The organism is Ligilactobacillus sp. UO.C109 (genome assembly GCF_026847815.1).
GTDB lineage: Bacteria > Bacillota > Bacilli > Lactobacillales > Lactobacillaceae > Ligilactobacillus > Ligilactobacillus salivarius.
Window position 1 is genome coordinate 1 of record NZ_JAPSFH010000034.1, and the last position, 113304, is coordinate 113304.

90 protein-coding genes, 11 tRNA genes and 1 rRNA gene are annotated in these 113304 nt (G+C 33.3%); 85 read left to right on the plus strand and 17 right to left on the minus strand.

Features of this window, described 5'->3' with window-relative positions; genetic code table 11:
- The 20 genes from rrf to rpoC all read left to right on the plus strand — a co-directional run.
- Positions 1–85: ribosomal RNA gene (gene rrf, locus OZJ21_RS09865) — 5S ribosomal RNA — on the plus strand; the annotation flags it as partial.
- A gap of 5 nt (positions 86–90) precedes the next feature.
- Positions 91–163, plus strand: a tRNA-Val gene (locus OZJ21_RS08705).
- A 3-nt stretch (positions 164–166) separates the two neighbouring features.
- Positions 167–239: transfer RNA gene (locus OZJ21_RS08710), tRNA-Lys, on the plus strand.
- 15 nt (positions 240–254) lie between these two features.
- Positions 255–340 (plus strand) — tRNA-Leu (locus OZJ21_RS08715).
- 8 nt (positions 341–348) lie between these two features.
- Positions 349–421 (plus strand) — tRNA-Thr (locus tag OZJ21_RS08720).
- Positions 422–425: 4 nt separating this feature from the next.
- Positions 426–497, plus strand: a tRNA-Gly gene (locus OZJ21_RS08725).
- A 9-nt stretch (positions 498–506) separates the two neighbouring features.
- A tRNA-Leu gene (locus OZJ21_RS08730) sits at positions 507–592 on the plus strand.
- An 8-nt stretch (positions 593–600) separates the two neighbouring features.
- Positions 601–674 (plus strand) — tRNA-Arg (locus OZJ21_RS08735).
- A 47-nt stretch (positions 675–721) separates the two neighbouring features.
- Positions 722–795: transfer RNA gene (locus OZJ21_RS08740), tRNA-Arg, on the plus strand.
- A 4-nt stretch (positions 796–799) separates the two neighbouring features.
- Positions 800–873, plus strand: a tRNA-Pro gene (locus tag OZJ21_RS08745).
- A gap of 402 nt (positions 874–1275) precedes the next feature.
- The gene (locus OZJ21_RS08750; protein WP_087367019.1) at positions 1276–2226 is read left to right on the plus strand and encodes an aspartate carbamoyltransferase catalytic subunit; all 951 of its coding nucleotides are present in this window, start codon (positions 1276–1278) and stop codon (positions 2224–2226) included.
- Positions 2226–3515 carry a dihydroorotase gene (locus OZJ21_RS08755; RefSeq protein ID WP_003699711.1) on the plus strand — a complete coding sequence of 430 codons (1290 nt, stop codon included), beginning with the start codon at positions 2226–2228 and terminating at the stop codon, positions 3513–3515. The genes OZJ21_RS08750 and OZJ21_RS08755 overlap by 1 nt, the downstream gene beginning before the upstream one ends.
- Complete coding sequence (locus OZJ21_RS08760; protein ID WP_003709212.1) at positions 3515–4603, plus strand: carbamoyl phosphate synthase small subunit; 1089 nt, start codon at positions 3515–3517, stop codon at positions 4601–4603. The genes OZJ21_RS08755 and OZJ21_RS08760 overlap by 1 nt, the downstream gene beginning before the upstream one ends.
- Positions 4596–7781: a carbamoyl-phosphate synthase large subunit gene (carB, locus tag OZJ21_RS08765; RefSeq protein WP_268857694.1), complete on the plus strand. Its 3186-nt coding sequence runs from the start codon at positions 4596–4598 to the stop codon at positions 7779–7781. Before OZJ21_RS08760 ends, carB begins: the two co-directional genes overlap by 8 nt.
- Before the next feature lie 18 nt (positions 7782–7799).
- A complete protein-coding gene (locus OZJ21_RS08770; protein WP_011475575.1) occupies positions 7800–8744 on the plus strand; it encodes a dihydroorotate dehydrogenase in 945 nt (314 codons plus the stop codon).
- Positions 8745–8780: 36 nt separating this feature from the next.
- Positions 8781–8854, plus strand: a tRNA-Pro gene (locus OZJ21_RS08775).
- A 191-nt stretch (positions 8855–9045) separates the two neighbouring features.
- Positions 9046–9513 carry a CtsR family transcriptional regulator gene (locus OZJ21_RS08780; protein WP_003701965.1) on the plus strand — a complete coding sequence of 156 codons (468 nt, stop codon included), beginning with the start codon at positions 9046–9048 and terminating at the stop codon, positions 9511–9513.
- Positions 9514–9534: 21 nt separating this feature from the next.
- The gene (locus OZJ21_RS08785; RefSeq protein ID WP_201897352.1) at positions 9535–12021 is read left to right on the plus strand and encodes an ATP-dependent Clp protease ATP-binding subunit; all 2487 of its coding nucleotides are present in this window, start codon (positions 9535–9537) and stop codon (positions 12019–12021) included.
- A 254-nt stretch (positions 12022–12275) separates the two neighbouring features.
- On the plus strand, positions 12276–15875 hold the full coding sequence (gene rpoB / locus OZJ21_RS08790; RefSeq protein ID WP_003707088.1) for a DNA-directed RNA polymerase subunit beta: 3600 nt from the start codon (positions 12276–12278) through the stop codon (positions 15873–15875).
- A 28-nt stretch (positions 15876–15903) separates the two neighbouring features.
- Positions 15904–19569, plus strand: a complete 3666-nt coding sequence (gene rpoC / locus OZJ21_RS08795) for a DNA-directed RNA polymerase subunit beta' (protein WP_003701972.1) — start codon at positions 15904–15906, stop codon at positions 19567–19569.
- 45 nt (positions 19570–19614) lie between these two features.
- Here rpoC and OZJ21_RS08800 read toward each other — a convergent pair whose 3' ends face one another.
- Positions 19615–20331 (minus strand): prepilin peptidase, encoded by a 717-nt coding sequence (locus OZJ21_RS08800; RefSeq protein ID WP_081533569.1) that lies wholly within the window; start codon positions 20329–20331, stop codon positions 19615–19617.
- 284 nt (positions 20332–20615) lie between these two features.
- Here OZJ21_RS08800 and rpsL point away from each other — a divergent pair, with 284 nt between their 5' ends.
- The 14 genes from rpsL (at position 20616) to OZJ21_RS08870 (ending at position 38285) form a co-directional block, all read left to right on the plus strand.
- Positions 20616–21029 (plus strand): 30S ribosomal protein S12, encoded by a 414-nt coding sequence (rpsL, locus tag OZJ21_RS08805; protein WP_003703807.1) that lies wholly within the window; start codon positions 20616–20618, stop codon positions 21027–21029.
- Between the two features lie 34 nt (positions 21030–21063).
- Positions 21064–21534, plus strand: coding sequence for a 30S ribosomal protein S7 (gene rpsG / locus OZJ21_RS08810; RefSeq protein ID WP_003699701.1), 471 nt, complete (start codon positions 21064–21066; stop codon positions 21532–21534).
- A gap of 120 nt (positions 21535–21654) precedes the next feature.
- Entirely contained in the window at positions 21655–23748 is a 2094-nt protein-coding gene (gene fusA / locus OZJ21_RS08815; RefSeq protein ID WP_011475578.1) for an elongation factor G, read from the plus strand.
- Between the two features lie 104 nt (positions 23749–23852).
- Positions 23853–24584: an NAD-dependent protein deacylase gene (locus OZJ21_RS08820; RefSeq protein WP_201898508.1), complete on the plus strand. Its 732-nt coding sequence runs from the start codon at positions 23853–23855 to the stop codon at positions 24582–24584.
- Between the two features lie 17 nt (positions 24585–24601).
- Entirely contained in the window at positions 24602–25786 is a 1185-nt protein-coding gene (locus OZJ21_RS08825; protein WP_201898507.1) for a MalY/PatB family protein, read from the plus strand.
- A gap of 154 nt (positions 25787–25940) precedes the next feature.
- Positions 25941–26630, plus strand: a complete 690-nt coding sequence (locus OZJ21_RS08830; RefSeq protein WP_003699697.1) for a response regulator transcription factor — start codon at positions 25941–25943, stop codon at positions 26628–26630.
- Positions 26631–26657: 27 nt separating this feature from the next.
- The gene (locus OZJ21_RS08835) at positions 26658–27809 is read left to right on the plus strand and encodes a sensor histidine kinase (RefSeq protein ID WP_098034777.1); all 1152 of its coding nucleotides are present in this window, start codon (positions 26658–26660) and stop codon (positions 27807–27809) included.
- Positions 27810–27900: 91 nt separating this feature from the next.
- Positions 27901–28770, plus strand: coding sequence for an aldose 1-epimerase family protein (locus OZJ21_RS08840; protein WP_201898506.1), 870 nt, complete (start codon positions 27901–27903; stop codon positions 28768–28770).
- 120 nt (positions 28771–28890) lie between these two features.
- On the plus strand, positions 28891–30060 hold the full coding sequence (locus OZJ21_RS08845; protein ID WP_201898505.1) for an MFS transporter: 1170 nt from the start codon (positions 28891–28893) through the stop codon (positions 30058–30060).
- A gap of 120 nt (positions 30061–30180) precedes the next feature.
- The gene (locus OZJ21_RS08850; RefSeq protein ID WP_268857695.1) at positions 30181–31941 is read left to right on the plus strand and encodes a 1-deoxy-D-xylulose-5-phosphate synthase; all 1761 of its coding nucleotides are present in this window, start codon (positions 30181–30183) and stop codon (positions 31939–31941) included.
- A 119-nt stretch (positions 31942–32060) separates the two neighbouring features.
- Positions 32061–34046 carry an ABC transporter ATP-binding protein/permease gene (locus tag OZJ21_RS08855; RefSeq protein ID WP_268857696.1) on the plus strand — a complete coding sequence of 662 codons (1986 nt, stop codon included), beginning with the start codon at positions 32061–32063 and terminating at the stop codon, positions 34044–34046.
- 10 nt (positions 34047–34056) lie between these two features.
- Positions 34057–34707, plus strand: a complete 651-nt coding sequence (locus tag OZJ21_RS08860) for a TetR family transcriptional regulator (protein ID WP_081540522.1) — start codon at positions 34057–34059, stop codon at positions 34705–34707.
- 21 nt (positions 34708–34728) lie between these two features.
- Complete coding sequence (locus OZJ21_RS08865) at positions 34729–36462, plus strand: ABC transporter ATP-binding protein (protein ID WP_081540523.1); 1734 nt, start codon at positions 34729–34731, stop codon at positions 36460–36462.
- Positions 36462–38285, plus strand: a complete 1824-nt coding sequence (locus OZJ21_RS08870) for an ABC transporter ATP-binding protein (RefSeq protein ID WP_268857697.1) — start codon at positions 36462–36464, stop codon at positions 38283–38285. Before OZJ21_RS08865 ends, OZJ21_RS08870 begins: the two co-directional genes overlap by 1 nt.
- Positions 38286–38340: 55 nt before the next feature.
- Here the strand turns inward: OZJ21_RS08870 and OZJ21_RS08875 are convergent, their stop codons facing one another.
- Positions 38341–38481, minus strand: a complete 141-nt coding sequence (locus OZJ21_RS08875; RefSeq protein ID WP_003699688.1) for a hypothetical protein — start codon at positions 38479–38481, stop codon at positions 38341–38343.
- A gap of 112 nt (positions 38482–38593) precedes the next feature.
- Here OZJ21_RS08875 and OZJ21_RS08880 point away from each other — a divergent pair, with 112 nt between their 5' ends.
- The 5 genes from OZJ21_RS08880 to htpX all read left to right on the plus strand — a co-directional run bounded on the left by OZJ21_RS08880 (position 38594) and on the right by htpX (position 42223).
- Positions 38594–39028, plus strand: coding sequence for a GNAT family N-acetyltransferase (locus OZJ21_RS08880; RefSeq protein WP_268857698.1), 435 nt, complete (start codon positions 38594–38596; stop codon positions 39026–39028).
- Between the two features lie 258 nt (positions 39029–39286).
- On the plus strand, positions 39287–39880 hold the full coding sequence (locus OZJ21_RS08885) for a tetratricopeptide repeat protein (RefSeq protein ID WP_268857699.1): 594 nt from the start codon (positions 39287–39289) through the stop codon (positions 39878–39880).
- 268 nt (positions 39881–40148) lie between these two features.
- Positions 40149–40667: an O-acetyl-ADP-ribose deacetylase gene (locus tag OZJ21_RS08890; protein ID WP_442916314.1), complete on the plus strand. Its 519-nt coding sequence runs from the start codon at positions 40149–40151 to the stop codon at positions 40665–40667.
- Positions 40668–40766: 99 nt separating this feature from the next.
- Positions 40767–41324, plus strand: coding sequence for a LemA family protein (locus OZJ21_RS08895; RefSeq protein WP_003699684.1), 558 nt, complete (start codon positions 40767–40769; stop codon positions 41322–41324).
- A gap of 11 nt (positions 41325–41335) precedes the next feature.
- Complete coding sequence (gene htpX, locus OZJ21_RS08900) at positions 41336–42223, plus strand: zinc metalloprotease HtpX (protein WP_003699683.1); 888 nt, start codon at positions 41336–41338, stop codon at positions 42221–42223.
- 104 nt (positions 42224–42327) lie between these two features.
- On the opposite strand, the gene OZJ21_RS08905 is transcribed toward htpX, so the two are convergent.
- The 3 genes from OZJ21_RS08905 to OZJ21_RS08915 all read right to left on the minus strand — a co-directional run bounded on the left by OZJ21_RS08905 (position 42328) and on the right by OZJ21_RS08915 (position 45885).
- Positions 42328–42400 (minus strand) — tRNA-Thr (locus OZJ21_RS08905).
- 68 nt (positions 42401–42468) lie between these two features.
- Positions 42469–44736 (minus strand): RNA polymerase recycling motor HelD, encoded by a 2268-nt coding sequence (helD, locus tag OZJ21_RS08910; protein ID WP_268857701.1) that lies wholly within the window; start codon positions 44734–44736, stop codon positions 42469–42471.
- A gap of 123 nt (positions 44737–44859) precedes the next feature.
- Entirely contained in the window at positions 44860–45885 is a 1026-nt protein-coding gene (locus tag OZJ21_RS08915; RefSeq protein ID WP_268857702.1) for a cation diffusion facilitator family transporter, read from the minus strand.
- 317 nt (positions 45886–46202) lie between these two features.
- Here OZJ21_RS08915 and trpS point away from each other — a divergent pair, with 317 nt between their 5' ends.
- From trpS to OZJ21_RS08940, 5 genes are all read left to right on the plus strand, one after another.
- The gene (gene trpS / locus OZJ21_RS08920; protein ID WP_003699680.1) at positions 46203–47222 is read left to right on the plus strand and encodes a tryptophan--tRNA ligase; all 1020 of its coding nucleotides are present in this window, start codon (positions 46203–46205) and stop codon (positions 47220–47222) included.
- A gap of 88 nt (positions 47223–47310) precedes the next feature.
- Entirely contained in the window at positions 47311–48240 is a 930-nt protein-coding gene (locus OZJ21_RS08925; protein ID WP_069468687.1) for a Ppx/GppA phosphatase family protein, read from the plus strand.
- Between the two features lie 126 nt (positions 48241–48366).
- On the plus strand, positions 48367–49092 hold the full coding sequence (locus OZJ21_RS08930; protein WP_268857703.1) for an ABC transporter ATP-binding protein: 726 nt from the start codon (positions 48367–48369) through the stop codon (positions 49090–49092).
- A gap of 2 nt (positions 49093–49094) precedes the next feature.
- The gene (locus OZJ21_RS08935) at positions 49095–50207 is read left to right on the plus strand and encodes an ABC transporter permease (RefSeq protein WP_268857704.1); all 1113 of its coding nucleotides are present in this window, start codon (positions 49095–49097) and stop codon (positions 50205–50207) included.
- Positions 50208–50219: 12 nt separating this feature from the next.
- Positions 50220–50867 carry a TetR/AcrR family transcriptional regulator gene (locus tag OZJ21_RS08940; RefSeq protein WP_268857705.1) on the plus strand — a complete coding sequence of 216 codons (648 nt, stop codon included), beginning with the start codon at positions 50220–50222 and terminating at the stop codon, positions 50865–50867.
- Between the two features lie 36 nt (positions 50868–50903).
- On the opposite strand, the gene OZJ21_RS08945 is transcribed toward OZJ21_RS08940, so the two are convergent.
- Entirely contained in the window at positions 50904–51707 is an 804-nt protein-coding gene (locus OZJ21_RS08945; RefSeq protein WP_268857706.1) for a substrate-binding periplasmic protein, read from the minus strand.
- 79 nt (positions 51708–51786) lie between these two features.
- Here OZJ21_RS08945 and OZJ21_RS08950 point away from each other — a divergent pair, with 79 nt between their 5' ends.
- From OZJ21_RS08950 to OZJ21_RS08995, 10 genes are all read left to right on the plus strand, one after another.
- Positions 51787–53052 (plus strand): hydroxymethylglutaryl-CoA reductase, degradative, encoded by a 1266-nt coding sequence (locus tag OZJ21_RS08950; RefSeq protein ID WP_081561251.1) that lies wholly within the window; start codon positions 51787–51789, stop codon positions 53050–53052.
- Positions 53052–54008 (plus strand): IpaB/EvcA family protein, encoded by a 957-nt coding sequence (locus tag OZJ21_RS08955; protein WP_147759547.1) that lies wholly within the window; start codon positions 53052–53054, stop codon positions 54006–54008. Before OZJ21_RS08950 ends, OZJ21_RS08955 begins: the two co-directional genes overlap by 1 nt.
- 103 nt (positions 54009–54111) lie before the next feature.
- Complete coding sequence (metG, locus tag OZJ21_RS08960; protein WP_014568129.1) at positions 54112–56139, plus strand: methionine--tRNA ligase; 2028 nt, start codon at positions 54112–54114, stop codon at positions 56137–56139.
- 134 nt (positions 56140–56273) lie between these two features.
- On the plus strand, positions 56274–57044 hold the full coding sequence (locus OZJ21_RS08965; protein ID WP_268857707.1) for a TatD family hydrolase: 771 nt from the start codon (positions 56274–56276) through the stop codon (positions 57042–57044).
- Between the two features lie 10 nt (positions 57045–57054).
- The gene (gene rnmV / locus OZJ21_RS08970) at positions 57055–57612 is read left to right on the plus strand and encodes a ribonuclease M5 (protein WP_080767637.1); all 558 of its coding nucleotides are present in this window, start codon (positions 57055–57057) and stop codon (positions 57610–57612) included.
- Positions 57613–57623: 11 nt separating this feature from the next.
- Positions 57624–58514: a 16S rRNA (adenine(1518)-N(6)/adenine(1519)-N(6))-dimethyltransferase RsmA gene (gene rsmA / locus OZJ21_RS08975; protein ID WP_268857708.1), complete on the plus strand. Its 891-nt coding sequence runs from the start codon at positions 57624–57626 to the stop codon at positions 58512–58514.
- Positions 58515–58601: 87 nt separating this feature from the next.
- The gene (locus OZJ21_RS08980; protein WP_003704867.1) at positions 58602–58835 is read left to right on the plus strand and encodes a Veg family protein; all 234 of its coding nucleotides are present in this window, start codon (positions 58602–58604) and stop codon (positions 58833–58835) included.
- Between the two features lie 95 nt (positions 58836–58930).
- Positions 58931–59779: an alpha/beta hydrolase gene (locus OZJ21_RS08985; RefSeq protein WP_011475603.1), complete on the plus strand. Its 849-nt coding sequence runs from the start codon at positions 58931–58933 to the stop codon at positions 59777–59779.
- 12 nt (positions 59780–59791) lie between these two features.
- A complete protein-coding gene (locus OZJ21_RS08990) occupies positions 59792–60910 on the plus strand; it encodes an aminotransferase (protein ID WP_178848394.1) in 1119 nt (372 codons plus the stop codon).
- Between the two features lie 43 nt (positions 60911–60953).
- On the plus strand, positions 60954–61424 hold the full coding sequence (locus tag OZJ21_RS08995) for an arginine repressor (RefSeq protein ID WP_003702207.1): 471 nt from the start codon (positions 60954–60956) through the stop codon (positions 61422–61424).
- A gap of 38 nt (positions 61425–61462) precedes the next feature.
- On the opposite strand, the gene ispE is transcribed toward OZJ21_RS08995, so the two are convergent.
- Positions 61463–62332, minus strand: coding sequence for a 4-(cytidine 5'-diphospho)-2-C-methyl-D-erythritol kinase (ispE, locus tag OZJ21_RS09000; protein WP_003699663.1), 870 nt, complete (start codon positions 62330–62332; stop codon positions 61463–61465).
- Positions 62333–62547: 215 nt separating this feature from the next.
- On the opposite strand from ispE, the gene OZJ21_RS09005 reads away from it, so the two are divergent.
- Complete coding sequence (locus tag OZJ21_RS09005; RefSeq protein ID WP_003704861.1) at positions 62548–63855, plus strand: ammonium transporter; 1308 nt, start codon at positions 62548–62550, stop codon at positions 63853–63855.
- A gap of 51 nt (positions 63856–63906) precedes the next feature.
- On the opposite strand, the gene argH is transcribed toward OZJ21_RS09005, so the two are convergent.
- Together argH and OZJ21_RS09015 are read right to left on the minus strand one after the other, a co-directional pair.
- On the minus strand, positions 63907–65289 hold the full coding sequence (argH, locus tag OZJ21_RS09010) for an argininosuccinate lyase (RefSeq protein ID WP_003701659.1): 1383 nt from the start codon (positions 65287–65289) through the stop codon (positions 63907–63909).
- A gap of 23 nt (positions 65290–65312) precedes the next feature.
- Entirely contained in the window at positions 65313–66524 is a 1212-nt protein-coding gene (locus OZJ21_RS09015) for an argininosuccinate synthase (protein WP_003709272.1), read from the minus strand.
- A gap of 561 nt (positions 66525–67085) precedes the next feature.
- Between OZJ21_RS09015 and OZJ21_RS09020 the strand changes: the two genes are divergently transcribed.
- Genes OZJ21_RS09020 through OZJ21_RS09030 form a run of 3 tightly spaced genes read left to right on the plus strand, consistent with a single transcriptional unit; the run spans position 67086 to position 70334 of the window.
- Positions 67086–68261, plus strand: coding sequence for an aminotransferase class I/II-fold pyridoxal phosphate-dependent enzyme (locus OZJ21_RS09020; protein WP_201897362.1), 1176 nt, complete (start codon positions 67086–67088; stop codon positions 68259–68261).
- 15 nt (positions 68262–68276) lie between these two features.
- Complete coding sequence (locus OZJ21_RS09025) at positions 68277–69266, plus strand: D-2-hydroxyacid dehydrogenase (RefSeq protein ID WP_003704855.1); 990 nt, start codon at positions 68277–68279, stop codon at positions 69264–69266.
- A gap of 18 nt (positions 69267–69284) precedes the next feature.
- Positions 69285–70334 carry a PTS transporter subunit IIC gene (locus tag OZJ21_RS09030; protein WP_268857709.1) on the plus strand — a complete coding sequence of 350 codons (1050 nt, stop codon included), beginning with the start codon at positions 69285–69287 and terminating at the stop codon, positions 70332–70334.
- 80 nt (positions 70335–70414) lie between these two features.
- Here OZJ21_RS09030 and asd read toward each other — a convergent pair whose 3' ends face one another.
- Positions 70415–71506 (minus strand): aspartate-semialdehyde dehydrogenase, encoded by a 1092-nt coding sequence (gene asd, locus OZJ21_RS09035; protein WP_081530221.1) that lies wholly within the window; start codon positions 71504–71506, stop codon positions 70415–70417.
- Positions 71507–71734: 228 nt separating this feature from the next.
- On the opposite strand from asd, the gene OZJ21_RS09040 reads away from it, so the two are divergent.
- The 6 genes from OZJ21_RS09040 to OZJ21_RS09065 all read left to right on the plus strand — a co-directional run bounded on the left by OZJ21_RS09040 (position 71735) and on the right by OZJ21_RS09065 (position 77863).
- Positions 71735–72142, plus strand: coding sequence for a MerR family transcriptional regulator (locus tag OZJ21_RS09040; RefSeq protein ID WP_268857710.1), 408 nt, complete (start codon positions 71735–71737; stop codon positions 72140–72142).
- 316 nt (positions 72143–72458) lie between these two features.
- Positions 72459–73298, plus strand: a complete 840-nt coding sequence (gene purR / locus OZJ21_RS09045; protein ID WP_003709294.1) for a pur operon repressor — start codon at positions 72459–72461, stop codon at positions 73296–73298.
- 131 nt (positions 73299–73429) lie between these two features.
- Positions 73430–74647: an MFS transporter gene (locus tag OZJ21_RS09050; RefSeq protein WP_268857711.1), complete on the plus strand. Its 1218-nt coding sequence runs from the start codon at positions 73430–73432 to the stop codon at positions 74645–74647.
- A gap of 142 nt (positions 74648–74789) precedes the next feature.
- Positions 74790–76199, plus strand: a complete 1410-nt coding sequence (glmU, locus tag OZJ21_RS09055) for a bifunctional UDP-N-acetylglucosamine diphosphorylase/glucosamine-1-phosphate N-acetyltransferase GlmU (protein WP_003702576.1) — start codon at positions 74790–74792, stop codon at positions 76197–76199.
- 90 nt (positions 76200–76289) lie between these two features.
- Entirely contained in the window at positions 76290–77267 is a 978-nt protein-coding gene (locus OZJ21_RS09060) for a ribose-phosphate diphosphokinase (RefSeq protein ID WP_003699646.1), read from the plus strand.
- 71 nt (positions 77268–77338) lie between these two features.
- Positions 77339–77863 carry a GNAT family N-acetyltransferase gene (locus tag OZJ21_RS09065; protein ID WP_003699645.1) on the plus strand — a complete coding sequence of 175 codons (525 nt, stop codon included), beginning with the start codon at positions 77339–77341 and terminating at the stop codon, positions 77861–77863.
- Between the two features lie 150 nt (positions 77864–78013).
- Here OZJ21_RS09065 and OZJ21_RS09070 read toward each other — a convergent pair whose 3' ends face one another.
- The gene (locus OZJ21_RS09070; protein ID WP_003709302.1) at positions 78014–78853 is read right to left on the minus strand and encodes an aldo/keto reductase; all 840 of its coding nucleotides are present in this window, start codon (positions 78851–78853) and stop codon (positions 78014–78016) included.
- A 5-nt stretch (positions 78854–78858) separates the two neighbouring features.
- Positions 78859–79095: a hypothetical protein gene (locus tag OZJ21_RS09075; RefSeq protein WP_003699642.1), complete on the minus strand. Its 237-nt coding sequence runs from the start codon at positions 79093–79095 to the stop codon at positions 78859–78861.
- A gap of 142 nt (positions 79096–79237) precedes the next feature.
- Between OZJ21_RS09075 and OZJ21_RS09080 the strand changes: the two genes are divergently transcribed.
- The 3 genes from OZJ21_RS09080 to OZJ21_RS09090 all read left to right on the plus strand — a co-directional run bounded on the left by OZJ21_RS09080 (position 79238) and on the right by OZJ21_RS09090 (position 82436).
- A complete protein-coding gene (locus tag OZJ21_RS09080) occupies positions 79238–80008 on the plus strand; it encodes a nucleoside phosphorylase (protein ID WP_081559188.1) in 771 nt (256 codons plus the stop codon).
- A gap of 74 nt (positions 80009–80082) precedes the next feature.
- Positions 80083–81705, plus strand: a complete 1623-nt coding sequence (locus tag OZJ21_RS09085; RefSeq protein ID WP_003702586.1) for an ABC-F family ATP-binding cassette domain-containing protein — start codon at positions 80083–80085, stop codon at positions 81703–81705.
- A 71-nt stretch (positions 81706–81776) separates the two neighbouring features.
- The gene (locus OZJ21_RS09090) at positions 81777–82436 is read left to right on the plus strand and encodes a metal-dependent hydrolase (protein ID WP_268857712.1); all 660 of its coding nucleotides are present in this window, start codon (positions 81777–81779) and stop codon (positions 82434–82436) included.
- A 49-nt stretch (positions 82437–82485) separates the two neighbouring features.
- On the opposite strand, the gene OZJ21_RS09095 is transcribed toward OZJ21_RS09090, so the two are convergent.
- Positions 82486–83451, minus strand: coding sequence for a biotin--[acetyl-CoA-carboxylase] ligase (locus tag OZJ21_RS09095; protein WP_268857713.1), 966 nt, complete (start codon positions 83449–83451; stop codon positions 82486–82488).
- A 128-nt stretch (positions 83452–83579) separates the two neighbouring features.
- Between OZJ21_RS09095 and OZJ21_RS09100 the strand changes: the two genes are divergently transcribed.
- The 8 genes from OZJ21_RS09100 to OZJ21_RS09135 all read left to right on the plus strand — a co-directional run bounded on the left by OZJ21_RS09100 (position 83580) and on the right by OZJ21_RS09135 (position 95298).
- Complete coding sequence (locus tag OZJ21_RS09100; RefSeq protein WP_268857714.1) at positions 83580–84680, plus strand: YibE/F family protein; 1101 nt, start codon at positions 83580–83582, stop codon at positions 84678–84680.
- Entirely contained in the window at positions 84677–85426 is a 750-nt protein-coding gene (locus tag OZJ21_RS09105; RefSeq protein ID WP_003704825.1) for a YibE/F family protein, read from the plus strand. The genes OZJ21_RS09100 and OZJ21_RS09105 overlap by 4 nt, the downstream gene beginning before the upstream one ends.
- Positions 85427–85645: 219 nt before the next feature.
- On the plus strand, positions 85646–86671 hold the full coding sequence (locus tag OZJ21_RS09110) for a hypothetical protein (protein WP_268857715.1): 1026 nt from the start codon (positions 85646–85648) through the stop codon (positions 86669–86671).
- The gene (locus tag OZJ21_RS09115; RefSeq protein WP_255820126.1) at positions 86671–88278 is read left to right on the plus strand and encodes an AAA family ATPase; all 1608 of its coding nucleotides are present in this window, start codon (positions 86671–86673) and stop codon (positions 88276–88278) included. Before OZJ21_RS09110 ends, OZJ21_RS09115 begins: the two co-directional genes overlap by 1 nt.
- A 3-nt stretch (positions 88279–88281) precedes the next feature.
- Positions 88282–89577: a hypothetical protein gene (locus OZJ21_RS09120; RefSeq protein WP_268857716.1), complete on the plus strand. Its 1296-nt coding sequence runs from the start codon at positions 88282–88284 to the stop codon at positions 89575–89577.
- On the plus strand, positions 89570–91582 hold the full coding sequence (locus OZJ21_RS09125) for an ATP-dependent helicase (protein WP_268857717.1): 2013 nt from the start codon (positions 89570–89572) through the stop codon (positions 91580–91582). The genes OZJ21_RS09120 and OZJ21_RS09125 overlap by 8 nt, the downstream gene beginning before the upstream one ends.
- The gene (locus OZJ21_RS09130; RefSeq protein WP_268857718.1) at positions 91575–94190 is read left to right on the plus strand and encodes a DUF7017 domain-containing protein; all 2616 of its coding nucleotides are present in this window, start codon (positions 91575–91577) and stop codon (positions 94188–94190) included. Before OZJ21_RS09125 ends, OZJ21_RS09130 begins: the two co-directional genes overlap by 8 nt.
- 52 nt (positions 94191–94242) lie before the next feature.
- Positions 94243–95298: a DUF4767 domain-containing protein gene (locus OZJ21_RS09135; RefSeq protein WP_268857719.1), complete on the plus strand. Its 1056-nt coding sequence runs from the start codon at positions 94243–94245 to the stop codon at positions 95296–95298.
- 67 nt (positions 95299–95365) lie between these two features.
- Here the strand turns inward: OZJ21_RS09135 and OZJ21_RS09140 are convergent, their stop codons facing one another.
- From OZJ21_RS09140 to OZJ21_RS09150, 3 genes are all read right to left on the minus strand, one after another.
- Positions 95366–96295 (minus strand): DMT family transporter, encoded by a 930-nt coding sequence (locus tag OZJ21_RS09140; RefSeq protein ID WP_268857720.1) that lies wholly within the window; start codon positions 96293–96295, stop codon positions 95366–95368.
- A 63-nt stretch (positions 96296–96358) separates the two neighbouring features.
- A complete protein-coding gene (locus tag OZJ21_RS09145; RefSeq protein WP_268857721.1) occupies positions 96359–97180 on the minus strand; it encodes a Cof-type HAD-IIB family hydrolase in 822 nt (273 codons plus the stop codon).
- Between the two features lie 15 nt (positions 97181–97195).
- A complete protein-coding gene (locus OZJ21_RS09150; RefSeq protein WP_274609035.1) occupies positions 97196–98527 on the minus strand; it encodes an HD domain-containing protein in 1332 nt (443 codons plus the stop codon).
- A 194-nt stretch (positions 98528–98721) separates the two neighbouring features.
- On the opposite strand from OZJ21_RS09150, the gene OZJ21_RS09155 reads away from it, so the two are divergent.
- The 9 genes from OZJ21_RS09155 (at position 98722) to OZJ21_RS09195 (ending at position 106567) form a co-directional block, all read left to right on the plus strand.
- Positions 98722–99390, plus strand: a complete 669-nt coding sequence (locus tag OZJ21_RS09155) for a type 1 glutamine amidotransferase (protein WP_003708379.1) — start codon at positions 98722–98724, stop codon at positions 99388–99390.
- Between the two features lie 101 nt (positions 99391–99491).
- Positions 99492–99929, plus strand: a complete 438-nt coding sequence (locus OZJ21_RS09160) for a DUF1934 domain-containing protein (protein WP_003701995.1) — start codon at positions 99492–99494, stop codon at positions 99927–99929.
- Between the two features lie 45 nt (positions 99930–99974).
- Positions 99975–100565 (plus strand): DNA-directed RNA polymerase subunit delta, encoded by a 591-nt coding sequence (gene rpoE / locus OZJ21_RS09165; RefSeq protein WP_268857723.1) that lies wholly within the window; start codon positions 99975–99977, stop codon positions 100563–100565.
- Between the two features lie 174 nt (positions 100566–100739).
- The gene (locus OZJ21_RS09170; RefSeq protein ID WP_003704804.1) at positions 100740–102338 is read left to right on the plus strand and encodes a CTP synthase; all 1599 of its coding nucleotides are present in this window, start codon (positions 100740–100742) and stop codon (positions 102336–102338) included.
- A 111-nt stretch (positions 102339–102449) separates the two neighbouring features.
- The gene (locus tag OZJ21_RS09175) at positions 102450–102650 is read left to right on the plus strand and encodes an LBP_cg2779 family protein (protein ID WP_003699605.1); all 201 of its coding nucleotides are present in this window, start codon (positions 102450–102452) and stop codon (positions 102648–102650) included.
- A 255-nt stretch (positions 102651–102905) separates the two neighbouring features.
- On the plus strand, positions 102906–104177 hold the full coding sequence (locus OZJ21_RS09180) for a UDP-N-acetylglucosamine 1-carboxyvinyltransferase (protein ID WP_081540558.1): 1272 nt from the start codon (positions 102906–102908) through the stop codon (positions 104175–104177).
- Positions 104178–104187: 10 nt separating this feature from the next.
- Positions 104188–105471: a transcription termination factor Rho gene (gene rho, locus OZJ21_RS09185; RefSeq protein WP_268857724.1), complete on the plus strand. Its 1284-nt coding sequence runs from the start codon at positions 104188–104190 to the stop codon at positions 105469–105471.
- A 105-nt stretch (positions 105472–105576) separates the two neighbouring features.
- Entirely contained in the window at positions 105577–105825 is a 249-nt protein-coding gene (locus OZJ21_RS09190; protein ID WP_003699599.1) for a type B 50S ribosomal protein L31, read from the plus strand.
- Positions 105826–105910: 85 nt separating this feature from the next.
- Positions 105911–106567: a hypothetical protein gene (locus OZJ21_RS09195; RefSeq protein ID WP_011475705.1), complete on the plus strand. Its 657-nt coding sequence runs from the start codon at positions 105911–105913 to the stop codon at positions 106565–106567.
- A 24-nt stretch (positions 106568–106591) separates the two neighbouring features.
- Here OZJ21_RS09195 and OZJ21_RS09200 read toward each other — a convergent pair whose 3' ends face one another.
- Positions 106592–108961 (minus strand): ATP-dependent DNA helicase, encoded by a 2370-nt coding sequence (locus OZJ21_RS09200; protein ID WP_268857725.1) that lies wholly within the window; start codon positions 108959–108961, stop codon positions 106592–106594.
- Positions 108962–109466: 505 nt separating this feature from the next.
- Between OZJ21_RS09200 and OZJ21_RS09205 the strand changes: the two genes are divergently transcribed.
- The coding region (locus OZJ21_RS09205; RefSeq protein ID WP_268857726.1) for an accessory Sec-dependent serine-rich glycoprotein adhesin at positions 109467–113304 on the plus strand (3838 nt) is incomplete at its 3' end.

Here is a 113304-nt window from a genome sequence, read left to right on the forward strand (position 1 = left end):
TCCCATTCCGAACACAGAAGTTAAGCTTCGTAACGCCGAGAGTAGTTAGAGGAACGCCTCTTGCGAGGGTAGGAAGTCGCCGTGCGATATGGAGGATTAGCTCAGCTGGGAGAGCATCTGCCTTACAAGCAGGGGGTCACAGGTTCGAACCCTGTATCCTCCATATGAGTCGTTAGCTCAGTCGGTAGAGCATCTGACTTTTAATCAGAGGGTCGACAGTTCGAGCCTGTCACGACTCATTTATTGCCTTTTTTGCGGGTGTGGCGGAACTGGCAGACGCGCTAGATTTAGGTTCTAGTGTCTTTATGACGTGGGGGTTCAAGTCCCTTCACCCGCACCATTTATGAAGCCGACTTAGCTCAGCTGGCAGAGCATCTGTCTTGTAAACAGGGGGTCGGAGGTTCGAATCCTCTAGTCGGCATAATGCGGAAGTAGTTCAGTGGTAGAACACCACCTTGCCATGGTGGGGGTCGCGGGTTCGAATCCCGTCTTCCGCTTTTAATTTTGCCGGGGTGGCGGAACTGGCAGACGCACAGGACTTAAAATCCTGCGGTGAGTGATCACCGTACCGGTTCGATTCCGGTCCTCGGCATTATTAATGCACCCATAGCGCAACTGGATAGAGTGTCTGACTACGAATCAGAAGGTTGCAGGTTCGACTCCTGCTGGGTGCATTGCGTTAACTGAATATATTTCAGTTTTTTTATTTTGTATAGTTTTTGCATCCATAGCGCAACTGGATAGAGTGTCTGACTACGAATCAGAAGGTTGCAGGTTCGACTCCTGCTGGATGCATTATCGGGAAGTAGCTCAGTTTGGTAGAGCACCTGGTTTGGGACCAGGGGGTCGCAGGTTCGAATCCTGTCTTCCCGATTTTTTTAATTTCTGATATAGCTAAAATGAGAGATCGAAGAATCTCTCATTTTTTATCTTGACATTAACTTTGTTTTAAAGTATCCTTAGTTACAGCAATAAACCTTTAAGAATAGTCCAGAGAGGCTAAGAAGGAAGCGTCTTTTTTAAGAGCTCGGATAAAGTATACTGATTGAAGCATAGTTAATTACTGTGATCTTCTATTTATACCTACACTTAGTTTGGACAATTCTAAACTAAGTGTTTTTTTATAGGTTATTGTATAATAAACCATTTAATTGTTTCCAGAGAGTGCAAAAAGGTTTTATAAGATGCGATATAACTGTATACAAATGGATGTCGTATAAACTTTTACCCCGGAAATGATTATTTCCGGGGTATTTTTTGTTAAGGAGAAAAAAGATGGATAAATTATTAAGTCTAAATAATTTCGTTTCAGTTGAAAATTTAGAAAATGAAGATGTTGAAAAATTAATTAAAAGAGCAGAATATTTTAAGAATGGTGGGGAAGCTCCTCATTTGAACAAAGAAGTATATGTTGCTAATTTATTCTTCGAAAATTCAACTAGAACACATACAAGTTTTGAAATGGCAGAAAGAAAATTAGGATTAACAGTTATTCCTTTTGATCCAGGTCATTCTTCTGTAAATAAAGGAGAAACTTTATATGATACATTATTAACACTTGGGGCTCTTGGAGTAGATTTATCCGTTATTAGACATTCAGAAAATAATTATTACGAAAAATTGATTAATTTAAATCCCGATCAACATTTAAACATGGGAATTATAAATGGTGGTGATGGAAGTGGACAACATCCATCACAATGCATGTTAGATATTATGACTATTCACGAACAGTTTGGAGCTTTTAAAGGATTAAAAGTTGTGATTGTTGGAGATTTAAAGAATTCAAGAGTAGCGAGAAGTAATATGCAATTACTAACTAGATTAGGTGCAAAAGTATACTTCTCAGGACCTGAATATTGGTATAGTTCAGAATTTGATAAATATGGGGAATATGCACCACTAGATGAATTAATTGAAAATATGGATGTTGTGATGTTATTAAGAGTTCAACATGAACGTCATGACGGTGATAAAAATGAAAAATTATTTTCAGAAACTGAGTACCATAAATTGTATGGACTTGATGAAAAGCGTTACAATAAATTAAAGAAGGATGCAATTATTATGCATCCAGGTCCTGTAAACCGTGGTGTAGAATGGGCAGATGAATTAGTTGAAGCACCTAAGTCAAGATACGTAACACAAATGAAAAATGGTGTATTTATGCGTATGGCAATGATTGAAGCTGTAATGAGAGGTCGAAAGTTAGGGGGACTAGAATAATGGCAACATTAATTAAAAATGGAAATCTTTACCAAGCTGGAAGAATTTATCAAGCTGATGTCTTAATTGAAGATGGGAAAATTAAGGCAATTGGTAAGAATTTATCAGATGTAGTAAAAGAAAATTTAGTAGAAATTGACGCAACTAATAAACTAGTTGCACCAGGGTTAGTTGATGTTCATGTTCATTATAGAGATCCAGGATTTACATATAAAGAAACTATTCATACTGGAAGTTTAGCAGCTGCACATGGTGGATATACTACAGTTTGTGCAATGCCTAATCTTGATCCAGTACCTGATACACCCGAATTGGTAGAGAAAATGTGTTCCCGTAATCAAGAAGATGGTGTTGTTAAAGTTAAACAATACGGTTCGATAACTCATGGTCTAAAAAGTGAGGAATTAGTTGATTTTGATGGAATGAAAAAAGCTGGTGCATTTGCTTTTAGTAATGATGGATCTGGTGTTCAAACTGCAGGAACAATGTATCAAGCAATGAAATCAGCAGCTGCTTTAAATATGGCGATTGTAGCACATGTGGAAGATAATTCATTATTATTCGGTGGTGTTATGAATGCAGGAAAGAGAGCTGAAGAATTAGGATTACCAGGTATCCTAGGCATTAGCGAATCTTCACAAATTGCTCGTGACTTACTTTTAGCCAAAGAGACTGGAGTTCATTACCATGTATGTCATGTGTCTACTAAAGAAAGTGTTGAATTAGTTAGATTGGCCAAACAACATAAAATAAATGTAACATGTGAAGTATCGCCACATCATTTACTACTAGCAGATGTCGATATTCCTGGAAATGATCCTTATTATAAGATGAATCCACCATTAAGAGGTGTAGAAGATAGACAAGCTTTAATTGATGGTTTGTTAGACGGAACAATTGATATGATTGCTACAGATCATGCTCCACATAGCATTGACGAAAAAACTGGTGATATGCGAGAGGCATCATTTGGTATTACTGGTAGTGAAACAGCATTTGCAATGTTGTATACCAAATTTGTCAAAACAGGAATCTTCACACTGGAACAATTATTACAATGGATGAGTATTAATCCTGCTGAAAAATTTGGAATGGAAGATGCCGGAGAATTATTACCAGGAAAGAGTGCAGACTTAGCAATCTTTGATTTAAATAAAGAATATGTCATAAAAGAGGAAGATTATTTATCTAAGGGAATAAATACACCTTTTACAGGCGAAAAAGTGTATGGTCAAACAGTTTTAACTATGGTAGATGGGCAAAAAGTATACCAAAAGGAGGAAAAGTAATGAAACGCTATTTGATTTTAGATGATGGCTCTGTTTTTGAAGGTGAAGGATTTGGAGCAAAAAGAACTTCTTTTGGTGAAGTAGTTTTTACTACCGGTATGACAGGATATCAAGAAGCTGTTACTGATCAGTCATATGCCAATCAGATTTTAGTTTTCACTAACCCATTAATTGGTAACTATGGGGTGAACTTAGATGATTTTGAATCCTTGGAACCAAATTGTCAGGGTGTTGTTTGTCGTGAGGTTGCTAGAGTTTCAACTAATTGGCGCAAACAAGAAAGTTTTCCAGAATTTTTAGAAGAAATGAATATTCCAGGAATTAGTGGTATTGACACACGTGCATTAACCAAACTCTTACGTTCACACGGAACAATGAAAGGTATGTTAGTTGATGCTGAAGTTGACATTGAGGAAGCAAAACAAAGATTACATAATACAGAAATAACCAGTCAAATGGTAGCTGAAGTGTCTACAAGTAAAGCATATCCAAATCCTGGTAATAAGCGAAACGTTGTTTTAGTAGACTATGGGGTTAAGCATAGTATTTTACGTGAGTTGGCTGCACGTGATTGTAACACAATTGTTTTACCTTATACGGCCACAGCTAAAGATATTTTAAGACTTAAGCCAGATGGAGTATTACTATCTAATGGACCTGGTGATCCAATTATGATGGAAAATGCAGTTGAAATGGTCAAAGAAATTGAGGGGAAATTGCCAGTGTTTGGTATCTGCCTGGGTCACCAAATCTTGTCATTAGCAAATGGAGCTAAAACATTTAAGATGAAATTTGGTCATAGAGGCTTTAACCATCCAGTAAAAGAAATTGCTACAGGTAAGATAATGTTTACCTCACAAAATCATGGGTATGCAGTAGATCCAGATTCCATTGAAGGAACAGATTTAATTGTTACACATACAGAAATTAACGACGGAACCGTAGAAGGTGTTAAGCACAAGTATTATCCAGCATTCTCCGTGCAATTCCATCCAGATGCAGCACCTGGACCACTTGATGCAATAGATATTTTTGATGATTTTATGCAAATTATTGATCAAAGAAAGGAAGAGAGAAACAATGCCTAAAAGAACAGATGTCCACAAAATAATGGTGATTGGTTCAGGTCCAATTATTATCGGTCAAGCAGCAGAATTTGATTATTCTGGAACACAAGCTTGTTTGGCTTTACGTGAAGAAGGATATGAAGTAGTTTTAGTAAACTCCAATCCTGCTACTATCATGACAGATACAGAAATTGCCGACAAGGTATATATTGAGCCATTAACAGTTGAATCAGTTTCTCGAATCATTCGTCAAGAATTTCCAGATGCAATTTTACCTACTTTAGGTGGTCAAATTGGTTTGAATTTAGCAATCGCATTGGCTAAAACTGGAATTTTAGAAGAATTAGGAATAAAGCTTCTAGGAACGCAATTAGATGCAATTGATCAAGCTGAAGACAGACAAAGATTTAAGGACTTAATGCAAGAATTAAATGAACCAGTTCCAGACTCAAAGACTGTTGAAACTGTGCAAGAAGCTTTAGATTTTGCAGCTGAAATTGGATATCCTGTTATTGTTCGTCCTGCATTTACGATGGGAGGAACTGGTGGCGGATTGTGTGATAATCCTGAACAATTAAAGGAAATAGTAGCCAACGGTCTAGAACTTTCACCAGCAACTCAATGTTTGATTGAAAAATCAATTATGGGTTACAAAGAAATTGAATTTGAAGTAATGAGAGACGCTGACAATAATGCGATGGTAGTATGTTCAATGGAAAACTTTGATCCAGTTGGTATACATACAGGTGATTCTATCGTGTTTGCTCCAACTCAAACTTTATCAGATAGAGAATATCAAATGTTGCGTAATTGCTCTTTGAAATTAATAAGAGCATTGAAAATTGAAGGTGGATGTAATGTTCAATTAGCTTTGGATCCTAATAGTTATAGATACTATGTTATTGAGGTAAATCCTCGTGTATCACGTTCATCAGCATTAGCTTCTAAAGCAACAGGTTATCCTATTGCTAAATTAGCAGCTAAGATTGCCGTAGGATTGACACTGGATGAAATTAAAAATCCTGTTACAGGAACAACATTTGCTGAATTTGAACCTGCTCTTGACTATGTTGTTGCTAAGATTCCACGTTGGCCATTTGATAAATTTACTCGTGCAAATCGTCGTTTAGGTACTCAAATGAAGGCAACTGGTGAAGTAATGGCTATTGGACGTAGTGCTCAAGAAGCTTTACAAAAAGCAGTTCGCTCATTAGAAATTGACGAAAAAGATTTAATTTCTGCTAAAGCACAATCTGCAACTGATGATGAAGTAGAAGAAAAATTATTCCACGCACAAGATGACAGACTATTTTATATAGCAGAAGCATTTCGTAGAGGTTACACAATTGAAGAAGTACACGAATTAACCAAGATTAATTTGTATTACTTAGATATTGTAAAGCAAATTGTAGAGTTAGAAAGTAAACTTTCTCAAAATAAAGAAGATTTAGACGTTTTAAAACATGCAAAACGTTACGGATATAGTGATTATACAATTGCTAAGTTATGGGGCACTACAGAAGATGAAGTAAGAAATTTACGTAAAGAACATAAATTGCTACCTGTTTACAAGATGGTAGATACTTGTGCAGCAGAATTTGATTCAAGTACACCTTATTTCTATAGCTCATATGATTTAGAAAATGAAAGTAAAAAATCTGATAAAAAATCAGTGCTTGTAATAGGTTCAGGTCCTATTAGAATTGGCCAAGGTGTAGAATTTGACTATGCAACTGTACACAGTGTTAAGGCTATCCAAAAATTAGGATATGAAGCAATTGTAATGAATTCTAATCCTGAAACAGTATCAACGGATTTCTCGATTTCTGATAAATTGTATTTCGAACCTTTAACACTTGAAGATGTTTTAAATGTGATTGATTTAGAACAACCAATGGGAGTAATTGTACAATTTGGTGGGCAAACAGCGATTAACTTAGCCGCTGGATTAAAAGCACATGGTGTAAAGATTTTAGGTACAACAGTTGAAGATCTAGATAGAGCTGAAGATAGAGAACTATTTGACCAAACAATTAAGAATTTAGGATTGAAACAACCAATTGGTAAAACAGCAACTACTCAAGAACAAGTTATTGCTTGTGCAGAAGAAATTGGCTATCCAGTATTAGTTCGTCCAAGTTATGTTTTAGGTGGTCGTGCTATGGAAATTGTTAATAATGAACAAGAGTTATTAGATTATTTAGCACAAAATGCTCCTGCAGAAATTGATCACCCAATTCTCGTAGATGCTTACTTGTCAGGTCTAGAATGTGAAGTAGATGCGATTTGTGATGGTAAAGACGTATTACTTCCAGGTATTATGGAACATATTGAACATGCTGGCGTTCACAGCGGAGACTCTATGGCTGTTTATCCACCTCAAAGTTTTGATGAAAATATAAAGCAACAAATTGTGGATGCAACTGAAAAGTTAGCTGTCGCATTAAAGTGTGTTGGTATTATGAATATTCAATTTATTATCCATAACAATGAAGCATATGTGTTAGAAGTAAATCCTCGTGCTAGTCGAACTGTACCATTCTTAAGTAAGATTACTGGAATTGAAATGGCACAAGTTGCAACAAGAGTAATTCTAGGAGAATCATTAGCAGAACAAGGATATCAAAGTGGTTTATATCGTGAAAGTGATATGGTACATGTTAAAGCACCAGTATTCTCATTTAGTAAGTTAGCAGATGTTGATAGCTTCTTAGGACCTGAAATGAAGTCTACAGGTGAAGTTATGGGTAGTGACTACACCTTTGAAAAAGCACTGTATAAAGCATTTACAGGTGCTAAGATGGAATTACCAGATAATGGAAATGTACTATTAACAATTGAAGATAAAGATAAGGATGCTGTATTACCACTTGCTAAGAGATTTAGTAAGATAGGTTATCGTATGTTCGCAACTGAAGGAACAAGTCAATTTTTACGTGAAAATGGTTTGTTTGTACAAACTGTAGATAAGTTAGGTAAAGATACTGGTAATGAAACTTCATTACATGATTTGATCGTTAATGATGGTGTTGATTTAGTAATCAATACTATGAGTCATGATCAAGAAGTAGCATCGGATGGATTTGTAATCCGTCAATTAGCTATCGAGCATAATATTGCATTGCTAACATCATTAAATACAGCAGATGCATTATTAAAAGCACTTGAAAATCGTTCATTTGCTACTAACTCACTTTAATTAATGGAGGAATTTATCATGGAAACAAAAAAATTGGCAGTATCATTGCCTGGACTAGAATTAAAAAATCCTATCATGCCTGCTAGTGGGACTTTTGGCTTCGGCGATGTTCCAAGTGCTAATAAATATTCTTTGGATACATTAGGAGCATTGGTTATAAAAACTACTACTCCAGAAGCTAGAACCGGGAATCCTGATCCTAAAATTTCAGTAATTGAAGATGGAGTCTTAAATGCAGTTGGTCTTACTAATCCTGGTGTAGATGTAGTAGTGTCTGAAAAGTTACCAGCTTTAAGAGAAAAATATCCTGAACTACCAATAATTGGAAGTGTTGGTGGAGCAACAGAAGATGATTATGTTGAAGTAGCTACTAAATTGTCACAATCAGGAATGGTTAATGCATTAGAGTTGAATATATCTTGTCCTAATGTTCATGAAGGTGGTATGGCATTTGGAACTGTTCCAGAAGTTGCTGAAAGATTAACAAAGAAAGTTAAGGAAGTTTCAACAGTTCCTGTTTATGTAAAACTCTCACCTAATGTAACAGATATAGTGGCTATTGCTAAAGCTGTGGAGCGTGGTGGAGCAGATGGAATAAGCATGATTAATACAGTTTTAGGAATGCACATAGATGTAGCGTCAGGTAAACCAGTACTTGGTAACATTATGGGTGGTTTATCTGGGAAAGCTGTAAAAGCAATTGCGATTAGAATGATCTATCAAGTCGCTCAAAATACTGATTTGCCAATTATTGGGATGGGCGGGGTAGAAACAGTAGATGATGTCTTAGAGATGTATATGGCTGGTGCTTCAGCTGTTGCTGTTGGAACTGCACATTTCCATGATTCTATGATTTGTCCACATTTGATTGAAGAACTTCCAAAGAGAATGGAAGAATTGGGAATTGAAAGCCTTGAGGAATTACGTTTAAATGTGAAAAAACGTGGAGCGTTCAAGCTTTAATAAGTAAAAATAAAGTAATATAATGGAATCTGTACTCGGAAAATAGCTCAGCTTGGTAGAGCACATCGTTCGGGACGATGGGGTCGCAAGTTCGAATCTTGTTTTTCCGATAGGATTCTAAAAAAACACAATATTGTTAAACTCTCTTTGAGTAGAGTAGGGATTAAAAAATTCTTGCACTACTTTAAAGAGAGTTTTTTGATTGTTAATAGATACTAAATTTTTGCATTTGTTGCCGAAATTCATTTATAATAGACTAAAAGTCAATGTAGGTCAAACCTACAAGAGAGGATGGAGAATTATGCAGAACCGTAACATTTCAGATATTATTGAACAATATTTGAAAGATATATTGGCTGATTCAAGAAGAATTGAAATAAAGCGGTCTGAGATTGCACAGCAATTTGACTGTGTTCCATCACAAATTAATTATGTAATAAAAACTCGTTTTACTTTGAAAAATGGCTATGTTGTTAAAAGTAAACGTGGCGGTGGCGGCTATATTCGGATTGTAAAAGTAGATTTGGCAGAGAATCAGTCTGTTTTAGATGATTTGATTTCTGCAATTGGCACTGAAATTACAGAAAACCAGGCTTACCAATTAATTAGTAGTTTATACGAGGATGGCGTCTTTTCTAGAAAAGAAGCAAATTATGTCTTAGCTGCTATTAGCCGACAAGCTTTGGATTTGCCGACTGCTGAAATGGAAAATATGATTCGCGCAAGGATTTTGGTAAGTATCTTAAATCAATTGAGATGCGAAGAATAGAAGGGAGTAATGGTTATGGCTATGGAAGAAAGGTATACACCGAGTGCTAAACAAGTATTAGTTCTTGCACAACAACAAGCTAATTACTTCAAGCATCAAGCAATAGGAACAGAGCATTTACTTTTAGCACTAACAATGGAGAAAAATGGCGTAGCTGCTAAAGTATTACAAAGTTTTGTAGTAACTGAAGTAGATGTGCGAGAAGAAATTGAACATATCGTAGGATACGGTAATTTACAACGTAGAGGCGCTGATACTTATTTACCATATTCCCCAAGGACTCGTTATGTATTAGAGCGTGCTAGAGAACATGCTAAACTTTTTAATGTTGAAAAGGTAGGAACAGAACATATTTTGTTAGCACTATTAGAAGATGATAAAACTATTTCTTCACGTATTCTAGCAGCTCTGAATATTGATTTACGTAAGGTGAAAAATATTACCTATCGTACAATGGGTGTAGATGCAACAACAGCTAATAGAACACGTAAGAAATTAGCGTTATCAGAAAAGAAACAGGATAATGGTACACCTACGTTAGATGAATTAGCACGTGATTTGACAGAAATGGTGCGTAAAGATCAAATTGATCCAGTAGTTGGTAGAGATAATGAAATTAAGCGTGTTGTTCAAATTTTAAGTAGAAGGACAAAGAATAATCCAGTTCTTTTGGGAGAACCAGGTGTAGGTAAAACAGCTGTTGCAGAAGGATTTTCACAAAAGATTGTAAATGGTGAAGTTCCTGATAATTTGAAGAATAAGCGTGTAATGATGCTTGATATGGGATCTTTGGTTGCTGGAACAAAATATCGTGGTGAATTTGAAGATCGATTAAAGAAGATTATTGAAGAAATTCGTGAAGATGGCAATGTTATTTTATTCATTGATGAAATGCATACTCTAATAGGCGCGGGTGGTGCTGAAGGCGCGATAGATGCTTCCAATATTTTAAAACCAGCATTAGCGCGTGGTGAAGTACAAGTAATAGGTGCAACAACTTTAAATGAATATCAAAAATATGTTGAAGCTGATGCAGCTTTGGAAAGACGCTTTGCTAGTGTGACAATCAATGAGCCAACCCCAGAAGTAGCGTTGACAATTCTAAAAGGATTACGTCCTAAATATGAAAAACATCATCAACTTCAAATTACAGATGAGGCATTAGAGAGTGCAGTTAAGTTAAGTAAAAGATATATTGCTTCAAGATTTTTACCTGACAAGGCAATTGATTTAATGGATGAGGCTGCTGCTAGAGTAAGAATTAATAATGCACAAAAAGTGGACAAAGTTTCTGCAATAAAGAAGAAATTATCAGAGCTTTCCCAAGAGAAGACAGAAGCGTTGTTAAAAGAAGATTTTGAAAAAGCTGCAGAAATCAGAAATGAAGAATTAAAGATTCAAGAAAGGCTTGAAAAGCAAATCCAACGTGACAAAGATGAAGAGGATAGCAATAACTATCGTGTAAAAGTTACGGCTGAAGATATTGCAGAAGTTGTTTCTGAATGGACTGGTGTTCCAGTAACTCAAATTAATCGTTCTGAAGGAGACCGACTAATTAGATTAGAAAAGATATTGCATAATCGAGTTATAGGACAAGATGAAGCTGTTAAAGCAGTAAGTAAAGCGATAAGAAGAGCAAGAAGTGGTTTGAAGGATCCTACAAGACCAATTGGCTCATTTATGTTCTTAGGTCCTACAGGTGTAGGTAAAACTGAATTAGCTAAAGCTTTAGCAGAAGCTATGTTTGGCTCAGAGGATTCAATGATTAGAATTGATATGAGTGAATATATGGAGAAATACACAACTAGTCGTTTAATTGGATCTCCTCCTGGATACGTAGGATATGATGAAGGCGGACAATTAACTGAAAAGGTTAGAAATAATCCTTATTCAGTAGTATTATTAGATGAAGTTGAAAAAGCTCATAATGATGTTTTCAATATCTTGTTACAAGTATTAGATGATGGATTTTTAACTGATTCTAAAGGTAGAAAGGTAGACTTCAGAAATACAATTATCATTATGACATCTAACTTAGGTGCTACAGCCTTACGCGATGAAAAATCAGTAGGTTTTGGTGCAAAAGATGTCAGCGATGATTATGAAGCAATGGCAGCAAAAGTTAGAGAAACATTGAAGAAGACTTTTAGACCAGAATTCTTGAATCGTCTTGACGAAACTGTTGTATTCCATTCGCTTAATAAAGAAGAAATTCATCAAATTGTTAAATTGATGGCTAAGAATATTATAGATAGGATTAAAGAGCAAAATATTAATCTGAAAATTACCCCTGCAGCAATAGATATAGTTGCAGAAGCTGGATTTGATGCTGAATATGGTGCTCGTCCTATTAGACGTGTCCTTCAAGATAAGATAGAGGACTTACTAAGTGAAGAATTATTAGCAGGTAATATCGAAACTGGAGCAACAGTAACAATAGGTGCTAAAAAAGGTGAAATAACGATAAAAGTTAAGAATCCAGTAGCTGCAGAAAAAATAAATAGTTAATAGTTATATTTAGTATTGACAAATACTGAATATCCATTTAAAATATATAAATGCGAAAAACTGTGAATTGATTGTTTGTTATGATATATTGTCCATAGCAGACTTGATAAAAGCAAAAATAGTATGAAGCAAATTTAATTTGTCTCTGTCTGTTTTTGCTTTTTTTTGCCAAAAAACCGGTAAAAATAAAAATTGTAATAAAATTGTAATAAAATTGTAATAAATTAATCGAGTCACAGCAAATTTTTTGAGAGGTGAACAACTTGGCAGGACACTTAGTAAAATACGGTAAACACCGTGTACGTAGAAGTTACTCGCGAATTAAAGAAGTTCTTGATCTACCTAACTTGATTGAAGTTCAAACTGATTCTTACAAGTGGTTTTTAGATGAAGGTCTTCGTGAAATGTTTGATGACATTATGCCAATTGAAGATTTTCAAGGTAAATTATCACTTGAATTTGTAGATTATCAACTTTTAGAACCAAAGTATACAGTTGAAGAAGCACGTCAACATGATGCTAATTATTCAGCACCATTACATGTTACTTTACGCTTAATCAACCATGAAACTGGTGAAATTAAGTCACAAGATGTATTCTTTGGCGATTTCCCATTGATGACTAAGCAAGGTACATTCATTATTAACGGGGCAGAACGTGTTATTGTTTCACAATTAGTTCGTTCTCCAGGTGTATACTTCAACTCCGAATTAGATAAGAATGGTCGTACTAACTACGGTACAACTGTAATTCCTAATCGTGGGGCTTGGTTAGAATATGAAACAGATGCAAAGAATGTAGCATATGTACGTATTGATCGTACTCGTAAAATTCCATTAACAGAACTTATCCGTGCTTTGGGATACGGTTCTGATAATGAAATTGTAGAAATTTTAGGATCTAATAGCGATAGCTTGATGCTTACTTTGGAAAAAGATGTACATAAGAATATGGATGATTCTCGTGTAGAAGAATCTTTGAAAGATATTTATGAACGTCTACGTCCAGGTGAACCAAAGACTGCTGATTCATCACGTAGTTTGTTAACAGCTCGTTTCTTTGATCCAAAGCGCTATGATTTAGCACCTGTTGGTCGTTATAAGATTAACAAGAAGTTAGATTTAAAGACACGCTTATTGAATTTAACTGTTGCAGAAACATTAGCTGATCCTGATACAGGCGAAATTATTGTAAATAAGGATGAAGTTATTGATAAGCAAGTTATGGATAAATTAGCTCCATACTTAGCAAGAGATGACTTCAAGACATTTACTTTCCATCCATCTGAAGAAGGTGTTGTTCAAGAACCAATGACTCTTCAAATTGTGAAAGTATATTCACCAAAGGATCCAGAAAAGGTAGTAAATGTTATTGGTAATGCAAATGTTGATATCCAATTCAAGCACATTACACCAGCTGATATAGTAGCTTCCATGAACTACTTCTTCAATTTACAAGAAGGTATGGGTTCAACAGATGATATTGACCACTTGGGTAACCGTCGTACTCGCTCTGTAGGTGAATTATTACAAAACCAATTTAGAATTGGTTTATCACGTATGGAACGTGTTGTACGTGAACGTATGTCAATTCAAGATACATCAACTGTTACACCACAACAATTGATTAATATTCGTCCAGTTGTTGCTTCAATTAAAGAATTCTTCGGAAGTTCTCAATTGTCCCAATTCATGGACCAAACTAATCCATTGGGTGAATTGTCTCATAAACGTCGTTTCTCTGCTTTGGGACCTGGTGGTTTGACTCGTGACCGTGCTGGATACGAAGTTCGTGATGTTCACTATACACACTATGGTCGTATGTGTCCTATCGAAACTCCTGAAGGTCCTAACATTGGTTTGATCAACAGTTTATCTTCTTATGCTCGTATTAATAAGTATGGTTTTGTTGAAACACCATATCGTCGTGTATCTTGGAAAACACATAAAGTTACAGATAAAATTGACTACTTAACAGCTGATGAAGAAGATAATTACGTTATCGCACAAGCTAACTCACCATTAAATGATGATGGTTCCTTTGTTGATGATGTAGTTATGGCTCGTAAGAAAGATGATGACGTTGAAATTTCAACTGAAAAAGTTGACTACATGGACGTTTCACCTAAACAAGTAGTTGCTGTTGCTACAGCATGTATTCCTTTCTTGGAAAACGATGACTCTAACCGTGCTTTGATGGGTGCTAACATGCAACGTCAGGCTGTTCCTTTGATTAAGCCGCATGCACCATTAGTTGGTACAGGTATTGAATACAAAGCTGCACATGACTCTGGGGTAGCATTGATTTCTGAACATGAAGGTACAGTTGAATATGTAGATGCTCGTGAAATTAGAGTTCGCCGTGACGATGGTTCTTTGGACAAGTATAAATTGATGAAATTCCATCGTTCTAATGGTGGTAAGAACTATAACCAAACACCAATTGTACGTGTTGGAGACAGAGTAGATGCTGATGAAGTATTAGCTGACGGACCAGCTATGGAAAATGGAGAATTGGCTTTAGGTCAAAATCCATTGATTGCATTTATGACATGGGATGGTTATAACTTCGAAGATGCTATCGCAATTAACGAACGTTTAGTTAAAGAAGATGTTTATACATCTATTCATATTGAAGAACATGAATCTGAAGCTCGTGATACTAAATTAGGACCTGAAGAAATCACACGTGAAATTCCTAATGTTGGTGAAGATGCTCTTAAGAACCTTGACGAATTTGGTATTATCCGTATTGGTGCTGAAGTAAAAGATGGAGATATTTTAGTTGGTAAAGTAACTCCTAAAGGTGTAACAGAATTATCTGCAGAAGAAAGATTGTTACATGCTATCTTCGGTGAAAAAGCACGTGAAGTTCGTGATACATCATTACGTGTTCCTCACGGTGCAGGTGGTATTGTTCAAGACGTTAAAATCTTTACTCGTGAAGGTGGAGATGAATTATCCCCAGGTGTAAATATGATGGTTCGTGTTTACATTGCTCAAAAACGTAAGTTACAAGTTGGGGATAAGATGGCTGGACGTCACGGTAATAAAGGTACTGTTTCTGTTGTTATTCCAGAAGAAGATATGCCATTTATGCCTGATGGTACTCCAATCGATATCATGCTTTCTCCAATGGGTGTGCCTTCCCGTATGAACATCGGACAAGTTTTGGATCTTCACTTAGGTATGGCTGCTCGTAAATTAGGTATTCACGTAGCTTCACCAGTTTTCGATGGTGCTCGTGATGAAGATATTTGGAGTGCATTACAAGAAGCTGGATTACCTGGCGATGGTAAGACTGTTTTATATGATGGACGTACAGGTGAAGCATTCGATAACCGTATAGCAGTTGGTGTTATGTACTACCTTAAACTTGCACATATGGTTGACGATAAGATTCATGCTCGTTCAATTGGACCTTACTCATTAGTTACACAACAACCACTTGGTGGTAAGGCACAATTTGGTGGACAACGTTTTGGTGAAATGGAAGTTTGGGCATTAGAAGCTTATGGTGCTGCTTACACACTGCAAGAAATTTTGACTTACAAATCTGATGATGTTGTTGGACGTGTTAAGACTTATGAAGCTATCGTTAAGGGCGAACCAATTCCAAAACCAGGTGTTCCTGAATCATTCCGTGTTCTTGTTAAAGAATTACAAGCATTAGGTATGGATATGAAAGTTCTTGATGCTGATAAGAATGAAATTGAATTACGTGATATGGATGACGAAGACGATGATATTGTTAACGTTGATGCATTGAAGAAATTCGCAAAGGAACAAGAAGAAAAGAAAGCTAAAGAAGCAGAACAAGAAACTGCTGAAAAAGAAGAAACTAAGACAGAATAGACAATTATAAGAAAGGGAGGTCGGTCCTTTGATCGATGTCAATAAATTCGATAGTATGCAGATCGGTCTTGCTTCTTCCGATAAGATCCGTAGTTGGTCTTATGGTGAAGTAAAGAAACCTGAAACTATTAACTACCGTACATTGAAACCAGAAAAAGATGGCTTGTTTGATGAACGTATTTTTGGACCTACTAAGGACTGGGAATGTGCCTGTGGTAAGTACAAACGTATCCGTTATAAAGGTGTTGTTTGTGATCGCTGTGGGGTTGAAGTTACTCGTTCAAAAGTACGTCGTGAACGTATGGGTCATATCGAATTAGCAGCTCCTGTTACACATATTTGGTACTTTAAAGGTATTCCAAGTCGTATGGGTCTTGTCTTAGATATGAGTCCACGTGCATTGGAAGAAATTATCTACTTTGCATCTTATGTAGTTACAGATGCAGGTGATACAGCACTTGAAAAGAAACAACTCTTAACTGAAGGCGAATATCGTGAAAAACGTGAAGAATATGGTGATGGCTTTAAGGCAGCAATGGGTGCTGAAGCTATTAGAACTTTACTAAGAGATGTAGATCTTGAAAAAGAATGTGCTGAATTAAAAGAAGAATTACGCGAAGCTACAGGTCAAAAACGTACTCGTGCAGTTCGTCGCTTAGATATTTTAGAAGCATTTTTGAACTCTGGAAATCGTCCTGATTGGATGGTTATGGATGCAATCCCAGTTATTCCACCTGATCTTCGTCCAATGGTTCAATTAGAAGGTGGACGCTTTGCAACTTCTGACTTGAATGATTTATATCGTCGAGTTATCAACCGTAACAATCGTTTGAAGCGTTTATTAGATTTGAATGCTCCTGGAATTATTGTTCAAAACGAAAAGCGTATGTTGCAAGAAGCTGTTGATGCTTTAATTGATAACGGTCGTCGTGGTCGCCCAGTTACTGGTCCTGGTAACCGTCCACTTAAGTCATTGTCACACATGTTGAAAGGTAAGCAAGGTCGTTTCCGTCAAAACTTACTTGGTAAGCGTGTTGACTATTCTGGTCGTTCAGTTATTGATGTAGGTCCTAAGTTGAAGTTAAACCAAATGGGTATTCCTCATGAAATGGCTTTGGAATTGTTCAAACCATTCATGATGAGAGAATTGGTTAAGCGTGAAATGGCATCTAACATTAAGAATGCTAAGCGTAAGATTGAACGCCGCGATGAAGATATTTGGGATGTTTTAGATGATGTTATCAAAGAACACCCAGTTCTACTAAACCGTGCTCCTACGCTTCACCGTTTAGGTATCCAAGCTTTCGAACCAGTATTGGTTAACGGTAAAGCTATGCGTCTCCATCCATTGGCTTGTGAAGCTTACAATGCCGACTTTGACGGGGACCAAATGGCTATTCACGTTCCTTTATCAGATGAAGCTCAAGCTGAAGCTCGTTTATTGATGTTAGCTGCTCATCATATCTTAGCTCCAAAAGATGGTAAACCAATCATTTCACCATCTCAAGATATGACAATCGGTAATTACTACATCACACTTGAAGAAGCTGGTCGTGAAGGCGAAGGTATGGTATTTAAGGATGTTAACGAAGTAAGAACAGCTTACCAAAACGGGTATGTACATTTGCATACAAGAATTGGTTTGCAAGCTTCTTCATTAGCTAAGTTAGGTACACCATTTACTGATTGGCAAAAAGAACGTATTTTAATAACTACAGCTGGTAAAGCAATCTTTAATGAAATTCTACCTGCTGATTTCCCATTCTTAAATGAACCTACACAAGAAAACTTAACAGGAATGACTCCTGATAAGTACTTTGTAGAACCGGGAACAGATATTAAGGAATTCATTAAGAATCAACCTTTAGTAGGACCATTTAAATCTGGATTCTTATCAGATATTATCGCTCAAGTTTATAAAGAGTATAAAGTAACTGCAACTGCAGAATTACTTGACCGTATGAAAGATTTAGGTTATTACGAATCTACTAAGTCAGGTTTAACTGTTGGTATCGCTGACGTTACTGTTTTGAAAGAAAAGCCAGAAATTATTGAACAAGCACATAAGAATGTTGCAACTGTTGCTAAGCAATTCCGTCGTGGTTTGATTACAGATGAAGAACGATACAATCGTGTTATCTCTATCTGGAACAAAGCAAAAGATGATATTCAAGCTAAATTGGTTGAAAACATGGATCCATCTAACCCAATTCAAATGATGAGTGATTCAGGTGCTCGTGGTAATATTTCTAACTTTACACAGTTATCTGGTATGCGTGGTTTGATGGCTGCTCCTAACGGTAAGACAATGGAATTGCCTGTTATTTCAAACTTCCGTGAAGGTCTTTCTGTTTTGGAAATGTTCTTGTCCTCTCACGGTGCTCGTAAAGGTATGACGGATACTGCTTTGAAGACAGCTAACTCTGGTTACTTGACTCGTCGTTTAGTAGACGTTGCTCAAGATGTTATCATTCGTGAAGAAGACTGTCATACAGATAGAGGTTTGGATGTTACTGCTATTACTGAAGGTAATGAAATGATTGAACCATTATATGATCGTATTTTGGGTCGTTATACTATGAAAGAAGTTAAAGATCCTAATACTGGTGAAATTATTGTTCCTGCTAATGTATTAGTAGAAGAATCCGAAGCTCGTAAGATTGTTGATGCTGGTGTACAAAAAGTTACTATTCGTTCTGCATTCACATGTAACACACGTCACGGTGTTTGTGAACGTTGTTATGGACGTAACTTAGCTACTGGTGATGAAGTTGAAGTTGGTGAAGCAGTAGGTACCGTTGCTGCTCAATCAATTGGTGAACCAGGTACACAGTTAACAATGAGAAACTTCCACCAAGGTGGGGTTGCTGGTGGCGACGATATTACTCAAGGTCTTCCTCGTGTTCAAGAATTATTTGAAGCACGTAATCCTAAAGGTCGTGCAGTAATTACAGAAGTTACTGGTGTTGTTGATACAGTTGAAGAAAATCCTGCTGAACGTACAAAAGAAGTTACTGTTAAAGGTGAAACAGATACTAGAACATATAGCTTGCCATTTACTTCCGTTCTTAAAGTTAAGGAAGGCGATCAAGTTCATCGTGGTGATGCATTGACTGTAGGTTCTATTGATCCTAAAGAACTTATCAAGGTTCGTGATGTTTTATCTACAGAAAACTACATTTTACGTGAAGTTCAAAAAGTATACCGTATGCAAGGTGTAGATATTTCAGATAAGCATATTGAAATCATGACTCGTCAAATGTTACGTAAAGTACGTATTATGGATCCAGGTGATACAGATATGCTTCCAGGAACTCTATTGGATATTAGCCAATTCAAAGATCGCAATACAAGTGCAATCATTGAAGGTAGAATTCCTGCTACTGCACGTCCAGTTCTTCTTGGTATTACTAAAGCTGCTCTTGAAACAAACAGTTTCTTATCTGCTGCTTCATTCCAAGAAACAACACGTGTATTGACAGATGCTGCAATTCGCGGTAAGAACGATCCACTTGTTGGTTTGAAAGAAAATGTTATTATTGGTAAGACAATTCCTGCAGGTACAGGTATGAAGAAGTATCATGATATCGAACCAGAAGTTGTTAATAGCAATGTAACAGATGGTGTTTATTCAATCTCTGAATTAGAAGAAAAGATTAATGAACAACAAAATAATGTTGAATCTTCAAACTAGAATATAGAAGTAAAAAAATCAGGTAGATTTTCTACCTGATTTTTTTTATATTATTGGAATTTTAAATATATTTGTTGCATAAAAAATAATTAAAATACTCAAACTTAAATATGGAATAAAGGGGTGAGAAGCAGAAAAATCCCTTTTGATTAAATATGAAATAATTCCTAAAATACATGATAAAAGAATTACTACTAGAGTATTGTAAAATCCTAGTAATAAAAAACTAAAAACAATCAAGATAGTATCTGCAGTACCAAATTTATTTAGAAGATTACAACTGATTAAAATAATTGTGAAAAGAATGATTATGAGGGAATTAGCTTTTAGATTAGTAATTACGGTATGAAATCTAAAAATGAGCAATATTAATCCTCCATATTCAAGAGTAATTGAATCAACGCTCAATGTGTAATAATCTTCTAAAGAGATTAAAGTAAGCCAGACTACTAGTAATGATGTAAAAATTAAATTAGTATTCGCTATTATGATCGTATTAAAAATAAATATGACACCAATAGCTAATTCAATAACAGTACTACTTAAAGGAATTTTTTGCTTACAGAAATGACATTTTCCTTTTTGAAGTATAAAGCCAATAATAGGTATCAATTGCCAATGCTGCAAAGTTTGTGAGCAGTTATCGCAGAAAGACCTAGGATATATAATGCTTATTCCTAATTTATATCGGTAAGCAACGCACGAAATAAATGAACCTGAGCAAGTTCCTAGTATAAATAATAGAAAAAATATGTAAATCATAATAATTTCACCTCTTAATTATAAATTACGCTGAAAATAAATAAAATTAGCACAAAAAATATAAAAATTAAATTGACATCAGTGTATTAAGCGTGATATTCTATTAAAGGTGCTTTATGTGAACAGTTCTCTTGAGTTATCTCAAGATCGTGCTGGCTGTGAGCAGGTTAGCACATTTATTCTGACGTACATTGAGGCGTTATTTTTTTAAACTCAAAAAAGAAACTCCTGGATGTGTGTACTTAATTAATATTCTTAAAATAAGGAAGGAGGAAGCTTTAGAGATGCCTACAATTAACCAATTAATTCGTAAAGGTCGTAAATCTAAAGGTTCAAAATCTAATTCCCCAGCTTTAAACTTTGGGTACAATAGTTATAAGAAAGTACAAACAAACAACTCAGCTCCACAAAAACGTGGTGTTGCAACTCGTGTTGGTACAATGACACCTAAGAAGCCTAACTCAGCTTTACGTAAGTATGCTCGTGTTCGTTTATCTAACTTAATTGAAGTTACAGCTTATATTCCGGGTATCGGACACAACTTACAAGAACATAGTGTTGTTCTTATTCGTGGTGGTCGTGTAAAAGACTTACCTGGTGTTCGTTACCATATCGTTCGTGGTGCTTTAGATACAGCAGGTGTTGAAGGCCGTATGCAAAGCCGTTCTAAGTACGGTGCTAAGAAGCCTAAGAAATAATTTTAGTAACTAGTATTTGAGGAGGTTATTTTAAATGCCAAGAAAAGGTGCCGTTGCAAAACGCGAAGTGCTCCCAGATCCAATTTATAACTCAAAATTGGTTACTCGCTTAATCAACCGTTTGATGTTAGATGGTAAGCGTGGGACTGCATCAAAGATTTTATACCAAGCATTTGATATTATTAAGGAACAAACAGGAAATGAACCATTGGATGTTTTTGAAGAAGCAATGAAGAACATCATGCCTGTACTTGAAGTTAAGGCACGTCGTGTTGGTGGTTCTAACTACCAAGTTCCTATTGAAGTTCGTCCAGATCGTCGTACAACTTTAGGTTTACGTTGGTTAGTTCAATACTCACGTCTTCGTGGTGAACACACAATGTCCGAACGTTTAGCTAAAGAAATCATGGACGCAGCAAACAATACAGGTGCAGCTGTTAAGAAACGTGAAGATACACATAAGATGGCTGACGCTAACCGTGCATTCGCACATTATCGCTGGTAATTTTCACAAATGGCTGTTATATGGTTTGTTTAGTAAAGCCTATAATAGTCATTTTTTTGAAGGTTTACTTATTAATTCGATTAGTTATAATTTTTAATTTTGGAAGGAGAGAAATTCTCAATGGCAAACAAACGTGAATTCCCATTGGAAAAAACACGTAATATCGGTATTGTTGCTCATATCGACGCTGGTAAGACAACAACAACTGAACGTATCTTGTACTACACAGGTAAGATTCACAAAATTGGTGAAACACACGATGGTGCTTCCCAAATGGACTGGATGGAACAAGAACAAGAACGTGGTATTACAATCACATCTGCTGCTACAACAGCTCAATGGAAAGAAAACCGTATTAACATTATCGATACCCCAGGACACGTTGACTTTACAGTTGAAGTAGAACGTTCATTACGTGTTCTTGATGGTGCGGTAGTTGTTTTAGATGCTCAATCTGGTGTAGAACCACAAACAGAAAACGTTTGGCGTCAAGCTACAACATACGGTGTTCCTCGTATTGTTTTTGTTAACAAGATGGATAAGATTGGTGCTAACTTTGATTACTCTGTAAGTACAATTAAAGATCGTTTACAAGCAAATCCATTGCCTGTACAAATGCCTATCGGTGCAGAAGATAGCTTTGAAGGTGTTATCGACTTAATCGAAATGAAGGCTGATTTGTATGATGAAGACGAATTAGGTTCAAAATGGGATACAGTTGATGTTCCAGATGAATACAAAGAAGATGCACAAGCTCGTCGTGATGAAATGATCGAAGCTTTAGCTGACGTTAATGAAGATATCATGGACAAGTATCTTGAAGGTGAAGAAATCAGCAACGATGAAATTCGTGCTGCAATTCGTCAAGCTACATTGAACTTAGACGTATTCCCTGTATTTGCAGGTTCTGCTTTCAAGAACAAAGGTGTTCAAATGATGTTAGATGGTGTTAATGATTACTTACCATCTCCATTAGATGTTAAGCCATACAAGGCAACAGATCCTGAAACAGGTGAAGAAATTGAATTGAAAGCTGACGACTCTGCTCCATTCGCAGGTTTAGCATTTAAGATTGCTACAGACCCATTCGTAGGTCGTTTAACATTCTTCCGTGTTTACCGTGGTACTCTTGAAGCTGGTTCATACGTATTGAACGCTACAAAGGGTAAACGTGAACGTGTAGGTCGTTTACTACAAATGCACTCTAACCACCGTAACGAAATTCCAGAAGTATTCTCTGGTGATATCGCTGCTGCTATTGGTTTGAAGAACACAACAACAGGTGACTCCTTAACAGATCCTAAGACACCATTGATTCTTGAATCTATGGAATTCCCAGATCCAGTTATCCAAGTTTCTGTTGAACCTAAATCAAAAGCAGACCAAGATAAGATGGACGTTGCTTTACAAAAACTTGCTGAAGAAGATCCTACATTCAAGGCTGAAACAAACCCTGAAACAGGTGAAACATTGATCGCCGGAATGGGTGAATTGCACTTGGATATCATCGTTGATCGTATGAAGCGTGAATTTAACGTTGAAGCTACTGTTGGTGAACCTCAAGTTGCTTACCGTGAAACATTTACAAAACAAGTATCTGCACAAGGTAAGTTTGTTCGTCAATCTGGTGGTAAAGGTCAATACGGTGACGTTTGGATTGAATTTACACCAAATGAAGAAGGTAAAGGTTTCGAATTTGAAGATGCTATCGTTGGTGGTGTAGTTCCTCGTGAATACATTCCTTCAGTAGAACAAGGTTTGAAGGAAGCTATGCAAAACGGTGTATTGGCTGGTTACCCATTAATCGACGTTAAGGCTAAGTTATATGATGGTAGTTACCACGATGTTGACTCCAGTGAAGCTGCATTTAAGGTTGCTGCATCCTTAGCATTGCGTAACGCTGCTCCTAAGGGTGGTGCTGTAATTCTTGAACCAATTATGAAGGTTGAAATCATTGCACCAGAAGATAACTTAGGTGATGTTATGGGTCATGTTACAGCTCGTCGTGGACGTGTTGAAGGTATGGAAGCACGTGGTAACGCACAAGTTGTTAACGCATTTGTTCCATTGGCTGAAATGTTCGGTTACGCAACTGTATTACGTTCCGCAACACAAGGTCGTGGTACATTTACAATGACAATGGATCACTACGAACCAGTTCCAAAGAGCATCCAAGATGAAATTATTAAGAAAAATGGCGGTAACGCTGAATAATTCTTAGTAAATTAAGATAAAGAACTCAGACGAAGTCTGGGTTCTTTTTTTTTACATATAGGGTAAAATAAGATGTAGATATATTATAGAATGGAGGGATTTTCATGGATGAAAATATACTAAAATTAAAAAAATTAGTTTCAGAGAGTAGCAACATTGTCTTTTTTGGTGGAGCAGGAGTATCTACTGAAAGTGGAATTCCAGATTTTAGAAGTGAACAAGGGATTTATAATACAGTAAAGAATTTTGGTTATCCTCCAGAGCAAATTTTATCGCATTCATTTTTTATGAAAAATCCAGAAAAATTTTATGATTTTTATCGTTCTACTATGATATATGAAAGTGCTAAGCCTAATTTAGCACATTTAGGATTAGCTAAATTAGAGGAACAAGGTAAGTTAAAAGCCATCGTTACTCAAAATATAGATGGACTACATCAATTAGCAGGAAGTAAGACTGTTTACGAATTGCATGGATCAATTCATAGAAATTATTGTATGAAATGTGGCAAATTTTACCCATTAAGTACAATTACAGAAAGTAAGGGTGTACCACAATGTAAAGAGTGTGGTGGGATAATCAAACCAGATGTTGTTTTATATGAAGAAGGATTAGATGAAGAAATTATCAATAATAGTATTAAAGCAATAAAAAAAGCTGACATGTTAATTGTAGGTGGAACTTCTCTAAATGTTTATCCAGCTGCAAGTTTTGTTAATTATTATGATGGGAATAAACTAATTTTAATTAATAAAAGTAAGACACCTTATGACAGATATGCAGATTTATTAATCCATGATAGTATAGGAAAAGTTTTTGATGAAATAATAGAGTAAAATTGAGAGGTAGTAGAATGTACAATTTTGATAAGGTGGAAAAATTTCAGAATTCACTTAAGTGGCATGTTAATGATAGCGAATTACCAATGACACTTGGTGATATGGATTTTGAAGTAGCACCTGAAATAATTACTGAATTACACAAAAGAATAGAAAATAAGAATTTTGGATACGAATATATTCCGCACGAATATTATGCAAGTGTAGCTAAATGGTATAAAGAAATGCATAATTGTACCCTTGATATTTCCTGGATGTCTTTTTCTCAAGGAGTAGTAGCTACTTTATCAGCTATTATTACTAATTTAATGAGTGAAGATAGTGTAATAACAGTTTTAACTCCAGGATTTGATAAATTTAAGAAAGTTGGAGAAGGAAAACAAAAAGTACTAGTAAGTGAACTTATTTACGATAAAGAAAAACGCAATTATGACATTAATTGGCTAGATTTAGAAGATAAATTAAAAAAGACTAATCTATTTGTTCTTTGTAATCCGCATAGTCCAGTTGGAAAAATATGGTCTCAAAAAGATTTGGAAAAGATACTAAAATTAAGTTTAAAGTATGATTTTAAAATTTTTAGTGATGAAATTCATGGGGAAATAACATTTGAGAAGAAATATACTCCATTATTTAGTTTAGACGAAAAATTATTAAAGAATACGATTATAGCTGTTTCACCAAGTAAAGTATTTAATATTGCTGGAATTCAAACTGCAACAATAATAACACCAAATAAAGAGTTGAAAGAGCAAGTAGATAACGCAATAAAAAGTTTCCATCTTAATGAAGCTAATAGTTTAGCAGTTCCGGCAACAATTGCAGCATATACAAAAGGAAGAGTTTGGCTTGAAGAATTGAAAGAATATCTAAGAGAAAATCGAAATTTCATTGAACGTTTTTTAGAGCATAATGTTCCAGATGTGAAACCAAGTTTAAACGAAGCATCATACTTTCTTTGGTTGGATATATCATCATTAAATGTTGATGCACAAGAATTAACGGAATTTATTCGTAAAAAGACAGGGTTAATTTTAACTGCTGGAGATAAATTTGATGGAAATGGAAAACAATTCTTACGTATGAATATAGCAACTTCAACAGATTTAATTGAAGATGCATTGAGGAGATTGCAGCGAGCTGTTGTACTATTTAAGCGAAAAGATGACGATTTAATGAGCTTGATACTAAATAAATAATTAGGTTGTTACTTTAATAATTATTTAAGACATACTTCAAAAAAATATCAAGAATATTTATAGAAAACTTCAGTTGCGATAGCGCTTAACTTTGATACAATAGTATTATAAATCGTACACTATAATCTAAGTAGTATACCTAAGGAGATAGAAAATGAAAATTTTAATTGTTGATGATGATAAAGATATTGTTGAATTATTAAGTATATATGTTGAAAATGAAGGATATGAAGTAGAAAAAGCATATAATGGTAAAGAAGCTTTGTCTAAGTTGAACATGAATCCTGACATTGCATTGATGATCTTAGATGTGATGATGCCACAAATGGATGGAATGGAAGTAATTCGTGAAGTAAGAAAAGAATCACAAATTCCAGTATTAATTTTATCTGCTAAAACGGATGACTTGGATAAAATTCAAGGTTTAGTACAAGGTGCGGATGATTATGTTACAAAGCCATTTAATCCTTTGGAAGTTATGGCACGTGTAAAATCATTATTGCGTAGAGCTGAACATAATGTTAAAAATAATGAACCAGATCAAATCGAAATTGGGCCACTCATTATAAAGAAAGATTCTCATGAGGTAAAAACTTTAGAAGGTAAGGAAATCAAATTAACTGCACTAGAATTTGGAATTTTACACTTACTTGCTAGTCATCCTAATCGAGTTTTCTCAGCTGATGAAATCTTTGAAAGAGTTTGGCAACAAGAATCTGTTGTATCAGCTAAGACCGTAATGGTTCATGTTAGTCATTTGCGTGATAAGATTGAAGATGCAACTAATGGAGAACAAGTTATCCAAACTGTTTGGGGTGTTGGATATAAGATAGAGTCACACTAATTTAGTAAGCTAAAGGGGAAAAGAACTGTGAAATTTCACATAACTGGTCGAGAAAAGAGTGAGCTATTAGGCGAAGGTATTTTAACAATTATATTGTTAATTCTGTTAAATATGTCGCTTTATGTGATTTTGAATCAATTGTTAGTATCTAATCCTGATTTAGCTTCAGGAATATTCCTAATCAAAACTTCCTTAGATTTTAAGTATGCACATATTCAATTATGGAGTTGGGGTTGGATATTCATTATACTTATGGCGGTAGTTGATGTTATCGTAGTTTATTGGAGATTAGTTCGACGATATCATCAAATGCAATTGAGACATATCATTAATGAGCTCCACTATATTGCAGATGGTCACTTTAATCACCGTATTCCTTTTCAATTAAAGGGACAAATGCAAAGAGTAGTAGCAAGTGTCAATGCACTTGTTGATAGTACGATTAAAGCGATGGAAGATGAAAGAGAGATCGAACGCTCTAAAGATGAATTAATAACGAATGTCAGTCATGATATACGTACACCCCTGACATCTATTATTGGATATTTGGGTCTTATTGAAGATAAACAATATCGATCTGAAGAAGATATTTTAAAATATACGCATACAGCATATTTAAAATCTAAGCAGATGAAATCATTGGTGGATGACTTATTTGAATATACGAAAGTACGTCAAACTGATGCACCATTACAAATACAATCTCTAGAATTGAATGCGATGCTAGAACAAATAGGAGCTAGTTTTGAATTGGAAGCAAATAAAAAGGGTATGGAAATTAATACAATTTTACCCGATAGTCCAGTAAAAATTGAAGCTGATCCAGAAAAGCTTGCTCGAGTATTTAATAATTTAATCACGAATGCCTTGAAGTATGGTAGTGATGGTAAAAACATTTACTTGCAATTAACAAAAGTAGATGAAAAAGAAATAGAAATAAGGATTTCTAATGATGGAGAACCTATTCCAGAAAAATCATTGCGACAGGTATTTGATCGATTTTATCGAGTAGAAAGTTCACGTTCTAAAGAAACAGGTGGGACAGGACTGGGATTGGCAATAGCTCAAAGTATTATAGAATTGCATCATGGATATATTTATGTAGAATCTAATAAAAATTTGACTAGTTTTATTATGAGATTACCTGTTAAACATGATAATGTAGTAAAAAAATCTTAGCTTTAAATGGAAGTTAAGATTTTTTATTTTAATCATAAGTATAAATAAATTTGATATAATAAATTTGAATTTTAAAGTAGGGGGAATAAAGATGGCTGTAAAAATTGAAAATGAAAAATTATTTGTTACGATTAATGAACATGGTGCTGAATTAGCTAGTTTAATTAATAAAAGTAATGGTATGAACTATCTTTGGAGTGGCGATAGTAAATATTGGGGAAGAAAGTCTCCGGTACTATTTCCAATTGAAGGTGCACTAAAAGATGGAAAAATGTTTGTTGATGGGAAAGAATATCGTATGGGACAACATGGATTTGCTAGAGATATGGATTTTGAAGTTAAAAAACTTACTAAGGAATCTGTATGTTTTGAATTAAAATCCAATACAGAGACACTAGAAAAATATCCTTATGAATTTATTTTCCGTTTAGTCTACGAACTAAAAGAAGAAACTTTAGTTGTAAGGTATGAAGTAGAAAATCCTAGTGATAGTGAAATGTTTTTTGGACTAGGAGCTCATCCAGCATTTAGTGTTCCTTTAGGTGAAGCTGCTTATGATGATTATTATCTTGAAATTACACCGGAAAAAACGCGAAAAGTTTTGCCTTTAAAAGGTGGATTAGTTGATAACATTAATACTATTGATGGAGAATCCAGATTAGAAATTAGTCATGACGTATTTGCTAAGGATGCAATTATTTATGACTTGGGTGAAGAACCTACAAAATTTAGTTTGAAAAATACTAAAAATAATTACGGAGTAGAAGTTTTCACTCCAACTTCTAAGTTTGCAGGAATTTGGTCGTCTTATCCAGCTAAAGGACAATTTGTATGTATTGAACCTTGGTGGAGTTTAGCAGATACTGTATATACAGATGGTAATTTTAAAGAGAAATTTGCAACTAATAAATTAAATGGAAAAGAAAGTTTCGATGCGTATTTTGAAATTACAGTATTTTAAAATACTAATCATTCGATTTATAAGAATATAATTATTCATTTTATTATTAATAGCAATGAGCTATAATGTTTATTGGTTAATTTCAATAAATTATTTTATAAGTGAGAGGAAATGAATTTAATGAAAAAATCAATAAAACCAATAGTCTCATTGATCTTACTATATATAGGTTACATGCTTCTATTTGCTGATAGAACTGTAATGAATATCTCTATGGCATACATAGGAAAGGAATTTCAAATTAGTCCAGCCGCATTGGGTGCGACAGCTAGTGCCTTCTTTCTAGGATATACCTTAATGCAAATTCCAGGAGGTATAGTCACTGATATATTAGGTAGTAAAAAAACGGTTATAATATCTTTGATACTATGGTCTTTATTAACTGCTTTTACAGGCTTAGCTACATCATTAATGACATTAGTTGTGATCAGATTTTTATTTGGTTTAGCTGAAGGTCCTTATCCATCAGCAGCTCTAAAGCAAATTTCTGAAGAGTATGATAAGAGTGATCGTTCACAAGCTACATCAGTTACAATTTCATCAAACTATGCCGGTGCAGCTATTGCTCCATTAATTATTGTTCCAATTATTGCTAGTCATGGTTGGAGAGTATCATTCTATTTTTTGGGAATTCTAGGCTTGATATTGGTTGGTCTATATTATTTAATTGAGCGACCAATTAAATCTAAAAAGGAAACAACAACTGCTAAAAAAATTAATTGGCGTGAAATCGATAGTAGAATATGGATCTTTGTAATAATAGGTTTAGTATTAAATGTTATTACAAAAGGTTTAGAGACCTGGATGCCAATATATTTCTTACAAGCTCAACATATTAATTTAAAGAATTTAGCATGGTTGGTTCCATTGCCAGTAATAGCTGGTGGTATTGCAGCATTTATTAGTGGCTTTGTAATGGTTCATATTTTCCGTAAACGTGAACGTTGGATGATCTTTATTTCTTCATTGCTAACACTAATATTTATGTTTGGAATGTATAAATCGACTACACTAGTATGGATTGTTATTTTTGAGATTTTAGTATATTTCACAAAATCTCTAGCATTTACAGGGATTTTTAGTTTTGTTGCTCAGATCTTAGATGAAAAGACTTATGGATCTTCAATTGGAGTTGTAAACTTCGGTGGTCAATTAGGTGGATTTATAGGACCACTATTGATCGGATGGTTAGTTCAATTGTCAGGTTCATATAGTGTTGCCTTTGTAGGTTTAGTAGTATGTGCTCTAATCGCAGCAATAACAAGTACATTTGTAAAAAATATTAAATAACCCCAAATCATTGACTGTCGGAGACGTGGTCAATGATTTTTTTATAATGCTTATTCCTTGACTTAAAGTTAACTTTAAGGTGTATGATATTTTTATCATTATTGAGAGGTGAAATTTTAAATGAATCAACATCCAGATTATATTTTAAATCAAATTAATAGTCCTAAAGATGTAAAGAATTTAACAATTGATGATTTAAAAAAAGTAGCTACTGAAATTAGACAATTAGTTGTAGAAAAAGATGCCGCTATTGGTGGACATGTTGGCCCTAATTTGGGCATCGTTGAAACAACTATTGCTTTTCATTATGTATTTGACTCTCCTAAGGATAAGGTAGTGTGGGATATTTCACATCAATCATATCCTCATAAAATGTTAACTGGACGTAAAGAGGCATTTTTAGATCCAGATCATTATCGCGATGTTACAGGATATAGTAATCAAGATGAAAGTGAACATGATTACTTTAAAGTTGGTCACACTTCTACATCTATTGCATTGGCTACAGGAATGGCCAAAGCAAGAGACATGAAGAATGAAAATGGAAATATTGTGGCTGTTATTGGTGATGGCTCTATGAGTGGTGGTTTAGCTTTAGAAGGGTTAAATAATGCTGCTAAGCTTAAATCTAACTTAATAATTATCTTCAATGATAATCAAATGTCCATTGATGATGTAAATGGTGGTATGTATAAGATGTTCGCCGAATTACGTGAAACAAATGGACAAAGTTCTAATAACCTCTTTAAGGCTATGGGCTTGGATTATCGTTATGTTGATAATGGAAATGATTTAGAAACAATGATTTCTGTTTTAGAAGAAGTAAAAGATATTGACCATCCTATTGTTGTTCATATCAACACTTTGAAGGGTGAAGGATATCAACCAGCAATAGAAAGAAAACGTGAATTCCATTGGCATGTACCATTTAATGTTGAAGATGGTTCAACTAAAAATGTGGCAACAGGGGAATCATATAATAAATTAATTCTTGATGAGTTAGGTAGACAAATTGATGATGGTAAACCAATTATGGCTATTAATGCTGCAATACCAGGTGTATTTGACTTAGTACCATTTAAGGAAAAATATCCTGATAATTATGATGATGTTGATATTGCTGAACAATATTCTATCACATATGCAACAGGATTAGCTGCTAATGGCGCAAGACCAGTAGTCTTCCATAATAGTACATTCCTTCAAAGAGCATACGATCAATTAGAACATGACATGGCATTAAATGGTTATCCAGTTGTTATGCTAGTAAAAGGTGGGCACATTACTGAAAACTCTAATACACATCAAGGAATTTTTGATATAGGTATGATTTCTAGCATTCCTAACTTGGAATATTTAGCTCCAACAAATGCAGAAGAATTAATTTCAATGTTACGTTGGGCATTAACACAAACTGATAAACCGGTTGTTATTCGTGAACCAATTACTGAAGTACGACATGGAGAAGCAGACGATGATTATACAGAGATAAATTATCGTATAGCAAACCAGGGAGAGAAAGTAGCAATCTTAGGATTAGGTGCATTCTATAAATTAGGTGAAGATGTTCAAAGAAAGTTGAAAGAAGATTTGAATGTTGATGCTACATTGATTAATCCGATTTCTGCTACAACATTAGATGTTGAAACTTTAAATAATCTAAAGAAGGATCATGAATTAGTTGTAACACTTGAAGATGCAAGCATGGTTGGTGGCTTTGGAGAAAAGGTAGATCACTTCTATGCTAATTCTGAAATGAAAGTTTTAAACTTTGGTGCTCAAAAGGAATTAACTGATATGGTTCCAGTTGAAGAATTGTATGATCGATATCATTTAAATCCTGAACAAATTGTAGATGATATAAAAAGAGTTATAGATTAATTGTGAAAATAGATCTCTATATAGAGGTCTATTTTTATTGCAATTATAATTTTAAAATGATATTATGACAATGTGTCATATGACAACTTGTCATAATAAATCTGAAAGGATTGAAAAAAATGCCAGTAATGGAATTAAAAAATGTTACTAAGATATATAAGATGGCTGGTGGAGGAACCTTTGAAGCTTTGCGAGGAATTAGTGCAAGTTTTGAAGCTGGAGAACTGGTGGCGATCGTTGGTGAATCAGGGTCAGGTAAATCTACTTTAATGAATGCAATTGGTGGATTAGATTCTGATTTTGGTGGAGAAATTATTTATGAAGGAAAGAATTTACGTAATTTTTCAACTCAAGAATTAGTTGACTATCATAAAAAGAGTATAGGATTTATTTTTCAGAACTTTAATTTAATCTCACATTTAAATCTAATAGATAATGTTTCAATGGCGATGACATTATCAAATGTAAGTGAAGATTTTAGAAAAAAACGTGCTAAAGAATTATTACGCAAAGTTGGATTAGAAAAACACATGTATAAAAAACCAGATCAAATTTCTGGTGGGCAAAAACAGCGTGTAGCTATTGCACGTGCATTGGTTAATGATCCTGATGTAATTATTGCTGATGAACCTACAGGAGCTTTGGATGCAGAAACGACAGATACCATTCTCGATATGATTAGAGAAATTGCAGAAGAAGGTAAATTAGTTTTAATGGTAACCCATTCTGACAAGGTAGCCTCTCATTGTAGTCGAGTTTTGAGAATAGATAATGGTGAGTTAATCTCAGATGAGCAACAATTAGATTTGGAATACACAGAAAATACTCGTGAAGATATTAAAGTAAAGAATATGAGTATGTGGAAAGCAATTAAGCTAGCATTTCTAAATATGAAAGCCAAGTTAGGAAGAAATTTACTAGTAGCACTTGGGTCTAGTATAGGGATCATGTCAGTAGTATTGATGTTAGCTTTAGGTAAAGGTGTAACAAGCTATGTAAGTAGTACTATGAAGTCATATACTAACCCTAATATTACTGAAGTTCATAAGAAGAGTAGTACTCAACAAACGACAAAAAATCCACAAAATATGAGTCGTGAAGAGATAGCTAAACAACAGCAAGAGAATATGGCTGCTTTAACGGGGTCAGGAACTAATACAGGTTTTACAAAAAAGGATATAGAAAAGTTAAGTAAGATAAAACATGTAGATAGATATCAAAAAGGTTATAGTTCATTTTCACTAGGAACTAATACAGTTAAATATAATAATAAGCAAGCTAGTTTAATGATGTTGCAAACAATGTCTGATAGTATTTCTAAATCAAGCATTGTAGAAGGAAAAGCTCCTAAGAATAATCATGAAATAATGTTAGATAGAGCTACTGCAGATTTACTAGGAAAGAATATTTTAGATAAAGAGGTTACTTTGACTTTGAAGATAGGTGAAAAGACAATTACACAAAACTTTAAAGTAACAGGTTTATATGAATCACAAAGTCAAAGTTCAAGTACAGTTTTCTTTACTTATGCAGGTTTACAAGACCTATATAAGACAAACCAAGAAAAATTATTGCCAAATGTAGTATATCTACATACAGCTAACAAAGACAACACTAAGATGATTAAGGACAAAGTAAAAGATCTTGGTTATACAGGTTCAATGCAAGAACAAATGACGGAAATGTTTACGAAAATGTTGAATATTATTACTTGGGTATTAACTGCTATCGCTGCTGTTTCATTAGTGGTTTCAGCAATTATGATATTGGTAGTTTTAAATATTTCTGTAGTTGAACGTACAAAAGAAATAGGTGTACTTAAAGCTCTAGGTGCTAGAAGAAAAGATATTAGAAGAATATTTGCTTCTGAGGCATTTTTAATTGGAATTACATCAGGAGCAATTGGCGTAGTTGTAACTTATGTTCTAGGTTTCTTCATTAATAACTTTACGAAAGCGGCTTTCGAAGTAAGTGTTGTTTCCATGACTACTAAATATGCAATAGCTGGAATAGTTATTAGTGTTGTTATCAGTATGATTGCCGGAATTTTACCATCCAATAGAGCATCTAAGCTAGATCCAGTAGAAGCTTTACGCAAGGAATAGGGGAGATTTTATGCCAAAAGAAACATTTTTTGGAATTGATAAAGAAAAGCAGAATCGCATAATTCAAGCGGCAATTAAGGTATTCTCGAGTCATAACTATAACGATTCTTCAATTAATGAAGTTATAAAATTAGCCAAAATCCCTCGGGGAAGTTTTTATCAATATTTTGAAGATAAAAGAGATCTATATCTCTATATTACTCAAAAAATTATGCAAAACTTTAGGGATGACTTTTTTAAAGAATTAGATGAACAAAATGGAGATATTTTTACGACTGTAAAAATAGTCTTTCCAAAACAGATTCATGAAGTACTAGGAGGAGAATATTCTAATTTTTATTACTATCTATTACAAGCAAGTTTTATGAAGGATTTTAGACAAAAGGAAGTTAAATCCAAGGATAATAGTAAGCATGGTTGGAATGTGAAACAAGATTTTGATGTTATATATAAAATGATAGATAAAGAAAAATTAAAAATAAAAAGTCGAAGTGACTTTGATATGTTTATCAGAATTTTAATTACCCCATTTATCATAGTAATAACCGATACATTCTTGCAAATGAAGCATGAATCAGACATTCCTAAAATAGATATTGAAGAAAAAAAGCAAGAATATTTACACAAATTAGAGTTTATTGAGTATGGTTTTTCTAAATAATAAATAGAAAAGAGGAACAAAATGGTAAAGTTGATGCGACGAAATTTAGATTGGTGGGCAATTATTACTGCTACTATCTTTTTAGGATTTCAAGTGGTGTGTGATTTAAGCTTACCTAATTTGACATCTAACTTAATAAATAACGGAGTAGCTAAAGGAAATGTAGGATATATTTGGCAAATAGGTCTTCAAATGCTGGGCCTGACTTTAGTCGGCATTTTTGCAGCAGCAGGAAATGTATATTTTGCTTCTACTCAAGCACAAAAAATGGGTGCCAGATTAAGAGGAAAGATATTTAAAAAAGTTTTATCCTTTGGAAATTATGAAATGGATAAATTTGGTTCTTCATCATTAATTACTAGGACGACGAATGATGTTATACAAATTCAAAACGTTACAATAATGATGTTGAGAATGATGATTATGGCACCTTTAATGCTAATTGGTGCAAGTGTAATGGCATATTTTAATGAAAAACGTCTAACTAGCATATTCTTAGTATCTATTCCAATATTACTAATCGCTATTGGATGTGCTATGTATTTTGCAGTGCCGTTATTTCAAAAATTACAAAAACAAATCGATAGAATTAATTTAATCTTTCGTGAAGGATTAACTGGTGTAAGAGTAATTAGAGCTTTTAGACAAGATAAGTTTGAACAGGAAAGATTTGATAGAGCTAATAAAGATTATACAGAAACAGGGATTAAAGTTTTCAGCATTGTTTCCTTAATGTTTCCTATTATGACCTTAGTTTTGAATGTAACAAATATGGGAATTATTTGGTTTGGAGCTAAGTTAATAGCTAACCATGAAATGCAAGTAGGTAATTTAGTAGCTTTCATGACTTATGCCTCAATGATTTTATTTAGCTTTATGATGCTATCAATGATTTTTGTATTGGTACCAAGAGCGGAAGCAGCTGCTAAACGTATTAATGCTGTTTTAGAGATAGAAAATTCAATTAATGACGCAGAATCAGAAATAGGTCGTGACAGTAATAAAATACAAGCAAGTCTAGAATTTAAGAATGTATCATTTAGATATCGTGGTGCAGAAGATTTAGCATTGGATAATTTATCTGTAGATGTAAAAGCTGGAGAAACATTAGCTATTATTGGTGGGACAGGATCTGGTAAATCTACATTAATTAATCTTATTCCTCGACTATACGATGTAAATTCAGGAGAAGTATTGATTGATGGAAATGATGTACGAAAATATAGCTTACATGATTTGCATGACAAGGTAGCGTTCGTTCAACAAAAAGCAGTACTTTTTAAAGGAACTATTCGTTCGAACTTACTAATTGGAAATCCTGAAGCAACTGAAGAAGACATGTGGAAAGCTCTAGAAATAGCTCAAGCTAAAGATTTCATTTCAGACTTACCAGATGGATTAGATGCTGTTGTTGAACAAGGCGGGGATAATTTTTCTGGTGGTCAAAAGCAGAGATTAGCAATTGCACGTGCAATTATCAAACCTGCTTCAATTTATGTATTTGATGATTCTTTTTCTGCATTAGACTTTAAAACAGATGCTAAATTACGTTTAGCACTACGTCAAGATGAGAGAATTAGCAAAGCAATTATAGTTATTGTAGCTCAAAGAATTTCAACAGTTACTGGTGCAGATCATATTGTTGTTTTAGATGAAGGCAAGGTAGTAGGACAAGGCACACATAAGGAATTATTAGCTGATAATACTACTTACCAAGAAATTGTTGAATCACAGATGAAAGGAGCTGCAATCTAATGCAAAGACATGGCGGTAGAATGAAAGGACCAAAAGCGGAAGGTGCAAAGGATTTTTGGGGAACCGTAAAACGCTTAGTAGGATTTATGGGGCCTTGGAAATGGGCTTTTGTATTAGTATTTATATTTGCGATTGGGTCTGTAATTTTTCAAATTATAACTCCTAAGATCTTAGGTGGAGCGACGACTGAAATCTATATTGGAATAAAAAAAGGCTTAGCAAGTGGACAAAGTATCGGAAAATATCCAATTGATTTTGCAGCCATTAAACGAATTTTAATGACGGTAGCAGTTTTATACCTAGCTTCAGCAGCTTTATCTTTTATACAGCAGCTAATGATGGCTAATATTTCTCAGAAGGTAGTTTATCGACTTAGAAAGGCAATGAAATCTAAGATGCGGTATCTGCCAGTTTCATACTACGATACTCATTCTAATGGAGATATCATGTCTAGAGCTGTTAATGATATGGATAATATAGCGGGAACTTTGCAACAAAATTTGGCCCAACTTGTAACAAGTACAGTAACATTTGTAGGGGTCTTCTTCATGATGCTATCTATTAGTTGGAAACTAACTTTAATTGCTTGTATTACAATTCCGCTAGGCTTAACCGTTGTTTCATTGGTAGCTCCCCGTTCACAAAAATATTTTGTTGCACAACAAAAGAGTTTAGGATTGTTAAATAATTATGTAGAAGAAAATTATGCCGGACACACAGTTGTTAAAACTTTTAATAAAGAAAAAAGTACAATTGAAGAATTTGAAGCTGAAAATAAAAGATATTATAAAAGTTCATGGAAGGCGCAATTTATCTCTGGTTTGATAATGCCATTGATGAATATGGTAAAAAATATTGGCTATGTTTTCGTTGCAATAGTAGGTGGAATACAAGTCGCTAATGGAACTGTTACATTAGGAAATGTTCAAGCATTTTTGCAATATGTAAACCAATTTACTCAACCAATTACACAAATTGCTAATATAGCCAACACGATTCAGGCAACAGTAGCTTCTGCAGAACGAATCTTTGAAATTTTAGATGAAGCTGAAATGGACACTAATCTAAAAGATAACAATGATGGTAGCCAAGGTAAGTATAAAATTAGTTTTAATCATGTGAACTTTGGATATACTTCTGATAAACAATTGATGAAAGATTTTAACTTGAATGTTAGTCCAGGTGAAAAAGTGGCAATTGTTGGTCCTACAGGTGCAGGGAAGACAACGTTAATTAACTTATTAGAACGTTTTTACGATATTAATGGTGGTAGTATAAAACTTGATGGACAAGATACTAGAAGTATGTCGAGAGAAGAAATTAGATCTCATTTTTCAATGGTATTACAAGATACTTGGTTATTTACGGGTACAATTTATGACAATATAAAATATGGAAATGAGCAAGCTACGGAAGAAGAAATTATTGCAGCAGCTAAGGCAGCTCATGTTGATACGTTTGTTAGACAGTTACCAGACGGATATCAAACTATCCTAAATGAAGAAGCATCTAATATATCACAAGGACAAAGACAATTGATAACAATAGCTAGAGCGTTTTTAGCTAATCCTGAAATTTTGATTTTAGACGAAGCAACTAGTTCTGTTGATACGCGTACGGAAATTCTAATTCAACAAGCAATGGAAAAATTGTTAGCTGGAAGAACAAGTTTTGTAGTTGCACATAGACTTTCAACAATTAGAGATGCAGATAATATTATTGTAATGAATCATGGATCTATTGTAGAAACAGGAAATCATGATACCTTAATGGAAAAAGATGGTTTTTATGCAGACCTATATAATAGTCAATTTGCGAGATAATAAAAAAGATGGGCGAACCGCTCATCTTTTTTGTTTGCAATCGTAATAAGATTAATTAATCGCGCAAGCTTTTAGCATCAGCGTCGATCTTAGCAAAGCCAGAACCATGTGATGACTTGTTAGGATTCTTAGCACGGGCTTCCATAGCCTTACGAGCCATAGCTTTACGTTCTTCCTTACTCAACTTTTGAGCCATACTTGTCGCCTCTTTTCACGATAGCTAAGTTAGTGTAATATATTATATATCTAACTACATGTTCATTATAGTTTTTATAATAAGTAAATTCAAGAATAATCAGAGGTAAATTATGTTTGAAGTAAAAAATTCTAATAAGTTAGATTCACAAGTTTATCGAGATAGTTTAATTATTAGAGAAGATGTTTTTGTTAAGGAACAAGGTGTTCCTATCGAAATAGAAATTGAAGGTGAAGAAGGTCCAAAGTATTACTGTGGATATGTAGATGGTAATTTTGTGACTTGTGCGAGAGTGAAAATAGAAGATGATGGAGTTTGGCATATTCAAAGAGTAGCGACCTTAAAAGATAGTCGTGGAAAAGGATATAGTTCAAGTTTACTTCGTAATATTGAGGAAGATGCGAGAAAAGCAAAGGTGCCATATTTAACATTAGGTGCTCAGGATACAGCGCAAGCTTTTTATAAAAAACTTGGATATGAGGTTGTAGGTGAAGGATTTCTAGATGCAGAAATGCCACATCATCGAATGGATAAGAAGTTAGTTTAAATTTGATTTTTAATCTAATATAGGTTAGTATAAAGTAGATGCGATGAGTCGAGAAGAATCAGACAACATTTTGTTGTTTCGCTGCGGCGACTAGTGATTATTTTCATTAAGGCAGAGTACAGATGTTACCGGATTGTAACGTACTTGCTTGATGTAGATGTGAACTGCATCAACTTATTCATATGAATACTGCCGCATAAGTCAGAGAAAGTAATTCTCTGACTTTTTTTGTATAATCGAGCGTTTGGGGTGATTATTGTGAGTGAAACAATAGAAAATTATATTTATTGTCGTGTTATTTTTGAAGAAAATGGGAAAAGTTATTATTATCTAACAGATGATGAAGAAATAAAGCCTTTAGATTTAGTAGTTGTGCCGGTTGGTATTGATGGGCATGAAAAAATAGCACAGGTGGTAAAAGTAGAAAAATATACTATACACACTGTTCCATATCCTTTAGATAAAATAAAAAAGATTATTCGTAAATGTAAGTTAACAGATTTTAGAAAATTAGAAAATAAATTAGCTGAAGATAAGTTAAAGCGTGAATCGGTAGATGATGAAGAATTATCAATTAATTTATTGAACTTAGGAGTACAAGCTTATCGTCGAGGAGATTATGAAATAGCTAAAGAATATTATGAGGATGCGGCGCAACTTGGAAATAGTCAAGCAGCCTGTAATTTAGGTTATATTTATGCTTATGGAAGAACTGGTGTAAAAGATAGTGAAAAGGCATTTTATTATTTTGTCCAAGCATCATTAGATGGAAATAGTAATGGTAGTTATAAAGTAGGAGATGCATATTTTTATGGTGATTTTGTAGAAAAAAATAAATTACTAGCAATTTAAATATTATCAAATATCAGAAGAACAATTAGGGCCAAAAGATCTTGATATTCGTTCGGATATTTATTATAGATTGGCACTCTGTTACCACCAAGGCGCAGGGGTTGTTCCTGATGATATGGGCGCCTTAACCTATATTAATTTGGCTCAGACAAGTGCCTATTATGATAGGTTAATTGGAAAGTATAATTATGAAGAGTTAAAAAGAAAAATTGAAAATTTGCGTGAAAAGATTTTATTAAATTTAAATCATGTAGATAATAAAACAAAGATTAGATTATTGAAAGCAGATATAACAAAAGTTGATAATGTTGATGCAATCGTTAATGCTGCTAATACTAGTTTACTAGGTGGTGGAGGTGTTGACGGTGCTATTCATCACGTAGCCGGGCCATTATTATTAAAAGAATGTCGCCAACTAAATGGCTGTGAAGTTGGACAAGCTAAAATTACATCAGGATATAATTTACCTGTGGAATATGTTATTCATACCGTTGGGCCTATTTGGAAAGGTGGCAATACTGATGAATCCCAACTCCTAGCTGCTTGTTATAGAAATAGTCTACATTTAGCCCAAAAATGTAATATTAGAAAAATTGCATTTCCAGCTATTTCAACAGGAATTTATGGATATCCAGTTGTTGAGGCTACTAAAATTGCATTTCAAGTTGTTAAAGAATATGTCCAAGATAATCCTGGAGACTTTGATTTAGTGGAATTTGTTTTATTTGATGATAGTACTTATAATGTCTATCTCAAAGAAACAGGAAGTAATTTGATAGAATTGTAATATTTTTGTAAAAAAGTACTAAGCTTAGTTAAAATTATTTGATGGGAATATATTTTTTGTTAAAATAATAGTTAAATAATATGATATGGAGGAATTTAAATGGGCTTAATAATCGTAATAGCATTGATTGTAATTGTTGTTGCTGTATATATATCAATGTACAACGGATTACAACGTGCAAAAGTAAATACCGATGAATCGTGGAGTCAAATTGATGTTCAATTGAAGAGAAGAAATGATTTGATTCCTAATCTTGTAGAAACTACAAAAGGATATGCAAAACATGAAAGAGAAACATTGTCTAAAGTTGTAGAATTAAGAAATCAAATGGTGGCACTGCCAGCAGACGTTGATCCACAAAAGAAAATGGAATTATCTAATCAGTTGACAGACTCTTTAAAATCTATTTTTGCTTTAGCTGAAAATTATCCAGATTTAAAAGCTAGTCAAAACTTCACTCAATTACAAGAAGAGTTAACAAATACTGAAAATAAAATTGCTTATTCACGACAATTATTTAATAGTAGTGCAGCTGTATACAATCAAAAGTTACTAACTTTCCCTTCTAATGTAGTTGCGAAGATGCATCATTTTACAAAGGTAAATTACTTGGAAATTCCTGCTGAAGAAAAGGAAGCACCAAAGGTATCTTTTTAAGAGGTAGTTAAATGTTATATCAACAGATAGCAAAAAATAAACGCAAAACTGTTCTAGTAATGGCGGGCTTTGTATTTTTAGCCGGACTAATAGGGGCAGCGATTGGATACGCCTTTATGGGAAGTGCTCAAACGGGTATTATTATTGCAGTTGTTGTCGGCATAGTTTATATGTTCGTGATTTTAGGTCAATCAACAGATGTAGTAATGAGTATGAATAATGCTCAGGAAATAACCGAGCAGCAAGCTCCTGAATTATGGCATATTGTAGAAGATATGGCAATGGTTGGCAAAGTACCGATGCCTAGGGTATTTATCATTGACGATCCTAGTCCTAATGCTTTTGCTACCGGGCCTGATCCTGAACATGCGGCAGTGGCGGCAACAACTGGGATTCTACAAAGACTTAATCGTGAGGAATTAGAAGGTGTAATGGCACATGAAGTTTCTCATATTAGAAATTATGATATTAGATTACAAACATATGCTTTGGCTCTTGCCTCTGTAATTTCATTCTTAGCAAATATGGGAATGAACGCGATGTGGTGGGGTGGAGGTAGACGCGATGATAGAGATAATGGTAATGCTGGTCAAGTTATAATGCTATTATTATCAGTTTTAGCAATTATCTTAGGACCGTTAGCGGCATCTATGGCTCAAATGGCACTATCAAGAAATAGAGAATATTTAGCTGATGCATCGGCTGTTGAACTTACTAGAAATCCTCAAGGTTTGATAAATGCTTTAAGAAAAATTTCTATGAGTGAACCAATGCAAAATGCAGATCCAAGTAGCGCTTCGATGTATATCGCTAATCCGTTTAAAGATGGCTCATGGACACATCTTTTTGACACACATCCACCAATTGAAAAGCGAATTGATAGACTAGAACATATGTAAAAATAGTTAAGTGCAGTAGTTCAATTGTGAGCTACTGTATTTTTTTGTAAAAAAATACCAGTCAATAAAAGACTGGTACATTATCATATTCAATTAATCATAAGAGCCACTTACCGGGCTTGAACCGGTGACCCCCACCTTACCATGGTGATGCTCTACCTACTGAGCTAAAGTGGCATCAGACTTACCAAAATAGTATATTATATTATACTATTTTTGGCAAGCATAATTTGTTACAGTAAAGATTATAAAGTAACGGTTGACTTAGTAGTGTATAAATCAGATGGAATACTCATAATTAAAGATGATGGCTTTCCACATGAAATTAAAGTTAGTCTGTGCATCGCGCGAGAACAAATTGTGTATAAAATTCCAGTATCATTTATTCCAGAATAATTATCATGTGAAATATCATAAGCTATAACATCATCAAATTCCAATCCTTTAGCAAGATAAATTGGTAGAATAACGATACCCTTAGGCAATGAACGGTCTTTATCTTCTAGTAAGGTGACAGAATCGAAACTTTTACGAAGTTTTTGATATAAGAAGTCACTTTCAGATTGGTTTTTAGTTATTAAAGCAACCGGGGAACTTAAGTCACGTTGCTTTAATTCAAGTTTTAATGCATGTAATCCATTTTCTTTAGAAGCGATAATTAATTCAGGTTTTTTACCTTGGCGTGTAAAAGCTTGAATTTCATTGCCATCTGGTAATAAAGCTTTCATAAAATTGGTTATTTGTTGTGTTGAACGATAACTTTTATTTAACTTGATGATACGCGATTTTTTGACGTTGAGATGTTTGTTAAAGTAATCTAGTAACTCTTGTGGTGTTCTAAACTCATTGAACAATGCTTGTTCACTATCACCTAAAAGAGTGAGTTTAGCATTAGGAAAAATATACTTTAAATACATTAATTGTGGCAATGTGTAATCTTGCATCTCATCAATGAATAGATGTGCAATAGCTTGATTACGTCCACTACCTGTTAGTAAATCACGTAAATATAACAGAGGAGCAGCATCAACTAAATCTATTTTATGAAACTCCAAATTTTGATTAAAAAGGTCAACAGCTTCTGGTAATTTATTGGCTAAAAAATCAGAATATTGAGCATAGTAGTCAATAAAATAATTGTTATATAAAGCGTCATATACGGGGGCAAAGCATTTTTTTACGATTTTTCTACCAATGTAAAATTCTTCATCATCAATTGCTTGAAAGGCATGACGTCTTTTAGTACCAAGTAAATCATAGTATTCTTCATCTGATAAGTTTTCGATTTCACTACGAACCCAATCAGCTTGAGCATTTTCTTTAATTTTTCTGTTTAATTGTTTAATAAGTAAGTTTTTAGTTTCAGCAAATTTTTGACTAGGTTTCATAGCCTGTGGAAGTTGGGAATAGATATCATGAATTTCATTATGACTAAAGAAAATCTCGGAATCTAGCATAATATCAGTAAATCTTAGTTGGGATGAGCTAACATTTTGGACATATTCTTCAACTGTATGCATAAATTGTGGATCTTCCTTAATACTTTCAATTGAATTTGTTTTTTTAGAAGAAGTGATCTTCTTTTCATATTTATCAAAGAGACTTTCAACTTGTAATCCCTCAAAACGATTATTAAGAAATTCTGCCAAAGTAATTTGGCGCATGTTTTTCTCACCTAAACTAGGCAACACTTCAGAAATATAGTGACTGAATAAAAGATTAGGTGAGAAAAGCACAATTTGTTCAGCGTTAAGTTTGTCACGACTGTGATATAAAAGAAAAGCAATTCTTTGCAAGATAGCAGAAGTTTTTCCAGAACCCGCAACTCCTTGAACTAGAAGCAAGTCATGTTTAACATCGCGGATAATATCATTTTGTTCAGCCTGAATAGTAGCAACGATATTACGCATGTATTCGTCAGAATGTTCTCCCAAAACACTCTGTAAAATTTCATCACCAATTGTTTCATTAGTGTCAAACATATTAGTAATGACACCTTTTTTTATAGTAAATTGACGTTTCTTTTTTAATTCAGCAAATTGTTCTCCCATAGGTGTTTCATAGGATACAGGGCCAAGTGTACCATTGTAGTAAATAGAAGAAATAGGGGCACGCCAATCATAGATGAGAAAATCTTGATCTTCATCTACTAATGAAGATGTTCCGATATAAAGAGTTTCGGAATCTTCTTCTCCGTTCTCATGAATATCAATTCTACCGAAGTAAGCAGAATCTTGTAGAATTTTTAGAGTAGATAATTGTTTCTTTAAAATTGTTTCGTTTTCAATCGTTTTTGCAACTAAGTTCTTTTGTTGTTGAATTTCGGCGTTTGTTTCCATTTGATCATCAACTTCATATGTATTGACTCTAGCGTTTTGAACATAATTTCTTTCAACCGAAGTAGTTTCCTTGTGAGCTTTATCATATTCAATTTGAGTAGCATCTAATTGCTTTTGAATTTCATTCATTACATCATCTACTCTTTTTTGTTCCAGAGCTTTTTCATTATCCAATTTTAATCACACCTTTTACTAAAGAATAATGCACATTATCTTAACATGTAGATAAGATTAGTAGCAAGTATTTGCCACCTAAAGAAAAAAAGTTCAAATTGAAGTAATCAATTTAAACTCTTTTTAAAATTTATCCTTAATTTCATCGTCATCAATTGAACTCGGATCAGGAATAAAAGCAACATCAGTATCCATAATTCCAAATCTATGATGCATAATTCTTTCAATATTTTCTGCAATACGATAACTATCTAAAACGGACATTTTAGCATTAACCATAACAACAATATCCAAACTAACAATATTACCATTATAGTGCGCCTTCAGTTCAGAAAGATGAGCTACACCTGGAACGCTTAAAACAACATTTCGATATTCTTCTTCAACTTCCGGATCAAAATAATCTACTAAATTAAGACTGCTATCCATAAAGATTTTAAACCCAGAATATAAAATGAATAAACCAACTAAAATACTAGTAGCACCATCAAGCCAGGTGATCTTAAATATTAAAGCACCGGAAATAGAGATTAGAGTACCAATACTAGTAAAAGCATCGCTTAAACTATCTTGAGCAGAAGCACTTAAAGCTGCATTTTGCAATTTTCTACCAGCTCTGCGATTAAGATACCAAACAATTAACATGATTACAGTAGCGATACCAGCCCCAACAAGAGCAATTGGTTCAGGAATGACACGTTTATCTGGTTTCCAAAGATTAATGATACCAGTGGAGATAACACTGATGGCAATCCCAATCATAACAACTCCAGTTACAAGGGTAAAGACTGTTTCATATCGGAAACGTGTAAATTGAACTCTTTGATCATTTCCTCTTTGCGACATATTCAATTTAGGCAAGGGAGCCATTCCAGCAATGTCATCGTCATCAATGTCTCTAGCAATGTGAATTCCTATCATTAATAACATTGTAGATACGATTCCAGAAATATTATTAAAAGCATCAGCACGTAAAGTTTGAGAGTTACTAATTTCAGCTAAAAAATATTCAATGATAGAAATTGAAAGATATGCTAAAACATTCAGAATTAAATGACGCCAAGCAGCATTTAAACTGTGTAGCTGTTTCAGTTGTTCTCTTTCCCAATCTTCAAATTCTTCTTGTAAATGTTTCTTAATTTTACTCATGTATATCTTCCCTCGATTAAGAAAAGTAAATATATTTCTATTATAAAGCATTTTCATTTTACTGTTAATAATCCTTTACTTTAGTTGAATAGTAAATTAGAATGGAAGAGTAATCTTCATTGAACAAGTAAAGTAGATGAGCAATGACAGAGAGCTTAGGTAGCTGAAAATAAGCAAGTAAATCGAAGTGGGGCTTGGGAGAAGAAAGTAAATTTGATATTTAATTAAGTGGCATTTTATGCAAATTAGGTGGTACCACGGCTTTGTTCGTCCTATTCATATTTATGAGTAGGACTTTTTTATTAAGGAGGATTTTTATGGCAAAAGAAATTATTTTAACAGGTGATAGACCTACTGGAAAATTACATGTGGGACATTATATTGGTTCATTGAAAAAACGTGTTTCTATGCAAAATTCAGGAAAGTATGATTCATACATTATGATTGCTGATCAACAAGCTTTGACTGACAATGCACGTGATCCTGAAAAAATAAAAAATTCATTAATACAAGTAGCATTAGACTATTTGGCAGTAGGACTAGATCCTAAAAAATCAACAATCTTTGTGCAATCACAAATTCCAGCATTAGCAGAATTGAATTTGTATTACTTAAACTTAGTAACTGTTTCACGTCTTGAACGTAATCCAACTGTAAAAGCTGAAATTCAACAAAAACATTTTGAACGCTCAATTCCAGCTGGATTTTTCACTTACCCTGTTAGCCAAGCTGCTGATATTACAGCTTTTAAGGCTAATTTAGTTCCAGTTGGTGATGATCAAGAACCTATGTTGGAACAAACTCGTGAAATTGTAAGAACCTTCAATTCAATTTATGGCGAAGTATTAGTTGAACCTCAAGGTGTATTTGCACCTAAGGGATCTGGACGTTTACCAGGTTTAGATGGAAATGCAAAGATGAGTAAATCTTTAAATAATGCTATTTACTTATCTGATGATGCTGATACATTACGTAAAAAAGTAATGTCAATGTACACAGATCCTAACCATATTCACGTAGAAGATCCAGGAAAAGTAGAAGGTAATATGGTCTTCACATATCTTGATATTTTTGATAAAGACAAAGACAAGGTTGCAGAATTAAAAGAACAATATCGTGCTGGTGGATTAGGTGACGTTAAGATTAAGCGTTACTTGAATGAAGTCTTAGAAGCTGAATTAGGACCTATCCGTGCTAGACGTGAAGAATTTGCAAAAGATATTCCAGCTGTATATGCAATGCTTAAGGAAGGTAGCGAAAAAGCAAACGAAGTCGCTAATAAAACTTTAGAAGAAGTACGTAGAGCAATCGGGGTAAATTACTTCGACAATATTTAAGTAGAATTGCCATATTTATTAAATTAAAATGAAATTACTATTATAAAATGTGTTACAATATGTGTATCTTAAATATGGGGTGGCAGAGATGCAGAATTTAGTAATTTTGGACTTTGGTTCTAATTCTACAAGGTTGTCGATTAATGAAGTTAGTGATGAAGGTAAGTACCGAGAAGTTTTTCGTGCTAAGGAAATGACACGTATGGCGGAAGGTATGGGAAATTCTGAAAAGAAAGTGTTGCAGGCTGACGCAATTGAAAGAACGCTGGATGCTGTTAGAAAATTTCAGAAACATTATGAGAATTTACCTAATTTAAAGATTAAAGGAATTGCAACAGCGGCAGTTAGAGTAGCTGAGAATAAAGAAGAATTTTTAGAGAAAATAAAGTCTTTGACAGGCGTAGAAGTAGAAATTTTATCTGGTTCTGCTGAGGCTTACTATGATTATGTAGGAGTAGCTAATTGTTTAGATGTTAAGGATGCTGTCATCTGTGATATGGGCGGGGGTAGCTTTGAGGTTATTTTAATGAAAAATAAAAAAGCCTTGAATTTAATCAGTATTCAGTATGGAGCAGTTAGTTTAACTGAGAAATTTCAAACACAAGATAAAATAAATGCTGGAAATTTATTTGAGTTTGAAGTTTTTCTCCGAGAATTGTTTGCTAAAAAACTACCTTGGCTATCTGAAGCTAAAGATTTACCATTGGTGCTTTTAGGTGGGGCTAATCGTACTGTTGCGCGTAAAAAATTAGGTAAGTTAGATGAAAAAGATACTACTAATATTCATAACTTCCGTGTATATAAAGAAGAATTTCAAAGAATATATCGTAAGTGGTTAGATATGGACAAAACTGAGAGAGCTACAGATTTAGGGGATGAAAGTAGCCGTGCAGACATCATAATAGGTGGACTTACTCCTGTTATGCAGTTAATGTTACAATGCGAAAGTCCATATGTGATGTTTTCTGAGAGTGGAGTCCGTGAAGGTATCATCTTTGAATTGTTAGCTGAAAAATAGTTACTTGAAGAGCTTTAAAAGAGTTTTCACTCTTTTAAAGTTCTTTTTTTATTGATAAGTGAGTAAATACTCACTATAATTCAGAGTGAATTAGTGAGTAAATACTTACTTTTGGAGGCGAAAAAAATGAAAATAAATAACCAGAGAATACAATTACAAAATATAAAGAAGAAATTTGGAAATGATAATGTCTTAAATTCTGTTAATTTAACAGTAAATTCAGGAGAAATAGTAGGTTTGATTGGTCCGTCTGGCTCAGGAAAATCAACAACTATCAAAATTCTATTGGGTATGGAAAAAGCTGACGAAGGTGAGGCTTTAATTTTAGAAAAGAGAATGCCTAATCGAAAATTATTAGCAGATATTGGTTATATGGCTCAATCAGATGCGCTTTATGAATCAATGACAGCTAGGGAGAATTTAAGTTTTTTTGGTTATATGAAAGACGTTGCGAAGAAAGAATTGCAAAAAGAAATAGAATATGTTGCTGAAGTTGTTGATTTAACTAATTATTTGGATAAGAAGGTTTCAGGATATTCTGGTGGGATGAAACGAAGATTATCACTAGCAATAGCTTTACTAGCAAAACCTAAAATAATTATTTTAGATGAACCAACAGTTGGAATTGACCCTGCTCTGAGACTTAAAATATGGAAAGAATTAGCTAAATTAAGAGATGAGGGGAGAAGTATTCTTGTAACAACACATGTTATGTCTGAAGCTGAGCTGACAGATAGGGTAGCACTTCTTTTTGAGGGAAAAATCATAGCCTTTGATAAACATAAGAAATTAGAAGATAAATATAAAGTTAATAATATTGAAGAAGTATTTTTGAAAGTCGAGGGTGAGTAGCGATGAAGACTTTAGTGATTGCTAAAAAAGTTGTTATAGAATTGATTAGAGATAAGCGTACAGTATTGCTGATGTTTGTTGCACCATTGTTGATCTTGTGTTTGTTAAATTTGATGTTTTCTGCAAGTACAAAAACTAAAGTAACAATAGGAACAATAGATGTTAACAATCAAATTAATCGAAAAATGGATCAAGTAGATGGGATTACCGTAAAAAAATATAAAAGTGAAAAACATGCTAAAAAAGATTTAGATGCTAATAGCTTAGACGGAGTAATCAGTTATAAAAGTAAGCAGTATGATGTAACTTATGCCAATCTAGATGTTTCTAAAACTGTGATGGCAAAGAAAGTATTAGAAAGTGCCCTTATGAAGGATAATGTTTCCAAATTACAATCAATGGTGGTTAAACAAGGACAAGTAATAGCGAAATTAACTGGGCAACAAGAGTCTGTTAAAATGAATAAATCAAAAATAAGTATAAAAAATCATTATAATTATGGAAATAGTAAAACTAATTTTTTTGATAAGATGGCCCCAATACTAATAGGATTTTTTGTGTTTTTCTTTGTATTTTTAATTTCAGGAATGGCGCTATTAAAAGAACGAATAAGTGGTACTCTAGAAAGATTATTAGCTACACCTGTAAAGAGAAGCGAAATAGTTTATGGATATATGCTAGGTTATGGCTTAATGGCATTGGCGCAAGCAAGTCTGATAACAGTTGTAGGAATTAAATTATTAGACATTGAGATAATAGGCTCAATATTTAGTGTAATAATTATTGCAGTTTTATTGGGATTTGTCGCGCTAGCCTTTGGTATTTTGCTATCAACATTTGCTTCATCAGAATTTCAAATGATGCAATTCATTCCATTAGTAGTTGTTCCTCAGATTTTCTTTTCGGGTATCATTCCATTGGATTCAATGGCTGATTGGGCACAAAGAATTGGGAAAGTTTTACCATTAACTTATGCTGGTGAAGCCTTATCTGCAATCATAATGCAAGGAGCTGGCCTAATAGAAGTAGGAAAAGATATACTAGTATTGATAATCTTTTTAGTAGTTCTATTAATTTTGAATATTTTAGGCCTAAAAAGATACAGAAAAGTTTAATGGGTGAGAGTTATGGAAAACAAGACTATTTTAGAAGATTATGAAAAAATTTTAGGTAACAAGAAATTAACGAATGGACAGGAAAAAGCCTTATTATCGGCGATTAATTTGTTTGCTAAGCAGGGGTATGATGCAACATCAACAGCACAAATTGCAAAAAATGCAGGTATCAGTGAAGCAACCATTTTTAAATATTATTCAACTAAGGAAAAGTTACTGTTAGAAATCATAAACCTAATTACGACTGAACTTTTTCCAAAATTCCAACGTAAATTTTTTAGTGAAGTAAATGAGGTAAGTGATAAATCATTAAAAGAAATTGTAACTTTTATCGTGATTAATCGATTTGAATTCATGAAGAAAAATCATCAGATACTAAGAATCTTTATCCAAGAAAGTCTAACAAAAATTAAAATTAGACAAATGGTATCAGAAGGATTTGTTGAAGCTATAAAAAGTAATCAGGAAATATTTACGGAATTTAGGAAACTAGTAGGTAGCAAACATCCAGATTATGATGCAATAGTATTGGTTAGAATAATAACGGGGCCAATGATAGCATACTTTTTACAACGATTTATTTTTGCCCCTAATGCCCCTTGTGATGAAAAAAGAGATCTAGATCTGATTATAACTCAAATATTAAGTGGTTTAGAATAAAAAAAGATTGAAGTAATGAGGCTTCAATCTTTTTTATCATGGTTTGGTTAAATCCTGTGAAAAGTATTTTTGCGATAAGTCTATAATGTCATTACCATCTTTTAACTTATCTAAAGCTTGGTTTAGTTTAGTATTCCTCTTATCAGTAATTCCCACTAATTGTTGCGAGGTGATTCGAGGATCTTTTATGCGTGTTAAAGTCAGCTTAGGTAAATCAGATTTCTTGGTAGAATTAAGTGCTTGTAAATAAGCAGAAGTCAATTCAGGATGTTTATTAAGATAAGCTGTATATTCATAGTCTGTGAGGATACCAGCTTTTATTTTTTTATTTTCCAATGCCTTCATTAATGAAGATATACTGTTATAGACTTTAGGTTTCATTTGTAGGTTTGTTAAAAGTTGATGTTGGTTACCATTAGCTAGAATACCTACTTTTTTATTTTGTAAATCTTCAACAGATGAAATATGGCGATGTGTGCCAGTAAACAAGACATTTTGTGGATATAAATAGGTGTTAGTTGTGATCAATTTAGACGAAAGTGTAGTCTTATCAAATTGTCCTAAAGCAAGATCAATTTGATGCTCACTAACTAGTTTTTGTAATTTTTTGCGATCTGAAACCTTAACGAATTTGATATTAGTATCCATTTCTTGAGCGATTTTTTTACTTAGCTCTACTTCAAAACCAGTTACTTTTTTATTAGTCAGATAGCTATAAGGTTTATTATCAGCTAAAATACCGACTTTTAAAGTATCAGCAGAAATATGTGTAGGTGCTGAAATTAATATAACCAAGGAGAGAATGATCCCTGATAATATAGAAATAAGAACTTTTTTCAAAATAATTCCCCTTAATCGAATATTTTATTTATCTATTATATAATAGATGATGTCTAATGTTTAGAAAGGTGCGAAAAAGATGGAAGGTTTTAAAAAATATTATAAAAAAAGTTGGTCTGAACGACTTGAGGTACTTGAAAAACAAGAAATTTTGTCACAGGAAGATATTGATAGATTAAAGTCACAAGCAATAGATGTTAGTTTAGGAGAGACTCAAATTGAGAATTTTATAACACAGTATTTATTGCCAGAAGGGTTAGCTTTAAATTATGTGATTAATGGTAAAGAATATTTGATTCCTATGGTAACTGAAGAACCTTCCGTGATAGCAGCAAGTAGCCATGGGGCAGGTATTGTAAAAAAGTCGGGAGGATTTAAAGCATCTGTAAAGCAAAGATTGATGCTAGGACAAGTCATTGTTGAAAAAATTGAAGATGTTGATAAATTCGAAGATGATATCTTAAAAAACGAAGATGAATTGTTAGAAATTGCCAACCAAGCTCATCCATCTATTGTTAGACGTGGTGGAGGAGCAAGATGGATAAGAGTACGTAAATTAGATAAGAGTATTGTCTCGATAGATTTAGCAGTAGATGTTCAAGAAGCTATGGGAGCTAACATGTTAAATACAATGCTTGAAGCAATTGCAGCTACGATTAGAGAGAAGTACGAACAAGATGTAGTTATGAGTATCCTATCTAATTATGCAACTGAATGTCTAGCAACGGCTATATGTGATATTCCAGTTGCTTCATTGACTAAAAATGGAATGTCAGGAGAAAAGATTGCTGAGAAAATTGCCCAAGCAAGCTATATTGCACAAATCGATCCGTATCGTGCTACAACACATAATAAGGGAATTATGAATGGAATTGATGGAGTAGTTATCGCAAGTGGTAATGATTGGCGCGCAATTGAAGCTGGAGCTCATGCATATGCTGCCAAAGATGGTAACTATCGAGGTTTAAGCACTTGGAAAGTTATTGGAGACACATTGCATGGTGAAATTACTTTACCACTACCACTTGGATCTGTTGGGGGATCAATAGGGATCGTTCCTTTAGTAAAGGTTAACCATAAATTGTTAGAAATAGAGAATGCAATTGAATTAGAAAAAGTTGTTGCATCAGTAGGGTTAGGTCAAAATTTGGCTGCATTATATGCTTTGGTAACAGAAGGAATTCAAAAGGGACATATGCGTCTACAGTTGAAATCATTGGTAAGTTCAATTGGGGCAACTGAAGAAGAAATACCATTGGTTGTATCTGAATTAGAGAAGTTAAATAAGCGAGATATGAGTACAGCTAAAGAAATTTTGGATAATTTAAGAAATGAGGGGAAATAATGACAGAAGAAATTAACTTCAGTGAAGCTACTAAAAGTTTAATGAAGAAAATTGAGGAAATTTTTCCTGAAGGTGTAGGAATTAATGTAAAAAAAGATTCTAAATTAGGATATGTTCGCCATGACCAGGCTCAACAATATTTACGTGGTGGACAGTTGATGATTGATATATATGATATGACACGTCCTGACTATACTGTAGCCCATGAATTACTTCACTTTTTACACATGTTTAATGGAGCACCACAAATTTCATTTAATTTAACAACTAAAAAGAAAGACTTAGATACTAAGTTCATGGCAACAGGATTGGAATTGTACGATATTGTAATGCACGACTATGTCTATCGTGAACAAGCAGAACTCGGAATGATGACAGATGAAATCAAAGAATTATATTTTAAAGGCGTTCTTTCAGTTTTAAAACCAGAACAAGGAGAGCGCGATCAGTGGATGGTTTTAAGAATTTTAACCTTACTTGATACCTTATTATTCTTTAAAGATGAGCAAGATTCTATTAAGGACAAATTAATGGAACTTTATCCAATTTCATTTGAGGCTGCGCAAAGACTATACGAAATTTTAATTGAAAGAAGTTTGGATTCTGCTTTTGCAATTCGAAGAACAGTTGTTAAGTTATTTAAAGCTTTTGATGATGAATTGAGTAAGTTGGGAATGGTACCGATGAATATGACAGAATTCGCTACTTTATCAGTTGTTTTAAGTGAAAGACAAATGAGATTGCAAGTTCGCCAATTATTTAATATTGTTCATTCTCCATTAGATGATAATTTAACATTTAAGTCAGCTTACGTTGGTCAATGGAAAAATGATGGACAAAATTCATTTGTATTAGCTGATCCAGGTAAAGATTCCGCTAAGAAATTTGTTGAATATTATAATATGAAAGTAACAGATTTCTTAGATTCAATTGGGATTGAATATTTAAAGCGTTAATTAAGATTAACTAACTAAAATCAAGGGTTTATATGCTATACTAAATCTAGCAAATATTTTTAGATCTAATTGAGATAAATTAATAAGGAGAGTTGATTCGTCTATGGGTGAAAAACCAACATTTTATATTACAACTCCAATTTACTATCCATCTGGTAAATTGCACATTGGAAATTCATATACAACAATCGCTTGTGATGTGTTAGCACGTTACAAACGACTTCAAGGTTACGACGTATTCTTTTTAACAGGTACAGATGAACATGGGTTGAAAATTGAGCAAAAGGCTCAAGCATTAGGAATGCAACCACAAGAATACGTAGATAAGATGGCTGCTGATATTAAAGAACTTTGGAAAAAGCTAGAAATAACAAATGATAAGTTTATCCGTACAACTGATGATTATCATGAAAAAGCTGTTCAAAATATCTTTGAAAAATTATTGGCAAAAGGTGATATCTACTTAGGTAAATATCGTGGATGGTATTCAGTATCTGATGAAGAATATTTCACAGAATCACAATTAGCAGAAGTTTACCGTGATGAAGATGGAAACATGATTGGCGGTAAGGCTCCATCTGGACATGAAGTGCAACTTGTTGAAGAAGATTGCTACTTCTTTAAGATGAGTAAATATGCTGATAGATTAGTAAAATACTATGAAGAACATCCAGACTTTATAATTCCTGATACTAGAAAGAATGAAATGTTAAACAACTTCATTAAACCAGGACTCGAAGATTTGGCCTTAACTCGTACAAGTTTCAATTGGGGTGTTAAAGTTCCTTCTAATCCAGAGCATGTAGTTTATGTATGGATTGATGCTTTATGTAACTATATTACTGCTTTAGGATATGAAACTGGTGACGATGATAGTCTATTTAAGAAATACTGGCCTGCAGATGTCCACATGGTAGGTAAAGAAATCGTTCGTTTCCACACTATTTACTGGCCAATCATTTTAATGGCTTTAGATTTACCTTTACCAAAACATATTATTGGTCATGGTTGGTTATTAATGCGTGACGGTAAGATGTCAAAATCTAAGGGAAATGTTGTCTATCCAGAAATGATAGTTGAACGTTATGGTTTAGATGCATTGCGCTACTACTTAATGAGAGCCGTTCCTTTTGGAAACGATGGTGTATTTACACCTGAAGACTTTATCGGTAAGATTAATTTTGATTTAGCTAATGACTTAGGTAACTTATTAAATCGTACAGTTGCGATGATTAACAAGTACCGTGGTGGTCAAATTCCTGAATTGAAATCTGGAGTAACTGCTTTTGATAAAGATTTAGAAGACGTGGCTGCTAATACTATCAAGAATTTTGAAGAACAAATGGATAGTGTTCATTTCTCCAATGCTTTAGATGAAGTTTGGAAATTAGTTGCTCGTTCTAATAAATATATTGATGAAACAGAACCTTGGATTTTAGCTAAGGATGAAACTAAGAAGGATGAATTAGATAGTGTGTTAGCTCACTTAGCAGCTTCATTACGTTTAGTTGCAATCTTGATTCAACCTGTCATGACTCACACACCTAAGGAAATTTTTGCACAATTAGGCTTAAATAGTGATGATATGGCAATTCAAGGTGTTTCATACTTTGACCTACCTGCAGGTGCACAAGTAGTAGCTAAAGGGACTCCTATCTTCCCACGTTTAGATGTAGAAGAAGAACAAGAATATATTAAGTCTAAGATGACTAAGAATGAAAAGGCTAAGGGTCGTAAAGCTATGGCTGAAAAAGCTAAAGAAAACTGGGATCCTGAAAATACAACTTTAGTTTTGACTAAGGACGAAATCAAATTTGATAAGTTTGATAAAGTTGAATTGAAAGTTGCTGAAATTAAAGAAGTGTCTAAAGTTGAAGGTGCTGATAAGCTTTTGAAATTTAGATTAGATGCAGGCGATGAAGGTGACCGACAAATTCTTTCTGGAATTGCTCAATGGTATCCAAATCCAGAAGAACTAGTTGGAAAGAAAGTTATTGCTGTAACTAACTTGAAACCTCGTAAGATGAGAGGCGAAGTTAGCCAAGGTATGTTGTTGTCAGCAGAATTTGGTGAAACAGTCCAATTAATTACAGTTTCAGAAAATATTCCAAATGGTTCATTAGTAGGATAATGATTCAAGAAACACTAATTTGTAATTTAATTTACAAGTTAGTGTTTTTTTTGTTTGGTGAAAATAATGCTAGTAAATAAAAAAGTGTGTTAAGATTGTAGAAGTAAAATAGAAGATTATGAGAGGAATTTATAGTGGAAATATTTGATTCGCATACACATATTAATTCACATGAATTTGATAATGATATTCCTGACGTAATAGAAAGAGCCAAGGCACTTGATGTCACTAAAATGTTGGTTATTGGATATGATGACGATAGTAGAAAAAAATTACAAGAAATTATTCAAGAATATCCTCATATTTATGGTGCGGTAGGGTGTCATCCTGAAGAGGCATTAAATTACAATGTAGAGTATGAACAAGAATTAAGAAAATATTTGGAATTAGAAAAGTTTGTTGCTGTGGGAGAAATAGGTTTGGATTATTATCATGATTCCCCTAAGAAAGTACAACATGAAGTATTTGAAAAGCAAATAGCCTTGGCTCAAGAGCTTAATTTACCAATAAGTGTACACAATCGCGATGCATTTGAAGATTGTTATGCAATTTTAAAGAATATGAATATTCAAAAAAATGGTGGAATTATGCATAGCTTTAATGGTGATGCCACTTGGGCTGAGAAATTCTTGGACTTAGGTATGGAATTGTCATATAGTGGAGTAGTAACTTTCAAGAGTGCTAAGGAAGTTCAAGAATCAATGATGATGACACCATTGGAGCATATGTTAGTTGAAACTGATGCACCTTACTTAACTCCAATGCCATATAGAAATAGAATGAATGAACCAGCGATGACAAGATATACACTTGAATTTATTGCAGAAAAAAGAGAAATTTCAAGTGAAGAATTAGCTGAAATAACAAGAAAAAATACAGAAAGAGTTTTAAAGATTAATGAATGAGAACGACAAAATGAAGATAAAAGAAGTAATTGTTGTTGAAGGAAAAGATGATACAAAACGAATTCAAATGGCAGTTAATGCTGATACTTTAGAAACAAGAGGATCAGCAATAAGTGACGAAACTTTAGATCAAATTGAAGATTTATATGATAAACGTGGAGTAATTGTTTTTACAGATCCTGATTTTTCTGGAGAAAAGATACGTAAGATAATTACAGAAGCTGTTCCAGGAGTAAAACATGCATTTTTGACAAAGCATGATGCAGCCCCTAGTCATAAAGGGAGTTTAGGTGTAGAACATGCTAGTCCTGAAGCGATAAGAGAGGCTCTTGCTCATCTATATACAGAAGTACCTGATGGAGAGCCACTAATTTCAAGAGAAGATTTAGCAGTAGCAGGATTAACATCTGGACCACAAGCTAAAGAATATCGCAGAAGATTAGGTGAATATTTAAGAATAGGCTATACAAATGGGAAACAATTGTATAAGCGCTTGAAATTATTCCAAATAACACCAGATGAGTTTAAAAAAGCACTAGAATATATAAAGAATGAAGATAACTATTAAGAGGTGAAATGATGGCAAACGAATTACCTGAAATTGCTAATCCAACACGTACAAGAGCAATTATGGAAACATATGGATTGACGTTTAAAAAGAATTTAGGTCAGAACTTTCTAACAGATATTAATATTTTAAAGAATATTGTAGCCGCAGCAGAGGTTAGTGAAGAGGATAATGTAATCGAAATTGGGCCAGGAATTGGAGCTTTAACAGAACAATTAGCCAAAAGAGCTAATAAAGTTATGGCGTTAGAGATTGATGATAGATTACTGCCAGTTTTGGCGGATACTTTATCACCATACGAAAATGTTGAAGTAATCCATCAAGATATTTTAAAAGCAGACTTGAAGGCATTGATAGCTGAACATTTTGAAACAGGTCATAAGTTAAAATTAGTTGCTAATTTGCCATATTACATTACGACACCTATTTTGATGCACTTATTGGATTCAGGAATTGAATTTGAAACAATTGTAGTAATGATGCAAAAAGAAGTGGCTGAAAGATTAGCTGCAAATCCAGGAACAAAGGCATATGGTTCTTTATCTGTTGCGGTTCAATATGAAATGGATTCAAAAATTGCATTTATTGTTCCTAAGACAGTCTTTGTACCACAACCCAATGTGGATTCTGCAATTATTGTTTTGAATAAAAAGAAAGTTAAGCCTAAAGAACCACAGGATGAAAAACATTTTAAGAAATTAGTTAAGGGTAGCTTTATGCATAGAAGAAAGAGTTTATGGAATAATCTTCAAAGCCTTTACGGAAAAGATCCTGAAACTAAAGAAAAAATGTTACAAGCCTTGGAAGTTGCAGATGTTAAACAATCTATAAGAGCTGAAAAATTAACAGTAGCTGACTTTATAAATTTATCAGATGCTCTAATAAAAATGGAGATTAATTAGAATAATAGCTTGAGTCTAAAACTAAAATGTGATAGAATTGATTATTTTGATTAGTTATGGTATACTATCTTTCAAAGAGGTGGACATATGCCAATTACAATAACAAGCATTAAGGCTAAGTTGGATGGCAAAATTGGTGAACCACTAACTATAACCTCACGACTTGGACGTAAGAAGTCAAAAACTAAACATGGTGTCTTGCGTGAAACTTTTCCTTCGGTTTTTATAATCGAGTTAAATCATGATGAAAATGCAGTTGAAAGAGTATCTTATAGTTATACCGATATTTTGACTAAGAACATTGAGTTGAATTTTGGTTAAGATGACATCCAAAAAAGAGATAGAGAATATTGATAAATAATAGGGTTGGGATTTTATCCCAGCCTTTTTTACAGAACAAATGCGGGTGATGGGGTGTGAAAAAAATAATTTTAAAGATAGTATTGATTATTTTACTTGTATTAGTAGGATTTCAAATTACAAGTCTATTACCTAGTAAAAACAAACCATTGAGAGAAGATAAGTTACTCAATGATATAAATTATAGTGATACACCAACTTTATTGATTCCAGGTTGGGCAGGAAATAAGTGGACATATAATCGTATGATAGATACATATCAAGATGAAAATGTTGCACAAAAAACAATGACAATTCATGTTAGCCCAACAGGAAAAGTAAAAGTACATGGAACTGTAAAAAATAAGAAAAATGCGATGATACAAGTTTTGTTTGATTGGAATTATACTGCTAGTTATCGACCACAAACAAAATGGTTAACTAATGTAATGCTGATTTTACATGATAAATATCATATAAATAAAATGAATGTAATAGCCCATTCTTGGGGTGGTAGTGCTTGGTTGCATGCCTTAGCTGGATCTAGTAAACTTCAAAAAGAAATAAAGTTTTCTCGAGTAATATTATTAGGTGTTCCAGTAGAGGAGAGCTTTGATGATATTAGTTATAAAAAAGCTAAGAAAATTCACTCAACTGATGGAAATTATCAAAAATTAGTAGCGCAAACTAAGTATTTGAGACTTAGAGCGAAGATAAAGTTCTATAATTTCCTAGGTGAGATAAAAAATGAGAATACTGATGGTTCGGTACCACATGTACAATCAGAATTTCTTCAGAAAATAGTAAATCCTAAATGGGCCTATTATAGCCAGATGACTTTTGAAGATACAAGTCATTCAGGTTTGCATAGCGATGAGAAAGTTTTAAAGGAAATAGAACAAATATTGTGGGAAAAAGAAAAATAAGGGGGATGTAAGATGAACCTTCCTGAATTTGGTGTAGAAGCCTGGTTAAATAAGTGGGAAAAAAGTGCTAAATATGATATATCTCAAAGTTCAATTGATTCTTTAACATTAGAAGAATTAATTGGTTTAGATGGTACAAAGGTGGAGGATTTTTTTGCTCAACATAGTACTGATAAATTAAATTATGGTTGGATTGAAGGATCACCTGAATTTAAAGAATTAGTAGCAGAACTATATCAAAATATGCCCGCCGATAATATTTTGCAGACTAATGGTGCAACTGGTGCTAACATGTTAGCAATATATGCTTTAGTTGAAGCTGGGGATGAAGTGATTTCGATGATTCCTTCATATCAACAATTATATGATATTCCTCACTCTTTAGGAGCTAAGGTGAAATTGTTGAACTTGGATGAGAAACAAGACTGGAGTTTTAAAATAGATGAATTGAAGGAATTGGTAACTCCTAAAACTAAATTAATCTGCTTAAACAATGCCAATAATCCGACTGGAACAGTGTTTGACACTGATTTTATGGAAGAAGTTGTAAAAATTGCTAAAGAAGTAGATGCGTATATATTAGTTGATGAAGTATACATGCCTTTAGACAAAGATAGAAAATTTACTTCGATAGTTGATATGTATGATAAGGGGATTGCTACAAACTCTTTATCAAAGACATTTTCTTTACCTGGATTAAGAATAGGTTGGACAGCATCAAATAAAGAAGTAGCGGATATATTTAGAAAGTTCCGTGATTACACAGTTATTTGTGGTGGTGTATTAAATGATGTTTTGGCAGTCCATGCACTGAGAAATAGGGATAAAATTCTGCAAAGGAATGAAGAAATCGTCAAGAATAACTTAGAAATAGTAGAAAATTGGTTAAAAACAGAGCCTCGAGTAAGTTGGTGCACACCACATTCAGTTTCTACATCATTTATAAAGCTAGATATTCCCCAAGATGATTATTCATTTTGTGAAGATTTGTTGAGAGAAAAAGGTGTTTTGTTAGTTCCGGGAACTGCATTTGATAGACCACAACATGCAAGATTAGGATACTGTTGTAATCCTAAGATTCTACAACAAGGTTTAGAGAAGTTATCAGAATATTTGAGAAAATTTGACTAATAATTACTAACACTTAATTTGCAGGAAGGAAAGTGGTGTCAAAGTGAATAGAATAGCTAGAAGAGAATTAATGGAGCAACTTTTTGCTGATAATAAGATAACAACTCAAGAGCAATTGCAACAATTATTGCGTGCTGAAGGAGTTGAGGTTACACAAGCTACAATTTCAAGAGATATGAGAATTTTGAATATTGTAAAAGTAAGTGACCAAAATGGAAATACATATTATAAGCAAATGAAGGTAGAGGGAGAAAAAAATTACGAACGTCTATTTCAAGAAATTAATGATAATGTATTAGGAATCCAACGAATAAACTTTATTAATTTAATTAGAACAACTGTAAACTCAAGTTACGCAAATATTTTAGCTGCAAAGTTAGATGACCTAGAGTTAGCTGAGATTGCAGGAACCTTGGCGGGAAATGATACAGTAGTTGTATTCAGTAAAAATGAAGAAGATGCAGAAATTGTTTATAAAATGATCTATGAACATATGGATGATGACTTGAAATAATAGCAAATAAATAGGTTTGGCGAAGATGCCAAACCTATTTATTTTGTCGTTAACGAGTCTAATGCTCTAACAAGATAAACTTCCTTACAAAAACCACGTAAACTATTATAAATGTGAGTAGCACGAGATTTTTTTTGAGAAATGCCAAAGACAGTTGGGCCAGAGCCACTCATCTGAGCAGCATCAGCTCCAAATTGTAACATTTTATCTTTGATTTTAATAATGTCAGGGCATTTTTTCATAGTAATGGGTTCCAATGCATTCCCCATATGGCGACACATTTTATCAAAATTTTGTTGCTTAATTGCGGACACAACATTTTGAACTTCTTGATGATTTAAGTGTTGTTCATGAATTTGTCGCAATATTGTAGGAGTTGAAACACTAGCTTGAGGTTTAGCAATGACTAACCACATTGGTGGAAGTGGACCTATTGGAGTGATTTTTTCACCACGTCCAGTTACTAAGGCAGGTTCGCTATATACACAAAATGGAACATCAGAGTCGATTGTAAGAGCTAATTTTGCTAACTCCTCACGTGACATATTTAAATTCCAAATTTTATTTAAACCTCTTAAAACTGCAGCCGCATCAGCAGATCCACCACCCATACCTGCAGAAACAGGGATGTGTTTATCAATCTCTATTTCCACGCCTTCTGGTTTGTCCAATTTAGATTGCAGAAGCTTTGCTGCTTGGTAAGCTAAATTTCGTTGATCACAAGGTAAAAAGCCGGTATTAGTTTGTACAGTTATCTCTTTGCTGTTAGGAATAGTTTTAATATGAACATAATCAGATAAGTCGATTGCTGTCATAACCATACGCCATTCGGGCTCGCCATCTTGATGACGGAAAGGGGTATCAAGACTTAGATTAAGTTTGGCAGGGGCTTTTTCCGAAATTTCCATAGTCTCACCTAGTTTCTAATCAGTAATTATTACTTTATATTATACTTAGGAAAAATGAATTTTAAAAGTTAAATTACTTAAATAGAAAATAAGGAAAAGAATAGAATAATTTTAATGTTTTATGTTATAAAAAGTTACATATATCTAAAAATGAAGTTGATTTTATTTATTCTGATGTTATAATTTTTGACATCAAAGGCATAGGAGGGCTTTTTATGATTAATCAGGCAAACACAGCTTTTGTTCTCATTTCGACAATATTGGTATTCTTTATGACTCCTGGTTTAGCATTTTTCTATGGGGGATTGGTTTCTAAAAAGAATGTCGTTAATACCATGTTTTCTGTTTTTGTTATTAGTGGCTTAGCGATTCTACTCTTTGTTTCTGTAGGTTATGTAATTTGTTTTGGTAAAGATGTATCTGGGATATTTGGTTGGGGACATAGTTTCTTCCTAAGTAGATATGAATTAACGAAGATGTATTCTAAAAGTTTAGGCATTGATAATGGTACATATCTAGTATTTCAAATGATGTTTTCGATCATTACCCCAGCACTTTTTGTTGGAGCTGTTGTTGGGAGAATGAGATTTAACTTTTTGATCTTGTTTGTATCATTATGGTCAATTTTTGTATATTATCCAATGGTACATATGGTTTGGAGTCCTGATGGTTTATTAGGGAAAATTGGGATGCTGGATTTTGCTGGTGGAACAGTTGTACATATTAATGCAGGTATAACTGCATTGGTGCTATCTATATTTCTAGGACCTAGAATTAAATATAATATTGAAAACAGCGAACACTATAATTTACCTTGGGTATTACTTGGAACAAGTATACTTTGGATAGGGTGGTATGGTTTTAATGTTGGTTCAGCTTTAGGAATAGATAAAGTGGCCATTCAAGCTTTCTTAACAACTACGGTTTCTACGGGGGCTTCCTTAATAGCGTGGATGATACTGGATCTTAAATTCCATTCCAAACCATCGTTAGTAGGGATTTGTACAGGAGCATTATGTGGTTTAGTTGGAATAACTCCTGCAGCAGCGTATGTTTCGACTTTAGGAGCAATCATAATAGGAGTTTTGTGCAGTATTGTAAGTTTTATTTTTGTAGAAAAAATAAAGCCAAAACTTAAATATGATGATCCGCTAGATGCCTTTGGGTGTCATGGAATTTCAGGAATTTTAGGTTCGATTTTAACAGGCGTGTTTGCGAATAAAGCAATAAATTCAAATATTTCTGAGAGTGGATTATTATATGGTGGGGTGCACTTGTTTTTAATTCAAGTTTTAGGAACTGTTTGTACAATTATTTTTGTAATCATTTTATCTACGATTTTAGTAGTTTGTTGCAAAAAATTAGTTAAGATGAGAGTTACAAGTGAAGAAGAATTGATTGGCTTAGATAAAGTTGAACATAATGAAAAGGTAGATTCTTATGTGAAGAGCGATGCCTCTGACGTTAGGAAATATCGTGCCGAATTTAGAGGGCAATTATCTAAGTTTGAAAAAAGAAGATAATCATAATAAAAAGCAGCAAGTTCGTCTTGCTGCTTTTTTCATGAAAAAAGATTATAAATTAAGTTGTTTTTTAGCGTTTTTAATTTGTAGTTTTACTTGATCAAAACCAGTACCACCAAGTGAATGGCGACGTTGAACTGCAACTTTAGATTGTAGGAATTGGTAAATATCCTCACCAATTTCGCTGTTAATTTCTTTGTATTTTTCAAGAGGAATATCTGATAAAGTTGTATTATTTTCAATTCCTTCAAATACTAATTGACCTACGATAGCATGAGCTTTTCTAAATGGAATACCTTTAGTTGCAAGATAATCGGCTAATTCAGTAGCGTTAGAAAAGTCATGTTCAGTTGCATGTAGCATCTTATCTTTATTAACAGTTAGTGTATCTAACATACCAGCAAAAATCTTTAGACTAGGAATAACAGTTTTAACTGCATCAAAGACTCCTTCTTTATCTTCTTGCAAGTCTTTGTTGTAGGCTAAAGGCAAACTCTTCATAGTTGCGAGTAGAGCAGTTAGATGCCCATAAACACGTCCAGATTTTCCACGAATAAGTTCGGCCATATCAGGATTTTTCTTTTGAGGCATAATTGAAGAACCAGTAGAATATTTATCTGATAATTCAATATAGCCGAATTCGTATGAGCACCAGAGAATAATTTCTTCACAAAAACGTGATAAGTGCATCATGAGAATTGAGGCGTTACTTAGAAATTCTAGGACAAAATCACGGTCGGAAACAGCATCTAAAGAATTAGCATAAATATTATCGAAGTCTAATTCTTTGGCGGTAAATTCTCTATCAATAGGGAAAGTTGTACCAGCTAATGCTGCGGCTCCTAATGGCGAAATGTTAGTATGCTTTTTATTGAATTCGAAACGTTCAATATCTCTTTGGAACATTTGATAATATGCCATGAGGTAATGACCATAAGAAATAGGTTGAGCATGTTGCAAATGTGTATAACCAGGCATAACAGTTTCAACATTTTCTTCGGCTTTCTTTACAATAACTTTTTGGAGATTTTTAATTTCATCGATCACGATTTCTAAACGATTTTTCAAATATAAATGTAGGTCAGTAGCTACCTGATCATTACGGCTTCTAGCAGTATGAAGCTTTCCAGCAACATCGCCAATTTCTTGAGTTAGAAGGGACTCCATATTCATATGAATATCTTCTAGTTCAGTAGAAAAAGTTAATTCTCCATTAGCTAATTTGTCTTGTAAAATATGCAAACCAGCGATGATTTTATCAGCATCATCAGCAGATAAAATATTAGTATGTTTCAACATTTTTACGTGTGCTAATGAGCCTTCTAAATCTTCATAAGCCATGTGCTTATCAAATGAGATTGAAGCACCGAATTCATCAACTAACTTACTGGAACCTTCTTGGAAACGTCCACCCCACATTTTTTTAATCGCCATAGATCAATTATCTCCTTTACTAATTACTTATTGTTTTTCTCATTTTGTTGCATAACTTCAGCATAAACTTGTGTTGGTAATCCCCATAATTTGATGAAACCAGCTGCAGCTTCTTGGTCGAATTGATCAGCAGAAGTATAAGTAGCCAATTCTTCGGAATATAGAGAGTTAGGGGATTTTCTACCTTCGCAAATAACATTGCCTTTGAATAATTTAACTCTAACGACACCATTAACCACTTTTTGAGTTTCTGCTAAGAATGCTTGAATAGCGTCCATTAAAGGTGAGAACCAAAGGCCGTTGTAAATTAGTTCGCTTAATTTTTGTTCAATAATTGGTTTGAAATGAGCTAAATCTCTTTCGTGAGTTAAATCTTCCATATCCTTATGTGCAGCTAAAAGTACAGTTGCTGCTGGACATTCATAAACTTCTCTTGATTTAATACCAACAAGTCTATTTTCAACATGGTCAATTCTACCAATACCATGTTTACCAGCTAATTTATCAAGTTTCATGATAAGTTCTTCAAGTGGTAATTCTTCACCATCTAGCTTAGTTGGAACACCTTTGTCAAAAGTAATTTCAATAACATCAGGTGTGTCAGGAGTATCTTCTAGAGCAACTGTTCTGTCATAAGCATCAGCAGGTGCGGATTGCCATGGATCTTCTAAAATGCCACATTCATTTGCTCTACCCCAAAGGTTTTCGTCGATAGAGTATGGACTCTTCTTAGAGATAGGAACGGGAATGCCATTTTCTTTAGCGTATTCAATTTCTTCTTCTCTGGACCAATGTAAATCTCTGATAGGATCTTCAATTTTCATTTCAGGCACTAATGCATGGATTCCAACTTCAAAACGAACTTGATCATTTCCTTTACCAGTACATCCATGTGCAATAGCTGTTGCACCATGTTCTTTAGCAACTTCAACAAGTTTCTTTACAATTAAAGGACGAGATAAAGCAGATACTAAAGGATATTTATTTTCATAGTAAGCATGACCTTGTAATGCTGGAAGAACGTATTCTTCTGCAAATTCATGCTTAGCATCAATAACGATTGATTCAACTGCACCGACTTTTAAGCCTTTTTCTTTAATAGCTTCTAAATCTTTTCCTTCACCGACATCGATACAACATGCAATAACGTCATAACCTTTATTCTTTAACCAAGCAATTTCAACTGATGTATCTAAACCGCCAGAATATGCTAAAACAACTTTTTCTTTTTCCATGTAAATTCCTCTTTTCGTAAAATTAAAATATTCATAATCTATTCATTGACTACACTATACATGTATTTTTAATAAAAATCAATAAAAAGTGTAAAAATAATCAAAAATATTCATTTTTAATCACTTTTATGTATTAAATATACATATAAGTGTATGGTGGATGATGTGATTTATAAAATTAAATGTGAAAACAATTAATTTTAATGTTGACTTTTTAATCTTACATGAGTATATTATAGGTATTCAATTTGCTAAGGAGATTTTATTATGAGATTAGAGATTAAAAATCAACTAAAATTGAATAATTCTTATTTTTACTTTCGCTTTTGGAAGCAGTGATTGTATTCACAGAAATGCGGGTACAAGCACTGAGCAGGAATTAAATGTTTGTACCTGTGAGTTCTAAGCGAAAGCTATTTTGTAGCACAGATAATTAGATCTCGCAGATTAATCTGAGGGATAGCTAATTATCTTAATTAACCTAAGATAACTAAATTTAGAGAATAGTAGCCCTCGAGGATTAAACATCTTCGGGGGCTTTTTTTGAAAGGAAGATTCAATATGGTAGATTTAACAAAATATATGAAGAAAGAATTAGAATTAGTTAAGCCATCTGAAATTTTAGCATTTGCTCAATATAGTAGCAAAATTCCGGATATTACAAAATTCACAGTAGGAGAACCAGATTTTAATACTCCAGAGCACATTAAAGAAGCTGCTATTGTGGGGGTTAAAGCAAACCATTCTCACTATGCTCCTTCAAATGGAACGCTTGGTTTAAGAAAAGCTGCAGCTAATTTCTTAAAAGAAAGATATGGATTGAAATATAATCCTGAAAATGAAGTGATTGTAACAAATGGTGCAACTGAAGCTATTTATACAGCTTTGACTTCAGTATTGAATCCTGGGGACAAAGTTGTAGTACCAACTCCAATTTTCCCATTATATATTGCTGATGCTTTATTAGTAGGTGCAGAACCAATTCTTGTTGATACATCTAAGAATGGATTTAAATTATCAGCTGACATGTTAAAAGAGGTGTTAGATGAACATGGTGATGATGTCAGAGTAGTAGTCTTAAATTATCCTTCTAATCCAACTGGTGTTACATATAGTCAAGAAGAATTGGATGAACTAGCTGATGTTATACGTGATAAACCAATTTTTGCTTTGTGCGATGAAATATATAGCGAATTATGTTATGACCAAGAACATGCATCATTAGCTAAAAGTCTACGTGAACAAGCAATTGTATTGAATGGTGTATCAAAATCACATGCAATGACAGGGTATCGAATTGGTATTATGACTGCACCTGCAGAGATAACAAAAGAATTATCTAAGATTCATCAATTTACAATTACTACAACAACAGCGATTGCTCAAGATGCAGCCCAAGAAGCCTTTGAAAATGGCTTGAATGATAGTCAAGAAATGAAGAAAGAATATCAAGCAAGACGTGATTATCTATATTCAAACTTAACTAAATTAGGATTTGAATGTGCTAAGCCTCAAGGAGCGTTCTATATTTTCGCAAAAATTCCAGCTGGTTTAGAACAAGATGATAAGAAGTTTATTTATGACTTAGCCGAAAAAGCAAAAGTAGCAGTAACTGCTGGCTCTTTCTTCGGTAAAGGTGGAGAACACTATATCCGTTTAAGCTATGCAACAAGTATGGAAGAAATAAAAAAAGGTGTGGCTCGAATTGCCAAGTATGTTGAAGAAGAAAGTAAATAAAACGAGGTAAGATAGATGAAAAAAATTTTGATGATGTCAGTACGTGAAGATGAAAAGGAAGCTATTGAAAATTGGAGTGAACGACATCCTGATGTGGAAGTTGGAATTGATGAAGGTGAGCTACATGCTGATACAGTAGCTAAACTTAAAGGTTTTGATGGTGTTGTTATTCAACAAAGAAGTTTAGTTGAAGATGAAGTATACGCTGAATTGAAGAATCTAGGATTAAAGCAAATTTCTACAAGAACTGCTGGATATGATGTAATTAATGTTGATTTAGCTCATAAGAATGGTTTGAAAGTAACGAATGTACCTGCATATTCACCAAGATCAGTTGCAGAATTAGCCTTAGCACATACCATGCGATTAATTCGTAATTTAGAATTGTTTGATGAAAGAGCTGAGGAACAAGATTTTAGATGGATTGGACTTAAAGGAAAAGAAATCCATACTTTGACAATTGGTATAATCGGTGCTGGTAGAATTGGTGGTACTGCAGCTAAATTGTTTAATGCTTTAGGTGCTAAAGTAATTGCTTATGATATTAAGCCAAATCCAGAATTAAATGAGGTTTTGACTTATAAATCATTGAACGAAGTGTTACAAGAATCAGATGTTATTAGTTTACATGTCGACTTGAATGAAACAACCAAAGGATTAATTGGAAGTGAAGAATTGGCATTAATGAAACCAACTGCATTTCTAATTAATGAATGTCGTGGCCCAGTTGTAGATACAGATGCTCTAATTACTGCTTTAAAAAATAAGAAGTTAGCAGGAGCAGCTTTAGATACACTTACAGGCGAAGAGAATTTCTTTAATTTTGATTTACGTGGTAAAGAATTACCAAGTGAACAACTAAAAGAATTAAGAGCGATGAATAATGTTATTTTGACACCGCATGTTGGTTTCTATACTAATGTCGCCGTTCAAAATATGGTTGATATTAGTTTAGATGATGTATTAGCTATTATTTCAGAGAAAAGAAGTGACCATGAAATTTAATAAAATGAGGTAAAGGATATGAATAAAAAGATTAGCTTAAAAACAGGGACAATGAATATTTTGAATGGTATTAGTATGGGTGTTGTTGTAGCCTTGATTCCATCTGCGTTAGTTGGTCAATTAATGAAAGCTTTGATGGGAGTGATGCCACATATTGCAAGTCAGGTGATTGATATTACTAACTTTGCTGCAAGCCTATTGCCGGCAATGGCTGGTTTTTGTGTGGGGTATCTCTTTAAAATGAACATGGTTCAAATGAGTTCGATTGCAGCAGCTACAACAATTGGATCTGGAGTAGTGAAAAAAGTCGGAACAACTTATGTAGTTGCTGGGACAGGGGATGTAATTAATGTTGCAGTAACGATAGTATTTGCGGTAATTATAGCTAGTATTATTGGAAATAAATTGAAGAATTACACAATTTTATTAATGCCAGTTCTTGTCTTGGTAATAGCTGGAGGATTGGGATTATTGACCCTCCCTTATGTTAAGTTGGTAACTGGTTTTATTGGGGCGATGATAAAAACTTTTACTATTCTTCAACCTGTTTTGATGGGAACATTGATGGGAATATCATTTGCAGTTTTAATTGTATCTCCAATCAGTTCAGTGGGAATAGCAACTGCAATTGGAATAAGTGGAATTTCATCTGGTTCAGCTAATCTAGGAATTACAGCTGGGGCTTTTACATTGGCAATTATGGGAAGTTCAGTTAATAGTTTAGGAACAATACTCGCTCATTTTATTGGAACTCCTAAAATTCAAATGGGAAATATGTTGGAAAGGCCAAAATTATTTATTCCAGTAATAATTAGTTCAGGAATTATGGGAGCTTTGGGAGCCATTTTTAAAATTCAAGGAACATCTATGAGTGCGGGATTTGGATTTGCTGGATTAATTGGGCCAATGACAGCATATGAACAAATGGATCCAGGAGTAGGTAGTGTAATTTTACTAACAACATTGTTTGTAGTGTTGCCAATTATTTTAGGATTGGCGATGAAATATATTTTTGTTGGTAAAAGTAAATTTGTTAAAGCTAATGATTTATTAATTGAAGCCGAATAGTATATTGTGTAGGCTTGTGTTAAAAAAGAAGCTTTGATTTACGAGAAAAAATTCGTAAAATCAAAGCTTCTTTATTTTGCTTATTTTTTAGTGATATAACCTTGAGCCTTTAATAATTCAGCACATTCAACAGCGCCACCAGCAGCACCACGAGCAGTGTTGTGTGATAGACCGATGAATTTCCAGTCATATACTTTATCTTCACGTAAACGACCGATAGAAATACCCATACCATTTTCGTAGTTTACATCTAATGCAACTTGAGGACGGTCATCTTCAGTCATATAACGAATGAATTGTTTAGGAGCACTAGGAAGTTCTAATTCTTGTGGAACACCACGATAATCTTCAAGTGCTTTAATTAATTCTTCCTTAGTAGCAGGTTTTCTAAATTTAACAAAAGCAGCTGCAGTATGTCCGTAAAGCACTGGTACACGAACACATTGAGTAGTAATAACTGTATCATCAGCTGGGACAATAGACTTACTTTCAGCATCTACATGCCCCCAAATACGAAGAGGTTCTTTTTCTGATTTTTCTTCTTCTCCACTAATAAATGGAATGATGTTACCTTCCATTTCTGGCCATTCTTTGAAAGTCTTTCCGGCACCGGAGATAGCTTGATATGTAGTAGCAACTACTTCATAAGGTTCAAATTTCTTCCAAGCAGATAATGCTGGTGTGTAGCTTTGGATAGAGCAATTTGGTTTAACTGCGATAAAGCCACGTTTTGTACCTAAACGTTCACGTTGGTATTTGATAACTTCAGTATGTTCAGGATTAATTTCAGGGATAATCATAGGAACATCTGGAGTCCAACGGTGAGCACTATTATTAGAAACAACAGGAGTTTCAGTTTTAGCATATCTTTCTTCAAGTGCTTTAATTTCATCTTTAGACATGCTGACAGCTGAAAATACAAAGTCTACATTAGAAGTAACTTTTTCTACATCATTAGCATCTAAAACAACCATATCCTTAACACGTTCAGGAATAGGTGTTTCCATACGCCAGCGACCGTTAAGAGCTTCTTCGTAAGTTTTACCAGCACTACGAGGGCTAGCTGCTAATTCTGTAACTTCAAACCAGGGATGGTTATCCAAAATCGCAATAAATCTTTGTCCAACCATACCAGTAGCACCAATAACTGCTACTTTTAATTTTTGACTCATTTTAAAACCTCATTTCTCATAATTATTGATATTAAACCTATCATAAGTTAATTTTATACAAATTACAAGTAAAGAGAATACGATTCTATAAAGAATAAATACAACTAATTATTTTATTAAATGGTGGGAAATTTTTTTAAGAAATTATTTATATTTCTTGAAAATAAGTGACTTGACTTTGAGCTAACTCCAAGTAATATTCTGATAATTGAAATGGAGGAGATGAGCATGAACTTAACAATTACCCAAGTATCAGAAAAGTATAGTATTACACCAGATACACTAAGATATTACGAACGTATAGGACTGCTACCTAATGTTCCACGTCAAAGTAATGGAAATCGTTATTACGATGATAGTGTGCAAGAATGGATTGAAATGATTGTTTGCTTGCGTCATTCGGGTGTACCTATTGAAAAATTAATTGACTATGCTGAAATGATTCAGAAAGGCGATTCAACGTTACAAGCACGTGAAGATTTGTTGAAAGAGCAACTGGCAAATTTAAAAGAAAAACAACACAATCTTAATCGTTCAATTGCACGTTTAGAACATAAGATTAGTTTATATGAATCTGGAGAGATTAAACAGCATAGAAGTTATTTTACAGAATACAAAATTATGGAAGATAAATAAGGAGATTTTGAATAATGTTTTTACTAACAGTTAGATTAAAAAAGAACAAATAACTGATGATAGATTAGGAAAGCATCGCCAATAGTTTAAAAAATATTTTGAAATTGGAAAATTTATTCCTAAATTAATTGCTGAAGATATAAAATAAAATTACCTTAATCTTTTTCTTAGATTAGTACCTCTAAATTTATATTTTATTAAAAAACGAACTTTATTATAAAAAATAATAAAAAAACTAGGAAAATACCGTAAAATGACGTATAATATCTAAGTATTATAAAATAGAATTGAGATGGATATTTTAGGAGGTATTAGTTTGAAAACAAGACGAAGCGACAGATTAATTGATATGACGCGTTATTTTATGGAACGACCACATACATTAGTGTCATTAACTTTTTTTGCCGAACGTTATGAATCTGCTAAATCATCAATCAGTGAAGACTTGGCTATTATAAAACGTACTGTTAAGTTAAGAGGTATAGGAATTTTAGAAACAATACCAGGCGCTACAGGGGGAGCTATTTTTATCCCATCTATTGATGAAGATGAAGCACGTGCATTTATCGAAGATATGACTGAACAACTTTCACACCAAGATAGATTATTACCTGGGGGATACGTATATTTATCTGACTTACTTGGCAGACCAGACGTTTTGAGATACGTTGGTCGTGTGATTGCACGTCAATATATAGATAAGCAAATTGATGCAGTAATGACAGTAGCTACTAAAGGTGTTCCAATTGCACAAAGTGTAGCTTCATATTTAAATGTTCCATTCGTAATTGTGCGTCGTGATTCTAAGATTACTGAAGGTTCTACAGTATCAGTAAATTATGTATCTGGGTCTAGTGAACGCATTGAAAAAATGGAATTATCCAAGCGCAGTTTGAAACGTGGTTCTCACGTATTAGTAGTGGATGATTTCATGAAGGGCGGCGGTACTGTTAACGGTATGAAGTCCATGATTGAAGAATTTGAATCTGAACTTGTGGGAATTACCGTTTTTGCAGAAGGTGCATTTGATGGTCGTCGAATGGTTGAAGATTACACATCGTTATTAAAAGTTGATAGTGTCAATACAATTGATAAAACTATTCACGTAAGCCCAGGAAATTATTTAGAAAAAGTCTTTGGCAAAAAAGAAGATTAAAATATAAAAAATAGGAATGAATTATTTACGGTATATGTGTACTTAGTAAATAATTCATTTTTTTAATGAAACTTTCCGAAAAAATGATAAACTAATTATAAATTAATTATAATATATGGAGAGTGGATTGTATGGGGGATAAAAGATTTAATTTATTTCAGTTACTAAAAGCTGGAACGACAACAATCATTAATGCGTTAGGAGCAGCGATATTTACTTATGCTTTGTCATTAAAGCTATTAGAAATAACAGGTTCAGCTTTAGGTTATGGAGTGAATATATTTATTGGACCAATCATTGGCCTAATTCTATCACCAGTTATTAGTAAAGTTGTGGATAAATATCCACGCAAAAATGTCGCGATTGTAGCAGAGATAGCTTTAGTAATCTGCTTGGCAATTTTCTTAATTATTTACCCACTAGCAGTGAAAACTAATCTATTGGTTGTATCAGTAGTATTTGTAAGCATTAGTAATATTTGTGCTAGATTTTTCTCAATTTCATATCTTTCATCAACTCCAGACATAGTTTCTAAAGATTACTTGCAGAAGCTAAATGCGATTCAAACGACAGGGGTTGCAATTGCAGGTATTGCTGCACTACCATTAGCAGGATATATTTATGGAAAAATCGCATTTGAATACATAATTTTAATTGAAATTATAACTGAAATTCTGACTATCTTTTTGACAGTAATAACTAAATTTAAAGCTCATAGAAATAAAGAAAAAGCACATGAAACGGGTAAAAAGTTAATTGAAATTTTGCGAGGTAATATGGAATTAACTAGATTAACAATGATAGCTATGCTTTTGAATTTAGCAGTAACTTCATTAACGATTGGTGTTCCATATGTTGTTATTCATGTTTTGAAATATAGCTCAGTAGTCAGTGGAGATATTCAAAGTTTGTATTCTATTGGAGTAGTTCTAGGAGGAGCAGTAATAGCTGCAATTAATATAAAGAATATTACTAGATTTATCATAAGACTATATTCTTCCTTTGCAGTAGCGTTATTGATTTTAGGAATCTCATTATCATTCTTTAAACATGAGACTTTGATAATCTTCATCGTATTTGAACTAATTTTAGGAATTTCAACTGCATTATCCGATCCTCCATTATTTACCTATGTTCAAGAAGTAATTCCTAAAGAAAATTTAGGAAAAGTTATGACATTCTTGTATACATTAGCACAACTTCTCACACCAGTTGGAGTGCTGATTTACAGTACTTTATTCGCTAAAATTGATTATCCAACAGTCTTTCTAATTAGTGGAATTGTAGTTAACATCATCGTTATCGTTGTACTACTTTTCTTAGGGAAAAAATCTAAGAATTTAGCATAATTGTTAGAAATTAAAGAGAATACTAAGAACGCAATCTAATCTTGATTAAGATTTATTTTGACTTCAGTTTCAAACCTTGTTATCAGTGGTAAAAATAGAGTATGATACAGTAGTAAATATTAATTTGACAAGGAGAAATATTATGACTTCTAAATATGCTATCATCTTGGCTGCTGGTCAAGGAACACGCATGAAATCAAAGCTATATAAAGTACTACATCCAGTATGTGGAAAGCCAATGGTAGATCATGTATTAACTGAAATTGAAAAGAATAACATGGATGAAATTGTGACAGTTGTAGGTCACGGTGCTGAAATGGTTGAAAAGACTTTAGGTGATCGTACAAAATACGCTTTACAAGCAGAACAATTAGGAACCGGCCATGCTGTCTTACAAGCTGAAAAATTACTTGGTGATAAAGATGGTATGACTTTAATTGCTTGTGGAGATACACCTCTTTTCACAGCAAAGACATTTGAAGAATTATTTGAATATCACAAATCTAAAGGTGCGGTAGCTACAGTTTTAACAGCTCATGCTGAAAATCCATTTGGCTATGGTCGTATCATCCGTAATGAAATTGGAATTGTGGAAAAAATTGTTGAACAAAAAGACGCAACAGCTGAGGAAGCTGCAGTAAAAGAAATCAATACTGGTGTGTATTGTTTTGATAATAAAGAATTATTTGCGGCATTACATCAAATTAAAAATGATAATGCACAAGGTGAATATTATCTTCCAGATGTAATGGAAATCTTCCAAAAACAAGGTAAAGTTGTTGCTGCTTACCAAATGAAGAACTTTGAAGAATCAATGGGTGTTAATGATCGTATTGCTTTATCTAATGCAACCAAAGTAATGCGTCGTCGTATTAATGAAAACTTGATGCGTCAAGGTGTAACTTTAATTGATCCTGATACAACTTATATTGATATTGATGTAAAAGTAGGATCAGATACAGTTATCGAACCTGGAGTACAATTAAAAGGTAAGACAGAAATTGGTGCTGATTGCTATATTGGTGCTCATTCTGAAATTATAGACAGTGTAATTGAAGATGGCGTAAAGGTTACAAGTTCTTATATTGAAGATGCTGTAATGCATAAGAATTCTAACATTGGTCCATACAGTCATTTACGACCTAAAGCTGAAATTGGTGAAAATGCTCATATTGGAAACTTTGTAGAAGTTAAGAAAGCTACAATTGGAAAGAATACTAAAGTTGGTCATTTAACATATGTTGGCGATGCAACATTAGGTAGAGATATTAATGTTGGTTGTGGCACAGTATTCGTTAACTACGATGGAATTAACAAGCACCATACAACAGTTGGAGATTACTCATTCATTGGTAGTGCTTCAAATATTATCGCACCTGTAAATATTGCTGATCATGCTTATGTAGCAGCAGGTTCAACAATTACAGATGATATTGATGCACATGATATGGGAATTGCTCGTGGACGTCAAGTTAACAAAAAAGGTTATTTTGACCGTTATCCAGTAGCTGAAGCTGCACGTATTGCTGAAGAAAAAGCCAAAGAAGAGTAAGAAAAAAACTAAATTTGCTTGATTTTAGACTATATTTTGACGTACTATTGTAGTAGGTAAAATAATAGGTATAAATAATTGGAGGCCGTTATGTCTGGACAATATTCTGATCCAAAGCTTAAAATTTTTGCTTTAAATTCAAATAAGCCTTTAGCAGAAAAAATTGCTGAAGCTGTTGGGGTACCTTTGGGAAAAATCTCTGTTGATCGTTTCAGTGATGGTGAAATCCGTATCAACATTGAAGAAAGTATTCGTGGCGATGAAGTATTTATCGTTCAATCAACATCTGCTCCTGTTAATGATAATTTAATGGAACTATTAATTATGATTGATGCTCTTCGTCGTGCTAGTGCAGCAACTATCAACGTTGTAATTCCTTACTATGGATATGCACGTCAAGATCGTAAGGTTCGTTCACGTGAACCAATTACAGCTAAATTAGTTGCAGATATGTTGGAAAAAGCTGGTGCAACTCGTGTGGTAGCCCTTGATTTACATGCTGCTCAAATTCAAGGATTCTTTGACATTCCTGTTGACCACTTAATGGGTGCACCATTATTGGCTGATTACTTCTTAACTAATGGTTTGGAAAAAGACGCAGTTGTTGTTTCTCCTGACCATGGTGGTGTTACACGTGCTAGAAAATTAGCAGAATTCTTGAAAGCACCAATCGCTATTATTGATAAGCGTCGTCCTAAGGCTAATGTAGCTGAAGTTATGAACATTATTGGTTCTGTTGATGGTAAACGTTGTATCTTAATTGATGATATGATTGATACAGCTGGAACAATTACTTTAGCAGCTCAAGCATTGAAAGATGCTGGTGCAGTAGAAGTATATGTTTGTGCTACACACCCTGTATTCTCAGGTCCAGCCATTGAACGTATTGAAAAATCTCCAATTAAGGAAATGGTTATTACAGACTCTATTAACCTTCCTGAAGACAAGAAGATTGATAAAGTTGTTCAAGTTTCTGTAGGTCCACTTATTGGTGATGCTATTAAACGTATTCATGAACACAAGCCAGTTAGTCCATTGTTCAAGAATCGTTTCCACAAGGAAGATTAATATTAAACATGTTGATAAGTCAGTTACTTTATGTAGCTGGCTTATTTTTTACACAAAAAGGGGGAATTTAGGTGGATAATGTAAGAATTAGGTTAATAACTGAAGCTGATAGTGGAGAATTATATCAATTGATTGTGGATAATCGTAATAATTTGGAAAAATGGATTGAGTGGATAAGAGATATTCACAATGAAGATGAGATGCATACATATATTCAAAAAATTATCCACACTGAACGTAAAGAAGCAACAATAACTTTTGTAATTTTACTGAATGAAAAAGTTATTGGAATGGCAGATATTAGCGATATATCACCAGATGGCAAAATGGGTGAGGTTGGACTTTGGCTAAGTGAAGAGTATCAGGGAAAAGGAATTGCAGGTGCTGTTATAAGTGAGATTGAAAAGTACTCTAAATCAAAAACAAAGATAAATACTCTGAAAATGTTAATTAAAGCTAATAATGTTAATAGTTTGAAAATGGCACATAAATTAGGATATCAAGAGGTTGAAAAATTAACATCTTGGAAAAATGGAGAAGTTAAATGGATAGTATTGTGCAAAAAAATTCTAAAAAAGTCAAAATGTCAAATCTAGACATAGGACCAATTCAAAAATTGACGCAAAAATTGTAGAATTTGCAGAAATTAAAAAATTGGTCCTGTGTCTAAAACGTAAATTAGACAAATTCGTATAATAAAAAAGCATCTATTATTTTTTAGATGCTTTTTTATTTGGATCTTAATTTTAGAATTCTTGGTAAACAGCAGGATCTTGATTCTTAGTTCTGCCATTAGGTTTATCCAAATTAGTAATAGCTGCGACTTCATCAGCTGATAATTCAAAATCAAAAATATCCAAATTGGATAATTGGTGTTTTGTAGAGTTAGCTTTAGGAATAATACCTACACCTAATTGGAATTCCCAACGCAAAATTACTTGAGCAACAGATTTATGATGCTTCTTGGCAATTTCAACGATTACAGGATCTTGTAATACTGAATTAGCTCTACCTAGTGGGCTCCAAGCTTGTGTGAAAATACCATGTTCTTTATCATATTCTCTTTGAACAGCTTGAGACCAATATGGATGTAATTCAATTTGGTTTACAGCTGGCATCACACCTGTTTCATTAGCCAAACGATCAAGATGTTCAGGTAAGAAGTTGCAGACCCCAATTGAACGAACAAGACCGAATTTTTGTGCATCAATTAAAGCTTGCCATGCTTCAACATAATGATCTTCTTTAGGATTAGGCCAATGGATGAGATATAGATCATAATAATCTAAGCCTGCACGATAAAGTGATTCTTGAATAGTAGGGATAGCTTCTTCGTATACTTGATGTCTTCCTGGAAGTTTAGATGTTACGAAGATATCTTCACGCTTAAGAGATGAACGTCTGATTGCTTCGCCGACTGCACCTTCATTTTCATAATTAAAAGCAGAGTCTAATAATGAATAACCATTATTTAAAGCACTATTAATAGCGTTAACTCCTGTAGCACCATTCAATTTATAAGTACCAAATCCAAGTACAGGAATTTGATTACCATCATTTAAAGTATAGTTAGGAATTTTTGCCAAAATAATCACTCCTTATCATGGGAAACACGTTTGATTACAGAATACTTCTTGCCTTCAGCTGCTTCTTGTTGTAGAGCTTTAGCTTCATCAAAGATGACATAAGGTTGACCATCTTTTTCTTGAACGATCAGAACAGAATTATCAGCTTTCATATGATAGATTTTAGCTGCAGTATAAGCTTTATCGAAATCATAAGAGCTGGAAATTGATTGTCCTGGATTGAAAAATACATTTTCACTCATAAGATCACTTCCTTATAAATTGTGTAAATGATTTCATACTTTAATTGTACCATTATTGTCAAAAATTTCTATATTCCAAACTTGTGAGAGTGATACTGATATGCTAAGATTGTGTAAATTAATTTTGAAATGAGATGATAGAATGGACTATCAAAAATTGCCATTATTTATACATGATTATCCACAGGACGCAGTAATCAATCCAGACCATGAGAGTTTAGATTATAAGCTGCCAAAAAAATTAATTTATGCTTTTGTAACTAAAGAAAATATTGATAAATTTTTAGCAAGATATTCTTATCGAATTGTAGGGAGCATGGAGACAATTTCTTTTAATCCTAATGTCTATGAAATTGATTATGAAGGACAAAAAATAGGATTATGCCAAGCTCCACTTGGGGCACCAGCAGCTACACAACTATTAGATTGGCTAATTGGTTATGGAGTAAAACAGGTATTAGCTGTTGGTTCTTGTGGTTCACTAGAAGATTTTGAAGAAAATGAGTTTGTTATTCCAACAAAAGCAATTAGAGATGAAGGAACATCGTTGCATTATTTACCAGCTAGTGAAAGTATTGAATTAAATTCAAAGTTTGTACAGCGAGTAGAACAAACACTACAAGATTTTAATTATCGAATTCATGAAGTTATAACATGGACAACCGATGGATTTTATAGAGAAACTATAGAGTTAGTCAATCGTTATCGTAAACAAGGAGTCGCTACAGTCGAAATGGAATGTGCTGCTTTAGCCGCATGTTCACAGTTTAGAAATGTGGATTTTGCCCAGATTTTATTCACAGCTGATTCACTGAAAGATGTTGATAATTATGATGAACGAGATTTTGGAATTAATTCACATCTAAAAGTATTAAAAATAGCGACAAAAGTTATGGCGAAATTAAAAAACTAATAATTTAGCTTGTCTTTAACAATAGAATTATGCTAAATTGAACTTATTACTTTTAATGAAACGAGGAAATTTATTTGATTACTGTAAGTGATTTAAGTTTAAACTTTTCTGGACGTTTACTCTATGATGATGTTAATTTGAAATTCACTCCAGGAAACTGCTACGGTATTATTGGTGCTAATGGTGCTGGAAAGTCTACTTTCTTAAAGTTACTTGAAGGAAAGTTAGAACCAACAACTGGAAATATTTCAATTGGTAGTAATGAACGTATTTCAAGCTTGAACCAAGACCACTTTGGTTTTGAAGAATTCACAGTAATGGAAACTGTCATTCAAGGCCATAAAAAGCTCTATCAAATTATGAAAGAGAAAGATGCGATTTATGCTAAGCCTGACTTCTCTGAAGAAGATGGGATTAAGGCTGCAGAACTTGAAGCTGAATTTGCAGAGATGGATGGTTGGAATGCAGAAGCAGAAGCATCACAACTTCTACAATCTTTAGGTATACCAGAATCCTTGCATGATGCTAAGATGAGCGAATTACCTGAAAGTGATAAGGTTAAAGTTTTATTAGCACAGGCTTTATTTGGTGAACCTGATATTTTATTATTAGACGAACCAACAAACGGTTTAGATGTACATACAATTTCATGGCTAGAAGACTTTTTAGCAGATTATCAAAATATTGTAATTGTGGTATCTCATGACCGTCATTTCTTAAACCAAGTATGTACACATATGTGTGATGTGGACTACGGCAAGATTAAGTTATATGTTGGTAACTATGACTTCTGGTTAGAATCTAGTCAGTTAGCTGCTAAACTTCAAGCAAATGCAAATGCTAAGAAAGAAGAAAAAATCAAGGAATTGCAAGAATTTATTGCACGTTTCTCTGCTAATGCTTCTAAATCTAAACAAGCTACATCACGTAAGAAACAACTTGAAAAAATTACTTTGGATGACATTAAACCATCATCAAGAAAGTATCCATTTATCAAATTTGAAATGGAACGTGAATTAGGAAATGACTTAGTTAAGGTTGAAAATGTTAGCCATACTATTGATGGTGAGAAGATTCTTGATAACGTAAGTTTTATTATTCGTCCTGGCGAAAAAGTAGCTTTATTATCACGTAATGACTTAGCAACCACAACTTTAATGCAAATCTTAGCTGGTGAAATTGAACCCGATGAAGGTACTGTAACTTGGGGACAAACAACAAGTCAAAGTTACATGTCAAAAGACTTAAATGCTAGTTTTGATAATGATGAATTAAGCATTTTAGATTGGTTACGTCAATTTGCTACTAAAGAACAAAATGATAATACTTTTTTACGTGGTTTCTTAGGTAAGATGTTGTTCTCAGGTGATGATATTGATAAGCAAATCAAAGTGTTATCTGGTGGCGAAAAGGTTCGTTGTATTCTAGCTAAAATGATGTTAGAACGTGCTAATGTATTATTGATGGATGATCCAACTAACCATTTAGACTTAGAGTCAATTACTTCGCTTAATGATTCAATGATTGATTTTAAAGGTTCAATTATCTTTACATCTCATGACCATGAGTATATTCAAACAATCGCAAATCATATTATTGAAGTAGGGCCTAAGGGAATTGTTGACCGTTTTGACACTACTTATGACGAGTTCTTGGCATTAGATTCAGTTCAAGAACAAGTTGAAAAATTATATTAAGAAAATACAGAGTCGTGCTTTTATATTGGAAGGGCATGACTTTTTTCTTATAATAGTTTTGAGGTGATAATATGAAAATTACTTGGCATGGACATGCTTTTATTGAAATTCAAGTTGCTGGAAAACAAATTCTAATTGATCCTTTTATTACTGGAAATCCATTTACTAAGACTAAACCAGAAGATTTTAATCCAGATTATATTCTATTAACTCATTCACATCATGATCATGTGGGAGATGCGGAAGAATTAGCTAAAAAATCAGGTGCGACAATTGTAACAGAAATGGATATGGCTAATGATTACGCACAAAAAGGTTTCAAAGTTGAAGGTCCTAATTATGGTGGAACAGTGCATTTTGATTGGGGCGATGTTAAGATCATCCCAGCTTGGCATACTACTGCTAATGTGCCTTTAGGTATGGCAACAGGCTTAGCTTTAACAATTGAAGGAAAATTAATTTATATCGCTGGAGATACTGGTTTATTCAGTGATATGAAGCTAGTTGGACGTAAGCAACAAATTTACTTGGCATTCTTACCAATTGGCGATTATTATACAATGGGACCTGACGATGCTGCCTATGCTGCTTCATTAATTGATGCTAAAAAAGTTATTCCATATCACTTCAATACGTTTCCACCAATTAAGCAAGATGTAAATGATTTTTGGAAAGACGTTCCTGAAAATATGAAATTTACAGCTGAAATTGACAAACCATTTGAATTATAAAATACTAAATTGACAAAAAAGCCTAGAATGAAAATTCCAGGTCTTTTTCTTAATATCTAATTTTGGTGACTTCACCGGAATTGAAAATTTGTCCATCAGTAAGGACAATTCTTCCCAAATCATCAATGGTAGAAACTACACCAGTTATTATTTTATTTCCTTGTTTAATGCGAACTCCTTTATCGATAACAACAGATAATTTACGATATTCATCCATAAAATCAGCAGAAGTATAGTTACGATAAATAGCGAAAAATTCATCTAAGCAACATGCAATAAACATATTTCTGGATATATGGTATTTTTCAGCTAACTCTTTAAGTGAACCAACTCTTTCCCTAAGTTCAGCAGGGAATACTTTTAGGGGAGTGGTATAGTTTATACCAATTCCGATAATAATTTGTGAGATACTTTGAGTTTCAAGGTTAGCAACACCCTCAGTTAAAATGCCACAAATTTTCTTACCGTCAAGTAATACATCATTAACCCATTTAATTTCTGTATCTTTGTGGAATAACTTTTTGATAGTACGACTAACCGCAATAGCGACAGCAGTAGTCAACAAACCAGGATTTAAATCATTTTGATGTTGATTTTCAAGCAAGATGCTCATATAAATACCGGTATTCTTAGGTGATTCGAATTTTCTGCCATAGCGTCCGTAACCTGCCGTTTGTTGGTCACTAATAATTACCAGTGGCTCAGTAGAATGACGTTGACTACTGATATTTTTAGCTTCAGAGTTAGTTGAACCAATAGTTTCATAAACATGCAGATCAAGATTATCAGTATGTAAATATTTGTTAATAAACGCAGTATTCAATACTCCATTATCAACTAGACAATATCCTTTTCTTGTTTTACTGGAAATTTCATAGCCTTGTTCTTTTAATTGTTTGACAGCTTTCCAGACCGCTGTGCGAGAGATATTTAGTTTATTTGATAATTCTTCTCCAGATGTATAATTTCCTAGATTTTGGATAAAATAATTTAAAACAGCTTTTTCAGTGTTCATGTAATACACCTCGATATCAATGATATACTAATTGTAGCAAATTCAAAGACTTAGTAAAGTTTAATTCAGATTCTTTTTCTGAGAAATAAAAAGTGGTACGTTAGTAAAGATTGAGAGGTGTAGAGTTGATGAGAGTAAAGAAAAAATATTTAATAGAATGGCTATTAATAATTTTAAGTGGTATTCTTATCTATTTTTTTGTTGATAATGATGCTTTTTTATATAAAGATCCAGTTGCTCAAATTGTGAGTGTAACAAATACAAAAGCAACTAAAACAGAAGATACATATAAAAATAAGGATATGACGACGGAACAAACTTTAAAAGTGAAAGTTCTTAATGGTCATAGAAAAGGAGAAGTGTTAACAGCCAAGAATACTTTTTCTAAATCAGGCGGATATGATCAGAGATTTTACCGCGGACAAAAAGTTTTCATAAAGTTTGAAAAGTCAGACGGTAAATTGATGGCAATGATAAATAATTATAAACGAGATGTTTACTTAATAATGTTATGTTGGGCGGTAGTAGTACTACTATTCTTAGTTACACAAATTCGAGGATTTACATCGCTAATAAGTGTTATTTTAAATTTCATAATTTTTCTATTATGTGTACAACTAGATGTTAAGTGGAATATCAATAATTTCTTTTGGATATTTGCTACAGTTGCAGTAATTTTCCTTGCTTTGTCTTTAATATTAGTAATAGGTTTCAATCGGCAATTTTTAGTAACCTTTGGATCGATATTTATCGGAACAACTTTAGCGATGGTAATTGGAGTAGTAGCGATGCAGGTAACCAATGACAAGGGAGTACATTATGAAGCTTTAGACTTTGCTACTCAGTCACCAAAACAATTATTTCTAGCAGCGACTGTAATTGGATTACTAGGAGCTGTTATGGATGCAGCAACGGATATTGTATCAACATTATTTGAAATGAAACGTACTCAACCTGAAATTTCTAGAAAACAATTATTTATTTCAGGACAAAATGTTGGAAAATCAATAATGGGACCTTTGGTAAATGTTTTGTTATTAATCTTTTTTGCTGAAACAGTAACAATGGCAGTCTTATTCTTCAGGACTGGAAATTCAATTGCATATACATTTGAATGGACAATGTCATTGGGAATTATTCAAAGCTTAATTAGTGGAATAGGGATTACGCTAGTTATTCCATCAGCTAGTTTACTGAGTTCATTAGTATTAGGTGGTGGCGAAAAATGAGTACAATTACATTACTAACAATAATTTTATTCATACTAATGTGGATAGTTGGTGGAAAAAGAGGATTAGCCTCTTTTTCTAGCGTAGCATTAAACTTCATACTTTTATTTCTAACTGTAATTTTTATTTCAATTGGGGTACCAGCTTTGTGGACAACTATTTTTGCAGGAATAGCGATTTTAGCTGTTACTATTTATATGGGAAATAGCGATGAAAAAACCACTAATATAGCGTTTGGAGCTACTTTGATTTCATTAGCGATAGTTGTTGTAGTTATGGTTCCTTTCATTAAACTAGTTGGAATTCAAGGCTTTAGTCCGGAACAATCTGAAGAAATAGAAGCTTTTAATTTATTAATCGGAGTAAATTTTGAAAGTATCGTAATTTCAACTATGATCTTGAGTACTTTAGGAGCAATTGCAGAAGCTGCGATTGCTATTGCAAGTGGTTTAGATGAAATAATTGAACAACAACCAGACATAACTTTACCAGCTTTATACACAAGTGGACGAAATATAGGATTACAAATTATGGGTATGACATTTAACACTTTATTTTTTGGAATGTTTGGTGGAGATTTAGCATTGTTCATCTTGCTATATAAATTAGATGCGACATTTGGATATTACTTAAATTCCAAAATATTTGTAGCAGAATCAATGGAAGTTTTATTCTCATCGATTTCAATAATCTTAGTCATTTGGATAACAACTTATATGATGGGGAAGAAAGTCAAACGGACATAAAATTCTCTGGAAATATTGACAAAATTTTCTTGTCAAGAGTAGAATTTGAACTAGGTTAGTACAGTTAATCAGCATTAATAAGATGCTGAAATTATATAAAAATGAAGAGTTTACTCTAAGTTATCTGATAAGAAAATCGAATAGTAAGTAAAGCATAAAATTAGATGGGGTTTTCTTATCTAGTTTTATGCTTTTTTATATGGACAGGATGTGATAATTATGGCGTATTCAACAATTGTTACTAAAGATGAAGGGGCAATTATTATAGTTGATAATATTGATACTAAACGAAATAAAGCTGAACATAAAATAATTCAATTAAACAAAGAAACCAAAATATACTTAGTTTCTTTTGGAAAATATGAATTAGATGGATTAGTTTGGGACAATCTGATAAAAGGATTTCAGATGAGAGTTAACCAACCAATAGCCACGTTTAAAGAATGTACACTTAGATTTGAAGAATATCTAAGAAGTTTAAAAGATAACTATAGAAAAGATATCTATATTCAAAGAATAATCTGGACAGCTTTAAATAACCTAACCTTAAATGGCGGAATACAAAGTTTGGTAGAAAATATTAACCGAGTATATAGCACGTTATCAATTGATAAACAAGTAAATGAAGAAACTACTCCAATTTTGATTAATGAACTAATTAACTTTTTAAATCAAAATCAAATCTCCATTGATCAAGAAAGTTTTAATAAATTAGTTGAAATTGTTAAGGATGCCTATTTATATCCTAGAAAGAATTTGCAAGATTATATGGGAATTTGTCTTGTAGGTGTGGGCAATGACGAAACCAGTATTAGTGCAACAAGTTATAGATTATATGGAGTAACAGAAAATAATAAATTATTAGCTAGTGTTCAACAGATAGGTAAGGGTATTATCAATCTTGAAAAATCTGAAGCAACTGAAATTATGATTGGTGGCATTTCTCAAACTTTTATGGATGATTTTTACTGGAATTTGAATAATAGTAATAATCCTAATCTATTACAAGCTACAAGTTCATTATCTGAAATTGCTCAAAATGAATATAATATCTCACAAGAAATTTTAAGAAATAAGAGTTTAGATGATATCAGTGACTTTTTATTCAATGTATATGGGATACATCGCCAGTTAGAAATAGCACAGGTAGGGGAAGATTTACAAGCAAATAAAGTAAAGCTAGTAAAATTTTCTTTATTAGATGAACCGATAGTAATAGAAAAAGAGTTAGGGGTGAACAATTAATGGAAAAAATGACGGAAAAACAAAGAATATTCTGCAGTATATACCCATATACGACAAAATATATAGAGGCTTTTAATAATGAATATTCCGATAATAATTTGAGAGATGAAGTTATTGATTATTTAAATAAGGTAATTCATAAGTTTAGCAATAGTAGTGTTTCTCAAAGTATAGATATAAATATTTGTTTAGTTTCTAATGGAAAAGAACAGTCAGAAGTTTTTTTAGATATCTTATATAAACTCATTAAGGTGCTTAATCCTAGTTTTGGCGATAAGACTTATATTATGCCTGATCAGTATGAATATCTGGAAAGTGTAGAAAATAATGCATTTATAATAATTCAAGATGCTAAGTCTGCCTTTGGTGGAGATTTACCTGAAGATAGACGCGGATATAAGATCGATTATAAAAACTATATAATGGAAATACTTGAAAGAGCTGATAGTCAAAAAGTAATCTTGTTAGAAGATACGGAAGAAAATATTAGCTATATAAATTCTTTAGAAGAAGTGAAAAACAATCTTACTAATTATTTCGTAATTAGAGATTTGACAATTGAAGAAGCTATCAATTATGGCAAGAGTCTCCTATATAATCAAGGTCTAAGTTTAGAAGATGATATTTTATATGGAAATGTATTGAAGTCATATGTGCAAAAAAGCAAGCATTTGACCAAGCGTGTTGTTGAACGTTTTAATAAAAAGATATTAAATAGTTTTGCTAAAAACAGTAGAATGTCGAATGTAATTGATAAAAAATCCATCTTAGATGCCACAAGTGTATATAATCCTAAGCTAGTTAAGCAAATCTTAGATGAATTAGATAGTCTACAAGGATTGGATAATGTGAAGCAACAAATTCATGAGATTTGTGAGGCAGTGGAAGTTTCGCAGGCAAATATTGGAAATATGGAATTATCCAGAAGACATCATATGATTTTTGAAGGACCACCTGGAACTGGTAAAACGACGGTTGCTAGAATAGTTGCACGCTTATTCTATGCACTAGGTATTTTAGAAAATACAACTGTAATTGAAACTAAACGTAATGAATTAGAAGGTAAATGGGTTGGTGATTTAAGTGGAAAAATCAATGAAAAAGTAGATTCTGCTTTAGGTGGAGTACTTTTCATTGATGAAGCTCATCAACTTTATAATAAAGAGGATCCTTATGACAAAGGAAAACAAGTTATTCAGGCTTTTGTACCTCGACTAGAAAATGACGGAGAAAAGTTTATCGCAATTATTGCAGGATATACTAAAGAAATGGAAGAATTTTTGAAATTTGATCCAGGATTGGCTTCCAGATTCCAACATAAAATAATTTTTGAATCATATAAGCCCCAGGTTGTAGCTCAAATAGTGGTTAACATTTTAAAGAAGAACAAAATAGAGTTTAATGAAAAATATGTAAAAGCAGTAGCGATCAACCTTTATGATCAAATTCCAGATGACAAAAAGTCTAATGCACGTTGGGCAAGAAATTATGCTCAAAAATTGATAGAAAAGCAATTGAGTTATTGTGCTAAGCATCCACAATTTCCTAGAAATAGATTATACAATGAGGTTCTAAGAGATAGTGTTAATTGGCAAATAGGGGGTTAGACTATGACTGCGGAATTAGGAATAACAAATGGTTATGGAGTAGTTCTGGCTGCTGATAGTAGTCTAACAATGCAAGACCATAGCTCCCGAAAATATTATATAACTGGTCAAAAAATATTTAAGCTATCATCGAAGCATAGTGTAGCTATTATGTTTTATGGAAATGCTACAATCAATGGTCAAAAAATACAATCAATTGTTGAAGGGTTTAACCAATACTTAGGTGAAGAGCCATTAGATAAATTTACAGAATATGTCCAGCTATTTAAAGAATATCTGATTAAATCAGCAAACAGAGAATATGAGCAATATATTAAGCAGAAACTAGAAGATATATTGAACAACTTACATAGCACCTACAAAACTCAAGATTTATTAGGAAATCTGATTGAAGTAAAAAAAGAAATTCAAGAAGAAAAAATACCCTATACTTTTCAAGAGTTTCAGAAATTCATGAATCAAGATCGAATGAGTCAGTTTTTGATTAGTGAAGATAATAAGTATACGACTGAAGAACTAGAGTATGCGTATTATATGCTAGTTAGTCAAACTGTATCCAATTTTTATACGACAGGAATTGTATTAGCAGGAAAAGGCAAGAAAGAAAATTATTGTTCATTATGGAATAGTGAATTATATGGTGTTTTAGATAGTAAAATTTTCTCAATAAAGGAAATATCAAGTTCTCCTAATTATAGTAATTTATATAAATTTGCCCAAAGTGATGGTGCCGATGCTTTATTGTTAGGGGTAGATAGAAAAGTTAGCGATGCCTTTTATGATAAGTTGTATATGAAATATCAAGGTGCGGATACTATTGAAATAACAAAAGCATTTCAAAGAACAGTTGATGATTACTATAACAAATTTTATCGAGCATACATTAATGGTTTAACCTTAGATAAAGTGGCTAATTTTGCTAAACAATTAGTTTTAGCTACTATGATTAGGCGTAACTTTTTTGACAATAATCAAACAGTAGGTGGAAGCATTGATGTTTTAACTATTGCAAGTAATGGTAAAGTATCTTGGGTACAAAAAGGAAAAAATGTACAAGATATAGAGTTAAAAGTTACGAGTGAAGAAAGAACAGTTCACAACTTAAAGAAGCCTAGAATTTCAGATGAGCCTGAATTAACATTTGACGAGTGGATAGAAAAGCAAATAAGTTTAGCTGAAAAAGTTGTTAATAGAGAAGAAAAGCAAGATGATGAAGATTCAAAAGATGAGATATCATTTAAAGAATGGATAAATCAGCAAATAAAAAGTGCTGAGGAAATCGTAAAGAGAAATGAGTGAAACTATGGATAACGAGAAATTTGAAAAAGAAGCGTTGCAAGTAGTAGAGAATTTTTTAAAGAGTAATACGCAGGTATTAATAGTATCTGGGCGAGCTGGTAGTGGAAAGTCGACTTTAGCTGGAAAAATTTATGAATTAGTAAATAAGAATAATGAATCTGAATATTCTCAAGCACAGATCTTATCTCCTACGGGTCAATCTGTAGGTCTAATCAAACAAAACTTTCCTCAAATTCCAGAACAAGATTGTCAAACTATCTATCGTAAAATCTATCGAAGAGCAACAAAAAATATTGATGATGGGGATAATTTGATATTTGATTTCAAATTGAATAAACAAGAAGATAAGAATGTTTTTATTATAGACGATGCTTCTTACATTTCTGATGAAGAAAACAATAGGGGAAATTTGCATTTTGGTTCTGGAAAATTATTAACGGACTTGTTGACTTCTACTCAGATTTTTGAAAAAGGTAATGTCAAAATAATATTTATTGGCGATGAATATCAATTATTACCAATTAGAGATACTAGTGCTAAAGCTTTAAAGCAAACTTATTTTGAAGAGTTAGGCTTAAATACTATGAAATACGAATTGAAAACCCAATATCGTATGCATGGGGAACTAGCTAGAGGTATAGATAAATATGCCGAATTGATTACTAGTGTAGAAAATCATCAAAAAATAATACCCTATGAATTTAAGAATACTGGCAATGTTAGAAATATTGATGAAGCTGATTGGAGCAAGGAAGAAAAGAAACAAAAGATTGCTGGGCAATTTAATCGTGACAATAAGAGAAATAAGGTAGTAGTAACTTATTCAACTAGAGCAGCTCAAGAATATAATAAATTGATCCGTAGAAAACTTCAAAATATGGAAGATGCACCGATTAGTAGTGGTGATTTAGTAGTATTTTCTAAAAATCAATATGATTTACTTGTAATGGATGCTGCAAGTAATGAGTTCAATGAGGACTTTTTCACTGGAGATATTGCTGAAATAATCGCAACCTATGATCGAAAGTCAAGTAATGTAAGAGTTAATAACCAAGATGTAACTTTGTCTTATGTAAAGGTTAAATATCGTTTAGAACGAACAGGAAAAGAGTATGTGAGCTACTTATTAGAAAATGTTCTAAATTCAGATGACTCTCAACTTTCATCAGATGAGAGGACAGCACTATTTTACGATGCTGAAGAACGTATGGGAATTACAGAAACTCCAGAAGAACATTGTCGTCATATTAAAAGTAATAATGAATACTGGGAAACAGCCATAAAGAAATTAGCAAATGTTGGAAAAAGTGGATTATCTGTATCAGATAAGGATAGGATAAGAGAACTTTTGAGAAAACATCCGATTTGTGATCCTAAAAATGAATGTGAAAGATATCAACTACTAGACAAGATTTATCAGGATAAATTTTATAATAGTATCCAAGTGAAATATGCTTATGCGATGACTGGTCATAAAGTTCAAGGAAATGAATGGAATGATGTATATGTAGATTTTACTGACAGAAATGGATTAGATGAATCTAGTTTACGTTGGACTTATACAGCTTTATCAAGAGCGATAAAGAATGTATTAGTATTTAACGCAACCAGTTTATTTGGTAACTTTGATATCTCAAATGAATTTATTGGCAAAAAGAAGAATCTTGAAAAAGAAAGAGAAATGGCAACTAAGATTGAAGAGTATCAATTTAATGATGAAAAGATTGCTCGCTTAGTAGATAAGGTGGAAGAAATTTCTGAAAATAATGGTTTAGTTGTTACTAATATCGATGATAGAAATTTTGAAAAACAATATTTTGTTTTGATTTATCTAAGTGATGTTGAAAATAACAACTATGTCATGCAAGCATATTATAATAGTCGAAAATTTTGGACTAAAGCAACACTTCGTAGCAAGGTAGAAATAGCTGATAAATTAGAGTTGATTGGGGCAGAATTTAAGAAGATAAATCCAAATTTTAGAGGAAGTGCGGACAATGAATGATGTTGAAAAAATGATAGCAGTTCGCGATGTTGATGGATTAAATGATGCGATTAGTTTTTTAAGAAAAGATGGTAGGCTAGTGGAAGCTTACAATGTATGCAAATTGGCACAACAAAATAACCTAGATGTAACTGCATCTGCAGCATGGGTATTGTATGATTTTCTAAAAGCTGATAGTGAGTTTACGAAATACATGAGAATTGTTCAAGAAAACTACGAGATTCAAAAGACTATGTTCTCTGATGATTATGAAATTGGATATTTCTCATTGTATATAAAACTCACGCAAGCACAAATAATAAGTAAAGCTTGGGAACTTAGTAAGCAAGAAAAATGGGATGAATTACATAAGTTAGTGACAACCTCATTTACATTTTTTGTAAATCAAGAATTTAATTTATCTGATTGGGATAGCGAATTAACAAGTACCGATAACTATTATTCCGGAAAAAATCAAATGGTAGGGATAAGTGGCTTTTTAGGCGATTTAATAAGCTGTTATGTAAGAAGTGAGCATTTTTTACATGCTGATATCCAAACTATTATGAATGAAGTTTTGAATTTCTATTCAAAGTATAAAGATAATTATATTTATATGGGGAAAGTTCTAGGAATAATGTTGATAGCGGTCATTTGGGAAAAATATAAATCCAAAGACTATGCAGCAATTGATAGATGTTGTAAGTTGGTTGTTAGAGAAATAGATAGAGAACATTTTTCTGGAACACCATTTGAGTTGATTCTGGTCTTATCACAGATTAAATACTACCAATTGGGTAATAATAAAGCTGAGATTACTAAAAGAGAAAATGGATATATTTATCTAGTAGAAAAAGTATTAGATTTTAGCAAAATACCTGATGATTATTTGTCGCCTACTAAAAATGTGATGGAAGACAAAGAGTATGCAAGTAAAATTATCCAGATTATGCAAGGCTACGCAAAATCACTATGTAATAGATCAGATAGTATAGAAAGATACTTAAAGGTAGTGCTTGAAATCTTTGCTTTGGAGAAGACGAAAAGATTACGAGAATATAGAGGACATTATGGCAAGAACTTGATTAATGATTTTATTCGAATTTATGGATATGTGGAATATAGGCAAGATAAAAAACATTTAATTCAAGAATATGGTAGCTTTTTGAAGAAAAAGGAACAGTTATCATATAACGATGACTTGGTACGTGAAAGTATTGGTGAGAATATAATCTATATCGTGTATAAAACTACTTCTAAGGAATTAGAGAATTTAACAGATACATTAATAGCTGAATTGCCAGTAACAATCTTTGAAAATAAAGTCACAGAATTTAACAAGGCTTTAGTAATTACTAAATTTAATATCAGCAACCCTAAAGAATACCTCAGATTAATGACTTGGGTACTATCGAATGATGAGTCATTTGTAGCTGAGAATTTTAAAGAAGTAGAGAATCCTGATGATCCATCTCGCCCTTATCCAAGCGACTTTTCAAAATTATTGAGTAGTTATTATGCAGCAGTATCAAGAACAAATACGGATATTTTAGCGAGTTTGGATTTATGGCTAGAGAAACTTTCTGAAGTGAGGAAAGTTTATACTAGTAATAAAGCTGTTGGAGAGTTTTTAAGGATATTCTTGAAATTAGCTAAAGAAAAATCCGCTTCTCTAACTAAACAACAAATACAAGTTATTATCGATAAATTAGGCAGTGTAGTTTTTGAAAACTATAAGGAAAATAAATGGATTGGATACTATTATTGCAAGATTTTATTGGATCATGACTTTGATGAAGAAGCTGATAAAGCATTCGATAAATTCTTGGTAACTGATAGAGGTAATAGTTGGCTATGGAAAGCTTATGCAGATTTTGTAAAAGATGATAGTGAGCTTAGAATAGCAGCTTTATTTGAATTCTTAAAGACTAAAGGTGATAGCGATGAAGTTAGAAAAGAAGTCATAGAATATTTAATCGCAGCTAAAAATCCAGAATACTATGGTCCAATTAAGTTTGAATTATCTAAGATTAAGGACAAAGAATATAAGGCTAAGTTTGGAAATCTTCCTTGGTATGTAGAAACTCAATTGCCTAAAAGTAATCAAAAATTTTATCGTAAATTTACTAAGATGATTGAGCAGAAATTCAATGAAAAAATAGAAAAGCGTAATTTTTATGTTGTTGGTTCGGATGGAAAGAAATTCATTGATATTGTTGTTTTAGATAAAAATGGCAAAAAAGTTGAAGGAATTATTATTGACGAAGAATTGCTGAAAAAAATAAGCTTATATGAATGTTATTTTGCTAGATTGGTACCTAAGAAAGTGAAAAAAGCTGGAATGAAACCACGCTTTGAATTGGTGGGCGATGTAGAAGAAACTACAGATTATACATTTAAAGTGAAGTTTATCCAAAATTATGAGGGTGTTTATAAGCAAGGTTTGGATCCTTGGGATAATAGAGATCTCATTGTGACAGATTATGAAAATAAACGTATTCCAGCATGGATGGTTGAAGAATATCATTTACAAAATGATGATAAAGTGAAGGTAACCCAAAAGATTAAGCAAAAGAAAAATAAACTACTGTGGCAGATTGTTGATATTAAAAAATTAGAGACTGAGTGATAGTTAGATTTGATATAATGGAAGTGGATACTATAGAAAAGGAAAGATTGCTATGAAAAAACTCACTATCATTAGTTCAGTCATACTAAGTTCGTTACTCATATTGACTGGTTGTGGATCTAATTCTAGTAAGAAGTCAAATGTAACTTCTAAGGTTAAAGTTGTTAAACAATCATCAAGTAAAAAAAGTCAAAAAGGTGTAGCTAAGAAGAAATCAGGTTCTTTATGGAATAATGATAAGGATAGCCATCTAGAAGATTTTATGAAGCAATGGGGAGAGGTTATGAACCAAACCTATACAAAGTATGATGGAACCAATAATATTCAAACGGCTTCGGGAATGAATTATCCTCAAGATTTTAATAGTGCTACAGTAAATGGACAAAATATTTCAATGGCATGGGATAAAAAAGGAACAGGTAAGAATGATTACAATGTTGTAGCTATCTATAACTACAATAAATCTTCAAGTTCTAGTATAACTTACGCATTTACTTTAGCTGATGGTGAACCTATTGTTCTAGTAAATGAAGGCAGTGGGAATAACTGGAGTGAAACTAAGAATAAATCACTTAGAGAAAATTTCGTGAACATCTTTGATGGTAAAGCTACTCATGTTGAAAAGCCAAAAGTATCATCAAGCAGTAGTACTCAAAGTTCCGGAGATGGCGAAGGATATGTGACTACGCCAGAAGCGATGAGAGGAACATGGTATTCTAAAGGCGAAGATGGAATGAAAAAATTAGTGATTTCTGAACATGAAATTACACTTATTAGTGCAGATGGCGAAACAAACCATGCTGTTTTATATAAAAGAACTAAAGATACGCCTTCTGATGTCAGTGAATCTGAACGTCAAAGTAAGGAAGAATGGAGAAGTGCTGGTAATATAGGCGCTAATGGTATCAGCATGAGAGGCTGGTATCAACTTCAAGGCGGTGGTGAACATTTCTTTACACATGAAGAAGAAATTAACGGACAAAAAGTACCACTTGTTCTCTACGGTTTTGGGGCAAATGATCTTACAGATTATGTTTATTATCCAAGCGAAGATTTAGCCAACCAACAAAGTGATGCTAAATACGATGATATAAATTATAAATTTTAAATCATAGCTAATAACAAAAGACTGATAATCTATTTTAATTTTTATAGATTATCAGTCTTTTTAATATCTAGATAAAGTGCAGTACGACTACACCAATAAACATAGTAATAAGGCCTAAGATTCTCATTAGATTAATAGGATTAACCTTGGAATGAAGTAGGCCCCATTGATCAATAATTGCACTGAAGAAAAGCTGCCCGAATAATACTAATACAATTACTTGACCAGTACCAATTTGTGGAACTAACCAAGCGCATCCTAAAACGTATATGGCACCTAAAAATCCTCCAATCCAAAGCCACCATTGCTTACTAAAATTTTGGTAAGCTAACTTTAAATTTGAAATCTGTACAGGAAGGATTAGCACAATAACTATTAGCAATACAGCACCAACTGTAAATGAAATCATCGCAGCATGTAATGATGACTTTAGAATAACGCCTAAATGACCATTTATAGCAGTTTGAGTAGCCATTAGCACACCGGCAAAAATTCCTAATAATTGATAAGGTAGTAAATGGTGTTGTTTTTTAGCCATTTTATCTTTAGGCATAAAAGCACCAGTTGCTAGTAACATACCACCTGCTACTAATAATAGACCTACCATTTTAATAAAAGTGAATTTAGAAATTGGAGATTCAAATAAACCAAATTGATCAATAATTTGCCCCATGACAATTTGACCAAAGATAGGTAATACAGCAGTTTGCACACTACCTAATTTTGGAAAAAGTAAGATATTAGTAGTTAGTCCAACTACTCCTAAAACACCACCTAGCCAAATCCACCAAGGGTTGCTAGTAATTGTGGTCATATTTACTAAAGGAGAAGTACCTGTAAGTATGAGCAGGACATTTAAAAAGATAGCTCCAATTACAAATGAAACCATTGAAGCAAGAAAGGAAGAGCCAGATACACTACCTAGTCTGGAATTAATTGCAGTTTGAATAGCTAGTCCACTTCCCATAAAAACAGGAATTAAAGCTAGTAGTAACATGTAATCACATCCTAATAATTATTACTCTTACTATACAAGGTGAAGTTAGCTACAAGTCAATAGCTAATTATTAAAAATAAATTGTTCAATAGCCTTTGCTAAACCATCGTTATTATTTGTATCAGTGATATAATCAGCTTTTTCTTTAATTGTATCGATTGCATTTCCCATCGCAATACTAAGTCCGCCTTTTTCAATCATGGAAAGATCATTATTTTGATCACCAGCTGTTAAAATTTCATCAGCACTTATACCTAAATGTTTACCTAATTCAATAACAGCATTTCCCTTGGTTGCTAATGGATTCATAAATTCAAAGAACCATTTTTCACTGCGAATACAATCAAATTTATCACGTAAGTCTTTTGGCAAGTTTGGGAGAGCTGAATCGATATTTTCTGGATAATCTGCCCACATAATTTTAGCAATTTCAATATCTTCAGGTATTTCTGTTACAGGACGATACTTCAGCTGCATATGTGTATAGAAAGTATCTAAAACAGAATAATAATTAATATCAGGAGAAGTAACAAACATTTGAGAATCAGTAGTAATGGTTTGCATATTAACTTTTAGTTCCTTACTAATAGCCTCAAGGCGCTTGAAATCAGAAAAGTCTAATAAATGTTTAAAAATAGCCTTGCCAGATTTAGCACTGACAGCTTGAGCACCATTGTGTGTAATCACAAAATTATCATCATTATCTAAACCTAATTGAGATAGGAGATTAGCGACGCCACTTAGCGGACGTCCAGTACATAAGACAACATAAATGCCATTAGCTCTTGCTTTTTTTAAAACGTCGATTGTCTTAGGTGAAAGATTTTTGGCATCATCAACTAGTGTTCCATCGATATCAGTTGCGATCATTTTAATTTTACTCATGGTTAATTCCATCCTTTACTTTTTGATTAATGTGTCATTTTTTAGATAACTCTGAAATTCAGAATATATTGGACCGAATAATTCCAATTGCTGTTCAGATGATTTCATTTCTTTTGGAAAGAAGAAACGTTCATCGCCAGAGACTTTACCAGAAATAGCAGCCACTAAGTTACTTACCTGAGATAGTTCAATTAATAAGCCATCTTTTTGCATAAGTTCTATTTGAGTGCGATGTTTATTTTGCGATGGTGAATAAGTGTCGTAAGGCAAGTCAAAACTATCATTGGTAGCTGTATAATATTCACTATCAAATCCAGCATCAGCTACTAATTTCTTGAGAGTAGGGAGCAAGTAACGAGTATCTTCGCTAACTCTTACAGATTTGAAAGGTTTGCGATTTAAGAATCGATCTGCTAGATCACTCAAAATTTTATCATCGCTATCTTGCCAAAGTGAAAAGTACGAGTTCAAAACCCCATCATCAAGTTTTAAATAGTCTGACAAACTAAAATCACCTTCGAAAAATGGGAAGAGTAGATTAGTTGGACCGAGACAATTTGTTTTACCATTTTTATAAAGATATTTAGCACGTTTTAATAAGTGACTCAGAATAACTTCAATTGAGCGTGATACAGGGTGGAAATACACTTGTTGATACATTTGGAAACGACTAACAATGTAATCTTCAACAGCGTGCATACCACTCATATCAAAGCTAATTCCATCAGAGTATGGTTTCATAACCCTTAAAATTCTAGTTAGATCAAAAGTTCCGTAATTTGTACCAGTGAAATAAGAATCTCTTAAAAGGTAGTCCATTCGATCAGCATCAATTTGACTAGAAATCATTTGAACAACTTGAGGATTAGGGTAGCTTTTTTCAATAACGCTCGCAACTTTTTCTGGAAAATCGGGAGCCACTTTGCGTAAAACAGCATTAACTTCAGAGTGAGATGAAGTAATAATTTCAGTCGTCATTTTTTCATGATTGGTATGAAAAATATGTTCAAAAGTATGTGAATAAGCACCATGACCAACATCATGTAAAAGTGCTGCACATAAGGCGACTAATCTTTCATCATCATCCCAAAGTCCATCACCTTTTTCTTTTGAAGGGTAGTTACGTTGAAATAAATCACAAATTTTGCGAGTAATTTCATAGACACCGACAGAATGGGTAAAACGAGAATGTTCAGCACCATGAAATACATAATTTGCGACTCCTAATTGTCGAATACGACGTAAACGTTGAAATTCTCTAGTATTAATTAAATCTAAAATAACTTGATGTTGAATGTAAATGTAATTATGGATTGGGTCACGAAGAACTTTCTCCATAGGTAACATTTGATGTTTGTAATCGGAAATCAAAAATTCGCCTCCTAGGTTCTAAATATAATGTAATGGATTTCAATATTAATACTAGCATAAAATACTAATTAAATTGAAAAAAATAATATCTAAGCTATAATATATTTGTAAATATAGGTATTTGCAGGCGAAACCTACTCCCAACTTTGCCGTCGATAGAAAGGAAAAACATGAAGATTACTGTTTTGCAACACACTCCTAATGAAGGTTTGGGCATGATTAGAGATTATGCTCATTTGCATAAGCATGAGTTATATGTTTATCATCCTTATCAATTTGGAATTTTGCCACAAGCAAATGAGATTGATTTTTTAATAATTTTAGGTGGACCTATGAGTCCTAATGATGATTTAGATTGGATTGTGCAAGAAAGAAAAATAATTGCAGAACTGTTAGCTAGAAAGAAGCCAATTATTGGATTCTGTTATGGAGCACAACAAATTGCTAAAACTTTAGGATATAAAGTAACTAAATCGCCGTACAAGGAAGTTGGTTGGGCAAAAGTTTATCGCCAATGTGATATTAAATTAGAACTACCTGACAGCTTTACTGCATTTCATTGGCATGAAGAAATGTTTGAGGTACCACAAGAAGCTAAATTGTTATTTAGTAGCGATTTAGTTAAAAATCAAGGCTTTATATTGGGAGATAATGTAGTCGGTCTGCAATTTCATTTTGAACAAGATGAAGATTCTGTGCGAGAAGTAGCTTTGAATGACGGTAATTATGCACTACAAAATAATGCATTACATCAAACTCCAGAAGATATAATAAAACATGGAGTACCTAAGGAAAATAAAGAAATTTTGTTTAAATTATTGGACTATTTATTAGTTTAAGATAGAGAATAAAGGGCAATTTAACTTCTATTTTGGAAGTGTTAGTTGTCTTTTTTGAATGTAATCGCAAAATATATAATTAACTTTGAAGGAAGGATCATATGGAATTAAAGAATGGAACACCTATTGTTGTAAAAGTGGAAACAATTCGTAAACAAGATGGTGAAGTGTCCAAATATACAGAAACTTTTAATGGACAATATGTAAAGATGGGATCAAATATTTATTTGCGCTATCAAGAAAAGCATGATCAACATGAGGATGCAACAGTAACCTTTAAGATCACTGATGATGGTGAAGTTCAATTAAATCGTCAACAAGGCGAGATGAAGATGCGATTATATTTCGCTAGTCAAAAGAGAGTATCAACCACATATAAAACACCATATGGGGTAATCCCAATTGAAACTTTGACCAATAAAATCAATATTTCCAAGAAAGATATGCCAATTTCTGCTAAAGTAGAAGTAGATTATTTACTATATTCCCAAGAAAAAATTGTTGGGGAATACAAAATTAGATTGCAATTTACTGCTTAATATTGTAGTATGAAGAGTAAACTGTTTGAAAGGACGTGTACCAGTTTGGAGCTTGAAAAATTCAAAGATGCAAATAAAGATGAATTGTCTATGATTGAAGTAGCCCACGAGATTCTACATCAACGTGGCGAAACAATGGCATTTGTTGATTTAACTAACGAAATCCAAGTCTATCTTGGTAAGTCTGATGAAGAGATCCGTGACCGTCTAGCACAATTCTATACAGATTTGAATATTGATGGTAGCTTCATTTCATTAGGGGACAATGTTTGGGGGTTACGTTCATGGTATCCATATGATTCCATTGACGAAGCACTCGTTCATGGCGAAGACGAAGAAGACGAGGAACGTCCACGTAAGAAACGTAAGAAAGTTAACGCCTTCTTGGCCGATGTTTCTGATGATGATGATGTTATCGACTATGATGACGATGATCCAGAAGATGAAGATCTTGACAATGATTATGATGATGAAGATGATGACGACGATGAAGGTAGTCATGAATTAAAACAATATACTAAAGATTTAGATGATATTGATGATGGCGATGATTCAGAAGATGAATTAGCTGACGGAATTGAAGGTCAATTAACAGAATTTTCTGACGCAGATCTTGATGAAGAAAATCAAGATTAAGATTTAATTCTTGACGTGTGCCTAAAGAGTATGTAGAATACAATACGGGCACTTCATATGAGTTATGAAGTAAAGAACGGATAATAAGGCTCCCTATTCAAAGATAAGCGAATAGGGAGTTTCTTGTTTTTGTGATAGTCCTTAAATAATTAATTTAACACAAGGAGAGTTATAATGACCAAGTATATTTTTGTTACTGGTGGTGTTGTTTCCTCATTAGGTAAAGGAATCGTAGCTGCATCACTCGGACGTTTGTTGAAGAATCGTGGCTTGAAAGTTACAATTCAAAAGTTTGACCCTTATATCAACGTAGATCCAGGGACAATGAGTCCATATCAACATGGAGAAGTTTTCGTGACAGATGACGGTACAGAAACGGATTTAGACCTTGGTCACTATGAACGTTTTATTGATATTAACTTAAACAAGTATTCTAACGTAACAACAGGTAAGATTTATTCTGAAGTGTTGAAGAAAGAACGTCGTGGCGATTACTTAGGTGCAACTGTTCAAGTTATTCCACATATCACTAACATGATTAAAGAAAAAATCATGCGTGCAGGTACAATCACAGATGCTGATGTAGTAATTACAGAAGTTGGTGGTACTGTTGGTGATATTGAATCATTGCCATTTTTAGAAGCTTTACGCCAAATGAAATCTGAAGTAGGTAGTGAAAATGTAGTTTACATCCACACAACACTTGTACCTTACTTACATGCTGCTGGAGAAATGAAAACTAAGCCAACTCAACATAGTGTTAAGGAATTACGTGGTTTAGGAATTCAACCAAATATTTTAGTTGTACGTACTGAAAAGCCAATTTCTCAAAGCATGCGTAATAAGATTGCTAACTTCTGTGATGTTGAACCAGAAGCAGTAATTGAATCTATGGACGTAGATACACTTTACTCAATTCCATTGAATCTACAAGCTCAAAACATGGATGAAATTGTATGTAAGAAATTACACTTAGATACACCTGCTGCAGACATGACTGAATGGGCTGCTTTACGTGATAAAGTTAAGAATCTTTCAGGTGAAGTTAAGATTGCTTTGGTTGGTAAGTATGTTCAATTACCAGATGCTTACATTTCTGTTAACGAAGCATTGAAACATGCTGGATACACAATTGAAGCTAACGTTAAGATTGATTACTTCGATTCTGAAAAGTTAACTGCTGAAAATGTTGCTGATGAATTGAAGGATTATGATGGTGTCATTGTTCCTGGTGGCTTTGGCGATAGAGGTCTTGAAGGTATGATTCAAGCAATTCGCTATGCTCGTGAAAATGATGTACCTTACTTAGGTATTTGCTTAGGTATGCAAATGGCATGTATTGAATTTGCTCGTGATGTTGCTGGTATTGAAGATGCAACAACTGGTGAAGTAAATCCAAAGGCTGCTAATAAGATTATCGACTTGATGGCTGATCAAGAAGATGTTGAAAATATGGGTGGAACACAACGTTTAGGTCTATACCCATGCAAGTTGAAGGCTGGTTCTGTTGCTTCTGCTGCATACGGTAACCAAGATGTAATTCAAGAACGTCACCGTCACCGTTATGAATTTAACAACAAGTATCGCGATGAATTGGCAGCTAAAGGTTTAGTATTCTCTGGTACTTCTCCAGACAACCGTTTAGTTGAAGTTGTTGAAATTCCAGAAAACAAATTCTTTGTTGCTGCACAATACCATCCAGAATTCTTATCACGTCCACAACGTCCAGAAGGTCTATTCCAAGCATTTATTAATGCTAGTGCTGGTAAGTAATATTGATTTAAAGGCAATATATCTGTATTTGATTATGGATATATTGTTTTTTATTATCCAATTCTGTAAATTGTGCTATGATTAAATTGTATAGAATTGGAGGTAGGGAAAATGGTAGCTAGAGAGTTAAGTCCATTTGCAAAATCAATCATTGAATATCAAGAAAAAAATCATTTAACAGATGCTGATTTTTCTTTGGAAAGTCATCGCTCAGTTGAAAGAATCCATGCCTTGAAGACAATGGAAGCTGAACCTACTAACGATGAGTATCGCGAAATTACAGCAGTCATTAATGGACAAAAGCTGGATTAAAAATAGATAGAGACTACTTTCGAATCTGTTGATGATTTGGAAGTAGTTTTTTTAATATATTGTTATATATGTAATAATTATTCCAGTAATATTAGTTATTGTTAAATATTAATGAAAACGCCGTATTATCGTTGAAAACAGAGCGTCAATCTTGTAAGATAAAGAGAAGAGTACGCTCTGTGCATCATGAAGCTTTATAGTGATTAAGGATGCACCATTTAATGATATTAATTTAGATAGAGGATAGATAAATAAATGAAAAAAATGATTGTTAAAGGTAAGCAGACCTTATCTGGAGAAGTAACTGTTGGAGGTGCTAAAAACAGTACAGTGGCACTGATTCCAGCAGCTATTTTGGCGGACACAGTTGTAAGATTTGATAGTGTACCGGATATTTTAGATGTACATAATTTGATGATTATTTTAAAGTCTATGAATGTTTCTTCCCATTTTGGACATGGGGAATTGATGATAGATCCTACTGAAATCAAGAAAGCTCCACTTCCTGGTAAAGCTATTAGAAGTTTGCGAGCTTCTTATTATTTCATGGGAGCTTTGTTAGGTAGATTTGGTGAAGCAATTGTTGATTTTCCTGGTGGCGATAATATTGGTCCACGTCCTATTGATCAACATATTAAAGGCTTTGAAGCCTTAGGTGCAGAAGTTATAGAGGAAGAAAATAAGGTCTATATCAAAACTGGTCCTGAAGGGTTAAAGGGTGCAAGAATCTTCTTTGACTTAGTTTCAGTTGGTGCCACAGTTAATGTCTTATTAGCGGCAGTTAAAGCTAAGGGAACTACAATTATTGAAAATGCAGCTAAAGAACCTGAAATTGTCGACTTAGCTACATTTTTAAATAATATGGGAGCTAAAATTCGTGGAGCTGGTACAGATGTTATTAGAATTGAGGGTGTAGATGAATTAAGAGCTACAAATACTCATACAATTATTCCTGATAGAATTGAAGCAGGTACATACTTAGCATTTGCAGCAGCAAACGGTAACGGTGTATTAGTAAAAAATGTTATTACAGAACATTTAGATCCATTCATCGCCAAGTTACAAGAAATGGGTGTACGTTTAGAAATTCATGAAGATAGCATCTATGTTCCTGGTGGCGATTTATTAGTCCCTGTCACAGTTAAAACAGCTCCTTTCCCAGGTTTTGCGACAGATTTGCAACAACCACTAACTCCACTATTATTAAAAGCACAAGGTAGTTCTAGAATTATTGATACATTATATCCTGAACGAGTTAAACATATTCCTGAAATGCGTAAAATGGGTGCAAAGATTTCTAGTAAAGATGGAATTATTACTGTTAAGAGATCTAAAGACTTACTAGGAACAACAGTTGAAGCTAGCGAAATTAGAGCTGGAGTATCATTACTAGGTTTAGCATTAATGGCAGAAGGAACAACTGTGATCACAAAGGCTGATAATATTTTACGTGGTTATGACAGAATAGTAGATAAATTAAAAGGTCTGTCTGTAAAAGTAGAAATTATTACAGATAACCGAGAATAGGGGAAATGTAATGGCGACATCTGAAAATAAAGATATCAAAGAATTAACAATTGCTGAATTGGAAAACATGACGCTAAAGGAAATTTATAATTACGCAAGAATTTATAAAATTCCTTACTATAGCAAAATGAATAAAAAAGAATTATCTTTAGCGGTAATTCGAGCACAAGCAAATAAAAATGGTTTCTATATGAAAGGAATTTTAGAAATAGTTCCTAATCAAGATGGTTATGGATTCTTGAGACCTATCAATTATGGACCATCACAAGAGGATATCTATATTTCAGCATCACAGATTAGACGATTTGGTTTAAGAAATGGTGATGAAGTTGCAGGGACAGCTCGCCCACCTCGACAAGGCGAAAAATTTTATGGAATTTTACACGTTGATTCTGTAAATAATAAGGATCCTGAAGAAGCCAAGAAACGCGATCATTTTCCAGCTTTAACGCCAATTTATCCAGATAAACAGATAGAATTGGAAACAATTAAGGGACAATTATCTACACGTGTAATAGACTTGTTTGCACCGATTGGATTTGGTCAACGTGGTTTAATTGTTGCGCCACCTAAAGCTGGAAAGACTAGTTTGTTAAAAGCAATTGCCAAAGGAATTTCTGCAAATTACCCAGATGCGAAATTGTTATTATTACTAATTGATGAACGTCCAGAAGAAGTTACAGATTTAGAAAGAACAGTTAACGGTGAAGTTGTTTACTCAACTTTTGACCAACGTCCTGAAAATCATGTACGTGTAGCAGAATTATTGCTGGAAAGAGCGATGCGATTAGTTGAAGATAAACAAGATGTTATTATCTTATTGGATTCTTTGACTCGTTTAGCCAGAGCTTATAACTTAGTAGTTCCGCCAAGTGGACGTACACTTTCTGGTGGGATTGATCCGGCAGCCTTATATAAACCAAAGAAATTCTTTGGTGCAGCACGGAATATTGAAGAGGGCGGAAGCTTGACGATCTTGGCGACTGCATTAGTAGATACTGGTTCTCGTATGGATGATGTTATCTATGAAGAATTTAAGGGAACTGGTAACCAAGAACTTCACTTATCACGTGAATTGGCAGAAAGAAGAGTCTTTCCTGCTGTCGATATAAAGCGTTCAGGAACAAGAAAAGAAGAATTATTATTGTCACAAGAGAAATTGGATGCATTATGGAAATTGCGTAAAAACTTGAGTAGTGATTTAGTTTCTGACACTGAACAGGTGCTACAACTTTTACGTAATTCGCAAGATAATGCTGAATTTTGTGGTAAAATTGAAAAAATGATGAAATAAAAAATTTATTGCAGAATGTTTTGAAACATGTTATTATGTTTCTTGTTGTAATACACAGAATAACTCTGACTCAGCAAATGACTCAGGGCAAAGGAGCGAAATGAAATGAAACAAGGAATTCATCCAGATTACCATGAAGTTGTTTTCATGGACTCTGCAACAGGTTATAAATTTTTATCAGGTTCTACAAAGAATTCTGAAGAAACAATTGAATGGGAAGATGGCAACACATATCCATTGATCCGTGTTGAAATCTCTAGTGATTCACACCCATTCTACACAGGTCGTCAAAAGTTTACACAAGCAGACGGACGTGTGGATCGTTTCAACAAGAAGTACGGTTTCACAAACTAAGATTGTGGATAACTTGTCAAAATCTGTTACTTGCCTCATAATTGAGGTGGGTAACAGATTTTTTTGTTGTGAGGTGAATTATAATATGAAAAAATTTAATTGGTCATTTGACATAATTATGCTAATATTTATTGAAATTTCAATGCTGGTATCATTAGTTTCAAGTTTTATTGAACATAAAAGTATGTTATACATAGCAGAAACAATTGCAGGGATTTTACTAGCTTTAGCTCCTGTGATTGCCTCAAGCCTTTTTAGATTTAACTTGCCTAAATTCCTAAATGCGTTTTATTTATTATTTATATATGGTTCAGTTTATCTAGGTACATTATTACATTTTTATAGCGTGCCTTATTGGGATAAGGGACTTCATTTAATAAGTGGAGCCTTATTGGCTAGTTTTGGATTTTCACTATATGGCATGATTGTTCCTAAGCACTTAAGAGAACATATGCCAGCTGGATTCTTAGTACTTTATGCATTATCATTTGCAATTTTTTGTGGAGTGTGTTGGGAATTCTATGAGTTTACTTGCGATGGTTTATTTGGAATGAACTTACAACGTTATGCTAGCAGTGCAGGAAAAGCTTTTGTAGGTCGAGCAGCATTGATGGATACTATGGGAGATCTAATTGCTGATACAATTGGTGCAGGATTGCTATGTATTTATGCATATTTTAATATTAAACGTTCATCACGATGGTTACAGGGATTTTATTTTCATAAATCATTTAGATTTTAAAAATACAGGCAGCTAATTTGAATTTTAGCTGCCTGTATTTTTATTATCCCAAAATTTAAATAGGTTATTTTGTAATTCGAGCTTATTGTGGACTACATGTGCATATTTCCAATGTGGTGGAAAAAACTGTGTATAACGAGCTGTTGAAAAACGAGAATCTATTAAAAGTACAACACCTATATCAGTAGAACTTCTGATGACACGACCAGCAGCTTGGAAAATATTATTAAGTCCAGGAAGCTGATAAGCGTATTGAAATCCATTCTTTTGCTTATTATCGAAGTATTCTTTTAGTTCATTAGTTTCTGAATTCAACATTGGAAGTCCAACGCTAACTATAGCTACGCCATTTAGACGATCACCTTTCAAATCAATACCTTCAGCAAAACTACCACCTAATACGGCAAAACCAAGTAAAACTTTAGATGGATTTGAAACAAATTGCTTTAAAAATTCTTCTTGTTGCATTCTAGTCATATTAGTTTCTTGAATTATAGTATCTACATGTGGATAAGCTTGATTGAAAGCTACAACCACTTGCTTTAAAAAAGTATATGAAGGTAAAAATACCAGATAATTACCAGTTTTAGCAGTAATCATGGTATAAATAGCCGTAATAATTTTAGTTAAACTATGTTGCCTTTGTTGATAAGTCACAGGAATGTATGAAGTTATCAATAAGTTAAGATTACTTTCATTAAAGGGTGAAGTTAGTTGATATAATAAGCTGTCATCAATTAAGCCAAACATTTCTTGATAGTAATTTAAAGGAGATAGAGTAGCTGAAAATAGTACAGCACTACCCCCTAAATTAAGACTATTAGCAATTAAGCTGCTAGAATCTAGGCAAAATACCCTAATCAATAATTCAGAATTTTTTGTAATTAACAGGTGTGTTCTGAAACTTTCAGTATAATAGTCGCTAACTTTGACAAAAGTATAAGCAGTGAAGAAAAGTTCCAATAACTCATCTTTAAGTGAAAATTCTGGATTTTCTTTTAACCATTCTGTAACAAAGTCACAAAAGTACATCAATTTTTTTGTAATTGAAGATAGCTTTTCTTCAATTATTACATCCTGTTGTTGATAATTTAATAACGGTTCCTTAATTAAATCAAAAGCATTTAAAAGTGTATTTAACTTATTCACAACTTCTTGTGGAGGTTGTGGAAGTGAGTGAAGTTTATCTAATAAGTTTCTGACTTCTTCAGAAGAAATTTCCTTTGTGTACATGGCTCGAGAGCGATCAATTAAATTATGGGCTTCGTCTATCAAAAATGTATAGCCATAATTTTTTTCTGTAAAGAAGCGTTGTAATTTAACTAAGGGATCGAAAAGATAATTATAATCACATATAATCAAATCGCAGAAATTACTAACATCTAAAGAAAATTCAAATGGATCTAGCAAATGTTTTTTAGCGTAAGTTTCAATGACTTGTCGAGTGATAATTTTTTCATTGGTTAAAATATCTATTAAAGCTGGGCGTAAACGGTTATAATAGCCTAAATAATAGGGATTTTTATCATCGGGTATATCTATTTCTTCAGCGAAGGTAATTTGTTCTTTGGAGGTTAGGGTAATAGTTGAAATAGAAAGACCATGGTCTACTAACAACTGTAAAGTTTCTTCTGCTACCTGTCGAGTACTTTGTTTGGCAGTTAGATAGAATATTTTTTGACATTTACTGGTACCTAAAGCTTTAATTGCAGGAAAAATAGTTGAAATAGTCTTTCCAGTTCCAGTGGGAGCTTCAACCAATAATTTTTTATTTAAAGCAATTGTTTTATAAACTGCAGTAGCAAATTCATATTGATTCTGTCGATAAGATGAAAAAGGAAAGTCTAAATTATTAATTGACAAATCACGTTCTTTTTTTAGTTGATGTTGGAGTTTTATCCAATTGGTAAAGGATTCAATAACTTCATTAAAGAAGTCTTTAGCTTTATTTTTGCTTATAACTTGAATTTTTTCAGTCGTTACATTAGTAGTTGTTTGGACATAAATTAATTTAAGTGATAATTCTGATAAACCTTCTTTTTCCATGATTATGTGAGCGTAAATTTTAGCCTGTGCCCAATAAAGTTCAAGTGTATTAGCAGAGAGTTCTTCAAATTCGAGACTAGAAGTTTTAATCTCAATAATTTGACTTGGAATGTCATCAACACATTTAAGACCATCAGCTCGTCCATGAAGTATCCAAGACTCGCCATCGATAAGCAATTCTTTTTTTAAAGAAAATTCAGCCTTAGTATCCTTAGAAAAAGTTTTCTGTAATTGTTGGTGGATATTAATTCCATCTAAGGCAGTATTCTGAGAATTAACACTGGATATTAGATTTCCCTTCTTTAAAGTAAATTCAACTAATTTTCTGACACCAATAGAAGTTTGCAAACTAACACCATCCCCTTACATATTAAGTATCAAAAAAAGATTCATAGATATCGTAGCACAAATTTTCTAAGTAGTCATTACACCTGTATTATAATTAAATATTTATCATTTATATAACTTTATAATAAAGCATGAAGTTTTTATTTTACATTAAATATTAAATTTATATAAAGGGGTTATAATAACTAATTTACATTTTTAAAAATACAAGTAAATTATAAATAAAATATTTTATCATAGTTGGCTATGATTGATAAAAGTTTATATACCAAGCTTTATCGGAAAATTTTCTATTTAACATAATCAACACAGTGTTGATTATAATTGTAAAAAGCTTTATATTATAGCTTTTTTAAGTTGTTTAATAGGGCTATTTTTTTATTTTTTTAACATTTTGAAACGTTGAAATAATTGTGTGAAACGTATATAATTAGAGGATAGATTGATTAAAATGTTTTTGTTTTAATTGATTTTATAATTTAATTTAGATATGGGGGATTGAATATTGAAATTCAGAAGAAATAAGAAAGATTTCTTTGAATTTGAAAATGATAGAAAGACACACGTCAAACTCTATAAAGCTGGCAAGCAATGGGTAAGCTCCCTAATCTCATCTATAGGGTTAATAAGAGTGTTTAAGGGAAGATTAGATAAATCAGCTATAAATACTCAACTTGTTAGCAAAGAAAAGGATAAGAAATCAGAGGATAAATTAAGTTCAGATGGCTTAACCGCAGCATTGAAAGGTGCTGCGGTACTAGGAGCGGTTGCTGGGGGTGCAACGTTAACTACAAATACCGCTTTAGCGGATACAAAGCAGTTAGACAGCAACCAAAACTTAGCAACCAAAGATACTGTTAACTTAAGTTCAGGATCTGGTAGCAGTAGTGTAAGTGATAGTTTAAGTACAAGTGAAAGCAACGTACAAACAGAATCATCTGTTTCCAAGAGTGAATCTGTATCTCTAAATACTGATACTAATAGCAGCTCAACAAGTGAAACTAAATCAAATAGTAATTCCAGTAGTGAATCTATTTCTGAAAGTAAGTCTAATTCACAAAGTCAAGCAAACACTTCTCAAAGCATTAGTAGAAGTGAATCACTAGCATCTTCTAGCAGCATAAATAATAGTAGTAATGTAACAAGTTCTAAAGCAGAATTTGAATCTATGGTAAATCAAGCATCAGCATTTATTAATAGTAGTGAATTCAAGTCTGCGGACGTTGCATATCAAGAAGCATATAAGACTGCAATTCAACGTTCCCAAATGATTCTATCAGATCCTCAAAGTGGGTGGACAGATTCAGACTATGCTTATGGTGTACAACAGTTACAAGCCTTACAACAAACTATTAAGTCTAAAGAAACTCCTCAACCACAAGTATTTGCAGTTAATGTGGGAGAAGATAGAGGTTCTAACGGATTTATTGAAAAAGGTCAAGTGGACATGACAGGAACTCCTGTTTGGGATGACTTCAACAGATGGGCTGGATATAATACTAAAGAATTTGGCCCTAATAAAACAATAAATGTTCAAGTAACGACAGATCAAAATAATCCTAATAAGAAACATTGGGTAATTACCTATCTACCAGAGGGATTCACATATGATGCAGAAGGTGGCAAAATTAGTAAAGCCACGAATGATCATATGGGATTCGCCTTGACTAAAGATTTGACGATTGACGGTCAAGTGAAATTTGAAAATTACTATTATTTGAATAACAATGATAATACAGAGGGAGCTTTCAAAAAAAATGGTAAGGTAACTCCAATAGATCAAAGACTATCAGATGGAAGTTTATATTTTAAAGATGGACAGCTAGTATCGGCAGGCTCAGGTACACCAATTTCGAATAATCCATACTATTCAGATTATAATGCTTGGAATAGTGTTTGGAAGCAAGCTATAAAGGATCCAAAATTCCACCCGAGTGATGGGAAATCACTAACTCTTGGACAAGTAGATTACTACAACACTACTAAGGATATTCATGATTACTTCTTCAATTCTACAGATTCTAGTGGTGGACCTAATGATGCTTCACCTAAAGTTGCATCTTGGGCTCCTACTGAGAAAAAAGATACATGGACCGGTGAAGGTATGTTCATCGATGACATGGGTAAATTAAATAATAATGCAAAAAGTCCAGTAGTTGATTCTAGTGCCGGACAATATAATCAAGCAGATTTTAACCAAGCTTATACTTGGAAAACTTGGGGAGCTTATGATAATACTCAATCAGTTACATATGTTGTCTCCTTTGATACAATTTCTGATCCTAAAATTAAAGCGGATTTAACTTATTCAGGTATAATTTCAGCGTTAGGTACTTATAAAAATAGTACTGATTACAATTACGGTCATTTAACAGGTGAAGAAGTTTCTCAAGATAAAGAATATAAGCATATCAAGGTTGTAGTAAACAATTCTTATGATACTCAGGGTAAAAATAATGTTGCTATACCTGAAAATGATATGACCGTGAACTATACACGTGTTACATCAAGTGTACCCTATACGGCAGGTGGTCAAAGTAAGACTGCTTTGGTTGAAAATCCATATTATGCGTATAATGATAGTTCAAGAAAGATTGTAGAAGATATTGGTTCTCGTACTATTAATGATGGCGATAGTTCAAGTTATGAATATACAATAAATGCAATTGTCGCTAAAGATGGAATTGCTAAAGCTTATACAGATAGTGCTAAAACTAATCTAATTAAAGATGATAGCGGTAGAGATGTAACAGCTAATTTTACTAGAGAAGATTTAGCTACAGCAACCAATGCATATTTTACAAGTAATGAATTTAAGGTTCCTAATGGTGATGAGGATCGAGTAGATACTTATATTCTAAAACAAACTAGAGAATATAAGGACGGTGTGTTGACAATAAACAACACATGGGTACGTCAAGTTAAGATTGAGAGTCTTGAAGATGACTTAGATAGCTATAATAAGGCTATTCAAGATTTCTTGAATTATATTCAAAGCGATGATTTCGTTAACCCTTGGAAATATGATTCAAACACTAATAAGATAACACCTCCAAGCGATGGTTATAATAGTAAAGAATATCAGACGAAATTAAATGAAGTTAATAAGTGGAAACAAAGATTCTCTGATGATATTAATGGTCTAGATCCAGCTAATTATCAAAAATACGGAAACCAATATACATCTTTATCAAAAATTTATGATGATATAGCTTCTATTTTTGAATCATCTTCTGGAAAATTAGGAAGAGATATATTCCCTACCCTGATGAAAGTAAATAATATGGATTTTTCAAAGATGCCTATTAAAGAGGGTGTAGATGCTGAAGGTAATCCAATATATAAAATTGGTCAAGGAAATAATGTGTATAGAGATCCAATTGTTGAGCTGTTGAATCCGGTAGCTCGCAATATAGGAAAAACAACACTTGAAGGAACTATTTTGGGTGACCAAGCTAAGTTATTGGATTATGCAAATGGTATTACGGATACACTATTATTTAAAAACGCAACGGAAAGTAAGCAAACAGACTTTAACAATGCATTAACAGAACTTCAAAAACAATTAAATGGTGTTACTGACATTAAAACAATGAAGAACTACTACGATTTGCTTACAGCAGCCAATAGATTGAAAGAAGCAATCTACTATCTAGATAATAAAACATCACCAGCTGAAAGTGAATCCTTGAGTAAAAGTACTTCATTAAGTGAATCGACAGAGGTAAGTAAGTCACAAAGTGAAAGCATTTCACAAAGTGAAAGTGAGAATGTAAGTAAATCACAAAGTGTAAGTATGAGCACCTCCTTTAGTGAAAGCTTGAGTACATCAAGTTCGTTGAGCGAATCCTTAAGTAAAAGTTCATCCTTGAGTGAAAGTACAAGCACATCAAGTTCGTTGAGTGAATCCTTGAGTACAAGCACATCCTTGAGTGAAAGCTTAAGCACATCAAGCAGCTTGAGTGAATCCTTGAGTACAAGCACATCCTTAAGTGAAAGCTTAAGCACATCAAGTTCGTTGAGTGAATCCTTGAGTACAAGTTCATCCTTGAGTGAAAGCTTAAGTACATCAAGTTCGTTGAGTGAATCCTTGAGTACAAGTTCATCCTTGAGTGAAAGCTTAAGTACATCAAGTTCGTTGAGTGAATCCTTGAGTACAAGTTCCTCACTAAGTGAAAGCCTAAGTACATCAAGCAGCTTGAGCGAATCCTTGAGCACAAGCTCCTCACTAAGTGAAAGCTTAAGTACATCAAGTAGCTTGAGCGAATCCTTGAGTACAAGTTCATCCTTAAGTGAAAGCTTAAGCACATCAAGTTCGTTGAGTGAATCCTTGAGTACAAGCT

What these genes read in the sequence shown, in the direction of transcription:
- OZJ21_RS08750 (WP_087367019.1), top strand. Translation starts at nt 1,276, where the DNA reads ATGGATAAATTATTAAGTCTAAATAATTTCGTTTCAGTTGAAAATTTA.
- OZJ21_RS08755 (WP_003699711.1), top strand. Translation starts at nt 2,226, where the DNA reads ATGGCAACATTAATTAAAAATGGAAATCTTTACCAAGCTGGAAGAATT.
- OZJ21_RS08760 (WP_003709212.1), top strand. Translation starts at nt 3,515, where the DNA reads ATGAAACGCTATTTGATTTTAGATGATGGCTCTGTTTTTGAAGGTGAA.
- carB (WP_268857694.1), top strand. Translation starts at nt 4,596, where the DNA reads ATGCCTAAAAGAACAGATGTCCACAAAATAATGGTGATTGGTTCAGGT.
- OZJ21_RS08770 (WP_011475575.1), top strand. Translation starts at nt 7,800, where the DNA reads ATGGAAACAAAAAAATTGGCAGTATCATTGCCTGGACTAGAATTAAAA.
- OZJ21_RS08780 (WP_003701965.1), top strand. Translation starts at nt 9,046, where the DNA reads ATGCAGAACCGTAACATTTCAGATATTATTGAACAATATTTGAAAGAT.
- OZJ21_RS08785 (WP_201897352.1), top strand. Translation starts at nt 9,535, where the DNA reads ATGGAAGAAAGGTATACACCGAGTGCTAAACAAGTATTAGTTCTTGCA.
- OZJ21_RS08800 (WP_081533569.1), bottom strand. Translation starts at nt 20,331, where the DNA reads ATGATTTACATATTTTTTCTATTATTTATACTAGGAACTTGCTCAGGT.
- rpsL (WP_003703807.1), top strand. Translation starts at nt 20,616, where the DNA reads ATGCCTACAATTAACCAATTAATTCGTAAAGGTCGTAAATCTAAAGGT.
- rpsG (WP_003699701.1), top strand. Translation starts at nt 21,064, where the DNA reads ATGCCAAGAAAAGGTGCCGTTGCAAAACGCGAAGTGCTCCCAGATCCA.
- fusA (WP_011475578.1), top strand. Translation starts at nt 21,655, where the DNA reads ATGGCAAACAAACGTGAATTCCCATTGGAAAAAACACGTAATATCGGT.
- OZJ21_RS08820 (WP_201898508.1), top strand. Translation starts at nt 23,853, where the DNA reads ATGGATGAAAATATACTAAAATTAAAAAAATTAGTTTCAGAGAGTAGC.
- OZJ21_RS08825 (WP_201898507.1), top strand. Translation starts at nt 24,602, where the DNA reads ATGTACAATTTTGATAAGGTGGAAAAATTTCAGAATTCACTTAAGTGG.
- OZJ21_RS08830 (WP_003699697.1), top strand. Translation starts at nt 25,941, where the DNA reads ATGAAAATTTTAATTGTTGATGATGATAAAGATATTGTTGAATTATTA.
- OZJ21_RS08840 (WP_201898506.1), top strand. Translation starts at nt 27,901, where the DNA reads ATGGCTGTAAAAATTGAAAATGAAAAATTATTTGTTACGATTAATGAA.
- OZJ21_RS08845 (WP_201898505.1), top strand. Translation starts at nt 28,891, where the DNA reads ATGAAAAAATCAATAAAACCAATAGTCTCATTGATCTTACTATATATA.
- OZJ21_RS08850 (WP_268857695.1), top strand. Translation starts at nt 30,181, where the DNA reads ATGAATCAACATCCAGATTATATTTTAAATCAAATTAATAGTCCTAAA.
- OZJ21_RS08855 (WP_268857696.1), top strand. Translation starts at nt 32,061, where the DNA reads ATGCCAGTAATGGAATTAAAAAATGTTACTAAGATATATAAGATGGCT.
- OZJ21_RS08860 (WP_081540522.1), top strand. Translation starts at nt 34,057, where the DNA reads ATGCCAAAAGAAACATTTTTTGGAATTGATAAAGAAAAGCAGAATCGC.
- OZJ21_RS08865 (WP_081540523.1), top strand. Translation starts at nt 34,729, where the DNA reads ATGGTAAAGTTGATGCGACGAAATTTAGATTGGTGGGCAATTATTACT.
- OZJ21_RS08870 (WP_268857697.1), top strand. Translation starts at nt 36,462, where the DNA reads ATGCAAAGACATGGCGGTAGAATGAAAGGACCAAAAGCGGAAGGTGCA.
- OZJ21_RS08875 (WP_003699688.1), bottom strand. Translation starts at nt 38,481, where the DNA reads ATGGCTCAAAAGTTGAGTAAGGAAGAACGTAAAGCTATGGCTCGTAAG.
- OZJ21_RS08880 (WP_268857698.1), top strand. Translation starts at nt 38,594, where the DNA reads ATGTTTGAAGTAAAAAATTCTAATAAGTTAGATTCACAAGTTTATCGA.
- OZJ21_RS08895 (WP_003699684.1), top strand. Translation starts at nt 40,767, where the DNA reads ATGGGCTTAATAATCGTAATAGCATTGATTGTAATTGTTGTTGCTGTA.
- htpX (WP_003699683.1), top strand. Translation starts at nt 41,336, where the DNA reads ATGTTATATCAACAGATAGCAAAAAATAAACGCAAAACTGTTCTAGTA.
- OZJ21_RS08915 (WP_268857702.1), bottom strand. Translation starts at nt 45,885, where the DNA reads ATGAGTAAAATTAAGAAACATTTACAAGAAGAATTTGAAGATTGGGAA.
- trpS (WP_003699680.1), top strand. Translation starts at nt 46,203, where the DNA reads ATGGCAAAAGAAATTATTTTAACAGGTGATAGACCTACTGGAAAATTA.
- OZJ21_RS08925 (WP_069468687.1), top strand. Translation starts at nt 47,311, where the DNA reads ATGCAGAATTTAGTAATTTTGGACTTTGGTTCTAATTCTACAAGGTTG.
- OZJ21_RS08930 (WP_268857703.1), top strand. Translation starts at nt 48,367, where the DNA reads ATGAAAATAAATAACCAGAGAATACAATTACAAAATATAAAGAAGAAA.
- OZJ21_RS08935 (WP_268857704.1), top strand. Translation starts at nt 49,095, where the DNA reads ATGAAGACTTTAGTGATTGCTAAAAAAGTTGTTATAGAATTGATTAGA.
- OZJ21_RS08940 (WP_268857705.1), top strand. Translation starts at nt 50,220, where the DNA reads ATGGAAAACAAGACTATTTTAGAAGATTATGAAAAAATTTTAGGTAAC.
- OZJ21_RS08950 (WP_081561251.1), top strand. Translation starts at nt 51,787, where the DNA reads ATGGAAGGTTTTAAAAAATATTATAAAAAAAGTTGGTCTGAACGACTT.
- OZJ21_RS08955 (WP_147759547.1), top strand. Translation starts at nt 53,052, where the DNA reads ATGACAGAAGAAATTAACTTCAGTGAAGCTACTAAAAGTTTAATGAAG.
- metG (WP_014568129.1), top strand. Translation starts at nt 54,112, where the DNA reads ATGGGTGAAAAACCAACATTTTATATTACAACTCCAATTTACTATCCA.
- rnmV (WP_080767637.1), top strand. Translation starts at nt 57,055, where the DNA reads ATGAAGATAAAAGAAGTAATTGTTGTTGAAGGAAAAGATGATACAAAA.
- rsmA (WP_268857708.1), top strand. Translation starts at nt 57,624, where the DNA reads ATGGCAAACGAATTACCTGAAATTGCTAATCCAACACGTACAAGAGCA.
- OZJ21_RS08980 (WP_003704867.1), top strand. Translation starts at nt 58,602, where the DNA reads ATGCCAATTACAATAACAAGCATTAAGGCTAAGTTGGATGGCAAAATT.
- OZJ21_RS08990 (WP_178848394.1), top strand. Translation starts at nt 59,792, where the DNA reads ATGAACCTTCCTGAATTTGGTGTAGAAGCCTGGTTAAATAAGTGGGAA.
- ispE (WP_003699663.1), bottom strand. Translation starts at nt 62,332, where the DNA reads ATGGAAATTTCGGAAAAAGCCCCTGCCAAACTTAATCTAAGTCTTGAT.
- OZJ21_RS09005 (WP_003704861.1), top strand. Translation starts at nt 62,548, where the DNA reads ATGATTAATCAGGCAAACACAGCTTTTGTTCTCATTTCGACAATATTG.
- argH (WP_003701659.1), bottom strand. Translation starts at nt 65,289, where the DNA reads ATGGCGATTAAAAAAATGTGGGGTGGACGTTTCCAAGAAGGTTCCAGT.
- OZJ21_RS09015 (WP_003709272.1), bottom strand. Translation starts at nt 66,524, where the DNA reads ATGGAAAAAGAAAAAGTTGTTTTAGCATATTCTGGCGGTTTAGATACA.
- OZJ21_RS09020 (WP_201897362.1), top strand. Translation starts at nt 67,086, where the DNA reads ATGGTAGATTTAACAAAATATATGAAGAAAGAATTAGAATTAGTTAAG.
- OZJ21_RS09025 (WP_003704855.1), top strand. Translation starts at nt 68,277, where the DNA reads ATGAAAAAAATTTTGATGATGTCAGTACGTGAAGATGAAAAGGAAGCT.
- OZJ21_RS09030 (WP_268857709.1), top strand. Translation starts at nt 69,285, where the DNA reads ATGAATAAAAAGATTAGCTTAAAAACAGGGACAATGAATATTTTGAAT.
- asd (WP_081530221.1), bottom strand. Translation starts at nt 71,506, where the DNA reads ATGAGTCAAAAATTAAAAGTAGCAGTTATTGGTGCTACTGGTATGGTT.
- OZJ21_RS09040 (WP_268857710.1), top strand. Translation starts at nt 71,735, where the DNA reads ATGAACTTAACAATTACCCAAGTATCAGAAAAGTATAGTATTACACCA.
- OZJ21_RS09050 (WP_268857711.1), top strand. Translation starts at nt 73,430, where the DNA reads ATGGGGGATAAAAGATTTAATTTATTTCAGTTACTAAAAGCTGGAACG.
- glmU (WP_003702576.1), top strand. Translation starts at nt 74,790, where the DNA reads ATGACTTCTAAATATGCTATCATCTTGGCTGCTGGTCAAGGAACACGC.
- OZJ21_RS09060 (WP_003699646.1), top strand. Translation starts at nt 76,290, where the DNA reads ATGTCTGGACAATATTCTGATCCAAAGCTTAAAATTTTTGCTTTAAAT.
- OZJ21_RS09075 (WP_003699642.1), bottom strand. Translation starts at nt 79,095, where the DNA reads ATGAGTGAAAATGTATTTTTCAATCCAGGACAATCAATTTCCAGCTCT.
- OZJ21_RS09080 (WP_081559188.1), top strand. Translation starts at nt 79,238, where the DNA reads ATGGACTATCAAAAATTGCCATTATTTATACATGATTATCCACAGGAC.
- OZJ21_RS09090 (WP_268857712.1), top strand. Translation starts at nt 81,777, where the DNA reads ATGAAAATTACTTGGCATGGACATGCTTTTATTGAAATTCAAGTTGCT.
- OZJ21_RS09095 (WP_268857713.1), bottom strand. Translation starts at nt 83,451, where the DNA reads ATGAACACTGAAAAAGCTGTTTTAAATTATTTTATCCAAAATCTAGGA.
- OZJ21_RS09100 (WP_268857714.1), top strand. Translation starts at nt 83,580, where the DNA reads ATGAGAGTAAAGAAAAAATATTTAATAGAATGGCTATTAATAATTTTA.
- OZJ21_RS09105 (WP_003704825.1), top strand. Translation starts at nt 84,677, where the DNA reads ATGAGTACAATTACATTACTAACAATAATTTTATTCATACTAATGTGG.
- OZJ21_RS09110 (WP_268857715.1), top strand. Translation starts at nt 85,646, where the DNA reads ATGGCGTATTCAACAATTGTTACTAAAGATGAAGGGGCAATTATTATA.
- OZJ21_RS09115 (WP_255820126.1), top strand. Translation starts at nt 86,671, where the DNA reads ATGGAAAAAATGACGGAAAAACAAAGAATATTCTGCAGTATATACCCA.
- OZJ21_RS09120 (WP_268857716.1), top strand. Translation starts at nt 88,282, where the DNA reads ATGACTGCGGAATTAGGAATAACAAATGGTTATGGAGTAGTTCTGGCT.
- OZJ21_RS09125 (WP_268857717.1), top strand. Translation starts at nt 89,570, where the DNA reads ATGAGTGAAACTATGGATAACGAGAAATTTGAAAAAGAAGCGTTGCAA.
- OZJ21_RS09130 (WP_268857718.1), top strand. Translation starts at nt 91,575, where the DNA reads ATGAATGATGTTGAAAAAATGATAGCAGTTCGCGATGTTGATGGATTA.
- OZJ21_RS09135 (WP_268857719.1), top strand. Translation starts at nt 94,243, where the DNA reads ATGAAAAAACTCACTATCATTAGTTCAGTCATACTAAGTTCGTTACTC.
- OZJ21_RS09140 (WP_268857720.1), bottom strand. Translation starts at nt 96,295, where the DNA reads ATGTTACTACTAGCTTTAATTCCTGTTTTTATGGGAAGTGGACTAGCT.
- OZJ21_RS09145 (WP_268857721.1), bottom strand. Translation starts at nt 97,180, where the DNA reads ATGAGTAAAATTAAAATGATCGCAACTGATATCGATGGAACACTAGTT.
- OZJ21_RS09150 (WP_274609035.1), bottom strand. Translation starts at nt 98,527, where the DNA reads ATGTTACCTATGGAGAAAGTTCTTCGTGACCCAATCCATAATTACATT.
- OZJ21_RS09155 (WP_003708379.1), top strand. Translation starts at nt 98,722, where the DNA reads ATGAAGATTACTGTTTTGCAACACACTCCTAATGAAGGTTTGGGCATG.
- OZJ21_RS09160 (WP_003701995.1), top strand. Translation starts at nt 99,492, where the DNA reads ATGGAATTAAAGAATGGAACACCTATTGTTGTAAAAGTGGAAACAATT.
- OZJ21_RS09170 (WP_003704804.1), top strand. Translation starts at nt 100,740, where the DNA reads ATGACCAAGTATATTTTTGTTACTGGTGGTGTTGTTTCCTCATTAGGT.
- OZJ21_RS09175 (WP_003699605.1), top strand. Translation starts at nt 102,450, where the DNA reads ATGGTAGCTAGAGAGTTAAGTCCATTTGCAAAATCAATCATTGAATAT.
- OZJ21_RS09180 (WP_081540558.1), top strand. Translation starts at nt 102,906, where the DNA reads ATGAAAAAAATGATTGTTAAAGGTAAGCAGACCTTATCTGGAGAAGTA.
- rho (WP_268857724.1), top strand. Translation starts at nt 104,188, where the DNA reads ATGGCGACATCTGAAAATAAAGATATCAAAGAATTAACAATTGCTGAA.
- OZJ21_RS09190 (WP_003699599.1), top strand. Translation starts at nt 105,577, where the DNA reads ATGAAACAAGGAATTCATCCAGATTACCATGAAGTTGTTTTCATGGAC.
- OZJ21_RS09195 (WP_011475705.1), top strand. Translation starts at nt 105,911, where the DNA reads ATGAAAAAATTTAATTGGTCATTTGACATAATTATGCTAATATTTATT.